Source organism: Candidatus Seongchinamella marina (assembly GCF_026262685.1).
In the GTDB taxonomy this organism is placed as follows: Bacteria; Pseudomonadota; Gammaproteobacteria; order Pseudomonadales; family Halieaceae; genus Halioglobus; species Halioglobus marinus.
The window spans coordinates 576713-692055 of sequence record NZ_SHNP01000002.1 but is presented as its reverse complement, the minus strand read 5'-3'; the positions used below and the strand labels follow the sequence as shown (position 1 = coordinate 692055).

The window sequence follows — 115343 nt, the reverse complement described above, 5'->3', positions numbered from 1 at the left end:
TATCTGAAGTGGCCCAGCAGTAATGCCAGCACAGTCAATTTGGTGGAGGTTAATCAGTTGCGCGTGCAGTTACATGCGCCGGTCGGTAAAACACGCGGTTGGTATAGTCCTGGGCGCTTGCTGGTGGAGTCCACTTTCCCCCTGGGCTTGTTGCGATGCTGGAGTTGGATTGACCTGGACCTACACGCCCTGGTTTACCCGAAACCCATACCTTCGGGCGAATTGCCGGGTCTTGCCACGGAGCAGCCCGATGGCGCTGCTATCCCTATTGAAGGCAGTGACGACTTCTATGGCTTCAGGGACTATCGTCACGGCGACTCACTGCGGCAAATCTATTGGAAGGGACTTGCCAGGGGGCAGTCGGTTCAGGTGAAGCAATACGCCGCTTACGCTGACCGCAGTGTATGGCTGGACTGGGATATGTTCGCTGGTTTGGGCACCGAACAGCGGCTTTCGCATCTGTGTTATTGGGCGTTGGAGTTTGACAAGGCGGGCGACGAATACGGTTTGCGTTTACCTTCGATGAGCATCGCCCCTGATATTGGTGAGCGACATCTTGAGCAGGTGCTGCGCGCCTTGGCGCTATATGGCGACGAGGAACAATGAAAGCACTCCAGCAAATACCTCGCAACGCCCTGGTGTGGATTATCATCAGTATGTTCACTCTGGTATTACCGCACATTGAAAGAATTCCTCCCTGGGTATTGGCTGTTTATTGTGTTGCAGCCCTGTGGCGAATAATGGTTTATCGCGGACGCTGGTCCTTCCCTCGTTGGCCGGTCAAGTTAGGATTGATTTTCGCCGGTTTTGCCGGAATTTTATTGAGTTTCAGCACGCTGGTGGGATTGGAGCCGACGGTTGCATTGCTGCTCACGGCGTTTGCGTTGAAACTGCTCGAGTCAGCGGAACGCAAAGATGCATACGTGTTGTTGTTTTTGGGTTACTTCGTCATCCTGACCGAGTTTCTATTCAGTCAGGATTTATTCATTGTTTTGCTGAGTTTGTTGAATGTCGTGATTGTGACTACAGGCCTGGTGGCTTTGCACCGGCCCGGTGACAATCGATTTCGCATGCGACCGATGAAACAGGCAACATTGATGGTGGCGCAGGCAGCGCCGCTGATGCTGGTATTGTTTTTCCTGTTTCCCCGTATCGGGCCACTCTGGACCGTTCCTATCAAGAGTCAGCAGGCCAGGACCGGCATGAGCGAGTTTATGAGCCCTGGGGATGTGTCTCGCCTCAGTCGCTCAGGAGAGGTTGCTTTTCGGGTAGAGTTCAACGGGGACATTCCCGCCCGATCGCAGCTCTATTGGCGCGGCCTGGTGATGAGTCGTCTGCAACAGGGCACCTGGAGCGCCTTGAGCTTTTACGAGGCTCCCGCCAGTGAGCGTCGTCAGACAGAGCCAGAGCGAACAGGAGAACCTTTGCGCTATTCCGTGATTCTGGAGCCGACACAGCAGCGCTGGCTCTATGCCTTGCGCTATGCCAGGTCGACAGACTCCGGGATCATGAGTTCCTCAGACTTTCGCCTGTTCAGGCCGATAGTGATCGAAGACGATTATCTTTATCAGGTGCGCTCCTGGCCTGAGGCAGCGATTGAAACGAACCTGTCAGCATGGCGACGTAAGACTGAACTGTCGCTACCGGCCACAGACAATCCCAGGGCAAGGGCATTGGCAGAGCAGTTTGTCGAAGAATCCAGCACGCCAGCAGAAGTGGTAGAGCGGGTGCTGCGGCACTTTAATGCACAGCCCTTTGTCTACACTCTGCAACCTCCATTGTTGCCTGAGCGGGATGCAATGGATGCTTTTTTGTTCGACACTCGCAGGGGTTTCTGCGAGCACTACGCTTCTTCATTTGTCATCATGATGCGTGCCGCTGGTATTCCTGCTCGCGTGGTTGCCGGTTACCAGGGCGGCGAGGTGAATCCGCTTAATCGCACGGTTATTGTGCATCAGTTTGATGCTCACGCGTGGGCGGAAGTCTGGTTTGAGGGAGAAGGGTGGGTAAGGGTTGATCCTACGGCGGCGGTTGCGCCTGAGCGTATCGAACTAGGTCTGGAGGAAGCATTAGCGGAGGAGGGCAGTTTCCTCGCAGACTCGCCGCTATCTCCCTTGCGATATCGTAATATCGATATCATCAATACTTTGCGCCTTCGTTATGATGCGCTGACTTATCGTTGGCAGGCCTGGGTCGTGGGTTTTGACCAGGACAGGCAGTTCAGTTTGTTACAGGACTTCTTTGGTGAGTTTACCGCCCGTAAGTTCGCTGCCGTGTTGTTGGGTAGCTGGGCTCTGGTGCTGATTCCAGTGGGGCTGGGATTGCTGCTCAGGCGCAGGACGCACGAGCTGAGTAAGCTCGACAAACACTATCTCGCGTTTTGTCGGAAGCTGGGGAAAATGGGTATCGAGCGGGACTTTGGTGAAACGCCGCAGGAATTTGCAAGTCGTGCGCAGCAGGCGTTGCCGAGGTTGGCGGCTTCCATTGCCGACATCACCAAGCGTTACAACGCTTTGGCCTATGCCCCGCCGGGCGCTAATGAAACCGAGCTGCGCGATTTTATCCGGACTGTGAGGACGATACATTGACGATCAGAACTGCTTCCACCGCTGATGCTAAGGCTCTGGCGGAAATCTATAACCACTACATTGTCAATTCGACGGCAACCTTTGAGGAGGTGGTTCTCAGCGCAGAGGATATGAAGCAGAGGGTGCTCGCGGTAGGTGAACTGGGACTTCCCTGGCTGGTGGCGGAGCAGCAGGGGCAAGTTGTTGGCTACGCTTATGCTAATCGCTGGAAGGAGCGCAGTGCTTACCGATTTTCGGTAGAAAGTACGGTGTACCTGCTGCCCGATATAGGCTCTCGAGGCTGGGGTACCCGCCTTTATACGGCTCTGTTTGAAGAACTGCGCACGCTTGATGTTCACGCGGTCATTGGAAGTATTACCTTGCCTAATCCCACCAGCGTTGCCTTGCATGAGAAAATGGGTATGGCCAAGGTCGCCGAATTCCCTGAGGTCGGGTTCAAACATAGTCAATGGTTAGCCGTGGGTTACTGGCAAATCAATTTATAAGCAAAAAAACCCCGCATTAGCGGGGTTCTTCAGTAATGTTTTACCGTTAGTGCGTCAGGCGCTGATTTCCTGAATTTCTACCGCGGCAATACGCGCACCTTCTTCAGCACTTTTCTGGAACTCGGCGATTTCATCGAAGTTCAGGTAACGATAGATATCGTCACTCATGGAGTCCAGATTTTTGGCGTATTCGAGGTACTCTTCCGGTGTCGGCAGTTTGCCAAGTATGGCACCCACCGCGGCGAGCTCAGCCGACGTCAGATACACGTTGGCACCGTCGCCCAGACGGTTGGGGAAGTTTCGCGTGGACGTAGACAGCACGGTGCTGTTGGCCGCAACGCGTGCCTGATTACCCATGCACAGCGAGCAGCCTGGCATCTCGGTGCGGGCACCGGCGGCGCCGAAGATATTGTAGTAGCCCTCTTCCATCAACTGGTGCTCGTCCATCTTGGTGGGCGGGGCCAGCCACATGCGGGTAGAGATACCACCCTTGTGCTGGTCCAGCAGTTTGCCCGCCGCGCGGAAGTGGCCGATGTTGGTCATGCAAGAGCCGATGAAGACCTCGTCGACGTTATCGCCGGCCACCGAAGAGAGCAGGCGCGCATCGTCGGGGTCGTTGGGTGCACAAACAATCGGCTCTTTCACGTCGGCAAGATCGATCTCGATGATCGCAGCGTACTCGGCATCCTTGTCGGCTTTCATCAACTCGGGGTTGGCCAACCAGTCTTCCATCTTGCGGCAGCGACGCTCCAGGGTGCGAGCATCGCCGTAGCCATCGGCAATCATTGAACGCATCAGTACAATGTTGGATTGCAGGTACTCGGTGATGGAATCCTCACCCAGTTCGATGGTGCAGCCCGCAGCAGAACGTTCGGCAGAGGCATCGGACAACTCGAATGCCTGCTCAACTTTCAGGTCTTTCAAACCTTCAATTTCCAGAATGCGGCCAGAGAAGATGTTCTTCTTGCCCTTCTTCTCAACGGTCAACAGTCCTTCCTGGATCGCGTAATAGGGAATGGCGTGGACCAGGTCGCGCAGGGTGATACCGGGCTGCATTTCGCCTTTGAAGCGAACCAGCACAGACTCAGGCATATCTAGCGGCATAACACCGGTGGCAGCAGCAAAGGCGACCAGACCGGAACCCGCTGGGAAGGAAATGCCCATTGGGAAACGGGTGTGAGAGTCACCACCGGTGCCCACTGTGTCGGGCAACAGCATGCGGTTAAGCCAGGAGTGAATCACGCCGTCGCCGGGGCGCAGTGAGACACCGCCACGGGTCATGATGAAGTCAGGCAGCGTGTGCTGGGTGTCGATATCTACTGGCTTGGGGTAGGCCGCAGTGTGGCAGAAAGACTGCATGGTCAGGTCGGCAGAGAAGCCCAGGCAAGCCAGATCCTTAAGCTCATCGCGGGTCATAGGGCCAGTGGTGTCCTGGGAGCCTACGGTTGTCATTTTGGGTTCGCAGTAAGTGCCAGGGCGGATTCCGTCAGTACCGCAAGCACGGCCGACCATTTTCTGGCCCAGGGTGAAACCCTTGCCGCTGTCTTCTGGTTGATCTGGAACGCGGAACAGGTCTGATGTTCCAAGGCCCAGGGCCTCACGGGCGCGCGTGGTCAAGCCGCGACCAATGATCAAATTGATACGGCCACCGGCGCGCACTTCATCCAACAATACGTCAGATTTCAGCTCGAACTCGGAGATCACGTCGCCAGCTTCATTGAGGATCTTGCCGTCGTAGGGACGGATCTCGATGATGTCGCCCATACCCAGGTCGTCAACGGGTGCTTCGAAGACCAGCGCGCCTGCGTCTTCCATGGTGTTGTAGAAAATCGGGGCAACCTTGCCGCCGATGCAAATGCCGCCGCCGCGCTTGTTGGGAACGCCGTCAATGTCGTCGCCAAAGAACCACAGTACGGAGTTGGTGGCAGATTTACGGGAAGAACCGGTGCCCACAACATCGCCGACGAACGCGACAGGAACGCCCTTGTTCTGGATTTCTTCAACCTGTTTCATCGGGCCGGTAACGCCGTGTTCTTCTGGTTCCAGACCGTCACGAGTCATTTTGTACATCGCCAGTGCGTGCAGGGGGATATCAGGGCGGGACCAGGCATCTGGAGCAGGGGAAAGATCATCGGTGTTGGTTTCGCCGGTGACCTTAAAAACAGCCACTTTGATGGACTCGGCTACGGCGTCCTGGCTGGTAAACCATTCACCGTCGGCCCAGGACTGCATGGCAGCCTTGGCGTTGGCATTGCCTTTTTCGGCAAGCTCCGCCACATCGTGGAAGGCATCGAACATCAGCAGGGTGTGCTTCAGTTCTTCAGCGGCCGCTGCGCCCAGGTCGGCGTCGGTCAGCATGTCTACTAGGGTTTCGATATTGTAGCCGCCGTGCATGTTGCCCAGCAATTTGATAGCCGCCGGTTTGTCGATTAGCGGACACTCCACCTCGCCCTTGACGACAGCAGAGAGAAACCCTGCCTTCACATAGGCAGCTTCGTCAACGCCTGGGGGAACGCGTGTCGTAATCAGGTCCAGCAGGTAGTCGCCTTCGCCAGCAGGAGGGTTTTTCAGCAGCTCTACCAACCCGGCAACCTGATCAGCGCTTAGGGGTTTGGGAGGAATATTTTGAGCGGCCCGTTCGGCCACGTGTTCGCGATATGCTTCTAGCACGGTAGAGCTCCTTTGCTTGTGAGGATTGCCTCCGGCAGGGGGTAGCGCCGGTGGTTCCTATCGAGAAAAATCGGCGCAAAGTATAGCTCACAAGGAAAATAAGATAAACGAATTGGGCCCGATATCGTGCATTCACGGCGGTGATATTCTAAACTCGTTACCTCACCGTAAGCCTCGACAAAAATGTTCGACCGCCCCGTAAAAACACCCTGTATTGGCGTATGCTCCACCGGCATAGGCGACACTGTGTGCCGCGGATGTAAGCGCTTTAGTCACGAGGTCATAGACTGGAACAGTTACACCTTGCTGCAAAAGCGGATCATCGACCAACGGCTTTGTGAATTTCTCTCCCAGTGTGTCAGCAACAAACTCCAGGTGCGGGATAAATCCCTGCTGCAGTGGCAGCTGCAAGTGCAAAATGTTCGCTACATGGAGCACCATGATGAATACTGCTGGGTATTCAGTTTGCTCAAGGCCGGGGCGGGGCAGATCGACAATAGTATTGAATTCGGCTTTGAGGTTGACCTGCGCTACCGCGAGATGCCACTGGGGGAGTTGCGAGAGCAAATAGACGCGGAATTTCTGATACTTTCGCAGGCTCACTATGATCGCTATATCGCAATGCCCGACTTTTTTAACGGAATCACTGAATGAGTCAATCTATCGACATAAGCCCCATCCTCGATTTTCTGGACTGCCCAACGCCGCGAGCCTGGGTTGAATGGGCGCTTGAGCACCCACAAATCATGTTGATCGACCATGCCAACTGTGAAAAAAAGGCGGCCTCGACTGCGCTCAACTTGATGTATCGCTATGTGGACCAACACAAGTTGCTGACTAAACTATCGCGACTGGCTCGGGAAGAGTTGCGTCACTTCGAGCAGGTAATCGCCATCATGAAAAAGCGTTCGGTGGCCTACCCGCAGCTGACGGCGGCCCGCTATGCAGGCGCCTTGCGTAAGGAGGTGCGTTCAGCCGAGCCGGGAAGGCTTATCGATACCCTGTTAATAGGCGCTATTATTGAGGCCCGCTCCTGTGAGCGTTTTGCCTGCATCGCGCCAGAGTTGGATGATGAGTTGGCTGAGTTTTACACCTCATTACTGAAGTCGGAGTCGCGTCATTTTACCGATTACCTGAAGCTGGCAGAGGAGGTTGCTTCTGCTCAAGAGGTTAACAGTCGGCTGCCTGTATTGTTAGAACGGGAGCGGGAGCTTATCGAGTCAACGGATACAGAATTTCGCTTTCACAGTGGAGTTCCGGGCTGAGCAGACTTTTCGATTAGCGGTGTTTCTGCTAAAAAAGTACTTTAATAAATGGCTTTAAGCTATTGATTTATATAAAATTCAACAAGATTCAGGCTTTTTGAAGTTGCTTCGATGTACCATCCCTTAGCGTCCCAATCACCCATCACAATGCGTTCGCCCTCCGCGACCTGGTGCCGCGCAGGCCGATGAGTATGACCGTGAATCAGGCGGGTGACTCTGGCCTCAGACATCAGTCGGTCCACCTCTTCTGGCGTCACGTCCATGATGTCTTGTGCTTTGTTAGAGCCAGCATCCTTGCTAATGCTGCGCAGTTGGGCGGCCAACGCACGTCGATCATCTAACGAGCTTGCCATCATCTGGGCTTGCCACTGCGGACTGCGAGCCATGGCCCTGAACTTCATGTACTCCTCATCGCGTGTGCACAGGCTGTCGCCATGCATCAGTAAGGTGGGCGTTCCATAAAGATCGATCACAGTGGGGTCTTGCAAGAGTTGAGCGCCTACTGCTTCACAAAAAGCTGTTCCCAGCATGAAGTCGCGATTTCCCACCATCAGAAACAAGGGAGAACCGGCTGCGATGAAGGTGCGAAACAGATTTGCAATGTCCAGGGCGAGAGGCGCATCGTCGTCATCGCCCACCCAAGCCTCGAAGAGATCGCCTAAGATATAGAGAGCATCGCAGTTGCTGTTTTCTTGCAGAAACTCCGCCAGGGCCGCTATCACCGCGGGTCTGGCGGGGTCCAGGTGTAGATCAGAGATGAATAAAGTGCGAGACACTTACTCTGCGGCGACTTCCACCGACTCAATGATCACAGGATCAACAGGTACATCCTGGTGGCCACCGGCTGAACCAGTAGGTACCGCGCGGATCTTGTCCAGTACTTCGGAGCCTTCAGTAACTTTGCCAAATACCGTGTAACCCCAGCCCTGCATGTTCTTGCCCGAGTGGTTGAGGAAGTCATTATCCTTCACGTTAATGAAGAACTGGGCCGTCGCCGAGTGGGGATCCATGGTGCGGGCCATAGCAATAGTGCCGAAATCGTTCTTGAGGCCATTGTCAGCTTCATTTTCGACGGGTTCGCCTGAGGTCTTTTGGCTCATATCGGTGTCGAAGCCACCGCCCTGAATCATGAAGTTGTCGATAACGCGATGGAAAATAGTGCCATCGTAGAAGCCGTCGCGAGCGTATTGGAGAAAGTTCTCTACAGTCTTGGGCGCTTTTTCAGCGTCCAGTTCCAGTTTGATCTCACCGAAAGTGGTGCGAATAGTAACCATGTCTGTCGTCCCTATGGGTCTGTGTCTTGCCGGTGGGCAATGATACGGGCTTTTCCAGCGCAGGAAAACAACATCAGCGGCAAAGATGGCACTAAATGTGGACTGTATCGCAAAGACGGTAGCAATTCGCTTAAAGCCGCCGTTGACAGCGGCTATAATACGCGCCTTTTTGTGCCCCAAAGCCTGTAGGATTTATGGAAAACACAGCCACCAGCAACTTTTTGCAAAACATTATCACCGACGATCTGGCCGATGGCCGGGTGACGGAGGTAGTGACCCGTTTCCCACCCGAGCCAAACGGTTACCTTCATATTGGTCATGCCAAGTCCATAAGCGTTAACTTTGGCCTGGCCGAAGCCAATGGCGGCCGCTGCAACCTGCGCTTTGATGACACCAACCCCGAAAAAGAAAGTCAGGAGTTTATTGAGTCTATTCAGGCCGATGTTCAGTGGCTGGGTTACGAGTGGAGCGGCGAGGTTCGTTTCGCATCTTCTTATTTCGGGCAGCTCTATGAATGGGCGATTTACCTGGTGGAGCAGGGCAAGGCCTATGTCTGTGACCTGAATGCCGATGAGGCTCGAGAATATCGCGGCACGCTCACAGAATCGGGCATAAACAGTCCTTACAGGGACCGTAGCGTGGAGGAAAACCTGGAACTGCTGGCCGGTATGAAAGCGGGTGAGTTTGACGAGGGTTCTAAAGTCTTGCGCGCCAAAATTGATATGGCCTCGCCCAACATGAACATGCGCGACCCCATTCTTTATCGTATTCGCAAGGTGACTCATCACCAGACGGGTAACGACTGGGTAATTTACCCCACCTACGACTTCGCCCACGGTCAGGAAGATGCCATTGAGGGCGTGACTCACTCGATTTGTACGCTGGAATTCGAGGATCACCGGCCGCTTTATGACTGGCTCATTGAGAGCTTGCCGGTGAGCAGCCGTCCGCGCCAGTATGAATTCGGTCGCCTTAACCCCAGCTATACCATCACCAGCAAGCGGAAGCTGAAGCAGTTGGTGGACGAAAATGTGGTTGTCGGTTGGGACGACCCTCGTATGCCCACCGTTTCAGGCATGCGTCGCCGCGGTTATTCGCCGGCCGCGATTCGCAAGTTCTGCGACATGATAGGCACGACCCGTTCAGATGGGGTGGTAGATGTGGCCATGCTGGAGTTCGCAATTCGCGAAGATCTTAACGAAAATGCACCCAGAGCCATGGCCGTACTCAATCCACTTAAGGTGGTGTTGACGGATTACCCGGAAGATAAAACGGAAGAGCTAAATGCCCCTCGTCATCCCTCCCGGGAAGACCTGGGCGAGCGGTCGCTGCCGTTTACCCGTGAGATCTATATCGATGCCGATGACTTTCGCGAGGAAGCCAACAAGAAATACAAGCGTCTGGTGCTAGGTAAGCGCGTGCGCCTGCGCAATGCCTATGTGATTGAGGCTGATAGCGCCATTAAGGATGATGCGGGCAATATCCTCGAGGTTCACGCTCACACTATTCCCAATACGCTGGGGGAGAACCCGGAAGACGGCATCAAGCCCAAGGGTGTGATTCAGTGGGTATCTGCGTCTCGTGGCGAGCGAGCTGAGTTGCGTATCTATGATCGCCTGTTCAATCATGAATCGCCCGACAAGGGGGATAACGACTTCATGGAGCACCTGAACCCTGAGTCCCTGCAAGTGGTGAAAGAAGCCTGGGTAGAGCCTTCACTGCTGGAGGCTGTACCCGAGCAGAACTTCCAGTTCGAGCGCGAAGGTTATTTTGTCGCCGATCGCTACGATCATTCTTCCGAGCGTCCGGTGTTTAACAAGACCATCGGCTTACGCGATACCTGGAACGGATAAGGACGCTCACATGACCCTGAAGATTTACAACACGATGAGCGGTGCCAAGGAAGAGTTTGTGCCGCTGGTTCCCGATACCGTGACGATGTACGTGTGCGGCCCAACCGTTTACAACCTGGCGCATATTGGCAATGCCAGGCCGGTGGTGGTGTTCGACACCTTGTTCCGCTTGCTGCAAACCCAGTATGGCAACGTGACTTATGCGCGCAACATTACTGATGTAGACGATAAAATCATTGCTGCGGCGAAAGAGGGTGATCGCAGTATTGAGTCGGTTACCGATGAATATACCGCCAAGTACCGTGAGGATATGGCTGAGCTCAATGCCTTGCCGCCAAGTCTGGAGCCCCACGCTACGCATAATATCGATGCCATGATCGACCTCACCAGCACCCTGATTGAAAAGGGCCATGCTTATGAGTCAGAAGGTCACGTGCTGTTTGCGGTAGATTCTATGGAGGACTACGGCAAGCTCTCCAACCGCTCGCTGGACGATATGCTGGCGGGTGCGCGCGTGCAGGTGGCCGATTACAAGCGTCACCCCGGAGACTTTGTTTTATGGAAGCCTGCCGACGCCGCCGACCCTGGCTGGGATAGTCCCTGGGGGCGTGGCAGGCCGGGCTGGCATCTTGAGTGTTCCGCTATGATTCGCGCCCATCTGGGTGAAACCATTGATATCCATGGCGGTGGCCGAGACCTGATTTTTCCGCACCATGAAAACGAAATTGCCCAGAGCCGATGTGCCCACGGTGGCGATTACGTCAATTACTGGATGCACAATGCTTACCTGGATATAGACGGCGAAAAAATGTCCAAGTCCCTGGGTAATTTCCGCACTGTGCGCGACCTGCTGCAGAGCTACCGCGGCGAAGTGTTGCGCTTTGCCTTGTTGTCAGCGCATTATCGCTCGCCGCTTAATTTCTCGGTGGAGTTGCTGGAGCAGGCCCAGTCAAACCTCGATAGCTTTTATGGCACGCTGCGCGAAGTGGCAGATATTGAACTGGATGTCGATGTGCCCCTGGCCGATGAGCCCTTTTACCAGGCGCTGAATGATGACCTCAATACGCCGCTTGCCATTGCCGAGCTTCACGCCCTGGCCAAGCAACTGAACAAGGCTTCGGCTGAGGACAAGCCGCAGTTGAAGGCGCGAATCATCGCCGCTGGAAACCTGCTGGGGATTTTAGGCCAGGACCCTGAAGAGTGGTTGCAGGGCGACGCCGCAGACGATGCTATTTCTGCTGAAGAGATTGAAGCATTGATCCAGGAGCGGGTGGATGCCAAGGCGAATCGCGACTTTGCCCGCGCCGATGAAATCCGTGACTCGCTGCTGGCGCAGGGCGTTGTGCTGGAAGATTCTCGCGATGGAACCCAGTGGAAGAGGGGCTAGTTAGCGCCCCTCGACTTCGCTTTTAGCGCTCTGGGCCGGTTAGCCCAGGCTTTTTTCGGCTGATTCAACGCTCTGATAGATCAGGGTGTTGATGGTCATGGGGCCGACGCCGCCTGGAACAGGCGTATAGGCTGAGGCCTTCTCGGTGAGCGCTGACAGCTCGATGTCACCGACGCCCCCGGGGTGGTAGCCGGCATCCACAACAACGGCACCTTCTTTCACCCAGTCGGCCTTGATGAATTCAGGCTTGCCAACGGCTCCTACAAGAATGTCCGCCTGGGCGACCAGGGCCGGCAGGTTCTGGGTGCGCGAGTGGCAGATAGTGACAGTGGCGTTCTTCTCCAGCAGCATCATGGCCATGGGCTTGCCCAGAATCGGGGAGCGGCCCACAACCACGGCATGTTTGCCCTCTATGTCAACGTTGTAGTGTTCCAGCATGCGCATGATTCCCTGGGGCGTAGCGCAGCCATAGGCATCCTCGCCCATGGCCATGCGTCCAAACCCTAAACAGGTGACCCCGTCCACGTCTTTTGCCAGGGCAATGGCGTCGAAGCAAGCGCGTTCGTCGATCTGCGAGGGCACCGGGTGTTGCAGCAAAATACCGTGCACATCGGGGTTGTTATTGAGCTCATCAATTTTCGCCAGCAGCTCTTCTGTTGAGGTAGAGGAGGGCATTTCAACGGCCATGGAATCCATGCCCACCCGACGACAGGCGTTGCCTTTCATCTTTACGTAGGTGGCAGAGGCGGGGTCATCGCCGACCAGGATAGTGGCGAGAATCGGGGTTTGACCGCCGGATCGCGCCTTGAGCTTTTCCACCCGTGCCAACAATTCAGCTTCTGTTTCTGCTGCCAGTGTTTTACCGTCCAGTACCTGTGCGGGCATCTAAAGGATTCCTTAAAAGAAAGTGAGTGTTGCTTACGCTTGGCATTCTCCCAGAAGGGCGAGGCAAGGGAAAGATACGCTTCCCCTAAAAGGGTAGTCAATACCATTGTCGGCCGGTCTAAAAATCAGATAATGGGCGTTGACGCTCAGCCAGCAGCTGAGTATCATGCGCGCTCCTGAAAATCAGGGGCCTGCAAGGGCTTGTTTGGAATCATCGGGGTATAGCGCAGTCTGGTAGCGCGCCTGCTTTGGGAGCAGGATGTCGGGAGTTCGAATCTCTCTACCCCGACCAACTTTCCCGCCACTTTAGGCGAGTTGGTCGATTCATCAGGATTCACGATGGTGGCCGTAGCTCATCAGGTAGAGCACCGGATTGTGACTCCGGAGGTGGCGGGTTCGAGACCCGTCGGCCACCCCAACGCTTGACGCAAGGTTGAGCGCCAGACAAACGCCAAATCTCATCCAGTAAATATTCACGTCGTAAACGTCATCTCGTTTCGCCCCAGCTGCGTAACCTCTCTCAACGCCTTAATGATGTTGTAAAACCCTATGAATGACTGCTTGTCCAATTGTCGTAAAGCTTGCTTAGTGTTGATGGTTGCGGGCCCCGCGTTGGCGGTTGCCCAGGAAGAACGTCGCCAATACGGACCCTGGGTGTGGAGTGTCGCCGGCGGCGCGGTGAACCAGTTTGCGGCAGACTTCAGCGACGGGCCCGGTGATGTGAGTATTTCGCGAGGCTTTCTGCAGGGCGGGTTGGGCTATGCCTGGGACAGAAACACTTCCGCATCGGTTTCGCTTGGCATCGGCAGTACGGACTACGATTTTTCTTCCGACGCCTTGATCGAAGGGCGCGAGCCCTGGGAGCGGATCGAAGACTATCGCCTCTCCGTTCCCATGCGCTTTGCGCCCACCGACAAAATGCGCGCCATCGTGATTCCCAGTGTGCGTAGCTACGCAGAATCCGGTGCAAGCACGAGTGATGGACGCACCGAAGGCGTACTCGGCGGTTTTAGCTGGAAGTTCTCTGACACATTGTCACTCGGGCCTGGAATGGGGTGGTTCAGTGATGTGGGCGATGACGCTAACGTCTTTCCCATTATCCTGGTGGACTGGCAGATTACCGATACCATTAGTCTTAACACGGGTCGCGGTCTGGCAGCTTCTCAAGGCCCCGGACTGGTGCTTAGCTGGAAAGCCAATTCAAAGTGGTCACTGGGTTTGACCGCACGGTACGAGAAAACGCGTTTTGCACTTGAGGAGCGAGAGGGACGCACTGCCCAGGTGGGTGAAGATGCCAGCACTCCTTTACTGATGACTGCCACTTACACGCCGTGGCCGATGACAAGCATTAGTGCCCTGGCAGGCGTTGAAGTGGGTGGTTCCATGGCGCTGGAAGATGGCAATGGCCGTGAAATTGCTGATTCGGACATCGATACCGCCGCGGTCGTTGGGTTTTCGTTCCAGAGCCGTTTTTAATTTCTGGGCGTGAGCGTGAAATGTGGGGCTATATTGCTGATATAGCGCCCTAAGAGCTGCTCCAGATATGGCACGGCGCTGCGCTTGCTGGTAGGATGCGCTCCATCCGCCAGTAGCTCAGTTGGATAGAGCATGCGCCTTCTAAGCGCACGGTCGAGGGTTCGAATCCTTCCTGGCGGGCCACTCTCCTTTCACTCTTGTTTTTACGCTATTTCTAGCTGCGGGTCTGCCTGCTATTGAGCGAGCGCCGTCTCCCGCGCTTCAAGCTCGGCAGTGATCATTTCCCCCAATGCTTTGTTTGGCGTGTCGCGTAAAGCTTTTAAATGATCCGTCTCGATGTGCGGAATCAGGAAAGGCATCCACCGTGCTAACAGGGTCTTGTCGGCCGCCCAGCCCCTCAGGTTGCGCGCTCGCTGAATAGATAGGGTGTGCCTGTCGTCGTTTTCCAGTATGTGCTCGTATTCTGATTTGCTGGGTTGCTCCTCAAAATAACCGGCCTGCGCCTCAATCGCGGCGTCCCGCTTCATGAGCCGGGTGAGTACCACACCAAATTCGTCGACCACGTCTTCGTTATTACTGAACGGGTAGCGCCACTGGGTGAGTAATACATGGGCGGTTTCGTGCATCAGGGTAAAAAAGATCAGGTGCTGGGCGGCTTCAGTATCAGGGGCGTTGTCGCGCAGGGTCTCCAAATGCTGCCGGCACAGCAGTACCTTGGAACCTCGGGCGTAGGAATTGCTAGTGTCGCAGTCCACCAGTTGATAATCGATGGCGTCCATAGTGAACACCGTTTGCAGCTGTTCAGACAGGCGCCTGAGCTGCTGTTGGATAGAGTTTTCGCCGCCGGTTGCCAGGCTGACTTTGAGCTCGCCTTTGAAGCTGCAGGCTTCGTCGCCGCGATTGTGGAAATAAAGCAGGTATTCGCCTGCCTCGGTGATAAAGACAATGGTGCTCCACTCCAGAGGCATTTTTGAGGCAAAGACCCGGCTGCCATTGTCTTTGTGCTTCAAATCCAGCCACAGCTCGCAATTTGCCCTGGCCGCCAGGGTAATGACCGAGCCGGCAGCCACATTCTGCAAATGAGCAGACTTCGATTGTGCGGCGTTGAGCTCCAGCGCAATGGGCAGGGTTTTTTCTACTGATAGCGCGGGGGCGGCTGTCATCAAGGTGAACAGCGATACGAAAAGTAGTCGTGCAAGCAAAAGGAGAGCCGCCTGTGTGTTCCGCCAGCAAAATATACTGGTACAAATGGGTCGATGGGAGGAGGGTGCAGGTTAGGCCCACCCAATGTCAAATACCTGTACCACATCTTGGCTAATGGGCTAGGCCTCGCAATCCGGCAGTGCCGTAATAGAATGTTATTGACCCATACGGGTATGTAGTCTATTACTACTAACGTTCATTAGTTTGCGTGTGGGCGAGGTTTGTAGGGTCACCTCGCCCTGAGAGTTGATCAAATAATAGTCAGTTTGGTCGAGCGCCGTCAGCGTTAGCTAAATCAACAGTTTAATTTTTCTTCGCAGTACCGATGCGAAGGCACTTTTTGTTGCATAAAAATTACAAGGGCACCATGGATGAATAAGCCGGTCTGTATTACGCAAACCCGAGAGCAACTTCTTCAACGTCTTTCTACCCGACGCCCACTCTACCAAGCAATTAAAGAAAACCTGCCAAATAGTAAGGCTTTGCACGCCGAGCTGATGGAGCCGCGGGTGTTGTTGTCGGCGGATTTGGTGGCGGCGGCCGCAGCGGTTGACGAAGGGCTTGAGCAGGTGGGTGATCTGCTAGACCAGTTTTTTGATGACGACCTGTTAAATGCTGATGTGCCTCTACTCGTGCTGCCATCCGATTCGGGGGAAGGTGTAGACGCGGCAACTTTGGCTGATTTGATGTCGCTAGATATCAATCTCGTCGGTGACGACAGCCTCGTCGACGAGGCCGGTGAGCGAGTCTACTCCGAAGGCTTGGAAGATGCCCTTCAGGCGGCGGACACAGTAGACAAAGATGGAGGCGCGGGCCCTGACGGTAAGGTTTCGCTGGGCGAATTTTTCGATGCGTTCTTCGAGGACGAGTTAAAAGAGGCCTACTCTAGCGGGCAGAGTGACACCGAGCAGGCTCTTGGAAATGCGATCGCGGCCATTGACGATAGTGCATTGATCACCGAGTTGGCAGGCCTTGGATTTGATCTTGATATCGGCGTGGCCGCACAGCCAGTTCCACCAGTAGGTATAGATGCTGATAGCGACAACGCTGTCCGTTTTGAGCTGGATGTTTCTCTAAGCGTTACCCGGGATGTGGATGTGGATCTTGGGACCGGCTTTGAGTCTCTGGGCGTCACCTTCAACCTGGATTCCGATCTGCGGTCCCAGACGATTACTACATTGGATTTCGACCTCGTTGTGGGTGCAGACAGTGTGGTCTACGCGGTTGAGGACTCGGATCCGGATACCGAGGGCGATCAGCCGACTCCAGCAAGTGCAGACTTTTACCTGGAACTCGACGATTTGAATGCCGAGACCGTTGTTAACCCCTTAGGTTTGACCAACACGATTACTGCCGAAGATGTACAGATCGGGTTTCTTGGAGTAGCCGCCACGGGGTCGATTTCTCTGAGGGCCGGTGTTGAGTTCGATGCGAAATTCCCCGATACCAAGCTGCGTGTCGCCGATTTAACACCGGTTGAATTTGCGACGAATTTTGCTGGGCAAGAAGCCTCGGCTACTAATGCCCTATCAGGGTCGTTTCTATTTTCTGTTGATGACCAATTTTTTGATTATGTAAACCTGCTTGATATAGCTCTGGTCCTGGTAGACCCCTTTGGTGCTGTGGTCGATGGCGATCGCTTTGATCTGGCGGTCACGGTAGGTGACCAGGCTTACCTCGACGAACTCAGCAGCTTTAACAGGCTCGATCCCGCGTCGTTCCTGACGATTTTGGGCAAGGTGGCCAGTGCAGCGGAGGGTGTGAGCGACAACGAGGCTGTCTCCGGGTTCGATATACCCTTTACCAGCACAACGGTTGGAGATGTCCTGGACTTTGTAGATCTGGTGCAGGATAAGCTGCTGTATTCCGATGAACTTGGGCTGACAGATGAGGAAGTGGAGGCTAATCCAGATCAGCCCGATCCCGGCGAGCGACTGCTCGACCGCAACGGCAGGCCAACATTCAAAACAATACAAGAACTTTCAGTAGAGCTGGCCGACATTCTTGCATCCAATACCCCCCTCAACTACGACAAAGATGAAAAGGAGCTGACGCTTGATTTAAGCTTTGATAAAAGCGTTACAGCCTTTGACGTGCCGCTCGATTTCAATCTTGATTTGGGGCCGCTGGGCGATATTTCCAATGGTAGTGGATCGCTTCAGCTCCGTGGTTCCGCGGGGCTTGGTTTGACCCTCGGGATAGACCTGGGTGCGGTGCCCACCTCCGATTTGCTTCAGACTGATACTCCCCTGGTAGGGGGAAACACCAGCGTTGATATTGAAAACCAGGAGCTTGCGGCAATTACGGGCGGCACGATTTCTGATTTCACCCTCGACTCAGAAACGGATCTCGCCGGTACTGCCACGTTCACAATTACCCTGGCGGGTACTGTGAATAAAGATGGCTCTTACAGCATTGAGGTGGCCGATTTGGGCCGCACCAACATGACGGATTTGATTGCCGACATTAACGACGGCTTGAATAGTGAGGGTATCAGTCTCTACGTGCAGGCGGTTAGCAATGGAGACGGTTGGTATGACCTGCGTCTCAGTGGGCCAGCCGCTGATGGCGACGACACCTTTACAGTTAGTGCCGCTAACTCCGTAGCTCAAAGCGGGCTGGGGCTTGATTCAACTGCTATTAGCGGTACTTTAGACAATCCCAGAAGTGGTCCTTTTACCAAAGACGAGCCCCTTGTCGCGACCAAGAATAGTGAAGGTGGCGAGAATATCACGCTTACTATTTCCGGCGTTGATCTGGTGGTGAAGAAGGTCGACCTGGGTACCAACAGCAATATTCTGCTCTTGGTGAATGACCTCAATAAAGCCATAGAAGGCACCGCCCTGGATGGCAAGGTGGAGATCAGTTCCAGTGGCCGTAGTCTGGTTGTCTCCACCATAGATCCTGGTTTCACCAATTTAACGGTAGCCGAAAATCACCCCCTTGGATTCTATGGTGATGGTGACGCCATTGAGGAAGCTAGCGAAGAGAGTAGCGGCAACCTGAATGACTTCATTATCACAACGACTGATGGTGGAGAATACGGGGTATCTTTATCAGCGGCGACGGATATTGAGGGTGTTATCGACGCCGTGGCCGCGGCCACTTCAAATAAGGTTACGTTAACAATTGACCCGGACTCAGGCGATCGACTCGTGCTGACTCAAGCTGAGACAGTTACAGCCGTAGGGCTCAACCTGTTCTCCGTGGCGCCCACCAATGGCTCCAGGGCTGCAGTGCAATTGGGTATTGTCGGCGTAGATGGCACTATTGGTAAGTCTGACGACGAAACTCCGGTGGATGAAGTCAAAGGCGCGGACGGTGTTATCACGGGCTCAATCATTGCGGGCCCAAGCCTCGCAGATCGAGTTTTCCTTGAAGACGCACAATTGAGAGGCTCGGTCGACTTAACTGCCTCCAACGTGTCGGCAGTGGGCAGTTTCGGATTTGTAGATGTTTCTCTTGCAGGTGACGGCGGTATCGAAGCTGGGTTTACTGTAGGTCTGAAGAACCCGGACGACCAATCAAATAAATTTACCCTGGCTCAACTTCAAAACTTCTTTTTTGGAGAGAGCAAGCCCACCCTGGCTACTGTAACAAACGCAATTGACCCTAGTTTCACAGTGAACGGAGAGATTGATGTAACCCTGGGCGTCGAGACCGGAGTGCCGGGTATCGATACTCTGGCCGCCGGGCTTGCGGCTAATCCGATTATCGTGACGCTTGAAAGTCTGCCAAATCCTGAAAATGCGAATTTGCCGTCGCTGAGTGTAAACACTGACTACAGCGGCCTCTCTAACCTCACCATCGGCAAGTTTACTGATATAGGGTTCAGTGAAATTCTCGACGGCATTATTTTGGCAACCGACTTTCTGAGCGGTCTGGAAGAGTTTGAGTTTCTGAATGAGCCCATTCCGCTGGTGAATGCGAGTGTCACCGATTTCCTCTCCCTGGCTGACAAGCTGGACGCCGCCGTCCAAAGTAACAGTGACAATCCTTCAGGTAGTCTTCAGGAATTGGAATCCGGTCTGAAATCGGCGTTTGGTATTGCGCCAGAGGATACTGACTCCCTGCAACTGTCCGTTATAGATGTTCCCAGTGAAGGCGATGCTATCCGGATAGATCTCGAGCTGGATCTTGGGTTTAGCGAGTACGTGGGTATTGACCTTGATATTGCCGACGCTATTGCGGCGGCGGGTTTACCAGACCTGTTGGCAGGTGCAAGTTTAGCCGGCTCAGCGGGGCTGGCCGCCGACGGCAGCGTGACACTGAGCCTGGCATTTGGTGTTGGTTTGACCAAAGGCAGCTTGGTCTCGGGAACAGAGGAGGCAGGTAATGCTGTTTATGACGGCAACCTCGGTGATGTCTACGTATTCGGTGGAAAAGACGCAAACAATGAATACAACTCCGGTATCGACGGTGACCTTTCACTGGTTGGTACAGAGCTTAACTTTCGTGGTGCCATCGGCCCCGCAGGCATCTTCGTCAAGGATGGGGAAGCGAGTGCGTTCGCCAATTTTGGTGCCGGGCTCAAAGAGAATTATGTCGTTGGCAGTCCGGTAAGCACCGACCTGTTTGATATTGAACTAGACGCGGATCTCTACGCTGTTCTGCCGGTCAGCTTCCCAACCGAAGGCAGCACACCGAAACCCGTTACGATTTCTGCCGGCGCCACACAGCAACTGGAGCTAGGGAACGGTGGAGAGTTTATTAACCCCGAGATCGATTTGTTGGCGGGCACTGCCGATATCGCCGTTGACGGTCTCGACACTCTTTTATCGGGTTTCAATCCTGCCGATCAGGGATTGCTGGATAATATTTTGTTGGTGGTCGATGGCGTAGACCTCTTTCTTTCCGGCTTACAGGATGTATTGGATGGTGAAGTTGGCGGCATGACACTGCCCCTGGTCGGTGACAGTCTTGCAGATGGCACACAGTTTATAGCCGATTTTAGAGAAAACTTTGTGGATAACTTCCGTGAAGGGGTGCAGGGCTTCGCAAACCCCGATGAGGAATCCATTGTTGACACGCTGCTGACGGACTTGCTGGCTCAGATCTTCCCGGATTTGGTTGTAGATGAAAACACGGTAATAGAAAGTACCAATGCCAACGACGGCGGTGAGCTCGAGGATTTGTACATTCAGTGGGATGTCAATTTTGGCGACCAGTACACCGTAGAGTCAGGAATCGGACTTGATCTTGGGCTCGAGGATCTGGGGCTCGCCCTTGAAACGGAGGGCAGCGTCGGCCTAACCATAGATTGGGCATTGGACCTTGGCTTTGGCCTGAGCCGCAGTGAAGGCGCATACCTTGATCTGGAGGGGCAGGAGCTTTCCTTCGGCGTAGACGTTGATTCTAATGCCGGCATAACGGGTACATTGTTTTTCTTGCAACTCGCCGCACAGGAAGGCGTGCAAAATACTGATTTTACTGGACTATCTGCAGACTTTTTCATTGATGTAGGCAGTAGTAAGTGGCCGGAGAGTACGGATCCCACATCCTACAGGGTTGGTTTTTCTGATCTTGGCAGCCTTGATTTCGAAGTGTCCGTGCTCGCCGATGCACTAGTAGACCTGGACCTTACGCTCAGGATAGATGGAGCCGATAGCCTGCCGGAAATTAAATCGGGTTTTGAACTGGTCTGGGCTTTGGACGATGGTACAGGCAATCCTGTGCCGCTATCCGACATCAGTGGCGATACGCTAAAAGCAGGACTCCAGAATGTCGGGTTCAAAAACGTTCGACTCGATGCTGGTTCCTTCCTGGATGAATTCCTCAGCCCGGTTCTCAGTGAAATCCAGGAAGTTACCGGGCCTATTGAAGACATTGTTGACTTTATTACCGCACCGCTCCCGGTGATTTCTGATCTTGGGCCCTCGATAAGTCTGTTGGACATCGCTGAAGCGATCGCGCCACAACAGCTGGGTTTCATCGAATCTATCGATGACCTTTTGTCAGTTATTAATTCGATTCCTACTGACGCAGGTGGTCTGGAGATTCCCTTTGGCGATTTTGCAATTTTTGACCGGACCGCAGGCGACGCGAACGGTGGTGGTGACTTTGATCTGGGCGAGCTTGCAAACAATAAGAAAGACGTCGCCCCGACCACCACTGCCCCATTGCCGGAAGCGGAAAGTAATCCGAACAGTACCAAGGGCAAGGCTGCCGGTTTTCTCGAGGGTCTCAAAAGTAATGGTTCTTTACAGTTCCCCTTCCTGAGCGATCCCTCCCAGGTTTTCGGTCTTTTGACCGGCGGTGATATCGATTTGTTCGAATTTGTACTTAAGCCCCTGGGTGTAGAGTTTGAGTACAGCCAATTCTTCCCGATCATTGGTCCTTTGGGAGCGTCAATATCAGGCTCATTCTCGGCGGTTGCGAAACTGGCTTTCGGTTTTGATACCTCGGGTATAAACCAGTTTGCTGAAACTGGCTTTAGTGACCCCGGATTGATTTTTAACGGGTTTTATCTGGATGACTATTATGGCACTGATGCTGAAGTCCCTGAGCTGGAGCTGGACCTGGCGCTAGCTGCTGCAGCCGAGTTAAACCTCGGTGTTGCGAAAGGTGGTGTGTCTGGTGGTGTCTATGCCAACGTGCAGTTTGACCTGAATGATCCCAACCTGGACAGCAAGGTTCGCGTCGAGGAGCTGCTGGGTAATGTGATTGCCCAGGCAGAGGCAGGTGGTCTTGCGAGTCTCCTGGCGCCTCTCGCGGTTTTTGATGTCTCTGGCGACGTCTATGCGCAGCTAAAAGCCTTTCTCGAGGTCGATGTGTTTCTCTTCAGTATCAGTTTTGAAGAAGACATAACGCCCCCCATCACGATTTTCGAGTTTGACATTCCTTTCACAAGGCCGGTTCAGCTTGCAACAGAATTTACTGGCGCGAGTGGGCAATCTGTTGTTCAGTCGGCCGCCCCACAGGCCGCTGCATTGACAGTAGGTGCGAGTGCTGCAGCACCGGCTCCGACCGGCACAGTTCTTCAGCTTAGCGTTGGAGAGTTAGCCGATTTACGCCTCAACGGTGATATCACCGATGGTAATGACGACGTGACGATCACCGAATCTGGTGGCGATCTCACTGTTACCGTCAGGAAAGATGGAAATTTAGTCGGCACGAGTACCTACGCGGGAATTCCTGACACCATTCTGGTAAGGCTTGGTGATGGTAATGACAGTTTCGATGCAAGCGGGGTGACATCAGATATAGATTTTCAGATCTATGGTGGTAGTGGTAATGACACGATAATCCTGGGCACCGGTAGCGGCGCTGTTAGTTACGTTGAAGGTGGTGTTGGTGATGATTTAATCGTTGGCACCGGCGGCGAAGATATATTGATCGGAGAGGCTGGCAACGACGTCATTTTCGGGCAGGGCGGTGCAGATGTAATTAGTGGCGATGCGCTGGAGATCAGTGAAACTGCTACCTTGCGTGCAGATTCCAATGACACAACCGACGGGAATGATTGGATAGCAGGCGGCACGGATGCTGACATTATTTTTGGTGCGGGCGGTGTCGATACGATTCTTGGCGATGCCATGTGGAGTGATGTTGCTGAAAGCGAGGTTCTCGCAACAATTCGAGCCTCTGCGATTGATGGTTTTGTAGAACGCGATGGTACAGATCTCATTATTGGTGACGGCGGGCTGGTAGATCTAGCTATGCTAACCAGCAATCCTGACACCGCAGTCTCGCTTACGTCTTCGGGTGCTGGTAGTGCGGATACTATCCGTGCGGGAGGATTCGCTGATCGAGTGTATGGTGGTAAGGGCGACGACAATATTCGCGGTGGCAGTGGCAACGATACCATTTATGGCGAAGATGGCCGAAATACAATATATGGCGGCGCAAACGACGATACCATTTACGGCGGCGATCTTAGAGACGAGCTTTACGGCGATGGCGGTGAAGATTGGATTTACGGCGAGGGTGGTGATGATTATATTCAGGGTGACGACGACGGCGATAAGCTCTTTGGCGGTTTCGGCGCCGATGAAATCCTAGGCAACGCCGGTAATGACAGCCTGCGCGGTGGCGGTGAGGGCGATCAACTATTTGGCGGCGCCGGCAACGACTATCTCGATGGTGACTTCGGCGACGATGTACTCTTTGGCGACACAGACGGTCGACTGGGTGTCACCCTTTTGCCTGAAGATTTCGGTAATGACGAACTGGTATCGACCTACGGTACAGATATTTTGGACGGGCAGGCCGGGTCAGATGACTACGTGGTTAATTTTATCGGTGGTACTGCAGACAGGCTTGTAACAACATTCGACAGCGGCAATGCTGCGACGGGTCCCGATAACCTGACTATCAATGGCTCGGTTTCTGTATCCTACGATGACACCGGCTTGATTCGCAGTGAAGTTTTCCGCGGTGAGCCTGGCCCTGATGACGGTGAGAGCCGTGGACCACAGGTCGGTGACGATAACTTCTTGTTGCGCGCTAACCCCAACCGGACTGACGGGCTGGCTTTTGTGGCTTTGCTGGGCAAAGACGCGGCGCTAGCTGCGGCTAATCAGGCTTTGGCGGATGCGCAAGAAGCGCTGGATAGCGGTGACTCTACTGCGAGCCAAGCAAAGGTCGATACTGCTCGTGAGTTAGCACAGCAACTGGCGGCGGCTGATAGTGGCGATGACTATCCAATAGAGCGCGTAGACTATACGGCGTCCATGGAGACCCTGATTATTAATAGTGGGTTTGGGCGCGACTATTTCGCACTTGACGATAACCGTGCTTCAACAACCATCAATGGTGGCTCCGGGAACGATGTTTTCCAGATAGGCCAGATGTTCAATCTCGCTCGCACAAACTTGCCCACTGAGGGCAATATTCAGGAACATCCCAACCCTAACGCTCCTGCCAATTATGATACCAGCGAGACCGATATTTTTGCCACGATAGAGACTACCCGTGGTTTCCTGAGCAACGGTATAACCGAAGCTACCACCATCAATGGCGGTGACGATAACGATTCCTTTGTCGTGTTCCATAATAAGGCCGTGTTGAGCCTTAATGGTGATGATGGCAATGATGAGTTCACCGTGCGAGCGTTTGCGCTGTCTGGCTCTCAGGAGACATTCCAGGAGAGAACTGATATTTCCGGTGGTACCGATGCGGACCTGGTTCAATACGCGGTAAATGCGCCGGTTGATATTGATGGCGGCGACGGCGAAGACACTGTTCGTGTTATTGGCACCGAGTTTGGCGATGACTTTATTGTTGCCAAGGATGGAGTATTTGGTGTTGGAGTAAATGTCACCTACACGAACGTAGAGGGCCTCACCATTGACGGGGGTGCCGGCAATGATCGCTTCTTCATCCAGGGCACCAATGCGGGTACCACGACTACGGTTGTTGGCGGCTTGGGCAGCGACAGCTTCAATGTGGCCGGTGACCCGCCGCCGATTATCAGTAATGACCTTCTGGGTCACAGTGGCACGATTTCTCATACGATCGAGACTGCTGGGGAAACCTATGAAGAAGTGCGCGTGCGTGATGTCGTGGCTAATGTTGCAGACAGCAATGAGCCGGGTATTGTTATAACGCCCGCAGATGAGTTGCCACGGGTAATTCAGAGTGACGGTATTACCAGTATCGCGACCTATCAGGTCGTGCTAACACAGGCGCCAAAAACGGACGAAGAAGTCATCGTGACGGCGGTAGCGCCGCGTGTTACCAATGATGATGACTCCGAAACGCCATTGATTCAGTTTGTTGGCCCTGACGGTGAACTTACCGATTCCATCCAGATTGTCTTTGATGGTAGCGACTGGAATGAGGCAAAGATCGTTTCTTTCACTTCCAGTGCTGAAGTAGATTTGGCAACGGATGAAAGCCGTTTGGGCAACCTTGTCCATTCTGTCAAAACGGAGCGTATCTCTGCTGCTGGCGACCCAGAAGAGTTTGTCATCAGTGGCCTTGTGGCGAGTGATAGTAATGAGCCGCCGATTATTACACTGGATGAAACGACCCTTTCTGCGGACCTACCAGATGATGGCTCATTGATTGGCGCCACTATCAAGGTGCTCGATGGTCTGGGCGAAGGCCAGACCCGCGGTATCGGCGCTTATGAAGGCGGCGGTGTTATAGCACTAACAACATCTTGGAATATCGTACCCGATAACACTGCTGAGGTTGAGATTCGTCTAGTTGGCGGTGAGATTATCACCGGCGACATTGTATCGGCCGAGAATCGCACCACACTGACTTCTTCAGTCGATCTACCTTTTACCAATGGCAATGCGGGTGGAGACTTGCGCGGCTCTACGGTAGAAATCATCAGCGGTACCGGAGCGGGTCAGGAACGTTTGGTCATGTCCAGTACTGCAACTGGGCTGACGCTCAACAAACCCTGGACTACCGAGCTGGATGAAACCAGCGTGTTTCAGGTTCAATCGTATTCTGCTGTCAAAGCGCCTGCCTTAGAAGTTCGGGTGGATGGTGGCAGCGATCTGCCGCTGCCGGTCGAGGCGAACAACACGCCGTCTCCCGGCATTCGCATTACCGAATCGAACGGTTCTACTAATGTGATCGAGCCGACAAGTCAGCCGATAGCGTCCGAGATCTCAACCGATTCTTATGATGTCGTGTTGACTGAACAGCCTGATGCCAATGTAAAAGTCTACGTCCAGCCTGAGGAAACCATTACGACTCGCGGACAGGTCTTCTATAAAGAAATTCAGGTGGAAGTTGGCGGTGGAGATTTGCTCGACGAGGGCGACGGTAAGGGTAAGTACCTGTTGTTTACACCTGAAAATTACGCAGACCCACAAACGGTTGTAGTGAGCGGGTTGGCGGACGAAGTTGTTGATGGTGGAGATACCAAGGTCTTTCCATCCATACCTCGCGTTTTAAGCGACCTTCAGGGTGATCTGATTCTTCAGGGTGCCGGCGAATCCGACATCGCCATTGGCTCACTCGGCGACCCGTTGATGCTGCCTTTGGAAAACAATACGCCGCCAGCGTTTGGTGATGTTGTTTATGCGGCGGATACCAGTTCTGTTGTGGTCAGCAAGGCTGATGTCGACTTTGCGCTTACAAACCTGGGTTTGGCTGACAAGAGCGTACTCTATGTCCAGCAGTACACCTTTGAAATCACCGAAGGTGCTGCGCGTGGGCAGGCCGTTATCATTGAAAACATTGTGGATGATCCAAGTAACTCTGAAAACTATCTGATTACCTTTGATGACGTTGCAGAGTGGGACGAGGGTGAGTTGCCCGATGCTACCAGCCGGTTTACGTTCTCCACTACTAACCCCAACCTGTTGGTGAGCGAATCCGAGCAGGTAGATATTGTCACCATCTTTAATAATGAGTCGGTGACAAACGATCGTGGAACTCTGACCGAAGATAACTTCTCCTTGACGCTCGGAGGCGCTGACGATGATGCCGACGGCAGTGAAGTTACGGCGAATATCACCTATCAGGCCATGGAGAATATAACAGTCAATCTCGGGCGCGGAGATGACCAGTTAACGGTCGAAGGCACCCATACACGGCTGCTCGATTTAGAGGATGATCAGTCAGGGGGCTACCAGACAGTCACCTTTGTCAATGCTGGTCCCGGTAACGACGAGATCGACATTGACGGCATTGATAGTTTCCTTGCGGTTAAAGGTGAAACGGGAGATGACACTATCGATGCATCGGATTCCGAGTCTGCTAATGCGTTGATAGCCTTTGGTGACGAAGGTAAGGATACAATCCAGGGCGGTGCTGGCAACGATATTCTTTTTGGCGACCTTGGGCGCATTGATTACTTCGAAGATGAGCTGAACGCCAACAGTCAGCTGGTAACTCGGGTCGGACTGGAGTTTGATTTTGATAACATGTTCGCTAAGCCGGAGTCTGCGTCTGACCCGCTGCAAGTGCCAGCTGATCAGACTGACGGCATAACCCGTGATGCCAAACTGATTGTGACGCGAGATGCAGCGGTAGGCGATGTCGATAATATATCCGGTAACGGCGGCGACGATATTATCATCGCCGGCACCGGCGCCGATGAAGTAGATGGCGGTAGCGAGAGTGACCTGATTCTGGGTGACAACGCTAGAATTACGTTATTGGATCAAGGTGGTAACTTATCAGAGTTGAATAAGTCTCTGGCTGAAGGTGAAACCCGTTTGTATAGTGATAACAGCGGCGCGAGCGCAGACGAACTGGAGCCGAACGTGCAGCGCCTGGAGCCCTACCCTGAGAACCTCGGAACTTTTGATAGGCTCAACCTTATCCTAATCAACCACAAATCCGACACCAGCGAAGTCCTGTATGGAAACGATGTATTGTTTGGCGGTGCTGACAACGACTTCATCTTCGGCCAATTAGGCGCTGACACCATCCGCGGCGAAGGAAATGGTTCAGACACTGGTGAGGATTACATAGAGGGTAATGGCGGCAACGATACAATCTATGGCGACAAGGGACAGGATGTCCTCATTGGTGGCAGCTCGGATCTGTTTGGTCTGAGTTCGGAGGAGCGTATTGATGGCTCCGACCTGATTTATGGTGGTACGGGTAACAAGGCCGTTTACAACGAGGTTAACGGGGCTACCAAAGCGGGCGATGCAGACCTGATTCTGGGTGACAACGCGAGGGTAGCCACCTTGCCCGGCCTTGAGTTCAACTACAATAGCGAGTTAAAAGTCAGGGTTTACACTTTACTGGATTACTTGCCAGGCGTTGACAATTCCGCCGAGGGCCTCGGCGGCGCAGACGAACTGCATGGCGAGTTGGGTAACGACACGATTCACGGGATGATTGGCAATGACGTGCTGTTCGGCGAGTCACAAGACGATAACCTGATTGGTGGTGTTGGTTACGATCGTATATATGGCGGTAGCGGCGTTGACGGCATTCTCGGCGATGACGGTCTGATACAAGTCAGTAGAAATGGCACGGCCGAACCTTTGAATGGTGTTGATGAGGCAACTAGCCAACAAGTTATCCGTACCAAAGGCAAATTTGTTGGAGCCGTGGTGAACCCCAACGGTGAAATTCACAAGGCAGCAGAGTTGCACGCTTGGGACGTTGGTGGCAACGACGTCATCTACGGCGGCCTCGGTGACGACTTCATACACGGTGGCTCTGGCGATGATGCCATCTCCGGCGCTGAAGCCTTGGAAATTCACTATCATAGTCAGCCTCAGGATCCGACCGATGATACCCCAGTCGCGGATTACCGGATCGTAGGTGGCTCTTACAGCTATAACCCGGCTAATCCGCTTGAGTATAACGAGGTCGATCAGAAACTGAGGGGGTTCAATGCCGAAGACCCGCGACCTCTAATAGCGGATTTCTTACTGAACTTTGACCAGGATGCTGGCACAGTAATTGGTGGTGACGGCGATGGCATCGACCGCATCTTCGGAGACATGGGTAACGACTGGATTGTCGGTGGTACGGGTGCCGACCGCATGTTTGGTGGCTTAGGTGATGACTTAATCAATGCGGATGATAACCTCACCACACCTGATGTTGACAATAACGAATACAATTACGGTGACTTCGCCTACGGTGGCGGTGGTCTGGATGTATTAATTGCCAACACCGGTCGCGATCGTCTGTTTGACTGGAATGGTGAGTACAACAGCTTCTACGTACCCTTCAGTCGCTTTGGCGCACCCACAGTGAATCGCAAAATTTCGCCAGATACTGTCGAGTTCATTGAGCAGCTCGGGGAGTTCTCGGGCGCCGACCTGACGCTCGGTGGCGATAGTTCTCTCTTCGATGAACTTGGCTTGGTGGATAATGCAGACGAGTTGACCAAAGAGCAAAAAGGCTCACCGCGCGATCCACAGCCTGGCAACATGAAGGGCAAGTTTGACGATGCCGGCGAGCCAGAGGAGCTTAATCTTCTGGCGGCAGACTTCCCCGAGGATTACAGCACTGACGTTGTAGTCATTGACGACTTACGCGCTGTTGGCCAGGCTGCAGTTGAGCGTTGGCTTGCCTCGGGCGAGCTTAATGACGCACAACTGACTCAGCTGTCGGGCATGGTGCTGCACATCGCTGATCTGGGCGGTTTGAAACTCGCGCAGGCTTCCAGCGATGGCAAGACGATTTACATCGACAGCAATGCCGCCGGCTACGGTTGGTTTGTCGATAGTACAGCCATGCAGGACGAAGAGTTCCAGGCGGGCCATGCCGACGCTGGCAATGTAGCGGGCAAGATGGACCTCCTAAGTGTTGTGATGCACGAGATCGGTCACCAGTTAGGCTTTGGCCACGGCGATAGCGGCGTGATGCACGAGTCGCTGGATGCGGGTGTTCGCTCTGCCGGGCTGTTGGCTGAGGGTGGCGTGTATACCTTCGAAGACGACAGTGGCCTGGCAACAGCTACGAGCGATGAGCATGATCACGGCTGGGTAGAAGTTGCCGCGGCTTCTGAGCATTCAGGCGAGCAAAGCGCTCAGGTCGATTGGAATGATAGTTTCTAGGAAAACCCCGGGGCCACTGGCCCCGTAATATTGATAACGAGGAGTAGTGTTAGTGTCAAAAGATAAACAAGCGGAAGAGAAAAGCCCGGCAGAGGCCTCAGGACTAAAGGTCAACTGGGACTCTTCCAGCATGAGTACGTCCTACGCCAATGTGGTAAATGCCAACAGCACCAGGGAAGAGGTGTCCGTATTTTTCGGCACCAACCAGTCTTTGAGCGGTGCTGATTCCAAGGAACTCACGGTCGAACTGGATAACCGAATTGTACTCAACCCCTATGCAGCCAAGCGCCTCAGTATTCTTCTGGGTAGAGTCGTGGCAGACTACGAGAAGAAGTTCGGTGATTTGAACCTGGGAGCCGCGCAAGAATAGGCTTCTAGGCACGATTTTTACTGGCCCAGTGGGTGAGTAAGTCGAATAATGGCAGGCTTGTTCCTGCCATTTTTTTGTTTGGGCAGAACAAAGTGTTAATCAATTTTTTGGCCAGGACTTTGCGTAGGGAGCTTCATGCAAGACGCAGTCAATAAAGATAATAGTACCGGGGTAGACCCCAAACCAGATTCCGGCGATGCCTGGAGCGAGTTCGTTTCAACCGACAGCCCGGCGAGTTATGCCCGCAGCTGGCTGCAGCGTGTATTGGGACAGTTGCCAGCGGTGAAGAGTGCCGCGGTACTCATGCTGCGCAGTGAAACCGGCAAGTTAGTTTCGGCATCACACTGGCCGAGCGAACAGCCGGTAGATCTGGCTTTGAATAAGGTTGTTGATGAAACGCTCGCCCGTAAGCAGGCTGTGGTGCTGCCTTTGGTGGGCGAACCGGGTCAACAAGATTCGCAATTATGCTATCCAGTGCTGATTCAAGGGCAGATTGTCGCGTTGATTGCGGTGAGATTAGCTGCTGCAGATGAGCAGACTCTTGAGTCCAGTATGCGAGGCCTGCGCTGGAGCAGCGCTTGGCTGGAGTTGTTCTATCGCCGGCGTCTGCCTACAAGTGAAGCGGCGCAATCTGAAGAGCTGGTGAAGCTACTGAATATCACCGCTTCAGCACTGGAGCACGAGGGCTTCAACGCCGCGACGATTTCAGCAGTCAATGAACTAGCAACATCGCAGGGATGCACGCGCGTTAGCCTGGGTACCTGTGACAAAGGTTTTTGTCGGGTAGAGGCCGTTTCCGGTGCCAGCGACTTCTCCAACAAAATGCAGTTATTGCAAGCTGTTGGCTGTGCCATGGATGAAGCTGTCGATCAACAAGCCAGCGTTGTGTTTCCCAATTTTGATGACAAGGCGATCTTGCTTAATCAGGCGCATAAAGCACTCGCCACGTTTGACGAGGGCGCGGAACATGCGGTTTGCAGCATTCCTCTGCCAGGTAGCGAGCAATACTTCGGTGCGATTACGCTCGAGTGGCCGTCCGGTCATGAGTTCGCTGAGTCCCAACTGGAACAACTGGAATTAATCGTCGCTGTTCTGGGGCCGTTATTACACGATAAACGCCGTGCGGAGCAGTCCTGGTGGCGCCGAGGCATTGAATCGCTGCGTCAGCAAGCTGTTAAGCTATTTGGCCAGCGTTACTACCTGCGCAAATCCATTATGACGTTTGCGCTGCTGGCTATTGCCTTTTTCGCTGTCTACCACACCGACTACCGGGTCACGGCAGATACCCGTTTGGAAAGTACGATCCTGCAGGCGGTGGTGGCCCCTGTTGATGGATTCGTTGATTCTGCCGAAGTCAGGGCGGGGGATGTTATTACCCGGGGCCAAACGCTTTATCAACTCGATGATCGTGACCTGACGCTGGAACAGTTGCGCTGGAGTAGCGAAGCGCTGCAGCTGGAGCGACAGATGCGCGATGCAGTTGCGGGCAGGCAGGCCGCAAAGGTGCGTGTGCTTGAGGCTCAATTAGAACAAGCGAACGCGCAATTGGCGTTGGCGGGTGAGCAATTAGCGCGCATGAAGGCAACATCACCCTTTGACGGTGTGGTCATTTCAGGTGATCTGTCCCAGTCACTGGGAGCGCCGGTAGCGCGGGGCGAAGTACTGTTTGAAATTGCCCCGTTAGACAGTTACCGGGTCATACTATTGGTGGATGAGCGCGATATCAGCAGTGTCGAGGTTGGTCAGACTGGCACTGTGGTTCTGCGATCTGGCAGTGAATCAGGCATGCCGCTGACCGTTACCCGGGTGACGCCCTTGGCAGAAGCCTGGGACGGTAGAAACGTTTTCAGGGTTGAGGGCCAGCTGGAGGAGGTTCCTGACTATCTGCGCCCGGGCATGGAAGGGATAGGCAAAATAGATGCGGGCGAACGGCGCCTTATCTGGGTGTGGACGCACCGATTTACCCATTGGTTGCGCTTAACCCTGTGGGAGTGGTTCTGAGGTTCCTATGGAAGAGTTGCTAAGCCCTGTCTGGGACAGTGTGGCAGACCTGCAGCCCAGTCTTGCCCCTAGAGTTCACTTCAATCGCCAGTCTTTTCGTGGGGAAGTCTGGTACGTGTTACAGGACCAGACCAGCTCCCGTTTTCATCGTTTTTCGGCGATCGCGCATTACCTCATCAGTCATATGGACGGTCAGCGCAGTTTGCAGCAGCTGTGGGATATGACCCTGGAACGCTGGGGCGATGCAGCCCCGGGGCAAACTGAAGTCATCAGGCTGTTGTCGCAGCTGCACCAGCACGACCTGGTGATTTGTGACATGGGCGTGGATGTGCAGAACCTGCTGTCGCGCACAGAGCGCAAACAGCGCCTGGGTCGGCGTCAGAAGTTGATGAGCCCTTTATCGATTCGCCTGCCCTTGATTGACCCTGATGCATTTTTAAACAGAACCGCCGCCTGGGTAAATCCAGTGTTCAGCCGTTGGGGCTTTTTGCTGTGGGCGGCTATTGTGACCGCTGGAATCGTGCTGGCAGGTATGCACTGGGGCGAACTGACCGGCAACCTGGCTGACCGCGCATTCGCGCCCAACAATTTGCTGGTCATGGTACTGATCTATCCCGTGGTGAAACTGTTTCATGAATTGGGCCACGCCTATGCAGTGAAGCGCTGGGGTGGTGAAGTGCACGATATTGGCGTGCTGTTCCTGGTATTCATGCCGGTGCCCTATGTTGATGCATCCGCTTCATCGGCGTTTCGCGACAAGCACAAACGCATGCTGGTAGGCGCTGCCGGCATCATGGTGGAACTAATGCTCGCCAGCCTGGCGATGTGGGTATGGACTGAAACCCAGCCAGGCCTGTTGCGCGCCGTTGCATTCAATACCATGCTCATTGGTGGTCTATCGACTTTGTTCTTTAACGGGAACCCTTTATTACGCTTTGACGGCTACTATGTTTTTTCAGACGCACTGGAGATTCCGAACCTTGGCACTCGGTCTACCCAGTTTCTGGGCTACCTGACGCAACGCTATGTCTTGCGCAGCAAGCAAGCGCAGCGGCCTCTGGCGACACCGGGTGAAGCGCGTTGGTTTGTGTTCTATGGCATTTCAGCCTTCTTTTACCGACTATTCATCATGATTACGATTGTCAGCTTCGTTGCCGGGCAATTCTTTTTTATCGGTGTGGTTCTGGCGCTCTGGGCGCTCAACGCAATGCTGGTGCTGCCGCTCTGGCGTAAGCTCAAATTCCTTGCCAACAGTCCTGTGTTTCGGGAGAACCGTTTGCAGGCTGTGGGTATAAGCACTGCTATCGTTGCAACGCTTGCGGTGCTTATTCTGGCGATTCCACTGCGCAGCTATACCACGGCAGAGGGCGTGGTTTGGGTGCCCGACAGTGCGGAGGTGCGTGCCGGTGGTGATGGCGTGCTCATGGCCGTAGAGGTCGACTCAGAGCAGGAGGTGGGCGCGGGCACGGCGCTCTTCAAGTTGGAAGACCCCTTGCTCGACTCCGAAATTATGGTGCTTGAAGCACGACTGGCCGAACTTAATGCGCGCTTTCAGTCACAAATTCGCGATGACGCAGGTCAAGCGCAAATAACCCGTGCGCAATACGAGACCATTGCGGCTCAACTGGAACGAGCTCAATCACAGCGTGACGGCTTGAGTGTCGCTAGTCCGCATCAGGGTACGGTGCTGATTTCCCAGCCCAATGCCATGGTGGGACGCTTCTACCGGCAGGGCGATTTGCTGGCGTATGTGGCGACCTATCCGGTGCGTACGGTCATGGCAGTGGTCCAGCAGGATTATATTGGCCAGGTGCGCCGTGGCGTTGAAACAGTAGAAGCGCGAATAGCCAGCCAGGTGGACGAGGTGTTTGCCGTCAAGGTGTTAAGAGAGGTGCCGGCATCCACCAAAATGCTGCCCAGCTCAGCACTGGGTGAACAGGCTGGTGGACGCATTGCCATCGACCCGCTGGGCCAGGACCCTACTCAGGCGTTTGAGCCGTTCTTCCAGTTTGAGCTGGAGCTGTCAGAGGCAGCAGACGCGAGGTTCATTGGGGAACGGGTGTATTTGCGCTTTGATCACGGCTACGAAAGCTTTGGAACGCAGGTATGGCGTGCCGTGCGTCGGGCGTTCCTCAAGCGTTTTGATATTTGATGCTGTCTTCCTTAGATAAAAAACCGGCTCCCTCGCTGCTACGGGGGCCCTATCCCCAGCGTAAGACAGGTCAGGCTCCAGGCCTGGCCGATACGGTGGAAGCAGGCATTGCCGCTTTGTTGCAACGCTGGCGACTCAGGCCGGGGCGCCTGAAGTCCAGGCTAGGTGATTCCGAATCTTCACCGATGCTGCAAGTCCTCCAGGCTTGGCAGGCTATTCATGGTGCACCCTGCAATGCAGACATTGCGGTCGCTGCACAGGCCATGCAGGAAAACCGCACGCTCATTGAATTAGCTGATCGCGATGCTTGCGAACAGGCGGCGGTCATAGCGGCCTGTAGCATGGCCCTGAAGGGGCTGCCGGTGCATCTGGTTTATGCGGATGTATTCAGCGGAGAGAGTGTGCTGGCAGCGCTTGCGGAGCAACTTGGCCTTCACTCAGCAGTGGTGGAAGAGGGCAGTGATGTAGACGCTCGCCGCACGGCCTACGCCGCCGATATTGTGACGGTAAGTTGCCGCCAGTTGTTGTTTGATTACCTGATGGACCAAAAAGCGCTGGGATCTTCGCGCGGACAAATCGCGTCGCGGCTCAAGCTTCAGTCGCCCGGTGGACGCAGTGTTTTGCTACCGGGCCTTTCCTGCGCACTCATTGTCGATGCGCGCGAAGTGCTCATCGAGCAGGCCAGGCGTCCGGTAGGAATTTCGGAACCGGGTGAAAGAGAGGCTTCGCACGTGGACAGTTTTCATCGCGAAGCGGTCGAGATAGCCTCCCGGCTAGTGCTTGGCGAGGACTACCTGCCAGAGGACGCCCATCTTGCGCCGGTGCTCACTGAGGCAGGGCGAGAGAAAGTAGGTGCTGCATCCGTATCCTTAGGGCCGCTCTGGTCTGGCGAGCAGCGCTCGCAGAATGTCGTTGTGACAGCCTTGTTAGCGGCGGCAATGGAAGCTGACCTGGACTTTGAGTTTCGTGGTGAAGAGATTGTGCTTAAAAAGGTTCGCCCTGATCTGATCTGCCCGGAGGGTATTGGTCCTTCGGATTACCGTAAATTATTGGCGGCCTATCACGATAAGGCGACAGAGACGAGCGCAATGCCGGTGAAGACCCGGCTCAGTGTGCAACACCTCTTTCCGCGCTATATTCAATTGGCTGCCTGTGGCTGGGTGCTGGCCCCTCGCTTGACCGAGTTACAGCAGGTTTATGGCCTGGTATCTCTACCCGGCTTCAATACACAGAAGCCGGTCCAGCCGGCGGTTAATGCGTTTGCATCGCGCTCCGACTGGAAAAAAGCATTGCTTGATAGGCTCAACACATTGCATCAAGCGAATGTTAATGTGCTGATCCTCTCGCCAGATGAAGAGGCTCACGCGAGTTTGCAAAACGACGTTGCTGATCAGGCCTGGAGTGAAGCGGTGTGTTCAGGCGAGGGCCCCACCCCTGCGGTGGTTAGCGGTTTGATGTTGTCCTGTACCGTTGCCGACGCGCTGCTGCCAGAGAGCGATGCTTCCAGGCTCAGTTTCCAGCACGTGATTTTTGCCGGTGCGCCGCTTTCGCTGCTGGATGAGCAATTGTTGTCTCATCGGTTTAATGACGACTGTGAGCTGCAAACCTACGCCTGCTCAAGCGACGCTGTGTTCGAGCAGTGTTCGGTTTCGATGAAGGTCTTAGTAGGGCATAGTGCCTGGTTAAACACGCGGGTACGTCGTCGACTGGAGACCCGGGAGAGAGCGAATCGCGACCAGGTTGCCGCCCACGATGCCTATCTAAGGCAAGCGCTGGCATTTTCTGGCGAAACTTTATAATTTTTATTGGATTGTTTTTTACACGGAGAAGCTTGATGTCTATTGCATCGCGAACGACCTGCCTGCTGGTAGGGTCATTATCACTACTCTCGCCGTTAACTCAGGCAGGGGAGCCGCTGCCTGTGTTGGGCTGTTTGTTGGAGCCCACTACGGTTGCCGAACTGAGCGCTTCAACGCGAGGCAAGGTGGCCGATATACAGGTGAAGCGCGGCGATGTGGTAAAAAAAGGCCAGGTGCTGGCGCGCCTGGAATCAGGCGTTGAGGAACTCAATGTGGAGCTGGCCAAGAAGCGCGCTGGCATGAGCATGGATTTGCAATCCAAAGAAGCCCGTCTCGATTTGAGTGAGTTAAATGAAAAGCGCACCAGAGAGCTGGCTGAAAAAAACATGATGTCCTCGATGCAGCTTGACGAGGCAGCGACTGAAAAAACAATTGCCCAGTTAGAAGCCTTTGAGGCAAAAGAGCGGTATGCCTTATCCAAGGTCGAACTGCGGCGCGCCGAGGAGCTGCTCCGTCAGCGCTATATTCACAGTACTCTGGATGGCATTGTCGTAGAAATGTACAAGGAAGTTGGCGAGTTTGTTGATGAGGAGCCCCTGCTCAAGTTAGCGCAGCTTGACCCATTAAAAGTTGATGTGATCGCCTCTGTCGATCTGTTCGGCGAAATCAAGGAGGGAACAAACCTCACGGTGAGTCCCGAACTCGCGGGTGTCCCTCCTTTCGTGGCAACGGTTGATGTTGTCGATAAAATTATCGATGGCGCCAGCGGTACATTCAGGTTCTCGATGGTGCTGCCTAACCCGGAATACGCTGTGCCTGCGGGCCTGAACTGTCAGCTGGAACGGCTGCCCTGAGCCGATTCTTTATCGAATGTCGTGCAGCGCCATGCTAATGGCGCCGCCAGCCATCCGGCCACACTCCCTGGAGCTCTATACTGGCTCCAACTTGATAGTGATCGTTCAATTAACTACCTGGGAGAGTGAAATGAAGAAATATCTACCGTTCGTGTTCATCGCCATTATGGCCAGTTTGATTGGCGCCAAGTTCGCGATTGCGGGAGAGCAGTCAGTAATGGCGCCCGCCGCGCAGGTCCAGTTGATCGACTAATTGGTCCGCGAGTAACGACAGGGGCCTGTAGGCCCCTTTTTTGTTTCCCAATTCGGATTTGATCCGATTATACTGCTCGCAATTACTTTTCCAGGGTCTCAAATTGCAACTCATAGCTCCACGCCTGCGGATAATCTTGATCGCCACGATTTGGTTTATCGCGCTCGCGGCACTGGTTTTGTGGCTAGGCACTTCGCGAGTTCAGCGGGTTGCTATTGCTGGCGGTCCCGCGGACAGCGAAACACTGGTTCTCACCGAAGCTATCGCCAGTGTTCTCAATGAGAAGAACCTGGGCTTTCGCTTGATCGTGTTTGAAACCGGAGGGAGCCGCCAGAATCTGCAACTGTTGGAGAAAGGTCGTGTGGATCTGGCTGAAATTCAGGGTGACACACCAGCTTCTGATGTGATTATGGGGGTCACAACACTCTATCAGGACGGCTACCACCTGATAGCCCGGGGTGACAGTGGCGTAAACAGCTTTGCCGACCTTGCAGGACATCGGGTTGCAATTCCATCGGCTAGTAGCGGTCAATTTAATTCGTTCTGGTTTTTGGCCAATCATTTTGGTGTGGCTGACGAGCTACCCCGGGCTCTGCCAATGTCCGAGGACGCGGCTAATTTCGCGATGGAGTTGGGGCAGGTAGAGGCTGTGTTTCGGGTGCGCGCTCCGGGCAACGATGCCATTCGCGAGCTGATCGGCGATCGAAATCTACAGTTGATTTCGATTGAGCAAGCGGAAGCCCTTGCCTTGAAACAACCCGCAATTGCTGCTGGAGTCATTCCCCGTGGCTCTTATCGCGGAAGCCCTGCATTGCCTGAAAAAAATCTGGACACGGCGGTGGTGGACAGGCTACTGGTTGCCAGGGCTGACCTGGACGAGGCCCTGGTCTATCGCATTACCCGTGCAATTTATGAAAATCGTTCGGAGATATTGGACAAAACCTTGCTGGCTGGGTTTATCGGCCCGCTTCCGGATGATTCTGACAGTGTGATTACTGCGCATCCCGGCGCACGTTCCTACTTTGACCGGGAGAAGCCCGGCATTATGCAGCGGAATGCCCGTTTGGTGTCGGCTGTGCTTTACATGTTGGCGATTGTCTTCTCAGCCCTGTTAGCGCTGAGGACTCATTGGGTGCGGTCGCGGCGCATGCGGATGCATGACTTTAATCGGCGGCTCATGGAGTTGGCTGCACTCGCCAGATCGGATAGCAACGTTGATGATCTCCACAAACACAAACATGAGTTGATGGATATTCTCGAGGAAGTCATCGGAGACCTCGAGAGAGAGCGCGTCAGTCAAGACGAGTTTGAGCATTTCTCGTTTACCTGGCAGGCAGTAGATGCCTTAGTGCGAGACCGCTTGCTGTTAGCCAGCGGTATAGTCACCGGCAGTCGGGAGGAGCAGTCATGAGATTTTGGCTGGGATGGTCTTTTGGTCTCGCCCTGATGCTGATAGTGCTGGTATGGGGCTTTAGCCAGTGGAATTTACGCTACTACCACCAGTACATTGGCGAGCGATTGGAATTATTGGTAGAACTGCGTCAGGGTGCGATAGCAGAGTATTTTGCAACGGCTGAGGCGGAGATGCGGTTTTGGAGTGGCAATCAAACGCTGGTCAGTGCCGTAGTCGAAATGAACCAGGCCTGGAAAGCGCACGGAGATTCTGCAGCCGAGGAAATCTTCCGACTTTACGTGACCGATAATCCAAGCCCTTCCGGGTATTTATTGAATCTTGACGACGCTGAAGATGGCAGCCAATACAGCGCCCTGCACAAGCAAGTCCATGAAAGTGCGCGGCAATTTGTCACCCGCAGGGGCTACTACGATTTTTTCCTGATTGGGCCTGAAGGGGATGTATTTTACTCGGTGGAAAAAGAGAGCGACTTTACGACCAATGTAGTGACAGGGCGGTGGAAGAATTCGGGCCTTGCCGCGGCGTTCAGTGCAGCGAAAAGTGGTAACAAAGGCAAAATCATAGCCATGAGTGATATGGCGCCTTATGGCCCCAGTGGTGATGCCCCCGCGATGTTTATTGCTACTGCGCTGCACGACGATCAGGATAATTTTGTCGGTGTGCTCGCGCTGCAGCTTCCCACCGATACCATTCTGGGCATCATGGCCTATACCAGTGGTATGGGGGAGAGCGGCGAAACCTATCTCGTCGGTCCGGACCTGCTGATGCGCAGCGATTCTCGATTTTCGCAGGAATCTACCGTATTAATGCAGAAAGTGGATTCACCGACAGTGCAGCTGGCTTTGTCCGGCGAAGAGGGCCGGGGAGTCATTAAAGACTACCGTGGTATCGAGGTGCTTTCTGCCTACATGCCCTTGAAGATCGGTAAATTTCGTTGGGCGGTCATGGCTGAAATGGATTCGGCAGAAGTGATCGATTTTGCCGCCAGTGAGAGGCCAGCACTGGCCGGTGCACTCGCGCTGATCTACGGCCTCTCGTTATGGACAGTTTGGTACTGGCGAGGAAGACGCTTGCCCGAACAGGGTTCGCAGGCTGACGTGGCTCACCTAAATCTCGGTGAGGGCGATGGCAGCGGCGGCATGAGTGACTAGAGGACGCTGCCTGTAGCGGACATCAATCCGCTGTATAGACCTGCTCGCCCGCGACCCAGGTTTGCAACACTTTGCTATCCCATATCTCAGTCTCTGGCATTGCAAAGTAATCCTGCTCTACCAGTATGAAGTCGGCGTGGTAACCCGGCGCCAGACGACCAATAACAGCTTCCTGGTGAGCCGCGTAGGCTGCTCCCTCGGTAAACAGCGAAAGTGCCTCTTCACGATTGATCTTTTGGCCCGGTAGCCAGCCTCCCTCTGGTTCATCATCCTGGCTTTGTCGAGCGACTGCTGCATGCAGGCCGAAAAACGGATTGGGATGTTCCACCGGAAAATCCGATCCGCCAGCCATTTTTGCTCCAGAAAGCAGCAAACTCTTCCATGCATAAGCGCCTTCCAGGCGTTGATCCCCGAGCCGGTCTCCCGCCATGTTCTTGTCACTGGTGGCATGAGTCGGTTGAATCGAGGCGATCACTCCCAGTTGTTTGAAGCGGGGAATGTCGTCCAGGCGCAGTATTTGAGAGTGTTCCACTCTGTGTCGCAAGTCGCCGCTGTTGTGCTTTTTAATCAGGCTCTCATAGAAATCAAGAACCCGGGTGTTGGCCAGGTCGCCAATCGCGTGGGTATTAACTTGATAGCCGGCTGCCATTGCTCGACTGATATGGTGCTCAAGGGTCTCGTCTGAAAGCAGCAGCAAACCTCTTTGTCCCGGTTGATCGCTGTAATCTTCAGCTAACGCGGCTCCCCGCGACCCCAGCGCCCCGTCGGCTGAAATTTTGACGCTGCGAATGTCCAGCATGTGGCCGGGGTCTATTATTGGCCCGTCTTGCAGGTAGCCATCGTTTTTTGGGTCCAGCACATCCAGCATGCCGTAGACGCGTATAGGCAGGTTCTGTTCATCGGCAAGCAGCTGGTAGGCCCTGACGGTTTGCGCATCTACCCGGGCATCGTGGGTGCTGGTCAGTCCATAGCTTGCAAGCTGTGAGAGGGCAGTGTGCAGGTATTGGGCCGTGCGCTTGTCGGTGACTGACGGAAAGGCCGCCTTAACGGCATTCATTGCATTATCCACCAGCACACCCGTGGGCTGCCCGGCAGCGTCGCGAAGAATCTGGCCGCCTTCAGGGTCGGGTGTCGTGGCGTCGATCCCTGCCAGTTCCAGAGCCCTGGAATTGACCCAGAGGGCGTGGCCATCAATGCGAAAGAGCGCGACAGGACGTGTGGTGGATGCCTCGTCGAGCGATTGCTTAGAAGGAAATTGCTTGTCGGGCCACAGAACCTGGTTCCAACCGCGACCCATAATCCATGGGTTATCGCTATCCGCCGCAAATGCAGCGACCCGCTCCGCTGCAGCAGCTTCGCTTTCAACGCCGGTAAGCTGAACGCTGGAAAGTGCTTTGCCATACCCGCCCACATGACCGTGTGCGTCAATCAGGCCCGGTAAAAGTGTCGCGCCTTCACCGTCGATGCGTTGTGTAGCATCACTCTTGGCGAACGCTTTTTCATCGGGATAGATTGCGGTGATCTTTTCGTCCTCAAACTCCATTGCTTGAAAACGTTCTAGCTCACCGTTATTGAGAGTGTAGCCATTGATGTTGTGAATCAACGTTGCTCCTGTGGCAACAGAGCTGAATGTGGCGCACAGGCAAGCGGTGAGAATTTTTTTCATAGTCGGAGATTCCAGGTTAAAGCCGGCTTTGGTTTCAGGTATAGGATATACCAGATTAACCAGTCTCGTGGTGCTTCTCGATACCATCCAAAAAGCTATTGGCGCTGCTGGCCAGCATGTCGTCGACATCGGCTGCAGGCAAAAACATGGCGATCTGGCCATTGATCTTGAGCACGGCTAAACCGTGGGCTATTGCCCAAAGCTTTACCGCAAGGTCAAGCGGGTCGCAGCCCGCTAGCGCCTGCTTTTGGCACCAATCCTGGACTGCACCGACGAAGGCATAGAAGCCTGGCCTTTGGCCGCCTTCCGTACCGGGTTCTGCGAGAGAGTGCTTACCTGCGCACCACATTAGGTTGTAAAAGGCTGAATGCCTGGCCACATAATCCAGATAGACATTGCCCAGTGCGATTATGCATTCTCGTGAACCCTCCGGGTGATTTTTCCGTGTGGCCTCCGTAACTTCAGCCAGCCCGATGAAGCAGAGCTCGGAGACAGCATTCAGAAGATCATCCCTGTCCTTGAAGTGGCGGTAGGGTGCTGCGGCGCTCACTCCAGCTCGCTTGGCCGCGTCGGAAATAGCGAAATCGGGCGAACCTGACTCTTCTATTAACTGGGCAGCCGCAACAATCAACGCGTTGCGCAAATCACCGTGATGATAGCTCTTGCTCATGCAGTCTTCCTTTGTATCTCTCGCAGAAAGGTAACAGGGTCGCCCAGGCGATGGCACAGCAAAAACATGGGCGGTACTAGAAAGAATGAAATAATTGTCGACAGTAGCACCCCGCCAGCAATAGCCATGGCAAACGGTGGCCAGAATTGGCTTCCCTCTAGAATTAAGGGTAGAAAGCCGCCGAAGGTCGTAATAGTAGTGGATACAATGTGCCGACTTGAGTTCATCACTACGGTTCGCACTGCGTAGGTGCTGCCTTGCATAGCGCCTGGAGAATGCTGTAGCGCAGTGATAATGATGATTGCTGCATTGATGGATACACCGATAGATCCAATCACGCCGACCAGGGACATGATGCCGAATGGGTATTGAAACAGTGCTAGCGATAGCAGCGACAAGCCCAGCGAACAAATACACACCAAAAGGGCAACCGCTGACAGGCGCCAGGAGTTGAATGTCAGCACAATAGTAGCCAGCAGAGCGGAGAGAATAATGCCCAGCGGTGCCAGGATTTTGTCGACAACCCCGGCTCGCTCCTTCGTATCGCCCCCGTAAACCATGCGATAACCGGCGGGAAGCTCTATCGGGTTGGATTTTAGGTCTTCCATCAGCAGTTTCAACGCTTCTTCCGGAAGCACTCCGCGTCTGATGTAGCCACGGATATTGTTAAAACGCTCTCCATTGTAGCGGGCGATAGGGCTCTGGGAGGGTTCAAGTGAAGGCTCGCCTAGCGAATTGAGCGGAAGCCCCGCGGCCGCTGAACCTTTGACTAGCCCCACAGGCAGGCGAATGTCTGCGATTTGATCGGGCGACCCCCAGTCCACTTCATTGAAGCGAACGCGCACTGGCAAGCGCTCTGCGCCTTCCAGTATTTCACCACCAATCTGACCACGCAGTGAGTCGTTGAGTGCGGTGGCAACATCAGAAAGCTGCAGTTGGGCCAGTCGCAGGCGCTCTTCGTTGAGATGAAAAACCACTTTTGGCGCGCCACCGATCAGGCTTGCGCTGGTTTGAATCACATGGGGTATAAGGTCTATCCGCCGCCTGTACTGTTCGCCTAGTGCTTGCAGAACCTGCAAGTTGGGTCCATAGACCTCTAGTTCCAGTGGTGCAGTAACCGGCGGTCCCTGGCTAATGCCACGGACGATGATTCTGGCTTGTGGGTAGTCACGGTCCAATTCTATCTGCAGGGAACGAATGAGATCATCGGTTTTGCGTTTGTCACTGGTGAGGATGAGTGCTTCTGCCCAGGAGGGGATCCCCTCGTTAGAGCGATACATGTTGTAATAAAAGGCAGGGGCGCTTTCTCCGAGTGACCAGTCGACTCTTCGTATCATGGGGTCATCTCGCAACCTGCGATCGAGCTTTGTCACCAGACCCTTGGTGTCGTAAATGGATCGACCATCCGCTAGCTTGACCTGTATAAACATCTGATCCCTATCGGTGCCCGGGAAGAACTGGGCGGTGAGCGTGCCGAAAGATAAAAAGCCGCTTATTGGTAAAGAGAGCGCAAGCGCAACAGCAGCCAAAGGGTGACGCAAACTCCAATCCATTGCCGACTCTAGCGCTTTACCCAGCCTGCCGCTTGACATGCCGCCTACATACCAGCGAACGCTTTCTTCTTTACTGCGAGGCAGCAGCCAGGCGGCAAGAACCGGCGTAACTGTAATGGCTAATACCGTTGAAGAGACCAGCATGATAATGACAGAGATCGCAATGGTGCCAATAAAGTCACCACCGGGTCCGGACATGATCGCCATCGGCATAAAGGCGAGAATCGTGGTGACGGCAGATGAAATCAGCGGAATTCGCAGGCGGCCGACCGAACCTGATATCGCTTCAAAAGGAGCTTGCCCTTGTAGCAGGCGTTTGCGAATTTCGTCGGTCATTACGATGGAACCATCGACCAATAAGCCCAGCGCGACGATTAAACCGCAAATCGACATTTGATGCAGAGCCATGCCGGTTCGCTCCATCACCACAATCGATATCAGGCCGCAAAGGGGCAAGATAATCGCCACAACTACCGCAGCCCTCCACCCCAAAGTGCAAAGCAGCACCAGAATAACAAGCGCTATACCGATAGCTAAATTTTTCGATACACCCTGCAATCGTTTTTTTGCATAAACGCTTTGATCAAAGGTTTTTTCGATATGCACGCTGGCAGGTGCGATAGCAATATATTCATCGAGCAGTTGCTGGAATTCTTCCGCCCATTTATCGACCTGATTGCCATCTTCCATTGCCACGCCAATCAATACGCCCGGACGGCCTTGTATTAACGCCATCGCCGAAGGAGGGCTGACAGCGGTTTTGTAAACACGCCCTAGGTCTGAGATTCGTGTCGCGCTTCCATTTGGAGAGGTGACAACGATGACATCGCGAATGCGGGTGAGGGAGTCAAAGTCGCCAGCCAGTTCAATCAACATATCGGTGCCAGCACCAGAGGCCCGACCTGAAGAGATTTTGGCATCCGCTGCACGCAGCGCGGCGGTGACCTGACGAAGGCTTAAACCGCGAGAAACCAGTGCATCCTCGTCGACCTCGACGCGAATTTCTTCTACAGGCTCACCAAATATTTCGACAAACTTGGTGCCAGCCTGGTTGCGGGCGCGATCGGCAAAATTTTCAGCCAGGCGGCCAGTAAGCGAGAGGGGAACCGCCTGATCTGCGCCGGTAGAAATCGCGACGATCGTGGTGAAAGAGCGCAACCGGTCGTTGTCGAACTTTGGGCTGCCGACACCCAGGGGGAACTGCGCGGCAGCATCATTCATTGCGTCGCGAACCTCAGCCCAAACCCGCTCCAGTTCGTGGCTCTGCAAGTCGCTATTAATCCGAATGCTGAAAAAGGAGACCCCCGTGCCGCTGGTTGAGTGCAGGCTTTCCAGTTCCGAGATTTTGCGAAGTTCATCCTCCAGTGGTTTGGTCACTAAGGCTTCAACGCGATCGGGTGTAGCTCCTGGATAAAAAGTGGTTATGTTGCCCGCGAAATTGGAAAGGCTGGGCTCTTCTTGCCGCGGAATATTACTCAGGCTGTTCAGCCCAACCGCAAATACACAGAGTATGATCAGCGCAAAGTAGCGAGGGTGCCGGTAGATGTACTGGGCAATCATGTTATTGCTTTGCCGCAATAGAGACGACGGTGCCGGGTGTTGTGCGATGTACACCGCTTGCTACAACCAGACTATGGTCGGCCAATGTGCCTCTGACGTAAGCCTGGTCGCCTTGAATTTCTAGTACCTCGACTGTTTCGCGCGCTGTGCGAGTGCCTTCGGGGGTAGTTTCAAGGCGTAGTACATTCCAGAGGCCACGGCTGCTTTCAAGGAGTGATGCTATGGGCAACCAGCCTCCGGTGCTCGCTACCTCTTCTTGCAATGAAAGGGTAACGGGTTCACCGTCCACCGCTTCAATGTCCGAAGGTACGGCAAAGACTGCAGTGGTGACGCGGGTGACCGGGTCAACGTCAGGCCTAACGGAGAGTAACGTGCTGGTAAAAGCGTTGCCGTGGAGTTTTAGCTCATAGAGGTTGCCCACGATCAGGCCTCTTGCCTTGGTAACAGCTACGCCAATATTGGCTTCCCTTCCGGCGGTTTCGATAAAGCGCACAACCGGCGTTCCCGGGTTGACCACCGCACCTTCATGCAGGAATCGGTCGGCGATAACGCCGGCATAGGGCGCCCTGAGGCTGGCCTTATCAATTTGTATCTGTATGGCCCGTAAGCGTGAGCTCACAGCTTCCAAGCGGGAAGACAGCGCCTGCGCCCTCAGGCGTGTCTCGTCGAAGGCTTCTCGTGAAACCGCCCCGGACTCCCGCAGGTCCTTTTGGCGCTTGGCTTTGAGTTTGGCCAGTTCCAATTCTGTGCGGGCCTGCTCCAGCTCGGCGCTGGTGGCACTGTAGGAGGCTTGTAAGGATGCATCATCCAGTCGCGCAATCAGTTGTCCCTTTTCAACGGGGCTGCCTTCGCGCCAGGGCAGTTCGGCAATAGTGCCGGCACTTTCAAAGCCCAGGTTTGCTTTACGTCCCGCAGTGATCAGCCCCAGGTAGGAGACTTCTCGCATGTAAGCGCTCTGCAGTTGGAACTCCACGGACGCCACCGTCAGGGGAATGCGCGGAGCTGGCTTCTCACCCATCGCAAAGCGGGTGTGTAGGGCCAGGGTAAGCCCCGCCGTGATAAGAGCTGCGGCGCCAATGCCGAGCAGGCCACTCAAGCTCTTCTCAGGCTTTGAATTCATTTGATGCTTGCCATGTTAATCCGAGTAACATGAATGTTAATTGAGTTTACATGTAAGTCAAGTTGATATTCGATGAACGGCTTGCAGCAGTGCTCCGATTGCAGCACAATACGCGCCCTCTGCAGCATGCAGCAGACGCTATGGTGGCTCAGGCGGTCCCCTCGCAACGATAGATAGCGAACCCGGCCAGGCCCGGAAGGGAGCAACCGTAGTTATCAAATCGTGTGCCGAGGTGTGGCTGTCTGGGTCCACCTCCAATGTCTATCTAATTCAATTGGCATGACACAAGCGGTCATGTTCTGCGTCGACTTTGTGCTATAAGTAAGGCGTTGATAGCGGTAACGAAGCGCCGTTGTCTTGAGAGACGCTACGGTCCCTCAGGGGTATTCAGAGGCTTCTTCCCTTCTTGCGTGGTCGGTCAACCCTTCCCCAGCAATGCGATATCTCATGCAATATTGTATTTTCTGTGGGTCTTTCGGTTAAGTACACTCTGCATGGTTGTCCCATGTGAGCACAAGCCTCAGTCAAGATGTTATTGGTAATGTCCACAATTCAATCGCGAAGTGAAAAACGACTTCCAAGTGTTGAAGTCTGTTAACTTTGTGTCGCGACGGCGCAGTTACTGGCGAAAAGCCGTGAGTTTTGTCTAATTTTGAGAACCAGTTAGCAACTATTATTTGTTGTTAGGGTTATGGCCCTCAAGCTAAAAAGTGTTTGCTTAATATAGACCGGGTATGTGATTCTAGCGCTAAAGAATTATCGCTTTAATAACTAATATCTATAAGAACTTCAGCTGCGAAGTTGGCTCACTGGAATAATAAATGCATATTCGTTCTCTTATCATCGCTTCCGCTTTCAGTCTTTTCGCAACCGGCGCTTTCTCACAAGCCGAACCGCCAAATGTTAACAGCGTGGTCGGTGACACCGTAATAAACCCCGCGACAGGGGAAGAAGTTGAAGTCGTAGGCTTAATTGAGGACGTTAACGGCGTAACACAATACGTTATCGCCAGCGATGGAAACGGCATTGCCACTGAAACGACAGTTGGTAACACAATAGCGCTCACAGCAGATACGGCTCAGCTTAACAATCTAGCTGTCGGCGACTACCAGATTATTCAACAGAACTTAGGTTCATTCGGCTATGTCGATTCACTTAAAGTCCAGCTAATTCAAGACCCTCAACCAGATCCGCCTAACCCGCTGTTGGATTATGCATTGGTAACGTCCGGTACAGAGGACCCACCGCAAGGTGAAGATGGAAATCCCATTCAACCGCCAGCGCCCGGAACTCCGGAAGCTCCGGCTCCGCAGCTCACATCAGGTATAATTTATGATGTCGTAAAGGGAGCTGGTGGCAGCGGTGGCGACGATGGTTACGGGATCAGGATCTGCATTCCCCTTCTAGGGTGCGCAACTATAGGATATAGCGGATCAAGCGGAGGCAACGGAAGTCAACCCTCTGACTACACGCTCTCGATTCCAGATAACTACAACAGTGGCGCAATAACTTCGATTGGTAATTCTGAGCCTGCAATAACCGTTGGTAGAGTCGGTGGCGACGGCGGGCAAGGTGGCGACGCTTATGGAAACTTCCAGGCGAAACCCGGTGGCAATGGCGGCGCGGGTGGCAATGTCACAGTGACAAATAACGTTGACACCCAAACAAGCGGCGAAAACTCCTACGGAATGTATATCTTTAGCCGAGCAGGGCAATCTGGTGCTGGCGGTACGGGGTATATTTTTGGTTCAGGAGGCCAAGGGGGTGCTGCGCTTGATGGGGGGACTGTCAATGCCACAAATAACGCGCAGGTCAACACTAGCGGAGACGGTGCACACGCTGTCAGAGTTTTTAGCACCGGTGGCGCAGCGGGCAGCGGCGGTGGCAGCTGGGGTTTGGTTGGAGAGTCTGGTAACGGTGCTGATGGCGGTAACGGCGGCGCGGTCACTGTCAATAATAATAGCAACGGCGCTCTTGTCACCACGGGCAAAGACGCACATGGCATCCTGGCGCAAAGCATCGGTGGCTCCGGAGGTGACTCTGGTTCGGGTGGTGGTCTTTACGTAGAGGCTGGTGCTTCCGCTGGCGGTGGTAACGGGTCGACCGTCACCGTGAATAACAGTGGCGTAATCAGTACCCAGAACGACGGGTCGAATGGCATTTTAGCTCAATCAATTGGCGGTGGTGGTGGCTCAGGCGGCGACGTCGGCGGACTTGTCGCTTTGAGTGGCAGCGGCGGCGGTGGCGGTCATGGATCAACGGTTGTGGTCAATAATTCTGGCCAAGTCTCAACTGATGGCAACCGAGCGGACGCCGTGTTTGCTCAAAGCGTTGGCGGCGGTGGTGGCACTGGCGGTGGATCAGGCGGCCTCGTCGCGTCATCAGCTGGTGGCGGTGGCGGCGGTACTGGAGGCAACGTTACTGTTGTTAACAGCGGAGTCTTGCAAACGAGCGGCAGTGACTCCAGAGGTATTGTAGCGCAAAGCATCGGCGGCGGTGGCGGCAATGGAGGCGGTGCCGGAGGGTTAGTCGCGCTTGCAGGCGACGGTGGCGGAGCCGGGCGGGGTGGTGATGTTTCGGTCAACAATAGTGGACAAATATTTACCAACGGCTTGGGATCTGACGCGGTGTTCGCCCAAAGCGTTGGCGGCGGGGGCGGCTCGGGAGCAGCATCTGGCGGGCTTGTTGCAGTCTCCGGCAGCGCTGCCGGAGGTGGAACGGGGATCGGCGGCGTTGTAGAGGTGATAAACAATGCGTTGCTCCAAACCGGGGCGGGGTCATCATTTGGAATCTTTGCGCAAAGTGTTGGCGGCGGCGGAGGTTCTGGTGGAGCCGGCGGCGGTTTGGTAGCGCTCAGTGGTGGCGGCGGCGGTGCCTCAAGTGGTGGTGCGGTGACCGTGACCAATAACCAGGCGGGCAAAATTAGTACATTTGGCGATAATTCCGGTGCAATCTACGCTCAAAGCGTTGGAGGCGGCGGCGGCCGCGGTGCCGCATCAGGTGGCCTGGTGGCGGTATCGACGTCAGGCGGTGGCGCCGGTAATGGCGGTGAGGTTACTGTCACGAGCCATGGTGATCTTCAAACCAGAGGCTCGGGATCTGAGGGCATCTTTGCACAAAGCATTGGTGGCGGCGGCGGTGCCGGCGGCGAGGCGGGAGGATTAGTTGCCATCGGCGGTGATGGCGGTGGCGCCGGTTTCGGTAGTAACGTCACGGTGACCAATAGCGGGCAAATTTTAACGGGTGCTGAGGGCGTTGTGGGTACAGGCTCGTCTGCGATTTACGCGCAGAGTATTGGCGGCGGTGGCGGTAGCGGCGCGCCTACAGGCGGTTTGGTTGCTGTTCCCGGTGATGGTGGCGGTGGTCAGGGTAAAGGTGGAGAAGTCCGAGTTACGAACACGGGGCTACTGACGACCTATTTCGAAGAGTCGTTCGGTATTTTTGCTGAGAGTGTTGGCGGCGGAGGCGGCTCCGGTGGCGGTAGCGGTGGCCTTGTGGCACTGGGCGGTCAAGGCGGTGGGGCAGCCAGTGGTGACCTCGTCGATGTTGACAATGACGGTAATATTTTTACATTCGGAGCAAATTCGGGCGCTATCTACGCCCAAAGTGTTGGCGGCGGCGGCGGCCGCGGTGCCGCATCAGGTGGCCTGGTGGCGGTATCGACGTCAGGCGGTGGCGCTGGCAATGGTGGAGAAGTAGTAGTCAACAATACCGGCGCTCTGAATACGGCAGGTACTGGTTCAGAGGGAATCTTTGCGCAGAGCATCGGCGGCGGCGGTGGTGCTGGCGGCGAGGCGGGCGGTTTAGTTGCCATTGGCGGTGATGGCGGTGGAGCCGGATTCGGCAGCAACGTGACAGTGACCAATACAGGGCAAATTTTCACCGGCCTTGAGGGCGTAGCAGGGACAGGTTCGTCTGCGATTTATGCACAGAGCATCGGCGGCGGTGGTGGTACTGGCGCACCCACAGGCGGGCTGGTTGCCGTTCCCGGCGATGGCGGCGGTGGCGATGGTAAAGGCGGGCAGGTCAGAGTGACCAACTCGGGGATTTTGAGAACCTACTTCGAAGATTCGTTTGGCATTTTTGCCCAAAGCGTGGGTGGTGGTGGCGGCTCCGGTGGCGGCAGCGGCGGTCTTGTCGCATTGGGTGGCGAGGGCGGCGGGGCAGCCAACGGTGATCTTGTCGATGTTATCAATAACGGTAATATTCTTACGTTTGGTGCGAATTCTGATGCTATCTATGCTCAAAGTGTTGGTGGCGGCGGTGGTCGCGGTGCCGCATCGGGTGGCCTGGTAGCGGTATCGACCGCTGGCGGTGGTGCAGGGAGTGGTGGTGAAGTAACTGTTGCAAATACAGCCGTTCTGGTCACCAGAGGACAGGCGTCTAAGGGCATCTTTGCGCAAAGCATTGGCGGTGGCGGCGGAACCGGTGGCGAGGCCGGCGGCCTTGTTGCGTTGTCGGGTGATGGCGGCGGTGCAGGTGATGGCAATGATGTGACGGTGACGAACTCAGGGAGTATTACGACTTCAGCTCTTGATCGTCAAAAGAGTTCAGCAACTTACAGCTTCGCCATCGAACTTGATGATGGGCAAGACTGCGAGACCAATGTCGATTGTGAGCAGCTATACCTCGATAAAATAACCGATGGCGATGTCAATCTTGACATCGACGGCGGCGATTTTTACTCGATTAGAACGGTCGACGCTAGTAGCGTTGAAATTGTGATCTATGACCGAGCCGCTTCCTCAACAGCGTTGTACGCCCAGAGCGTGGGCGGTGGCGGTGGCACAGGCACACCTTCGGGGGGCCTTGTAGCCGTCAGCGGTAATGGCGGCGGTGAGGGCAATGGTGGTGTGGTGTCGGCCACTAACTCAAGCACATTGCAAACCTCGGGTAGCAACTCGTACGGCATTTTTGCACAAAGCGTTGGTGGAGCGGGTGGTGACGGTGGTGCGTCTGGTGGTTTAGCCGCTGTATCAGGTGACGGTGGCGGTGCTGGCTTTGGTGGGACGGTAATCGTCGATAACAATACAGGCGGTGATATCACCACGAGCGGAATAAATTCGACTGCCATCTTCGCCGAGAGCGTAGGCGGCGGTGGCGGTGTTGGTGAGCCCGGAGGGGGTCTCGGTGCCGTTGGCGGCGACGGTGGTACAGCCGGGTATGGCGGCAGCGTCACGGTAACTAACGATGCTAACTTAATCACCGAAGGTGATTTTTCAAAGGGTATTTTCGCCCAGTCAGTTGGTGGCGGAGGAGGTGCCGCGGGCGAGGCTGGAGGCGTAGGTTCAGTCGGCGGTGAAGGTGGCGCCGGTAAATACGGTGGAGCCGTTCACGTTGAAAGTACGGGGAATATAACTACCTCGGGCAGAGGTGCGACTGGAATCTTTGCCCAGTCGATCGGCGGCGGCGGCGGTGATGCGGGTGATGGCGGCGGTTTATTTACATGGGGTGGTGATGGCGATGGCGATGGGCTTGGCGCCCTTGGCGGCATTGTAACGGTTAAAAACTTCGGGGAGATCATAACTACCGGTAATGGCGCAAAGGGCATTTTTGCTCAGTCAGTTGGCGGCGGTGGTGGCAGCGGCGGTTCTGCCTATGGTGTGTTTGTGACCGTCGGCGGTGATGGTGGCAACGGTAGCGAAGGTGGTGACGTTGATGTTACGCATGGGGGGTCAATCCACACCTCGGGCATAAGTGCTACGGGTATTCATGCGCAATCTGTTGGCGGATCAGGCGGCGACGGCGGATCCTCCTATTCAGGGAGTTTGTTTTTTGGCTACGCGCTAGGTGGAGATGGTGGCAATGGCGCTTTGGGCGGTGACGTAGACGTAACGCTTGGTCGCTATCTGAACGATGTACTGCAAAACAGATCGATGATTATCACAGATAGCGGTCGTTCAACCGGTATTCTCGCGCATTCGGTCGGTGGTGGCGGTGGCAGTGGTGGTAAATCTGTGCAGGCCAGTGCCGGCGCATTTATCAATATGAGCGTGTCCATTGGCGGCACTGGAGGTACAGGCGGCCAGGGCGGTATTGTTAATCTCGATGGTGCGGGCGATGTGCTTACCAAGGGGGATGTTTCTCCGGGTGTAATTCTTCAATCCGTAGGCGGTGGCGGTGGCAATGGTGGTTCGAGCGTGTCGGTCTCAGTAGCGGCTGGAGAGGGCGTATCCCTGGCAGGCTCAGTGGCACTTGGTGGAGACGGCGGGGCAGCGGGAGACGGAGGATCGGTTACAGCAGACGTCGACTCAAATATTGAGACAAGGGGCGCATTCTCGACTGGATTCCTTGCGCAATCTGTGGGCGGCGGTGGCGGTAATGGCGGTAATGCGGTCTCAGTGGCAGCTTCCTTCTCTGACGGAGCCGCTGGTGCAGTGGGTGTCGGCTTGGGCGGAGATGGAAACAGCGGAGGTTTGGGAGGCATCGTAGATGTTTCTTATAGCGGTTCCGTCACGACTAAGCAGGCTCAGTCAGACGGTCTCGTGATTCAGAGCGTAGGTGGTGGTGGCGGTAATGGTGGCACAACTGTTGCCGCTTCGCTGGGTGCAGCGCTTGGAGGGGGAGGCAATTTCAGCCTGGCGCTGGGCGGTAAAGGCGGCGGTGGCGGCATAGGCGGTAAGGCTAAAGCTATTATTGTAGGTGATGTCTCTGTTGCTGGCGACGGTTCCGATGGCGTTATTGTTCAATCTATCGGTGGAGGCGGTGGCAACAGTGGCTTGACGGTTGGAGCTGGGGCCGCAGGTGCGGTTGGAGCTGCTGCATCCGTTAATGTAGCACTTGGCGCCACTGGCGGCAGTGGTGGTGCGGGCGGGTTAGTCGACGCCTATTACGATGGTATTTTGAGTACGATTGGTAACAGTGCTACAGGTATCTTGGCACAAAGCGTCGGTGGTGGCGGTGGCAACGCGGGGGGCACAATAGCGGCGGGCATCGCAGGCGCCCTAGGTGGTGCGTCTGGGGCTTTGGGAGTATCGATTGGTGGCGACGGCGGCGGTGGCGGTAATGGTGGTGTAGCCGAGGCGGTTACAACTATCACTACGCCATTGGGCGATAGAAGCTACGAGTTTGCTGTATCCCTAAACACCAGGGGTAGCGTTGCCACCAATGGAGAAAATTCGGCCGGTATTATCGCTCAGAGCATCGGTGGTGGTGGCGGTAACGGTGGGTATTCGGTGTCCGGTACTCTCGCGGGAGCGGCGGTCGGAGCCGGCACTATCGGAGTTTCGCTAGGAGGTGATGGCGAGGGTGGTGGCGTTGGCATGGATGTGCTGGCCGATATTGAGTCAACCGTTATCACTAGTGGTGGTGCTTCCAGAGGCGTACTCGTGCAATCTGTTGGCGGCGGCGGCGGTACCGGTGGGCTGAGTGTTTCAGCAGGTATTGCGGGCGCTGGCGTAGCAGCGGGATCTTTGAATGTAGGCCTCGGTGGTAGTGGCGGTACTGGCGCCATCGGCGGTGATGTCAATGCGACAGCGACTGGCGCCATTGAAACGAGAGGCGATCAGTCTCACGGTTTTGTCGCTCAGTCTATCGGCGGCGGCGGCGGAAGTGGCGGCGCGAACGTGTCTGCAAGTATTAATGGAGCTAGTACCGCGTCTGGCGGCATAAATATTGGTCTTGGCGGTTCTGGCGGTACGGCGGGACACGGGGGTTCCGTAATTGCTGCAACAAGTGGAAACGTGGTGACTTATGGCCAGCAGTCTGTCGGCATCTTGGCGCAATCTGTTGGCGGCGGTGGCGGCGATGGCAACTTCAATGTGGCGGCTGGTATTTCCGGCGCTGGCGTTGCCAACGGGCAAATCGGCGTAGGCTTGGGAGGCAATGGCGGTGCAGCCGGTGATGGCGGTGAGGTTAGTCTTACGGTCACTAATAATGTTTTGACTTTCGGCGGAGATGGCTCGGGCGCAATAGTTGGTTCGTCGGATTATCTCGATACTCTGCTCGCCGCGTATGCGGATCCCTTTAACGCATTTCCTGTTGGCGACGATGCTGACGCCGGAGCTGTAATTGCACAGTCAATTGGAGGTGGCGGCGGTAATGGCGGCTTGAATGTAACCGCGTCAGCTGGTGGCAGTGGTGTAGGCAGCGGCGGTGTGAATGTCGGGCTGGGTGGCAGCGGCGAAGGTGGCGGCAGTGGCGGTGCTGTAACTGCAGCGGTTGAAGGCACAATCCTCACGGTGGGTAATGGCGGCAATGGTGTGCTGGCCCAGTCTATCGGTGGTGGCGGTGGCAACGGCGCTATCAACATAGCGGGTACGATTTCCGGTGCCGGCGTGGGTAACGGTGCAGTAACCGTAGGCCTGGGTGGAGACGGTGACCTCGGTGGTACAGGTGGCGCTGTTACTCTCGATTTGGAAGGGCCGGTGACTACCTACGGCGATCGTGCGCGTGGTGTGGTTGCTCAGAGCATCGGTGGAGGTGGCGGTAACGGCGCTGTTAATATCGGCGGAACGCTCGCTGGTGCAGGGACGGGTAACGGTGATTTGACTTTAGCGGTCGGAGGCTCGGGCGGAGGCGGCGGCGCCTCGGGGCGGGTTGATGCTGATGTTAGTGGCAATATTTATACGGTCGGCGATTTCTCTGACGGCTTTATCGCTCAGACGATTGGCGGCGGCGGCGGTAATAGCGCGATTAACATTGGCGCTGCGATTTCAGGTGGTGGTATTGGTAACGGCTCGGGGAAAATCTCTCTCGGCGGTGCAGGCGGTTCAGCCAGCAACTCAGATATCGTTGATGCTCTCTACAGCGGACTAATCACTACGTTTGGCGATTATTCTCGTGGCATGTTAGCGCAATCAGTGGGCGGGGGTGGCGGTAATGCCGCTGGCAATGTGGCCGCCGGAATTTCTGGAGCGGGCACAGGAAATGGTGATCTGGTTGTCGGTGTTGGTGGCGATGGTGGTGGCGCAGGCGATGGCGGACGCGAAGGCGTCGCTTTAGCAGTCACTGCTGCGGCGCAAGGCCAAATTGTCACCTATGGTAAAAATTCTGGAGCGTTTACAGCACAGTCGATTGGCGGCGGTGGCGGCAGCGGTGGCTACAATGTGTCGGCTTCCGGCAGTGGCGCAGGCACTGGTGCTGGCGGCGTTGGAGTTGGCCTGGGGGGCGATGGTTCTGGCGGTGGTGCTGGCAAGGGAGTAGACGCGGATATAAGCGCTAACATCTGGACTTATGGTGAATCTTCGGGCGGTATTTTAGCGCAAAGTGTTGGCGGCGGGGGTGGTAATGGCGGTTTCAATGTTACTGCCGTTGGCACCGGGGCCGGCACAGGCGCGGGAGCGGTCACGGTTGGCCTCGGTGGTACTGGGGCAAAAGGCGGCAACAGCGGCCGAGTTGATGCGGATTCGACCGGTACTGTTTTTACGGAAGGCGATAACTCAACCGGCTTCCTGGCGCAATCGGTTGGAGGTGGTGGCGGTAATGGCGGGTTCAACGTCAATGTAAGTATCGCCGGATCTGGTGTAGGTAGTGGTGCTGTGGGTGTTGGCCTGGGCGGAGATGGCGACGTCGGCGGTGATGCCGGTGAGGTATATGCCTCCACTGATAAAACAGTAACGACCAGGGGCGATAACTCAGCTGGCGTTGTGGCGCAGTCCATCGGTGGTGGCGGCGGCAACGGTGGTTTTAACGTTACTGTTAGTGTTTCTGGAGCTGCAAAGGGCAGTGGATCCGTTGGGGTAGGGCTTGGCGGTGGCGGCGCCGGTGGTGGCGTCGGCAAGCGTGTCGAGTTAACCGTTGACGAGGACGTCACGACATCAGGTGCGAATTCAGCAGGCGTGATAGCGCAATCACTTGGTGGCGGTGGTGGTAATGGAGGGTTCAACGTAGCTGTACCCTTGTCTGGCGCCGGCACCGGTAGCGGCGCTGTGGCGGTCGGTTTGGGAGGCAACGGGGGTACCGCTAGTGACGGTGGCACGGTGATTTTTCGCGGTGAGACAGATGTCATAACGGGAGACGTTGCCGACTTTGATTCGGGTCGCCTAGGCGTCGAAAAACAGCGCACTGAATATGCTTTTGTTTCGGAGCCCGACCCAGACTGCACTTTATTCGACTGCCTTGCTCTGACCATCCCTGTAATAGACGGCGATGATGAGCTCATTACTTCAATGGGCAGCGTAAATTGTTTTGAGTCGGACTGTAGTGTTTTTGTAGAGGCGGCCATAGCCAATGGCGATATTGAAATCGACTTGGGCCCAGGCGAGCAATGGGAGCTTGAGGTTGTAGATGCAGAGACCATTGAGTTGGTGATATATGAGCGCAAGACAGCATCGGGAGATTTTTCGCAGGGCGTAGTTGTGCAAAGTATCGGCGGCGGTGGAGGTAATGGTGGGTTCGATGTTTCGGCTACCATTTCAGGTGCTGAAAAAGGTAGCGGTGCGTTGAGCGTAAGTCTCGGTGGCGATGGCGATGGCGGCGGCGCAGGCGGTATCGTTGATTCATTCTTAACCGGTTTAATTGAAACTGCGGGTTTTGGTAGTAATGGCTTAACGGTGCAGTCGGTAGGTGGCGGTGGCGGCAATGGTAACTTTAGCGTGGCAGGCGCTTTATCGGGCGCGTCTCAAGCGAGTGGAGCTGGAGCCATTAGCCTGGGTGGCACGGGTGCTGGCGGCGGCAACGGAAATACGGTTGATTCAGTTCACACAGGTGCGGTAGCTACACTCGGCGATTACTCAAATGGTGTTGTCGTGCAGTCCATTGGCGGCGGCGGTGGTAATGGCGGATTCGCAGTAGCCGGAGGGATAAGTGTCGCTAAAGAAGGCAGTGGGGCGCTGACGGTAGGAATTGGTGGCTCAGGAGGGTCCGGTGGTTCTGCTGGGATGGTGACAGGCGAACAGGACGGCAATGTATCTACCGCTGGCGATTTTTCTTCAGGCGTTATCGTGCAGAGTCTTGGTGGCGGCGGTGGTAATGGCGGTTTTAGTGTCTCTGGTAATATTTCAGCGGCTAATAAAGGATCGGGTGCCCTCGCCGTAGGAGTCGGTGGTACGGGCGGCATCGCTGGCTTCGCGATGGATGCAACCAGCACGGTTACCGCTTTAGTACAGACCTTGGGCGATAATTCTGATGGCATTTTCACTCAATCTCTCGGTGGTGGTGGAGGCAACGGTGGATTTAATGTCTCTGGTAGTCTCACGGCCTCCAAAGAAGGTAGTGGCAATTTAGCCGTCGGTATTGGCGGCTTTGGTGGCGAGGGTGGTTACGCAGGTGCTGCAACAAGCACCGTAACCGGTGGCGCGTTGACCTCCGGCGATAATTCAAACGGTATCGTTACTCAAAGTTTGGGCGGCGGCGGAGGTAACGGCGCACTCAATGTTGCTGGAAGTGTAAATATCACGAGTGAAGGTTCGGGCGGTAATTTGGGTGTCGGCATCGGCGGGTTCGGCGGCGACGGCGGCGATGCGGGAACTGTGAGCAGCACGGTTACCATGACTGAACAATACGATCGTGTTACGACTACTGGAAACAACTCGATCGGTATCCTCGCTCAGTCAGTCGGCGGCGGCGGCGGTAACGGCGGCATTAATGTCACAGGCACTTTAAACGCTACGAGCAAAAGTGGAGGGTCCGTTGGCTTTGGGCTCGGCGGCTTCGGCGCAGGTGCTGGTGATGGCAAGAAGGTCACCTTAGATGTAGATGGCCTAGTGGTAACACAAGGAAATAACTCTCACGGACTAATGGCGCAATCCGTTGGTGGTGCTGGCGGAAATGGCGGTATGAACGTCACCGGTAGTGTCGCCATCACAAAGTCTAGCCAAAGTGCCACGCAGGTGGGAGTGGCTATCGGTATCGGTGGATTCGGAGGCGGTGGTGGTATCGCTGGGGATGTCGATGTCGATCATAACGGTTCTATTTTTGCTGGCATGGGGTTGCGGGAACTCATCCCAGAGAGTACTGACACCATCACGGGAGAGGTTACACCGGCATACTATGTGCTTAGAGATGTTCCCGGTTATACGGTTCCGGCGATTCGGCAAGCGGTGCTCGACTCCAATGGGGACCCAGAGCTCGACGATCAAGGCAATCAGGTAACTGAAGTGATACTGCCACAATATGTTGTCGGTCTTGATCAAAAGGGCGGTAGTGGTTTGATTGCCCAATCGATTGGTGGCGGCGGTGGTAGCGGCGGAATGAACGTCAGCGGTAGCATTTCGGCCGGTTTTGGAGACGACGCGAGCGGGTATGGAATCGTAGTTGGCGTCGGGGGCTTTGGCGGTGCTGGAGGGGATGCCGGTGCGGTTGATGTCGATGTCGTAGGCGAAGATATTGTTGCAACAGGTAACGGGCGCTCAGGCGTGTTAGCTCAGTCTATTGGCGGCGGTGGCGGCGATGGTGGCACTAATGTCAGCGGCTCTATCAGTACCGACGCACCACTTTTAGTCGGCGTGGGTGGTTTCGGAGCCGATGCCGGCAAGGGCAAGGCAGTCACGGTTAACGCGGTTGCTGACATTGACGTCTTGGGTCTTGGCGCCCTAGCGGGTGCTAATGATGACCTTGCCGACTCCGACGATAAACTTAATGGCGACGAACGGCGACCTGACCTCATGTCAGCTGGCGTTATGGCCCAGAGTGTCGGTGGAGGCGGTGGTAATGGTGGCCTAAATGTGAGTGGCGCGTTGGTCACCTCAAAGTCACAGGGAGTGCCAGCAATTAACGTAGGCATCGGTGGTTATGGTGGTGACGGCGCTACCTCTGATAACGTGACAGTTGATCATGAAGGCTCCATAAATATCGCTGGAGAATATGCACACGGTGTGCTGGCGCAGAGTATTGGCGGCGGTGGCGGTAATGGCGCCACTAACGTGTCTGGCCAGATCTCAAAGGCCAGCGGCACACAAGGAGAGGCGGGCGGCAATTCGGATATTTCTATTGTTGTTGGTGTGGGCGGATCCGGTGGCGAGGCTGCAAAATCTGGTGACGTAACTGTGACTCAGTTTGGCCAGGTGACGACCAAGGGTGATAACTCTAGGGGAATTTTTGCGCAGAGCATCAGTGATGGTGGTGGTTTCGGCGGCCTTAATGTTTCGGCACTCGTTGGTACGAAAACCAGTCCCGTCATTGTAGGTGTGGGCGGTTCTGGTGGTGACGGCGCCAGTGCAGGCAATGTGGCCGTGTTCAGAGGGGACAGTACCTCAGATGCGGGAGCCATTGTTACCGACGGCGAGGCTGCTCACGGAATTGAGGCCTCTACCGTCAGCGGCGGTGGCGGTGACGCAGGCGCGAACATTGCGTTTAGTGCCGTTCAGGCCAACAAGGCGTCGGGCGACCCTGGCTTCACCGCTAGTATTGGAATTGGTGGCGGCGGTGGTGAAGCCGCTGATGCTGGCAACGCTTTAATCAATAATTATAGCAATGTTATAACTCTGCAGAACAAGAGCCACGGCGTATTTTCGCAGTCGATTGGTGGTGGAGGTGGCAACGCCAATTTCAACGTTGCTCTCGGTATCGCTAAATTTGGTGACAAAAAAGAGAACAACAATAGCCCCAAGGGGGTGTCCCTCGCAGTTGGCGGTGCAACCGGCAACGGTGGTAGCGGCGGTCAGGTAGACGTAGTGCAAGTTGGTAACATCGATACCACTGGGGACAATTCGTACGGCATTTTCGCCCAGTCTATTGGCGGTGGTGGTGGTAACGCCGGATACGATATGAACACAGCATCAGCAGATGGCGGCAATTTAGGGATCAAGATTGGTCGCGAGGGCGGTACCGGAGGACACGGGGGTGACGTTACGCTCGATTTTGATAGCGTCATACGAACACGGGGCAAAACCTCACACGGTGCGCTCGCGCAGTCTATTGGCAACGGTGGCGGCAATAGTAGTGCTTCAAAGGTCGGCCTCACCGGCGCAAACACAGGAGACGGTTCAAATAGCGTAAGTCTTGCACTTGGCGTCGAGGGTGGTGAGGCAGGATATGCTGGCACCGTCCTCTTGACTGCTAAAGGAGCTGTTATCACTGAGCAGGATGATTCTAGAGGGATTTTTGCGCAAAGTGTTGGCGGCGGTGGCGGCAATGCTGGCGGTGCTAGCACGTTTGCCGCAAGCCCTTCTGGAAATGCTGGCTCAGGCTTGTCCATTGGAGCGAAAGGCGGTGAAGGGGGTTACGGAGGTCTTGTAACTGTAGATTCCTCTGCCGATGTATGGACCGCAGGTGAGCGCTCTGCGGGTATACTCGCGCAGTCCATAGGCGGCGGCGGTGGTAATGGCAGCGCCTCTAAAAGTGGCGGCGTTGGTGGTGCAAATAGCGGCATTAACATAGCCGTTGGTGGCAATGGCGGTACGGGCAATTTTGGTGGTGTGATTGATGTTGATAATGACGGCGTGATCATTACCGAAGGTGACAACTCTGTTGGCGTCTTGGCTCAGAGCATTGGTGGTGGTGGTGGTCAGGGCGGTGCAGCGTTTACCGGAGTTTTTCGCGCCAACAATAAGGAAGAACCAAAGCGCATTAGTCTCGCTTTTGGTGGTGCGGGTGGAGAGGGCGGTTACGGCTCAGCCGTTACCGTAGATAATTATAATGGGGTCGGCACCCTTGGCTATCGTTCATCCGGTATATTCGCACAGTCTGTGGGTGGTGGTGGCGGTGTTGGCGGCACGAGTACCGTTATGACCGCAGAGGGCGATCAGGGAGCCCAAAATGTATCTCTCTCTCTGGGCGGAAGCGGTGGATCTGCTGCAACTGGAGGTGTGGTTACCGTCAATAATCTCCTGACCGAGAATTCTGAGGGTGTGATATCAACCTACGGCAACAGTGCTCATGGCATTGTGGCTATGAGCGTGGGTGGCGGTGGCGGTGATGCTGGCGGCAGCTATATCGTAAATCGTCAAGGAACAACAGACGCTGCTATGCAAGCAGAGGCAATCTCTGTTGCCATCGGTGGTGCTGGAGGCGAGGGCGGCACAGGAGGAGCCGTTAATGTTAAAAATGAAGGAATTATTGTAACGCGTGGAGATCGAGCTCATGGCATTTACGCCACTAGTATTGGTGGCGGTGGCGGCAATGGCGGCACATCCTTTATCGGTGAATATTCTTTGGGTCTTCCCTCGCTTAGTGGTGGCAACCAATCGAATTTGCAATTGGCTGTCGGTGGGGCCGGCGGTGACGGTAACTTCGGTGGCAATGTGCTGGTAGAAAATAGCGGCACAATAACCGTCAATGGAGAACAAGCGTTTGGGATTTACGCTCAAAGCGTAGGCGGTGGCGGCGGGACAGGCGGTATAGCAATTACTGCAAGCAAAGACATCGTTAATTACAAAGAGCCGGTTAAGAGCCTACACAAGATGGCGGTTGGCGGATTTGGTGGTGATGCTAATAACGGTGGCGATGTGAAAGTAGTCCACACGGGAGACATCTTCGTAAATGGCAACGACAGTATTGGTATATTCGCTGAATCTATCGGTGGCGCGGGTGGTCATGCAGGCACTTCCATATCCAGCCCTGTCTGGATGGCTGCCGACCTTCTTTTGGATTTTCTTGTGGGCGGTGGTAACAACGGTCAGGCTGGTGATGTAAGCGTTGAGTATGTGGGCAATATTGTTATTGCTGAAGACGCAACTGGCTCGCAGGGCGTGATCTTGCAGAAAATCAACGGCGGTGGCGGCAACTCTGATTTTTATTACGACTTAAGTCAGCAAGCCAAGCAGTTAGGCGAGGGAGGGTATGACCTACCGAATAATGAAGGGTTTAAGGATCAGGCGCTTGGTTTTATAGAGGGCACTCTCAAAGCCGGAGGCGAAGCCATCAATCTAGATGTCGATCTTGATTTGGAAAACCTGGCACCGACTTCATTCGATGTAGAAGGTGGTGTTATTGGTCAGGCGGCTAATGGTTTAGGTACTCTCACCCAGAGTATAACCGGAGGAGGTGGTCGCTCGGTTACTACGTTGGTACTGCAACAGGATGGGAACGAGGCAACTGCGGGAGAAGTCGAAGTTCAAGACTCTGTATTGCTGTCTGAAGAGGGTAGAGCGAAGCTTCAGGAGCTTGCAGATCAAAATGATGTGGAGCTGGACGACGTCGAATTAGGAGACCTGATTGAGCAAGTTCTTGACGATAATCCAGGTTTTCGGACAGGCTCGAGCGCTGACCTTGTTGCAGAGCTTGGCGGCACTGACATAGACGGCGCATCCGCCGGAGCGATTGAATATAGCCAAAGTGGTGACCTTGTTATGCTCGGAGAGGATTCGCAGGGGGCGCTCGTTCAGTCAATTGGTGGTGGCGGTGGTCAGTTAGAGTTGCGTCTTTACACTGCACCTGAAATTCCTAACCCCGCCCCGATTGAATCTCTACCGATAGAGCAGCAGTCAGCCTCTGAAACGTTGGATAGTCCCGTGCCTTTGCAGGCGTCTCTAGGCGCACCTGCGCCTTTGGCGGCGGCGCTAATTGAGCCGCTCACACCGGTGATCCCTGCCGTTCCTAACTTCAGGGTTTTGACTTCTCAAGTGGGAACTATTGGTGGTAGCGATAACAACGGTGGCGAAGTCACAGCAAGCCGTTCTGGTGTCGTCATGACAACAGGCGATTATTCTCCAGGGGTGGTTATGCAGAGCATCGGTGCTGGCGGAGGGCAGCTAAGCTCTACCGGTTTTGATGTCATGATGCTCGCGGTGGGTGCGACTGGCGGAGCGTCAGGCGACGGCGCAGATATCAGTTACAGCAATGACGGCGATGTTTATACCTCGGGTATTCTGTCCCACGGGGTTGTCGTTCAGACAATTGGCGGCGGCGGCGGGCTGTCGATCTCTGACACTAGCGCTGACAATGTCTTTGTATCGCGTAACGTTGATAATAAGGGGGACGGCGGTAATGTAAATTACGCGCAAGCGGGTAATGTTCTCACCGAAGGAGAGCGCTCCTATGGCATAGCAATCCAAAGTTTGGGCGGCGGCGGTGGAATCGTTGATAGCGAATTTTTCGGCGCCTCCGGCGGGGAAGGTATCGCGAAAGACGTCTTTGTCCAGTTGGCGGGCAGTGCAACTGTCAGTGGTAATAGTGGCATAGCTCTGCTTGCTCAGACAGAAGCTCGTGATGGTTCTGGAAATATCGGTTTCGATGTCAGTGGCACTTTGACAGCAGCGGGCGATTTCAGCACAGGGCTTCTTGGCATCACAAGAAGTGACGCAGATTCGGGTGATATGGCTATCCTGTTGGGAGGAGATGCAATAGCAAGTGGCATTAGCGCGGTTGGATTGGATGTCCTCCAACAGAGTGTATTATCTGTCGGTAAGATCGATGTCGATGTCGCTGGCAATGTGTCTGCCAGCGGAAAAGACAGTACTGGCATTCGTGGCGGTGCTGTTTCAGATAAGATCTCGGAAGCAACATCATTGATCATAGGCGGTTCTGCGGTAGCAACTGGCATTAGATCTACGGCTATCGACTTAGCCCTTACGGGCAGTGAATTAGCTGCCGACATCGGGCTGAGTGTCGGCCGCGACCTGGTTGCATCAGGAAACTCTAGCACAGGCGTTTCTTTACTTACCGATGCTCAAACAGCAGGAGCGGTAGGTGCTCAAGTGGGTGGAAGTGTTGTATCCGATGGCACTGGGTCCGTTGGTATAAGCGCGGCTAGTGTCGGTGTTTCTGAATCAGGGAATATCAATGTCGAGGTTATTGGCGGTGTTAGCGCAGGTGGCGCTTCCTCTATCGGTATCACCGCTGAGAGCGTTTCTAACGGTGCAACCGGTTTTGCCGGCGTTGCTGTCGATGGCGATGTCAGTGTAAACGGTAAAAATGCCCTCGGTGTAACTGCGATATCTGCTGCAGGTGTGGATGTTGCTATTGGTTCCAATGCTGTGGTCTCAGGTGATAGCGCTAGGGGCATCGAGCAAATCAGTAGCGGGGGTTCTGTCACGACATCTGTGGACGGGTTTATCGCGGTTGCGGGAGATAGCGCCTCAGGCGCAACTACCGAGGCTAAAACTGACGTTACCTTTACTGTTGCCTCTGCTGTGGAAGTATCAGGAGCGGGTTCATTAGGTGTTGAGCTAATAGGCCGTAACATTGAGGCTGAAGTTGGCGGCCCTGTGTTGGCGCTGGCCGAACTCGCCTTGGGAGTTTCCGCGCGGTCTCGAAGTGATGTTTCCTTTGAAGTTGGCTCTGCTGTTTCGGCCTCGGGAGAGAGCGCTACAGGCGTCAGTATCGAGTCAATAGGTGGGTCTGTACTCCTGGATATCGCTGAGTTTATATCAGCTTCAGGCGAATCTTCGGCCGCTGTTCGCGCCCTGGCAAATGACAGTCTGCAACTTAACGTAGCATCTGCCGTCGAATCAGCAGGTGAGAGCGCTATGGGCGTCGATTTATTCAGTGATCAGGGTGATTCATCGGTAGATATTGGTGGGTACGTGTTGGCGTCGGGTGACTCATCAACTGGTGTTCGCTCGGTGTCGCGGGAATCCAGCAGCCTTGTTGTTGGCTCCGCGGTGGAAGCTTCCGGCGACAATGCTGCAGGTATTGATGTTAAGTCTTATCGCGACAGCGCACAGCTAGCCGTTAAGGGCGTTGTGTTAGCGTCTGGAGACTCGAGCTCTGCTGTACGTATGGTCGCGAATAACGGTGGTTTGGTGTCGATGGATGCGGGGTCATCTGTTGTAACTCAGGGCGAGGGCTCACTCGCGGTCAATTTAAGAAGCGATGGCGCGTCTACAAGCGGTATTTCACTTGCTGTAGAGGATGACCTGCAAGTGAGTGGTCGGTCTTCTACTGGCGTCCAGGCGAAGGCGAACGGGAGTTCAGATTCCTCGGTAGCGCAGATAGCGCTTGGCGGAAGGGTGCTTGTCGACGCGGATGATGCGAGGGGACTTGCGGTTTCGACCAAGTCCTCGGAATCTAGTGCCGATATCGCTTTGGATGTCGGTGGGCTGATCTTTACGAGCGGGGCACAAGCTCTAGGTATCACGCTCGCTACCGAGGGAACACAAGCATCAGGCTCGGTGGTGGCTTTAATTGGGGGCGAGGCGGCTAATATAGGACAAGACTCGACGCTATTGAAAGCAAGTAGCGTTAGCGAAAGCGGCAGCTCCGGAGACGTTGCGGTTGCTATTAGTCAGTCGCTTATTACCGATGCACCGTTGGGTACCGGATTACGCCTTGTATCCTCTAGTGGTACTACCTCTGGATCTATTAGCGCAACTATTGGTGGCAATTTAGTGACTGCAGGCACCGCAGCTCAGGGCGTTAGCGTCAGAGCGTCAAGTGAAGGGATTTCTAGCGACGTCGACATTACCGTTGCTAGTGACACTTTGGCTGAGGGCGAGAGAGCGAATGGCGTCAATATTGTCACAAACGGCGAACAATCAAGTGGCAATGTTGACCTAAATCTTGGCGGTAATGTGCTGGCACTGGGAAACGGTGCCTATGGCGCCAAGGCCAGAAGTAACGGCGGTAACTTCTCTGGCAACTTGTTCGCGATTATCGAAGGGTCTGCGCTCGCGGAAGGTAAAAATAGCGTCGCACTCGACCTGGTCAGTCGTTCTGAAGGTACAGCTGGCAGCATTATATCGGCTATAAACAACGATGCATTTGCCAGTGGTCGAAAAAGTACAGCGATTAGATTGCAGAGCTTTGGAGGAGACAGCTCAGGTACTATTGATCTGAACGTGGCGGGAGCGTTAACTGCCTTTGGCGAAAACTCTCGTGGCGTGGATATGCGTTCTTTTGGTGACAATGTTTCCGGAGAGCTAGTGTTTGAGTTAGCCGGACTTGCGCAGGGTGAAGGTACTGGCTTGACCCTGATTGAACTAGTGTCTGAGTCATCAGCCAACAGTTCTGATTCTGTGACCACGAGCGAGTTTGCCCTTAGTGGCAACTCATTAAGAACATCGGTTGCAAGCCCCCTGATTGCAGGAGCCTATTCAGGATCTGTAAATTCAGCATCACCCAAAAACCTTACCCCCTTGCCAGGTTCTCAGTCTGGTAACGTTTCAGTGACTTTAGCTGAAAGCTTAATGGTGATGGGTGAAAACAGTCGCGGTATTGTCTTGACCTCATCTAGCGATGGTGTAGCTGGCAATGTTTCTCTGGATGCTGCTAGCAACATGGCGGTGAACGGGCCTGGATCATCGTTAATCGTTGCCCAAAGCGTCGGTGGTGATCAATCCGGAGACGTTGATATTGCGTTAAATGGGAATGTTGCAGCGCAAGGCAGTCAGGCAGTTGCTGTTACCGCGCGGAGTGTAAGTGGCACCGGAGTCGTCGGTGATATCACAATTGCGAACCAGGCGGGTCAGAGCTTATATGCCGGTAGTGGCGGCATAGGTGTGAAGATTGATGGCGGAGATGCCAACCGTGTGGTTCTGCGTGGAGAAAGCATGACTGCTGATGGGCTCTCTGGTGATGTGATTGTTGCAAGCTCAGGCAATGAGGTGATCGAAAACTTCGGTAGCGTCATTGGAGAGTTCAATCTCGGTTCTGGTGTTAATCGTTTCATAAACAATGCCGGTGCGACTTTAATTGCGGGGCCAACGCTTGCTGTGGGTCGTAATCAGAGCTGGCTGGTGAACGAGGGCACTATGGCGCTCGGGGGAGTTGCCAATGCGCAATCCACCGCTTTAATCGGCAGCTTTGAGCAGACCTCTGCGGGAGAGGCTTATGCAGAGCTCGATTTTGGAACAGATGTCATCGATCAAATTGTGACTACCGATCGCGTGAAGCTTGATGGGCGATTGTACTTGACGCTGATGAATCCGCGATTAGTCCCAGCTGGAGATTTTTCTAAAGCTCTCTACACCGGCGAAGCCGGGGTCGAAGATGCGGGACTACAGTTGATTACCAGTGAATCATTGGTAATCAACTATGCGATCAACTACTCGTCGGGAACAGCGGCAATGCTTGATTACACTGTAGACTTCGCGCCCAGTTGGTTGATGGCCAATCAGCAGGACGTGGGCACTTACCTTAACAGCGTGCAAAATGCTGGTAGTTCAGATGCTCTAAGTCAAACAATCGTTCAATTGCTGTATCAGGAAAACAGGGATGAGTACGCTGGTTACCTGACATCTATGACGCCAGAGTTTTATGGTGAGCAGGTATTGCAGTTTGTGAAATCAAGCCAAACCTTTGCCAGTAAAATGTTGAGTTGTAAGCAAGCAGGCGGGGATTATCGCTTTACCAGCGAGGGTAACTGCGCCTGGGTGCATGCAGGCTTTGAAAGTTTTGAATACGATGAGTTTGGGTCGTCTGAGTTTGACTCTGATGTTTATTCATTGGGTGCCCAGGTAGCTTTCGGCGATCATTGGTTCGCTGGGATAGGCGCTTCTCGCGAAGACGTCGACGGCGAGGGCAATAGGAAAGCTTGGTCTTCTGATGGAACAACAACACAGCTGGGTCTTTCGTTGAAATACCAGCCCAACCAGTGGAAGTTCGCTGGTGTCTTGACTTATGGACGCAACGAAACTGAGACGATTCGAAATGGGCGTGTCTTGAATTCCTTCGCGGCTCGGGGAGATCGAGATAGTGACTCGCTCGGGCTGTTACTTTATGGCGGCTATGACTTTGAGTTTTCGAAGAGTTATCTGCGACCCGCATTGGAGCTAGGTGTCAATCGTATCAATGCTGAAGATTTGGTAGAGGCAGGTGCTGCTGAACTTGACTTGGTGCTAGCTGACACAAGCGAGACTTTTACTTGGATTAGGCCCTCTGTAGAAGCTGGTTATGAGTACGCTCTTGAAAACTCTGGCAGAGTCAGAGTTTATGCGCGAGCTGGTTTGCAGCGGTATATGGGCGACGATTACACCAAGGTTGAGGCGGGTTTGGCAGGTGCGGGGATTTTGGCCGACCCAATTTCTACCGAGATCGGACTGGGGCAAAATTCCATATTGGGGGCTGTAGGAATAGACGTACTGTTCTCTAACGAGATGACCTTACAGCTTCAGTATCGCCACGAAACTGCCGATGATATTGAACTCAATGCAGGGCAGCTTAAATTCAGCATGCCTTTCTAGGGAGCAAAATCACGCGCCGGGCTAGCATTTGTCTGCTCGGCGGGTGATTTAATTAGTGGGCTTTGATGCTGCTCCCTCCGTGCGGCTTACATGGTCGACCGCAGCTATCGTCTTGGCGCAGCTGGTGGCCCTAGAACCCCCTAAGACCTCTTGTTTGCATTGAATGTTCGCAAACTTTGCAATTAGCCTGTTAAACTTTTTGCTGTCATTGTTTGCCTCGACTCCATGTTCTCCCCACCGCCTCTGGTGTATCCTTTCCCTCTTTACAGATAACAAGGCAAAATGGGGCATGACCTATCAGGTACTCGCGAGAAAATGGCGGCCTAAGAGTTTTAGGGAAATGGTTGGCCAGGAGCACGTGCTTCAGGCGCTGATCAATGCGCTCGATCACGACCGGCTACACCACGCCTATCTCTTTACCGGTACCCGCGGAGTGGGTAAGACCACTATTGCCCGCATTCTGGCTAAGTGCCTCAACTGCGAGCAGGGCGTTAGCTCCCACCCCTGTGGCGAGTGTGGGTCTTGCCTGGAGATCGCTGAGGGGCGTAGCGTTGATTTACTCGAGGTTGATGCCGCTTCCCGTACCAAAGTCGAAGATACCCGCGAATTGTTGGAAAACGTGCAATATGCGCCAACTCGCTCGCGCTATAAGGTTTATCTGATTGATGAAGTACATATGCTGTCGACCAGCAGCTTTAACGCGTTGCTCAAGACGCTGGAAGAACCGCCACCGCATGTGAAGTTTTTGCTGGCGACAACGGATCCCCAAAAATTACCGGCGACGGTGCTATCTCGGTGCCTGCAGTTCAATTTGAAAAATATGCCTCCCGAGCAAATTGTCGGTCATCTGGCCAATGTGCTGGAACATGAAATGGTCAGCTTTGAGGAGCCCGCCCTCTGGTTGTTAGGCAGGGCAGCCTCCGGCAGTATGCGAGACGCACTTAGTTTAACCGACCAAGCCATCGCTTTTGGCTCGGGAAAGTTGATAGAAACCGACGTACGCAGCATGCTAGGCAGCGTAGACCTGAGCTTTGTTTATCAGTTATTGGAAGGCGTTGCTGCTGGAGATCCGGCAGAATTGCTGGCTATTGTTGGGCGCATGGCAGAGCATGCCCCCGATTTTGAAGGCAGCACGGACGAACTCATTTCTATGGTGCACAGGGTTGCAGTCGCTCAGGCGGTCCCCGACGCTATTGATAACAGTTGGGGTGATGCTGACCGGGTCGCGGCATTGGCGCAGTCGATAGGCGCGGAAGATGCCCAACTGTTCTACCAGATTGCCATCAACGGTAAGCGTGACATGGCTCTGGCGCCTGATCCACGCAGTGGTTTTGAAATGTTATTGTTGCGCATGTTGGCTTTCCGGCCAGCAGCGGTTATCGACGAATCTCTGGGTGCAGCTGATCTGCAACCAGCGCCATTAAATCCGGATCAAGGAAGTACCGCTGGGGAGGTCGGCGCTACTGCAAAAAAGCCCCATGAGCCTCGACAGGAGGCAGTGCCTTCTATCGAGTTGCAGGCCCCAGAGGTCTCGCCCCAGCGCCCAACGGAGCGACTGAAGCCGGAGCAGCCGTCTAACGATGCGGACCCCGCTTCACGGCAGGCTGCGCCGCTGGTTGGTAGCCCACCCCTAGAGGTCCCAGAGTCGATTCCAAAGGTGACAGGGGTGATTCTCGAGCCCAGCCCTGAGAACTGGCCGCAGTTGCTTTCACAATTGGGTCTGTTGGGGATGGTGCAGAGTATTGCGAGCAACATGCAATTGATTGAGGCTGCAGCCGGGCAGCTCGAATTCGTTCTGGATACTGACAATGCCTCGCTGTTTAACGACGGTCATTGTGACAAAATCCGCCTGGCGTTGCAGAACTATCTCGACAGAGAGTTGTCTGTTTCGATAACAGTAGGCGAGCCTCCGGGAGAGACCCCTGCAATGATTCAGGCAAAGGCTGCAAGTGAGCGGCAAAAGCAGGCTATTGAAGCAATTGAAAGTGACCCGCGACTGCAAGCATTAATCACAAAATTTGACGGTCAGTTGGATCGCGCGTCCATCGCGCCGCTGGATTCCTGAGGAACAAAGAATGAAAAACATTTCGGACCTGATGCAACAGGCGCAAAAAATGCAAGCAGATATGCAAAAGGCGCAGGAAGAACTCGCTAAAGCCGAAGTGCTCGGCGAGTCTGGCGCCGGTATGGTCAGCGTAGTAATGACTGGGCGTCATGACGTAAAACGGGTAACTATAGACCCGGCTGTACTGTCTGAAGATAAAGAGGTACTCGAAGACCTGTTGGCGGCTGCCGTCAATGATGCAGTACGTAAAGTGGAGTCCCATAATCAGCAGGCTATGTCAGGCCTGGCCTCGGGGTTGAACATTCCTCCGGGCTTCAAGATGCCGTTTTGAACGAGTTACCAAACCAGTGAAATTCAGCCCTGCTCTACAGGAGTTGATGGAGGCCCTGAGGTGTTTGCCCGGAGTGGGTCCTAAGTCTGCCCAGCGAATGACCCTGCACCTGCTTGAACGAGACCGGGAAGGCGCCAGCGAGTTGGCCGGTGCATTGCAAAGTGCTGTCGATAAAATCGATCACTGTTCTCGCTGCCGCAATTTCACCGAGTTTGACGTCTGTGAAATTTGTGCCGATATCAAACGGGATGTCAGTACGATTTGCGTGGTAGAAACTCCCGCCGATGTGTTGGCGGTGGAGCAGAGTGGCAGTTTCAGGGGCATATACTTTGTATTAATGGGGCACCTGTCGCCCATCGATGGCATTGGCCCGGCAGAAATCGGGCTCGACAAGTTTCAGCAGCGGGTAGTGGATGAAGGCATTGAAGAAGTCATTTTGGCGACCAACCCAACCGTAGAGGGAGAGGCCACCGCCTATTACCTCTCGGATGCATTGCAGCGACAGGGCGTGAACGTGTCGCGTATCGCCCATGGCGTTCCTCTGGGCGGCGAGCTCGAGTACGTAGACGGTAGTACCCTGGCTCACGCGTTTTCCGGCCGCAGGCCGGTGGAGTAAATAATGGATTGGCAGTTAGTAGAGTCCGACGCCGCGCTTGCAGAGCTTATGGACGCCGCGATCGGCTGCGATGCTGTCATGGTCGACACTGAGTTTATGCGTCGTAACACCTTTTATCCCCAGGTGGCCTTGGTGCAATTGTGTTTTTGTGGTGGTGGCGCCACCGGCACCGCCTGGATGATTGACCCCCTGAAAATCGAAGATCCGGCGCCACTGGCCAACCTGTTCAAGGACGCAGGTGTCATCAAAATACTGCACTCGGCGAGTGAAGATCTTGAAGTCTTTCAACGGTGGCTGGGGGTATTGCCCTTACCCTTGTTTGATACTCAAAAAGCCGCGGCGCTGGTCGGACTGGATTTTGGACTGGGTTATCGCTCCATGGTGCTGGAGCTTTGCAATGAAGATCTACCCAAGGGCGAAACACGCTCCGACTGGCTGCAGAGACCGCTTACGGAGTCACAGTGCCACTACGCCGCCCAGGATGTGATTTGGCTACTTGATGCCTACCAGATCATTGCTGAACGCTGCCACAATATGCAGCGCTATGATTGGGTATTGGAGGATGGAGAAGAAGCTTGCCGTGGGCTTGCTTCCATGAGTGGTGCTCAGTATTACCGGCGTATCAAGGGCGCCTGGAAGCTTGAGCGAAGGGAGTTGGCTGCACTGATTGCAATTTCTGAGTGGCGCGAGCGCACCGCCCGGGAAAAAGATAAGCCACGCAGTTGGATTATTGATGATAAGGCTTGCCTGCAGCTTGCCCAGGTTGGGCCTGCGAATATGAATGATCTACGGTCCAAGATCGAAATGCACGGGTCTTCTATGCGTCGTTACGGAGAAACCCTCCTCGATCTAGTGGCGGAACAATCGGCCGTTCCAGAGGCAGAGTTGCCAGCCACCTTGCCAGCGCCTTTGAATTCCGTCCAGCGCAAACAGATGAAAAAATTGAAGCAAATAACCGAAAAAATAGCGTTGGACTTGGGCGTCGCACCGCAGGTGCTGGTGGCCAGCAAGGACTATGAAGTCTTGATTCGCAAAGATCCTGAGCAGCCAGCCGCCTGGGCCGGCTGGCGTCGTCAAAAAATTATTGAGCCACTGCGCTCATTGCTGGAAGGGGATGTTGCTTGAAACACCTGGTGGAGATTTTTCGCAGTTCACGTAAAGAAGAAATGTATCTTTACGTGGAAAAAGCGAATGGACTTAAAGATGTCCCGGAGATCTTAATGAAACAATTCGGGGAGCCCGAAAGCGTCATGACGCTGGTTTTGGAGCCCACTCGAAAGCTGGCGCGAGTCAGTACGGCAGAGGTGCTGGAAGGACTTGAACGGAACGGCTTTTTTTTGCAGATGCCACCGACCGCCGCAGAGCTGCTGCGCAGAGAGGGTAGTCGTGAGTGAGTGGTGGAACGAATTATCACTTGCGCAATTAGATAATGAGCAGTGGGAAGCATTGTGTGACGGTTGCGCCAAGTGCTGTCTGCACAAGCTAGAAGACGAGGACAGTGGCGAGGTTTTTTACACACGCGTGCGTTGCCAGTACCTGCTGGAAGACACCTGTCGATGCAGTGATTACCCCCAGCGTTCGGTGATGGTGCCCAACTGCATCAGGTTGGAAAAAGAGTCCGTTGCATCGCTGGACTGGTTGCCGGCCACCTGTGCTTACCGACTGCGTTCACACGGTCAACCATTGCCAGTCTGGCACTATTTGGTCTCCGGCAGCCCAGACACGGTGCACCAAGAGGGCGTATCCATTCGAGGCAAAGCTCTTTCTGATGAATATGTACACCCGGATGGCTACGATGAACATATCATAACCTGGACGGAATAGGAGTAAACAGGTGCTGAGTGAAAGTTCCTATCTTATGGCGATTTATGTCTATTGTGGCGCTGCCATCATGTTGTTGCTGTGTCTGGCCTGGTGGCTTGGTCGCCGGTGGCCGAACGTCTGGGTAGCGCTATTGATCCTGGTGAGTGCCGCATTGCTGCTTACCCCGGCATACCCGCGTGAGGAAGTAGATACGCTGGCACCAGCGTTAATAGTCGCCGGGTTCCAAATGGCAACAGAGGGTTTTGAATCAGCTCGTCATGCCTTAAAGCCGCTGACCTATAGTTGTGGCTTCGCTATTTTATTGGCGCTGGTGTTCAGGTTAGTGTTCTTGCGATCAGGGAGAACGTCAGCCTCCAGCAATGCCGAAAAAGCGGAGTCCAACTGAATGAGTTCGTTTCGGCAATTATCCAGCCTGGTGTTGCTGCTATGTTTATTCTCCTGCTCATCGTTGGCGAGCAGCGCCAGTTTGAAGCCCGATTTACGCATCTTGATTGATGTTTCCGGAGGGATGAAGACGTCGGATCCCAGAAATCGTCGAGCGTCTGCGCTGGTCCTGTTGGTGAACTTGCTTCCCGACGGTGCCAAGGCTGGCATATGGGTGTTCGGCAAAGAGGCTGAACTTTTGGTGCCTCACGGCTTGGTGGATGCAGCCTGGCGTCAACAGGCCCAGCAAGCTATTGCAACTCTTAAGGCCGCTGGTCAGAGAACCAATATCCCTGCCGCCCTTGAACAGGCCACTGCAGACCTTGAACAGCCGACTTCCGGTTATCGCACTAGTGTCTTATTGCTCACCGCGGGTAAGGTTGATGTTGCAGAATCGCCAATCATCAACGTTAACGAGTCACGGAAACTGTTGAATGGACGGGCCGTAGAGTTGGGTGAACTGGGTGTGCCGGTGCATACCATAGCGTTTTCTGCGCAGGCTGATGCCATGCTCTTGCGTTCCCTTGCACGGCAGACTAATGGCACATCGCGGCAGGCAGACTCGGCAGACGAGCTGAGTGTTATGTTTATGAGGGTACTGGAGATGGTAGCCCCCGTGGCCCAAGTTCCCATTATCCATCGTGAATTTACTGTTGACGACCGCGTACAGCAATTATCAGTGCTGACCTTTTTTCAGCGCGGTAAAGGCAAATTAAGATTGATTGATCCAGACGGTGTGATCCTTTCATCAGAAGATGAATCAGAGCGAGTGGACTGGTTTCGTAATCAACAGTTTGCATTGGCTACTGTAAATAACCCAGGCGAAGGGAGCTGGCGACTGAAGATGCCTCCAAAGGCGTTTGCCAGGGCATTGATCGTTTCTGACCTGGAGTTAGAGGTGGGCCCGCTGCCTAATTACGTGCCCGCGGGACAACAGGCCGAGTTGACATTGCATCTGTCTGATCAAGGTACGGTGATCACTGATCAGGAGGTGTTATCGGGCTTTAACGTCAGTTTGAGAGTCAAGGGTCCCCTGGGGAATAACGACATTGTGGTCGTCGATAGCCCTTCCACTGATGGGGTTTATCGGGTGGTAACCCCGGTTTTAGCCCAGCCGGGCCGTTATCAACTGCTGCTTAGGGTCGATACCCAATCCTTGCGACGAGATTTGCCGATTTATTTGGAGGTTGAGGTGCCGGCGGAGCAGCCGACGCTGGTGACCCGTGGACAGGAGATGCCCGAAGACGACTTTAAAGCACCATTGATGTGGTTGGCGGGTGTCTGTGGTCTTGTGTTGCTGGGCGTCTGGTTTATTTTGCGTCGCCGCGAACAACGTAAACTTGCCCTTTGGCAAAAACGCGCTCGCGAAATTGGCCGCAATGGCTCAAGCAGGTTCTCGACGAGTTCCGCGAGCGCGAATGAGGCTGGTGACCAACTTGATTAGTCAGTTACCAATCGGTACGCTTGGCGGCTTTGAAAATTTAACAGGTAATAGTTCAGATGAAATTTGAAGGAACCGAGAGATACGTTGCCACTGATGACCTGCGCATGGCGGTTAACGCAGCTGTTGTTTTGGAGCGCCCGCTATTGATCAAGGGCGAGCCTGGAACAGGCAAGACCATGTTGGCGGAGGAAGTGGCAGAAGGGCTCGGCAAGCGGCTGATTCAGTGGCACATCAAATCGACCACCAAAGCCCAGCAGGGTCTCTATGAATACGATGCGGTGTCGCGCTTGCGTGACTCCCAGCTGGGCGACGCCAAAGTGCAGGACATCGCCAACTACATTAAACAGGGCAAACTCTGGGAGGCTTTTGATTCCGATGAGCAGGTGGTCCTGCTGATTGATGAAATCGACAAGGCCGATATTGAATTCCCCAACGACTTGTTGGTCGAGCTGGATCGCATGGAATTCTTTGTGTATGAAACCGGAGAGACTATCAAGGCCAAGCAGCGCCCGATTATCATCATTACCAGTAATAATGAGAAAGAATTGCCGGATGCGTTTTTGCGGCGCTGCTTCTTCCACTTTATCAATTTCCCTGATCGGGACACCATGCGTGAAATCGTCGCCGTTCACTACCCGGATATTTCCAAGACACTGGTGCAAGAAGCCATGGAAGTATTCTTCGATCTGAGAGGAATCCCCGGTCTGAAGAAAAAGCCTTCTACCTCGGAGTTGATCGATTGGCTGAAATTGCTAATGGCCGATGAGATTCCGGATGAGATTCTCAAGGATCGTGACCCCACCAAGGCGATTCCACCGCTATACGGCGCGTTAATGAAAAATGAGCAGGACGTACATTTGTTGGAACGTTTAGCCTTTATGCATAGACGCGAGACACGCTGAGGCTAGCTCTGTGCTGATTAATTTTTTCCATGGCCTGCGTGATGCGGGCGTCCCGGTAACTACCCGAGAGTTGTTGGATCTGCTGGAAGGTATGAAACGGCGGGTGGTGTTTGGCTCAATGGATGAGTTCTATTACTTCAGCCGTACTTGCATGGTCAAGGACGAGAAGTACTTCGACCGTTTTGACCAGGCCTTTGGGTTGCACTTCAAGGATCTGGAAGCGCTTGACGATGTGATCGAAGCGCTTATCCCCGATGACTGGCTGCGTTCCGAGTTTCTTAAAAATCTGTCCGAAGAAGAAAAAGAAAAAATTGAATCCCTGGGCGGGCTGGAAAAGCTCATCGAGGAATTCAAAAAGCGACTGGAAGAGCAGGAAAAGCGCCACGAGGGCGGTAACAAGTGGATTGGCACCGGCGGCACTTCGCCGTTCGGCCAGGAAGGATACAATCCTGAAGGCGTTCGGGTAGGGCCTAACGGGCGCAACAAAAAGGCAGTAAAAGTTTGGGACAAGCGCGACTTCAAAAACCTGGACGATAGCGTTGAGCTGGGTACTCGCAATATCAAGGTAGCTATGCGCCGATTGCGCAAGTTTGCACGCACCGGCGCCGCCGATGAGCTGGATCTGGATGACACCATTACCTCCACCGCCCGCAACGCAGGCCTGCTGGATATCAAGATGGTGCCTGAGCGTCACAACGCGGTAAAAGTGCTGCTATTTTTTGACGTGGGCGGTTCCATGGATCCCCACGTAAAAGTGTGTGAAGAGCTGTTCTCAGCGGCGCGCACAGAGTTCAAGCACATGGAATATTTTTACTTCCATAATTTCCTGTATGAAAATGTTTGGAAGAACAATGTTCGACGGCACAACGAACGGACCTCCTTGCTGGATGTGCTGCATAAATACAGTCACGATTACAAAGTGGTGTTCGTGGGTGATGCTTCGATGTCACCTTATGAAATTCTTCAGCCAGGTGGCTCTGTGGAGCACTGGAACGAGGAATCGGGCGAAGTTTGGATGCGCCGCCTGCAAGAAGTTTATGACAAAGTGGTCTGGATAAACCCTGTTCCCGAAGAAGAGTGGCAGTACACCCAGTCGGTGGCTATTACCCACAAACTGCTGGAAGGTAAAATGTATCCGCTTACGCTCAAGGGGCTTGAGGAAGGTATGGGCTATCTCTCCAAGTAGGGAGGTCTTAGGTCTCAGGGTTCGAGCAGGCGCTTACCTTACCTTTGCAAGGCTCCCCGCAAAGGCAATCAAGCTGGCGGTAACCGCTACATTCAGTGACTCCACTCCATTGTTCATCGGTATCGACAACGACTTGTCGGCCAGCTGGACGACGTCTTTTGATACGCCTTCGGTTTCGTTGCCCAAAACGTAAGCAACGTGTTTTTTAGGCGTGAATTCAAACAAAGTCTGGCTTGCATTAGCTTCAAGGCTACAAATTTCTACCTCTTGCTGTGCCAGTCGTCGCAATGCGTTTACCTGGGAGTCGCACATTACCAACGGTGCTCGATAGAGCGTGCCGGCGCTTGCCTTGATCACCAGGGGTCCCAGGGCAGCGTTGCCCTTGCTTGACCATAGCACGGCGTCTATGTGGCCGGCCGCGGCTGAGCGCAAAATCATTCCCAGGTTTTGCGGGTTGGTAATGCCGTCCAGTGCGAGGATACGTTGCGGGGCGAGTCCAGGTAGTTCCTCAACATAGGTTTGTAACGAGCGAAAACTCGGGCAAAGAATATCCAGCGCTACTCCCTGGTCCTGCTTGCCGTTCTTGGAGATACGGGCAAGCGCCTCGCGGCTGTGCTCGTGGACCGGGATGCTTTTTTTTGCGGCCGCATCAAGTAGTTCGGTAATAATGCCGCCGCCGCGGTTGCTACTGGAAAGGTGTAATGCGTGGCACTGGAGCAGGGGGTCTCGCAGGGCTTCCAGGGCTGGTTTACGGCCATAAACTGTCAGCACACGCTCGAAAAACGCTTTTTTCTGGGTGTAGTCTTCGCTGTCCTGCATGCTCACGCTTTGGCCTCTCTTTCCCGCTGTAATTGCTCTCGAAACATGCCTGGAGAGATACCTGTCCACTTCTTGAAGGAGCGATAAAAGGCTGAGTTGTCCTGGAAGCCCATTATCGCCGCAATGGCGTCAATGGAGAGCTCATCCTTGTGCATATATTGAACTGCGAGTTCGCGACGTAAGTCATCTTTCAACTGCTGAAAGCTGGTTCCTTCAGCAGTAAGGCGCCGATGCAAAGTGCGCGGGGACATGTTCAGCTGCGACGCCGCACCGCTTGCTGTGGGCAGTCTCTCTGGGCCGGCAGAGACCAGAATCTGCTCTACTTTAGCCGATAGGTTTTTCAGGTTACCGGGCACGTCACGTTTAACCAGGGGGTAGGGCGCCAGTCGCAGGAATTCTCTCAGGCTTGCCTCGCTTTGAACAATGGGGTGCCGCAATAACTGCCGGGAAATGACCAGACCTGAGTTATCCATGTCAAAGGCAACAGGACAACCGAATAATTTTTCGTAGTGCTGGGTACTTGCCGGTGCCGAGGCTCTTAACTGAACTGCTTGCAAGGGCATTTCTCTGCCAATCAGCCAGCTATAGAAGCGGTACATCATGAGCAGGATATTGGCATGCCCTATGTGCTCACTGTCGCTCTCCTGGGGGGCGGAGCGCTGAAACAGGCATAGCATCTGGTCATCTTGCAGAGGCACCAGAGGCCCGCTTATGCGCTCTCTGGACGTATTCCGGTACTGGTCGCAGTAATCGTGAAACTCCCAGGCGCGAATAAGGGCCTGCTCCAGGGTTGGACAGTGAATGACGAACAGGCACATCATCCGAAACGTGCCAGGCGGAGCATGGTATTCCTGTCCCAGGCCGAACGCCTCGTCCTGAAGCAGCTCCATCAATAAGCCATAGAGCTTGCTGTAGCTGGCGGTCGTGATTTCTGTTGTTTCCGGGTTTTGATCTGCCAGGGGGTTAAAGTCCAGACCGATGTGTTGCAGCGCTCGTTCCAGTGGATAGCCCTGATCAATCACCACTCGCAAGAGGGTATTGAGCGTTTTCAGGGGCATGGTGTTCACAGCGCTAATGTTTCCCAGTATTGACTGCAGAGGCGGGGAGATGGGCGAGGTATCTGGCTTTACGTGCCCTCTGCCAGCGCGGTAATTCGATCGGCGGACGCCTTGATGCGGGCGGCGATCTCCTCAATCCTGGCGCCGGTGACCTGGCCGCCTAAAGATCCGGCGACAAAACACATGACTGGAAGCTTATTTTCGATAAAAACCGGTACGGAAATAGTGCTCACGTCGTACTTGGCTTTTGGATCAATACGATCCAGGTGAAAGTATTCGTCACACAGATCGTGCTGATAACGATTCGCAGCGTCTTCGAGTTCGGTCAGACTCCAGGAGGTGTGGATACGAGCCAACTCTTTTGTCAGTTTGACTTCAGCTTTGGTTTTGAGTGTGACTTCGTAGCCGCGTGCGCGAATAGCAATTAGCGCAACCCTAAGCTTTTGATCCAGTTTTTCGTTGTACTCGCCGCGGGATTCATGAGCGCGGCTCAGCCACGCCTCCAGGTGTTTAGCGGGAGAGAAGGCGGTGAAACAGGCGGCCACTGGCGCTGTATTGGGCAGGCGCAGTCCCAGTTGGAATGAGTCAATCAAGGGCTGTGCTTTACCGTAGAGCGCTAGTAGGACCATGTGTTGTTTGGAGCGTCCGGTGACCGCGAAGCCAACGTCCAGGTCTTGCTGCAGGCTTTCCAACTCTGGCCTGGCATATTCCAGTACCGGGAACTGAGCAAAAGCGGCATTGCCCGCAGCGATAATAGAGGGGCCTAGTCGGTAAGCCTTGGTTTTCGGATGTTGAACTAGAAACCCGTAATTGGCCATAGTGGTGAGGATCGCATGGCAGGTAGCTTTATTGAGGTTTAGCCTGCGTGTCATCTCGGTCAGGCCAAAGGCCTGGTGAGGGTTGGCCATCAAAAGGTCCAGAATCGCCAGAGCGCGGGCTGTCGGTTGTGAAAAAAGGGCCAAACTAATACTCCCGGCAGGAACACCGACTGCGTCGGTGCGTGCAAATTTTAGTATAAAATGTTGTACTTGTTTTGGTATGGTAACGCCGCGAGGTAGGCTACAGCAAGCCTGCTGTTATCGATGCTAAAGTGAATAGCCAGCGTGCCTCGTGGCAGAGCTCCGGAGAATTGAGACCAACGTGTTAATCCTGTATGGAACCAGCGCCTGTCATCTGTGTGAAATCGCCGCTGACTTGCTGCGCGATGCGAGCCTCGAATTCGAGGAAGCCGATGTCAGTGAGTCGGACGTGTTGTTTGAACGCTATGGCCTGACGATTCCCGTGCTTAAGCGAGAGGACGACGCAGAACTGAACTGGCCTTTTGACGCAGCCCGGTTGGCAGCCTTTGTCAGTTAGTTGCCTACGCGAACCGCCAGTACGTCGCAGCTGGCGCCGTGGAGTACACCGTTGGCAGTAGAGCCCATTAATAGGGCGAGGCCATAGCGGCCGTGGCTGCCGACGACGATCAGATCTGCGCTGATTTCCTCTGCCATGGCATGAATTTCAACCTCCGGTCGGCCAAGCACGATATGCTGATGATCTTGGTCTATGCTGTTTTGCTCGGAAAAGCGCTTTAGCTGCTCAGTTGCCTGATTCTGTATTTCATCCTGCAGACCGGAAAAATCCATGGGGATATCCACCCCGTAGGCGAAACTGAGAGGTTCGATGACGTGGATAATGTGAAGTTCGCAGTCGCTGTTGTCGGCTATACCTTGCGCCCGTTGCGCAACTTGGTTGGACTCATCACTCAGGTCGATGGCGACCAGAACTTTTTTATATTGAGACATGCGTTCGCTCCGCGCTTTCAGGATTAGCAGGGCTTTAGTTATAGCATAGAATCCGGTCTGGGCAATCCCGCCTCTGGCTTGAATTTGATCTGAATCAGGAATCTTGTTGATTGAAATACCTACTGATCTTGTTGGTGATTGCTTTGGCCTTGGCGCCGCTGACCCACTTTTTGCCCAGCAAACGGCAGCGCCTGATTGCCAAAATGCGTGAGTACGCCGCCGTGCACGGACTTTTTGTCGAATTTCGGGATCTGCCATCACGCGCAACGCGGCAAGGGCGTGAGGAGCGCAAGCAGCAGATTATTTATTACGGCAGGCGGTTGCCCCCTTCTCGTAAAGACGCCCGCAGCCGCACTGCCTGGGCATGTGAAGATGGCAACTGGCTATCTTTGGCCGAGAGAACGGCGGTGCCAGCCGCATTAGAGCAAATGCCTGCCACAATTCTGGCGGCGAGTCTCGATGAGGGGTCCTGCGGTATTTACTGGCTCGAAGTCGGCGATGAGGCCGATGTTAAACAGATTGTCAGCGCTCTGGAGGCTTGGCAAGGCCAGCTCTGATCGGGGTGTTTGGGGCTAAATTGACAGCCGAGCAATAAGCACTGATGCACGATTTTTCTTGACCGGGGCGGGATGGCGACTTATATATGCCCTTTTTTGACACAGGCTCGCACAGCGCCTTGCGAACTAACACATCGTTTGAATAGTAGGAATCAATGGGTAAATCACTAGTTATTGTCGAGTCGCCAGCGAAGGCCAAGACCATCAACAAGTACCTGGGCAAGGACTTCGTGGTGAAATCCAGCGTCGGTCATATCCGGGATTTGCCTACTGCGGGTAGTTCGACCTCCAAAGTGGATCCCAAGGAGAGAGCAGCCCAGGCAGCGATAACCCGTAAGATGGCACCCGCAGCAAAAGCAGCTCACCAGAAAAAGAAGAGTCGTGAGCAATTGATCCGCCGGATGGGGATAGACCCAGAAAAGGGTTGGAAGGCGAACTATCAGGTATTGCCCGGCAAAGAAAAAGTGGTCAACGAGCTGAAGAAACTGGCAGCTGACGCCGACTCCATTTATCTCGCTACCGACCTTGATCGCGAGGGTGAGGCGATAGCCTGGCATTTGCGAGAAGCGATTGGTGGGGATGATTCCCGCTACCAGCGAGTGGTGTTCAACGAAATTACGAAGAAGGCTATCACCGAGGCTTTTGAAAAACCTGCCTACCTTGATCAGGATAGGGTAAACGCTCAGCAGGCACGACGCTTTTTGGATCGGGTCGTTGGGTATATGGTCTCACCGCTGCTCTGGTCCAAGGTGGCCCGTGGCCTGTCTGCCGGGCGAGTGCAGTCTGTGGCGGTGCGTTTGATTGTGGAGCGCGAGCGAGAAATTCATGCGTTTATTCCCGAGGAGTATTGGGAGATTCACGCAGACCTGGCCACTCACGCAAAACAGGAAGTGCGGTTTCAGGTGCGCAAGCACAAAGGAGAGAACTTTCGCCCCGGAGATGAACAAAGCGCGAGTAAAGCGACCTCAGAATTGGAGTCGCTGCCTTATTCCATCAGTGGTCGAGAGGACAAGCCCACACGCTCCAAGCCACCGGCTCCATTTATTACCTCAACGCTGCAGCAGGCTGCGAGCACGCGCCTGGGGTACAGCGTCAAGAAGACCATGATGATGGCGCAACGCCTGTATGAGGCAGGCTACATCACCTACATGCGGACAGACTCGACCAATTTGAGTGCCGAGGCTGTCGCAGCCTGTCGCGGCTATATCGAATCCAATTTTTCCAAACGCTATCTGCCTGACAGCCCCAACTCATACTCCTCCAAGGAAGGTGCGCAGGAAGCGCACGAGGCCATCCGTCCCTCGGACGTCAATGTGCTGCAGGCGTCGTTGAAAGGTATGGAGCGCGACGCTGAGCGCCTTTATGAACTGATCTGGCGTCAGTTCGTTGCCGGTCAGATGCCTGCAGCGGAGTACACAGCCACCACAATTACCGCCAGTGCCGGTGATTACCAACTCAATGCGAAGGGCCGAATCATCCGCTTCGATGGCTATACCAAGGTGCAGCCTCCCGCCAGTCGTAAGGGTGACGATTCGGTGCTGCCAGACGTAAACGAAGGCGACGTACTGGCGCTGAAGAAGCTTGATCCGGTGCAGCATTTTACCAAGCCGACCCCTCGCTACGGAGAAGCGAGCCTGGTCCGCGAGTTGGAAAAACGAGGCATTGGTCGTCCGTCAACGTACGCATCGATTATTTCTACTATCCAGGATCGTGGCTACGCGCGCCTGGAGAATAAGCGATTTTATGCAGAAAAAATGGGCGACATTGTTACCCAGCGGCTACAGAAAAGCTTCCCCGATCTTCTGGACTATGGCTTTACCGCAGGTATGGAAGAACGGCTGGATGATGTTGCCGACGGCGATAGGGATTGGCGTGACCTACTCGATGCATTTTATGCCGAGTTCAGCGGATTACTGGAGGCAGCGGCAGAGCCCGAGCCTGCGGGGATGGAACCCAACGAACCCACAATGACTGACATCAAGTGCTCTAAATGTGACCGAGATATGCAGATACGGACTGCCAGCACGGGTGTGTTCCTGGGCTGCTCCGGCTACGCATTACCACCCAAAGAGCGCTGCAAAAACACGATTAACCTGACTTCTGGTGACGAGGCAATTCGCGAAGACGCGGATGACGAAGCCGAATCACGGCAATTATTGGAACGCCATCGTTGCAAGAAGTGCAACGCGGCGATGGACAGCTACCTGATCGACGAAGATCGTAAGCTGCATGTGTGCGGCAATAATCCGGACTGTGATGGTTTCGAAGTTGAGCACGGTAAATTCAAGATCAAAGGCTACGAAGGCCCCATTCTTGAGTGCGATAAGTGCAGTGCCGAAATGCAGTTGAAAAACGGTCGCTTCGGTAAATACTTCGGGTGTACCTCAGAGGAGTGTAAAAATACCCGCAAGCTGTTGCGCAACGGCGAAGCTGCCCCTCCGAAGATGAATCCTGTACCCATGCCCGAGTTGGAGTGTCAGAAAGTAGAAGATACCTACGTATTACGCGACGGCGCCGCTGGAATGTTTTTGGCGGCCAGCCAGTTTCCGCGTAACCGGGAAACCAGGGCACCTTTTGTCGATGAGTTGCTGCCTCACAAGAGTGAGATCGACTCCAAGTACAAGTTCATCTTTGCCGCACCAACAGAGGATGACGACGGTAATCGAGCTCAGGTGCGGTATAGCCGGAAGTCCAAAGAGCAATACGTGATGACCGAGAAAGATGGCAAAGCCACGGGTTGGAAGGCCTTTTATCGCAAGGGTAAGTGGGAAGAGGAACTCAGCAAGAGCAGGGCGCGCAAATAACATGAGCTCCGCTCGAGGTCAGGCGAATCACGCGCTCTACCTGGCCCGAATCCTGCTCGCCGCCTGGCGCCGTGATCTGGCGGCTGAGGCGGTTGCGACAATCACCTTAACCCAGGCATTTTTGCCGGCCGTTCGGCTGCACCTTGGGCATGCCTATGGCTGGTTTTTAGTTGAAATTACCCGTCCTGGCGGCTTGCCCGTCCAACCACCGCAGTGCGTTGCCGAGTTACCCGAAGTCGCTGATGGCAAAGCCGTGCCGGGAGAACTCTTGGAGTTTCAGCGCCTGGAGGAGAGCGGCTGGATTGGCGAAATGCTTTCTGCCGATTCGCTCCCAAGTCCAATCGCAAGCTTGGGCAACCTTGCAGTCAGTTCACCTGCACCCGGGTTTGACCAGGCTTCGCTTTGGGCTGCTCAGCTGCAAACCCTGTTTGATCGTATGGGCGATTCTTTGGACGAGTACTAGACCGGTCGTCCTGTAAAGGCCATCCAGCGCTGCACTGCGCCTGCCGGATTTAGTGCTATCTAGGAGCCTGACCGGCTGTTAGAATGTTAACGAAGTTAAAGCAACGAGAGGTTTATTGAGTGTCTGCATCCTTACTAGAGATCGTAGATCTGGGCGACGGAGAAATCGTATTGCAACGTGCTGACGATGATTCCGAGCCGCTTGTGGTTATCCGTTTCTCAGAAGAGTCGCGCGTTTACATGATGGACAACAGCCTTGAAGTCGCCAAAGCGATGATACAGGCTGGGATACAGGCGGCCGCCGAAATGGCCGAACAGGGCGAGGTAGAAATCGAGCCCACTGTTGAGGCCTCCAGAGTCCTTCACTAGTCGCAGCGATAGAATTTCAAACGCCGGGCTCTCGATATCGCAAACCGGCTCCCAACAGACGGCAACAGCGCTCTGTCAGGTTTTTTTCCGCTTCAGTATACACCTCGCAGTCAGTGACTACGGCGCAATACTCCAACGCTTAAGCCTTCAATTGCAAAACCCTGCTCACGCAGATCAACTTTGATCGGTTCGTAATCTGGGTTCTCAGGCAGTAGTTGCAGTTGATGCTCATTGGGCCCTTTTTGCAGGCGCTTGACGGTGACCTCGTCTTCTATGCGCGCAACCACCACATCTCCGTTATTGGCGACTGGCGTGCTGTGCACCGCCAGTAAGTCGCCATCAAATATACCGATATCGATCATGCTGTCACCGGTGACACGAAGAAAGTAGTCTGCTCTGGGCTTGAAAAACTCAGGGGGCAGATCGCAGTAATCCTCTATATTCTCTTCTGCAAGAACCGGGTTACCGGCCGCAACACGGCCAACGATAGGAATACCTGCCGTATCGGGAAGCTTAATGCCGCGGGATGCGCCGGGAATGATTTCAATAGCGCCTTTTCGGGCCAGGGCCTTAAGATGCTCCTCTGCGGCGTTTGCTGACTTGAACCCCAGCTCTCTGGCGATGTCAGCCCGCGTAGGAGGGTAGCCAGTATGGTCGATATGCTGGCGGATAACATCCAGCACCTGTTGTTGTCTGTTGGTGAGCTTTTCCATGGTTGCCCCTATCTGTTTATTTATACAGGTGCTGTAATTATATACAGGTGTGGCAGATAAAAACAATGGGCTTGTCTGCTGCTGGCGACAGCGTAAAGCGCGGTTATAACAGGAGTATGCCCTGTCGCTGTTGCGCTGCATCTGTGGTGAAGCCGAGCTTAGTCCGGGAAAACTGGCGCAGATTTAACTAGTAGTCCTCGACGCCGTACATGGCATCGGGCTCTATAGAATTGATTGGGTTGGTCCAATCCTCGGGGTGCATGGGCAGATCGGGATCCAATAGGTCTTCGTCGTCCAGCTCAAAAGCACTGCGCCAGTCTTCGGGTGCCTCGGCTTTCTGCAACAGCATCTCGCGCCAAGCATCCAGGTCGTATTCTGATACCTCACCATCGAGGTATTGGGTTTCGATTGTCAGGGTTGTCGGGTCCCAGTCGACTACCTCAAACAGAGCGCTGGTTTGGAGGTCTTTGTACCAACCCCCGACCATGGGGCTGAGCATCTTCATCTATCTGTCCTCTGGCATTTTGGCTATTCGATGGCTCAACATATCACGCTGGTAAAGGCTGTCCATTATGTAAAAAGGCTATAAACCGTGCGTTTTAAATTCTTTTTATCTTACTCAGTTTTCTTTTCAAAATAGATCAATCAGTTGCGTTACACTTCCAGAGTTGACTTCAATCGGTGCGACAATTTATATACTCCCCTTGAATTAAGGAGGGCCCTGAACATGACAAACTTGTCTAAAAACCTGTATTTTTTTTGCGAGAGGATTAGCCCTTGAATCGTTTCAATGCCTGGCTGGAATCAGTGGCCACCGCTATTGGCCTGCAGCCGGAGTTACTGGCTTTGATGGTCTTGCTGATGGCCGGGCTAGCGGGCCACTTGCTGCTGGGCCATTTGATCCGGCGATTGCATCGGGCAGCAGGGAGCAATCGGAACAAGTGGGACGATGTGGTCGTCACCGCGCTGGAGCGACCCGTCCGACTCGTGCTTTGGGTGCTGGTCGGATACATCGCTCTGGACACTTATGAGGTCGGCGCTAACCTACAGGCGCGTTTAATTGAGGTGTACGACACTGCTCTGGTGTTGTTGGTCGTTTGGTTCCTGCATCGTTTGATCGGCGGTGTTGAGAATGAATTGATGCGCGAGCGCTATGGAAATAGCCAGTCCACCGACAAAGCCACTGTCCGTGCGGTGATTCAGCTCTCTCGAATATGTCTTTGGGTCATTGCGGGTCTGGGGGTATTGCAAAGTATTGGTGTGTCCATTTCGGGCTTGCTGGCTTTTGGTGGTATTGGCGGTATTGCCGTGGGTTTTGCCGCCAAAGATCTGCTGGCTAACTTTATTGGTGGGCTCAGTATTTACTTGGATCGCCCCTTTACCACTGGTGACTGGATTCGTTCACCCGACAGAAATATTGAAGGTACAGTAGAAGATATAGGCTGGCGCTTGACACGAATTCGTACTTTTGACCAGAGACCGCTGTACGTCCCCAACGCCGTGTTTGGTCAAATCTCGGTGGAGAACCCATCGCGTATGTTCAACCGGCGAATCTATGAAACAGTGGGCATTCGCTACCAGGATTCACAGAGTATGGCGCCGATTGTCGAGCAGGTGAGAGCAATGCTGCAGAGTCACCAGGAGATTGATTTGTCGCGCACCTTGATCGTCAATTTTGTCTCTTTCGGGCCCTCATCCCTGGACTTCTTTGTTTACACCTTCACCAAGACTACAGACTGGGTGCGTTTTCACGAGATAAAGCAGGATGTCATGCTCAAAATTCTTGATATTGTGATCAGTAATGGCGCAGATGTCGCATTTCCGACACAGACTTTGCATGTGGAGCAGGTGATGCAGATGGACCCGGAGCACGGTGCATGAAAACCCTGGGAATCATTGGAGGCACCGGTATCGATCAACTCGAAGGCCTCGAGATCGTCGATAGTCACGCCGTGGAGACCCCCTATGGAGACCCGTCCCGGGCAGTTGAAGAGGGAATGCTGGGAGGAGTTCGCGTGTTTTTCCTGCAGCGTCACGGCAGCCCCAAAATGATACCACCGCACCTGATTAACTACCGGGCCAATGTCTGGGCGTTAAAGTCCCTGCAGGTGACGGACCTGATTGCAATTAACGCAGTGGGCGGCATTTCTGCAACCATGCGTCCCGGGCGCCTGGTCATACCGGACCAGATTGTTGACTATACGTGGGGGCGCGCACATACGGTGGATACAGGGGAGGAAGGTACTCTGCTGCACGTGGATTTTAGTGATCCCTACGATCATGAATTGCGCGAAGCGCTGCTGCAGTGTGCCGTTGCTCAGAATATTGCTCACGAGGGGGCAGGCGTGCACGGCGTCATGCAGGGGCCGCGCCTGGAAAGCGCCGCTGAAATTCGCCGCATGGCGGGGGACGGCTGTGACCTGGTCGGCATGACCGGAATGCCCGAAGCTTCTCTGGCACGGGAACTGGGCCTGGCTTATGCCAGTATCTGTATGGTTATTAACGCGGCTGCCGGGTTAGATGATAAACCGCTGACACTGGCTGTGATGCGAGCGAATTTGCTGCGCGAAGCAGCTGCGGTCAGGCAGCTTATCGCCGCGCTGGTTGCGGATTATTAATGGGTTGCTTTACAGCGCCTGATTGGTTTCTTCAGCGAATTCTGCGTCGGCCATTACCTGCAGCTGCTCTTCATCCAGCGGCATAAATTTTATCACTACGCCTATTAAGGGGTGGTCGATATAGTGCATTTCCTTGCTGCGCATACGGCGCTTTTGTTGCAGCAGTACGGCATGACGCCAGGGATAGACAGGCCCTGCTTCTTTCGGCGCTATCTCTGACGCTAACTTCTCTTCAAGAACCGGTTGCTGACCTGCTGCTTCGGGGTTGTCATTACCCACAGCGTAGGCAGTCTCCTCGAGCAGTACCGGCTCGGGTTGCTCAATAATCAGGGACGGTGGGCCCAGGGGAGGCTCTGGCATGCGCCACTCGGCCGGCAAGTACTGGCCCTGGGTGTTGATCCAGAGGTTGGTTTCCAGGTGCAGGTAGCGAGCAATATACAATTTTACCGTGCCTTGTAAGCGAGGCCAGTCGCCGCTGTCACCGGAGCGGTCGATGACCAGGGGTATAGCAGTGCTCTCGCCTTGTACCGGCTGTACCCAGGTTTCGTGAAACAGGGTTTTGTAGTTTCCAGTGCGTTGCATGAAGGCAGCTTTGTCATAAAGCTCCGCCTTCTTTCGCGGCAGTGCAATAAATGGTGTGGGTGTGAGAGGGGTGAGGTTTTGCTCTTCCGGCGCTGCCTCGGCATCCAATGCTGGCGCCGGATTGCCAGTGGGATTGCCAGCGACCGGGATATCCGGAGCTTTGTCATCGGCTCTGTCCTCGGTGGTTTCCTCGGCTGGCGGCCGCAATGTCTGACGGCCTAGCGAGTCTACCTCGCTGACGCCGCCGTGTTCCTCTTGTCTCGATTCCAGTTGTCCCGGGTATATCAGGAATCGACCGGTGTCGGGGTAGGTGAGGCTGGGCAGGGGATCCCATTGCTCCGGTGTGGAGCCGTTTTCATGGCTGAATATCATCAGTTCTACCTGATACCAGCGTTCCTCTTGTCCGTGGACCGCAGCGGCAAACAATCCCAGTGCGAGGCTGAGGGGGCGAATTAGAGCGTTGTTCATTAGCGGCATCAGGCTGCGTCTTCCGTGGCTTCTTGAGCGAAACGTGCAAGTAGATCCTCAACATATTGCTGGCGTTGAGCTTTGTCGTCCAGTGCGTGTTCAAAGCGCAAGCGGGTTGCGCCAGCCAGCTTGAACGAGCGCGGGTCAGACTGAACCAGCTTCACTAGCGACATAGGATTAACTCGGGTGCTTTCCTTGAAATCGATACTACCACCACCGGCACCGGCTTCAATGGCGCGTATGCCCAATTCCTGTGCCTGCAGACGCAATCTCGATACCTGAAAGAGGTTTCCAACTTGCGGCGGCAGCAAGCCGAAGCGATCTATCATTTCAACCTGGAGTTCCCTGAGCTGGTCTTCATTCGCCGCCGCGGCAATGCGCTTGTACAGTACTAGCCGGCTATTAACATCAGGCAGATAGTTCTCGGGAATCAGTGCGGGGATATGCAGGTTAACCTCGGTGCCTGCATCCAGCGGAGCATCTACATCGGGAATCTCACCGCGCTTCAGTGAAGCCACAGCGCGCTCCAGCATCTCCATGTATAAAGAGAACCCTACAGAGTGGATCTGGCCACTTTGCTCGTCACCTAATAGCTCGCCCGCGCCACGAATTTCCAGATCATGGGTTGCCAGCAGGTATCCGGCGCCCAGGTCGCCAGCGGCTTCGATGGCCTCCAGGCGTTTACCGGCGTCAGCGGTAATAGCGGATCGCGGAGGCGTCAATAAATAGGCATAGGCCTGGTGGTGTGAGCGACCTACTCGTCCGCGCAACTGATGCAATTGAGCGAGTCCAAACCGATCGGCACGCTCGATGATGATGGTATTGGCATTGGGGATGTCGATGCCGGTTTCGATAATCGTTGTACACATCAAAATGTGGTTGTGCTGGTGATAAAATGAAGACATGACGTGTTCAAGCTCGGTTTCACGCATCTGCCCATGGGCGACGCCAACATTCAGGTCGGGAATCAGCTCGCGCAGCTTGCGAGCGCTCTCTTCGATAGACTTTACTTCGTTGTGCAGGTAGTAAACCTGTCCACCCCGGAGGGTTTCACGCAGCACAGCTTCCTTTACCAGAGCAATATTATGCTCGCGGACAAAGGTCTTGATAGATAGACGTCTGGCAGGGGGGGTTGCAATGATAGAAAGGTCACGCATGCCACCCAGTGCCATGTTTAGCGTTCTAGGTATGGGCGTTGCAGTGAGCGTGAGGATGTCCACCTCCGAGCGCAGCGCTTTGATGGCTTCCTTTTGCTTAACGCCGAAACGATGCTCTTCGTCGATGATCAGCAAGCCAAGATCATTAAAGCGAAAATCTGACTGCAATAGCTTATGGGTGCCCACCAGGATGTCTATTTTGCCATCGGCGATGCGCTTGCTGACGTCCTTTACCTGAGCGGCAGATTTGAAACGCGAAACGACTTCCACGTTTACCGGCCAGTCTGCAAAACGATCGCAGAACGAACTGAAGTGTTGCTGGGCCAGCAGGGTGGTCGGTACCAGCACCGCGACTTGTTTCTTGTTTTGGCTGGCGATGAAGGCTGCGCGCATCGCGACTTCTGTCTTGCCGAAACCCACATCTCCGCAAACCAGTCTGTCCATGACTCTGGGACTGCACATGTCTTCTACGACGGCGCGAATAGTGAGTTCCTGGTCGGGTGTTTCCTCAAAAGGAAATGCAGCAGAGAACTGGCTGTACTTGTCTTGATCCAGGGTAAAGGCATAGCCGTTTCTCGCTTCTCTGCGCGCGTAGACCTCCAGCAACTGAGCTGCAATATCGTTGGCTTTTTCGCTGGCCTTACGTCTGGCTTTGTCCCACTGCTCGGAACCCAGGGTATGGAGTGGTGCCAGATCAGGGTCTGAGCCTGCATACCGACTGATCAGGTGAAGTGACGCTACCGGCACATAAAGTTTGGAGCCTTTGGCGTACTCCAGCGTAAGGAACTCCGCTTCCTGTTCATCCACCGACAACGTTTGCAAACCTACATAGCGACCCACACCGTGTTCGAGATGAACGACAGGCACGCCCTCGCGCAACTCGTTGATGTCACGAAATACATTGGCATTGGTCGCTTCCTGGCTGGGTCGTCTGCGGCGTCGCTGGGCAACGCGGTTGCCGAACAATTGTGTTTCGCACACCAGGGTAGGCTTGCCTGGGCCAAAATAAAGACCGCGGTCCAGGGGTGCCGTTGCGATGGCAAAAGTTTCACCTGAAGCTAAAAATGCCTGCCAATTGGTTGCGGCCGGAGGTTCGAGGCCCAGTCCCTTCATTGACTCCAGCAGAATTTCCCGGCGCCCAGCTGACTCTGCGCAAAGCAGCACGGGTGCGTTGTGCTCCTCGAGAAACTTGGCAAGATTGGCTACCGCTGAGGTGACGGTCTGGTCCGTTGCCAGGTCCGGAGGGGGCAGGACAGTGGTTTGCTGGTGCACGGGAGCATCCGGGTTGTGGCGCAACTCCAATACCGGAAACTGCTTCAGCAGACGGTAGAATTCCTCCACTGGGGTAAAGCCCTTTTCCGGGGGTAGCAGGGGGCGGCGGGGGTCTATACCATATTCTTCAAAGCGGCTTCCTACTTCCTGCCAAAAGTGCTCGGCGGCGCCGTGGTGGTCACCGGTAGTGATCAAGGCCGCGTCTTCTGGTAAATAGTCGAATAAGGTGGCGCAGCTTTCGAAGAACAGCGGTAGGTAATACTCGCAGCCTCCGGGGCTGCGGCCCGCGCTGACCTCGACATAGCTGGGACAACTGTCGTGGTCAACATCAAAGGCCTCCCACCAATTCATCTGGAAGCGAGTAATAGCGCTGCCTTCCAATGGGTATTCTCGGGCCGGAAGCATGTTAATGGCATCGACTTTTTCTACTGTGCGCTGGCTTTCCGGATCGAAAGTTCGCAGCGTGTCCACTTCGTCATCCAGCAGGTCAATCCGAAAGGGCAGGCTCGATCCCATAGGGTAAATGTCAAATAGCGAACCACGCAGCGCGAATTCGCCATGCTCGAACACAGTTTCAACGTTGCGATAGCCGTTGCGCTCCAGGTTGCGGCGGAAACTGTCCAGATCAATACTCTGGCCCTCTTCCAGCACCAAGCTTGATCCTGCAACGTAATGGGTGGGTGGTAATCGGTGCATCAGGGTTGGCACGGGGACAATTAATACTCCCCCACGACAGCGTGGGAGGCGGAAGAGGGTGCTCAGTCGCTCAGATATGATGTCCTGGTGAGGAGAAAAGTTGTCATAGGGCAAGGTCTCCCAGTCTGGAAATGCCAATATTTCCAATGCTCCGTCAAGATAAAACGGGAGCTCTCGTTCCAATGCCAGGGCGGCGCTGGTGTCTGCAGTAATAACGACCAGCAATCGCTTTGGGTCCGCCAGCTCGGCGATACAGCGGGCATCGGCGCCGCCGTAGAAAGGGCCCAGTGCGGTGCGGTTGCCTGTTTTGTGGGGCCAGGGTGTCGCCTGTACCAAAGGTTTAAACATGCCAGTGCTTCGGGTTTTATTGCCAGGGGGCGCGCATTGTAGCGCGGGCGTGCACCTTGTCTCCAGCCCATTACCGCGGGTGATAGCGAGAATGCTGTCACTCGCTTGCGTGCGTCGAGTCATCAGACGATAATACGCGGCCTTACACCACCGCCCAGGACTCAAAGAACGTGACCGACCGCAAAAGAGAACGCCCCGCCGACTATTTTAAAGACTGGAAAGAGCGCGAAGCGCTGGCCGAAGGCATGATTCCCGTAGTGGGAAGATTGGCGCGGGAAAAAAGCGTGAAGTGCTATATCTACGGCAAGTCGCTGGTTAATCGCTCTGTGCTGGAGATCATGAAAGATCACCGCTATGTGCGTCAGGTAGAGGCTAACGAGCTTTCAGAGTTTGAAACCTTCCCAGTATTGAATGAGTTGTCAAAGCTTGACCTGGGGCCTGCGCATATAGATGTGGGTCGCCTGGCGGTCAATTACTACGACAAGGGTGCCGGCGAAGACCTGACCATTGAAGAGTACGTTCGTCGAGAAGTTGCTGACGACCTGGGCACGCAGACCAAGCCACTGAGCAAGCCTCAGGATGTCGTGCTTTATGGCTTTGGCCGAATCGGTCGACTGATGGCCCGAATCCTTATCGACAAAACTGACGGTGGTGACGCGCTGCGCCTGCGCGCTATTGTGGTGCGCAGGGGTAAAGCCCCTAACGACCTGGTCAAGCGCGCCAGCCTTTTACGCCGCGATTCAATTCATGGTGCCTTCGACGGTACCATCCGTGTGGATGAAGAACGCCAGTCATTTGTTGCCAATGGTAACGAGGTCAAGGTTATCTACGCTGACGGGCCAGACACTATCGACTACACCGATTACGGCATCAACGATGCTATCGTGGTGGACAACACGGGCGTTTGGCGCGACAAAGACGGCTTGTCCTTGCACCTGAAGAGTAAGGGCGTGTCCAAGGTGATTCTCACAGCACCTGGAAAGGGCGACCTGAAGAACGTGGTGCACGGTATCAATCACGACATTATTGATGAGACCGATAGCATCATTTCTGCAGCGTCGTGCACCACCAACGCCATCGCGCCGCCGCTCAAGGCAATGGACGATGAGTATGGGATCAGTGCAGGCCACGTGGAGACGGTTCATGCCTTCACCAACGACCAGAACCTGATCGATAATTACCATCACGCCTCTCGCCGTGGCCGCGCTGCGTCATTGAATATGGTTCTCACTGAGACCGGGGCCGCGAAGGCTGTGGGCAAGGTGTTGCCGCAATTTGTTGGTAAGCTAACGGGTAATGCCATTCGGGTGCCGACGCCCAATGTTTCAATGGCAATACTTAATTTGACCCTGGACCGGGCGACCACCGCGGAGGAGGTCAACGAGTATATGCGCAACAAGGCGTTGCATTCGTCGCTGCGCAAGCAAATCGATTACTCCAACTCACCAGAAGTAGTGTCTACGGATTTTGTGGGTTCGCGCCACGCCTGTATTTTTGACGCTCAGGCGACCATCGTCAATGGAAAGCAAGCCGTGCTGTATCTTTGGTATGACAATGAGTTCGGTTATAGCTGCCAGGTGCATCGCATTTTGGAGCAAATGGCGGGTCTGGATTACCCGGTATACCCGAAAGAAGCCTGATTATTGCGCCGGCGGGGTGCCGCTTTGGCAGCCATTTATCTACCCCGAAAGTGGTATTTGGTGAAGGCCGAAGAAATACGCAAAACCTGTTCAAAATCAAAGAACTGCCCTGCTGATTGTGGTCTTTTTTTAGCGCTTCACCTATAATGCGCGCGGCTTGGGGGTGGGTGGCTACAATTGCCATCCGCCGGTGGCAGAAAATAGCATCAGGATCGCGTTATCAGCAGTTTGATTCCGGTGCTTCCAGCCTTAACCATCTCTGGCCCACCCACACACTAGATTTTGTAGGCAGATCGTATGATCAAGATCAAGCGGGGTATGGAAATCCCAATTCAGGGAGCCCCCCAGCAAGCAATTGAAGACGCTCCTGCGGCGCGCGCGGTCGCGCTGGTGGGCTTCGACTATGTCGGCATGAAACCCACCATGGCTGTTCAGGAAGGTGACCGGGTCAAACGTGGCCAGCTTCTTTTCAGCGACAAAAAATCTGAAGGTATTCGTTACACTGCGCCCGCCTCTGGCGTTGTATCCGCCATCAATCGCGGCGCGCGTCGAGTTTTGCAGTCAGTGGTTGTCGATATAGAAGGTGACGAGGAAGAAAACTTCAGCGCTTATAGCGCCGGTGAGGCAGCTGGATTAGATGCTGCTGTCATCCGCGAGCAGCTCATACAGAGCGGACAGTGGACATCGCTGCGTACTCGCCCGTTCAGCAAAGTGCCAGAAGTTGATGCTGAGGCTGCAGCCATTTTTGTGACCGCCACGGACACTCATCCGCTGGCTGCCGACCCCGCGGTGATCATTGCCGAGCAGGTCGAGGCCTTTGTCCTGGGACAGGATCTGCTGGCAAAATTGACCAGTGGCAAAGTCTACGTGTGCAGTGCCGCTGGCACCTCGGTTGCTGCGGGCAAGGCGAGTAACATTGAAGAGGTCCAGTTTGCGGGTCCTCACCCCGCTGGACTCCCTGGCACACACATCCATTTCCTGGAGGGTGCCAATGCCAGCAGGACCGTCTGGCAGGTTGGGTATCAAGACGTTATCGCCATCGGCAGGCTGTTCCTTGATGGGCGTCTTTACACCGACCGCGTTATTGCGTTGGCTGGCCCCCAGATTATAAAGCCTCGCCTGTTGCGTACCCGTTTGGGTGCTGATTTACAGGCGCTGTGCGCAGGTGAGCAAAAAGAGGGCGATAACCGCGTTATCTCTGGCTCTGTATTGGGTGGACGTGGCGTTGCCACTGGTACCGCCTATCTGGGCCGCTACCACAACCAGGTGTCAGTCTTACTGGAAGGCCGTCACCGTGAATTTATGGGCTGGTTATCGCCGGGCGTGAAAAAACACTCATCGCTCGGCATTTATATCAGCAGTTTTTTTGGTCTTAAGCCTCTAGCCATGACCACCAATACCAATGGCTCCGAGCGTGCCATGGTGCCGGTCGGTCAGTACGAAACAGTCATGCCACTGGATATTCTGCCCACTCAACTATTGCGTGCGCTGATTGTTGGTGACACCGAGACCGCCCAGCAGCTGGGTTGCCTTGAGCTGGAAGAAGAAGATCTGGCACTGTGCACTTACGTGTGTGCTGGCAAGTACGAATATGGACCTATCCTGCGGGATAACCTGACACGCATTGAGAAGGAGGGTTAATACGTGGCACTTCGTAAACTACTGGACAATCTGGAACACCACTTTACCGAAGGAGGCAGATTCCAGAGCTGGTATGCGCTGTACGAAGCAGCGGACACCATTTTTTATTCTCCTGGCTCGGTCACCAAGAGCACGGCGCATATTCGCGATGGCATAGACCTCAAACGCATCATGATCACCGTTTGGTTCGCCGCCTTCCCTGCAATGTTTTATGGGATGTACAACCTTGGCTTCCAGGCTACTGATGTGATGGCCGCCGGCGCCAGTGTTGATGGATGGCACGGCTGGCTGATTGAACTCTTGGGGGGCTACGACGCAAGTAATCTCTGGCACTGTTTCTGGTATGGCGCTGTGTTCTTCATCCCGATATACGCGGTGACCTTTGTGGTCGGCGGGTTCTGGGAAGTGTTATTCGCCATGAAACGGGGCCACGAGGTGAACGAGGGTTTTTTTGTGACCTCCATTCTGTTTGCCCTCATTTGCCCACCGGATATCCCGCTTTGGCAAGTGGCCATTGGCATCAGTTTTGGTGTGGTCATTGGTAAGGAGGTGTTTGGGGGTACAGGCAAAAACTTCTTGAACCCAGCGCTTACCGGCCGCGCGTTCCTTTACTTTGCCTATCCGGCACAGTTGTCTGGCGATACCGTATGGGTAGCGGTGGATGGTTACACCGCTGCGACGCCGCTGTCCTTGGTGGCATCGGACGGCATGGCTGCGTTGCAAGCTCAAATTCCTTGGATGGACGCATTTACGGGGGCTATTCCCGGCAGTGTGGGTGAGACGTCAACGCTTGCTATCTTAATCGGTGGCGTGATCCTGCTTGCGAGTCGAATCGCATCCTGGCGCATCATCACAGGCGTGTTCCTGGGGATGGTGGTGCTTAGCACGTTCCTTAATATGGTCGGTTCAGACTCCAATCTGGCGTTTGCGATGCCCTGGTACTGGCACTTGGTGACCGGCGGATTTGCCTTCGGCATGATATTTATGGCCACCGACCCGGTATCCGGAGCCATGACTAATGGCGGTAAATGGATGTTCGGTATTCTGGTCGGCCTAATGACCGTGCTTATTCGAGTCATCAACCCCGCCTTTCCCGAGGGGATTATGCTGGCCATTCTTTTTGCCAACCTGTTTGCTCCGCTGATGGATAACTTTGTGGTTCAGGCCAACATTAAACGGAGGCTTGCACGTGTCCAGTAATGACAGCATCAAGAAAACCCTGATTGTTGCATTTTCTCTGTGTATCGTTTGCTCAGTTATCGTTTCTACCGCAGCGGTAATGCTCAAACCTGCCCAACAGGCTAACCAGTCTCTGGACCGTAAACGCAATATCCTCGCCGCCGCGGGTATGTTGGACGAAAACATCAGCATCGATGAGCAGTTTGCCAAAATGACCCCCCGTGTGGTCGATCTGCGCACCGGGAAGTTTAGCGACGCGGTAGACGCCGAGGGCTACAACGAGCGCAAGGCTGCCAAGGACCCTGCACAGTCTGACGCCTTGTCCTCCAGCGAAGACATCGCCAAGGTCTTCCGACGAGAGCACTACGCGGTTGTTTATGTGGCGAACGACACCCAGGGGGAAGTGGATAAAATTATCCTGCCTATCCGAGGCTATGGTTTGTGGGGCACGCTTTATGGCTTTATTGCCTTGGAGGGCGATGCCTCGACGGTTGCCGGTATTGGTTTCTATGAACATAAGGAAACCCCAGGACTCGGCGGTGAGGTAGATAACCCGCGCTGGAAAGGGCTGTGGCCCGGAAAGCAGGTATATAAAGACGGCGAGTTGGAAATAGCCGTGGTAAAAGGCACGGTTGATCCTTCGGCCGCTGGCGCTGATTACCAGGTAGACGGCATGGCTGGAGCCACGCTGACCACTCGTGGCGTTTCTAATCTCGTGCAATTTTGGCTGGGCGACAACGGTTTCGCGCCATTCCTCAATAATCTGAAATCCGGGGAGGCCTGATCGTGGATTCTGCTAAAGAAACGCTTACCAGCCCAATCTTCAAAAACAATCCCATTGCCCTGCAGATACTGGGTGTCTGCTCGGCCCTGGCGGTTACCTCTTCCCTGCAGGTCACGCTGGTAATGTGTATCGCACTGACTGCCGTTACTGCCTTCTCCAACCTTGGCGTATCGCTTATCCGTAAGCATGTGCCCGGTAGTATCCGTATTATCGTGCAGATGATTATTATCGCTTCATTGGTAATTGTGGTGGACCAGGTGCTGAAAGCCTATGCCTACGGCATCAGCAAACAGCTCTCGGTGTTTGTCGGCCTGATCATTACCAACTGTATTGTCATGGGCAGGGCAGAGGCCTTCGCCATGAAAAACCCGCCCTTGCCCAGCTTTATCGACGGCATCGGTAACGGCCTTGGGTACTCGGTGGTGCTGATTGCGGTAGCGGTAGTTCGAGAATTATTTGGCGCCGGTAAGTTGTTTGGCATCGAAATATTGCCGCTGGTCACTGACGGTGGCTGGTACAACCCCAATGGATTGTTGCTGCTACCACCGAGTGCTTTCTTCCTGATTGGTATGTTTATCTGGGCTCTCCGTAGTTTCCAGAAAGACCAGGTGGAAGAAGCGGACTTCAAGATGGCGAAACATACTGTACTCAAGGAGGGCGTGTAACATGGAAGAGTTATTGAGCCTGTTTATTCGCTCTATCTTTGTCGACAACATGGCCTTGGCTTTTTTCCTGGGCATGTGCACCTTCCTCGCGATCTCCAAAAAGATCGACGCTGCACTGGGTCTTGGTATTGCAGTTATCGTTGTTTTGACGATCACCGTTCCGGTCAATTACCTGATCTATAACTACCTGTTGGCAGACGGCGCACTGGCCTGGGCGGGGCAACCCGATCTGGATCTGAGCTTTCTTGGTTTGCTGTCTTACATTGGTGTAATCGCGGCAATCGTTCAAATCATGGAGATGTTTCTCGATAAGTTCGTGCCTGCGCTTTACAACGCACTGGGCGTTTTTCTGCCGCTGATTACCGTGAACTGCGCTATTTTGGGTGCAACTCTATTCATGGTCGAGCGCGATCTGGATTTTGCCGAGAGCGTGGTGTTTGGTGCAGGCTCCGGTGTCGGCTGGGCGCTGGCTATCGTCGCGCTGGCGGGTATTCGCGAAAAGCTGAAGTATTCCGATGTGCCGGATGGCCTCAAGGGCCTGGGTATTACTTTTATCATCGTTGGACTGATGTCGCTTGGCTTCATGTCCTTCGGCGGCATCGATCTTTAAGCGGGGCGCAATCGAATGGATATGACAATTATTTTTGGTGTGGCCATGTTCACCGCGATCGTACTCGCGCTGGTGGCTATTATTTTATTCGCGCGTTCGGCTCTGGTGAGTTCCGGCGATGTGAGTATTGAAATTAATGGCGAGAAAACCATTACCGTGCCTGCCGGTGGCAAGTTACTGCAGACCCTGTCCGAGAGTGGTTTGTTTCTGCCTTCAGCTTGCGGTGGCGGCGGTACTTGCGCCCAGTGCAAATGCATTATTAACGATGGTGGTGGTTCCATGCTGCCTACTGAAGAGGGCCACTTTACCAAGCGCGATGCGGCTGAAGGCTGGCGCTTGTCTTGCCAGACGGCTGTTAAGCAAGACATGAAAATTGAGGTACCGGAGGAGGTGTTCGGCGTAAAGCAGTGGGAGTGTACGGTTGAGTCCAATCCCAATGTGGCGACCTTTATCAAAGAGCTTACCCTGAAACTGCCTGAAGGCGAGCACGTTGATTTTCGAGCTGGCGGTTATGTGCAGCTAGAGTGTCCAGCTCACCACGTGAAGTACTCGGATTTTGATATCGAAGAAGAATATCGCGGCGATTGGGAACATTTTAACTTTTTCAAGCACGAGTCTGTTGTTAAAGAAGATGTGATCCGCGCATACTCCATGGCTAATTATCCGGAAGAGAAGGGCGTTGTGAAGTTCAATATCCGCATTGCCACGCCGCCTCCGGGCTCGGAGGGGATTCCTGCAGGCCAGATGTCGTCTTGGGTATTCAACCTTAAGCCTGGCGATAAAGTGAAGGTTTACGGTCCCTTCGGTGAGTTTTTCGCCAAGGACACTGATGCTGAAATGGTCTTTATTGGCGGCGGAGCGGGCATGGCCCCCATGCGTTCACACCTCTTTGATCAGCTCAAACGCGTTCACTCCGATCGAAAAATTTCCTTCTGGTACGGCGCTCGTTCGCTGCGGGAAATGTTCTACGTTGAAGACTACGACATGCTCGCCAGGGATAATGAAAACTTTGACTGGCACGTCGCCCTCTCTGATCCTCAGCCCGAAGATCACTGGGACGGCCTGACGGGATTTATTCATAACGTATTGTTCGAAGAGTATCTTAAGAATCATCCCGCGCCTGAAGATTGTGAATACTACATGTGTGGGCCGCCAATGATGAACGCGGCGGTAATCCAGATGCTGATAGACCTGGGTGTAGAGCCTGAGAATATTATGCTCGACGATTTCGGCGGCTAATGAAATTTAAACGACCAGTGACAAGCCACTCCTACGAGTGGCTTTTTTCTATCCGGGCTTTGATGCTCGGACTCGCACTGGTGGCGCTTGCCGGTTGTGGTCAGCAGCCGCAGCTGCACAAACTGAGTGGCCCCACCATGGGCACGGTTTGGAACGTTACCCTGGCAGTACCCGCTGAATCTAACCTGGATCAGCAGCATCTGCTTGCGGGTATAGAGGAAGTCCTGCAAGTAGTGAATGCCAGCATGTCTACGTATCGGAGCGACTCAGAGATTTCTCGCTTTAATGAAAGTCCTCTGGACCAATGGTTCAGTGTATCTGCAGATTTTTATACGGTGCTTTCTGCGGCGATGACTGTAGGCAGACAAAGTAATGGAGCCTACGATGTCACCGTAGGCCCGTTAGTCAACCTGTGGGGCTTTGGCCCGACCGGGGTGGTGGATGCTCCGCCTACTGCCGAAGCCGTAGCTGAGGTTGGGCGCAGGGTTGGACAGCATTATCTTCATGTGAACAAGGAGCGCTATGCCCTGAGCAAGTCAGGCGATGTCTACCTCGATTTTTCCTCAATTGCCAAGGGCTACGCGGTAGACGAAATCGCTCGTTGGCTCAGCGAGCAAGGGGTTGCAGACTTTCTGGTAGAGGTGGGTGGTGAAATGCGTACTTCCGGCCTGAGCCCCAGGGGGGATGCATGGCGAGTCGCTATTGAACAACCTGAAACCGGTCAGTTTGATATAGCGCGGTCTATCCGTTTGGGCGATGTAGGCGTCGCCACCTCGGGCGATTACCGCAATTACTTTGAATCAGAGGGGGTACGTTACTCTCACAGTATAGATCCGCGCACCGGCTACCCGGTGGCTCACGAGTTGGTGTCAGTTACCGTGGTCCATCCGAGTACCATGCTCGCCGATGCCTGGGCAACGGCACTGACGGTGTTGGGTGTAAATGAAGCTTGGTCAGTGGCGCAAGAACAGGGTTTGGCGGTATATTTGATTCAGCGGGAAGGAGAGTCGTACGGCAGCCGTTACACGGAGGCCTTCGCGCCTTTTCTTGAAGAAGAGCCCGTCCAATAACAGCAAGCAGCTGCTTGCGGAGAATACCCTATGTCCATGTTTTTAATTACTTTTCTGGTCTTCGGCCTGGTGGTCGCCGGGATGGCCGTAGGTGTAATAATGGGCCGAGGCCCAATCAAGGGTTCCTGCGGTGGTATGGGAGCACTGGGTATTGATACCGCCTGTGATATCTGTGGCGGTGATCCCAAACGCTGTGATGAAGAAACTCGAGATGGTGAAGTAGGTCGTAGCAATCCCGGGTTGTATTACTCGGTCGATAACAAGTAGTCGGGTTTTCCTCGTTTGAGTGCCCGCGGACACGCCATCACTAACTACGCAGCTTTTATCGGTTTGCGTTACAGTTTCTCGCGTAAGCGCAATCGTTTCACTTCAGTAATCGCCCTGGTTTCTATGCTGGGTATGGTGCTGGGCGTCACTTCTCTGATCACCGTGCTTTCGGTCATGAACGGTTTTGGTGGCGAGTTGCGGGGCAGGATTTTGTCGCTGGTGCCCCACGGATTTGTCGAGTCCCAAAGCGGTGGTATTTCAGAGTGGCAGCCACTGGCCAAGAAAATCGAATCGATGGAGTCAGTGTTGGCGGTGTCTCCTTACATTAGTGACAAGGTGATATTTGCTAACGGCAGAACCCTGCGCGGCGGTGTCTTGACCGCGATAGACCCAGCGATGGAAGCCCGGGTCTCCCGAATACCTGAGGCAATGATCAGCGGATCTCTGGACAGCCTGGCACAGCCGGGGTTTTCTGTTGTCCTGGGTTCCTCCATGGCGCGTATTCTGCGAGTGAGGGTGGGTGACAAACTGGAGGTGACTGTTCCTCGACTGACGGTCACGCCGTTGGGCGTCTTTCCGCGTAGCAAGCGACTCACCGTCACCGGCGTATTTGAGGTGGGCGCTCAGCCAGATACTTACCAAGCTTATATTAGTCTACCAAGTGGCCAAAAATTGCTGGGGCCCAGGACCGGAGTAGATGGTCTTCAGCTGAAAACAGTAGACCTCTATTCAGCACCCCAGACTATGCTTGCGGTTGCGGCCAGCATACCGGCCAATATGAAGGTGAAGGACTGGAGCCAGACACAGGGCTCACTGTTTCAAGCGGTTAAAATGGAAAAATTGGTCGTGAGTTTATTGCTATTGTCTGTGGTCGCGGTGGCCGCCTTTAATATTGTCTCTACCCTGGTTATGTCGGTTGCAGAAAAACGTGGCGACATAGCCGTATTGCGAACCATGGGTGCAAGAGCAGGCGGTATCATGGCCATTTTTGTGTCTCATGGTCTGGGCCTGGCAACGGTCGGTATAAGTATCGGTGCGGCGCTGGGCGTCCTGCTGGCCACTAATATTTCTGCGATTACTATTTTTTTGGAAGACCTAATGGGCGTCAAATTGTTCGACCCCTCTGTTTATTTTATCAGCGAGCTCCCGTCTGTTTTGCTGTGGTCTGATGTGATCGCAGTGGTTGCTGCTTCACTGGTGCTGAGTTTGTTCGCCACACTTTATCCAGCCTGGCGTGCAGCCCGGGTTGCTCCTGCCGAGGTGCTCCGCTATGAGTGAGCCTGTTCTGTTTTGTGACTCCTTGGGCCGAACCTACCAAGACGGTGATAGGTCCGTGGAAGTGTTGGCGAATGTTCAATTGCAATTGAGCCCCGGGGAAAAGATCGCCGTGGTTGGAGCCTCTGGCTCAGGTAAATCCACGCTACTGAATTTGTTGGGGGGGCTGGATAAACCCAGTCATGGCGAGGTATTGCTGTGTGGTGAAAACCTGGGCCAACTGTCCGAGGCAAGGCTGTGCGAGCTTCGCAATAAGCGCCTGGGTTTTGTCTATCAGTTTCACCACTTGCTGCCGGAGTTTGATGCCCGGGAAAATGTAGCCATGCCACTCCTGATTGGCGGGCTGTCCCGACGCGAAAGTCAGCAGCGGGCCGCGCTTATGCTGGAACGCGTGGGGATGCAGCACCGCCTCGAGCACCGGCCATCACAGCTTTCCGGCGGTGAGCGGCAGAGAGTTGCTATAGCCAGAGCCCTGGTAACAGAGCCGGCCTGTGTGCTCATGGATGAGCCCACTGGAAACCTGGACCCGCAGTCAGCGGCACAGGTGCTCGATTTAATTGACGAGTTAGGTGAGCTTCAGTCTGCATTTGTTGTGGTGACTCATGACCCGGCAATCGCTGCGCATATGCATCGCACGCTGGAACTGATCAATGGTCGTTTGGAACAGCGCCCGTGAAATGGTCGGAGCGCAGGCGCGTCGCCCTGCGATACACCTTTGCCCATGGGCAGGGGCACCTGTCCACCTTTTTGTCTTCTTTGTCGATGCTGGGCCTTGTGCTGGCAATAGCACTGTTAATTGTGGTGCTTTCGGTGATGAATGGCTTCGACCGTGAAATGCGCGAGAGAATATTGTCGCTGGTACCTCATATTACGGTGTCTTCCCATCAGCCAATGGACGACTGGCAAACTCGGCGCGACGAGGTTTTGATGCACCCCCAGGTGTTGCAGGTGAGCCCTTTCACCCAGTTTGACGCGCTGTTTATGACGGGCACAGAAATAGAAACAGCCAGCGGTATTGGCATTGATGTTACAAAGCCTGGCAGCGAGGCCCTGCTGGCTTCGTTACCCGAGTCGGCTCGAGCCGTCTTTAACCGCCGCCAGGACGCCCTGGTGTTGGGTGTCGGTATTGCCGAACGCCTCGATGCTCAGGTGGGAGACACCCTGACTTTAATCGTTCCCGGTGGTGGTCTTACAGGCGATACCGGAGCAACTCGTTTTGAGGCACTGCACCTGGCCGGAGTGTTGGAAACAGGCACGGAGCTGGATCAGGCGGTCGCTTTGTTAAGGCTGGAAACCGCATCTGAACTTGCGGGTTTGGGTAGCAGCGTCAGTGGGTTGCGCCTGGTGAGCAGCGATATTTTTGATGTCAGTAAGATTGGCTGGCAGGTGGTCAATAGTCTGCCCGTGGGCCATTACACGACTAATTGGATGATGACTCACGGGAACCTGTACGCAGCGATTCAATTGTCTCGCGACCTGGTGAGTATTTTACTGTTTTCAATTATCGCAGTGGCCGCTTTTAATGTAGTTTCCTCCCTGGTTCTGGTGGTGTTTGACAAGCAGGACAATATTGCAATTCTGCGAACACTAGGAGCGTCTGGAGGAGATATTGCCTGGATTTTTGTCTTACAGGGAGCAATGATAGGCGCGGTCGGCGTTATTGTAGGTAGTCTACTAGGCGCGCTTTTGAGTCAGTTGGTGCCGGGCCTGGTGGCGGGTCTGGAAAGCGTGTTAGATATTCGCTTTCTCAATACCGATGTCTATCCGGTGTCGTTTGTGCCAGTGGATTTACTGTGGCGTGATGTAGCGGTCGTTGGCAGCGTTGCGATGGCAATGTGTTTGTTGGCTGCCATCTACCCCGCCCGGCGCGCTGCTGGGCTTGCTCCTGCGGCCGTGCTGAATCAGGACCGTAGCTAGCTGTCCCGGGTTTTAGCAGCTTCAGCTTTCTTCAATATTTTTGCCGCTCGCTTTCGGCGACGTTTGCGCTCACGTAACATTCTGGCCACTCGCAGCCGCCACAGCGTGTTGATCACAAAGTAACCCAGAGAACCAAAGAACAAACCGCACAATAAACAGCCCAGCAAGAATGGTTGCCATATCGCGCTTAAACTGTGAGTCAGCCAGTGGTAGCTGAGTTCAAAGCTAATTTTCTGCATAGGTACATCGATAACCATAGCTCCAAGTTTGTAAGCCAGGTAGAAAATGGCGGGCATGGTAACCGGGTTTGTTATCCACACAAGTCCCACCGACAGCGGCAGGTTGCAGCGAAACAGCAGTGCCAGCGATGCGGCGGCAACCATCTGTCCTGGAATTGGCATGAAGGCGACAAAAAGACCAACGAAGAACGCCATCGATGCGGAATAGCGATTGATATGCCATAGATTGTCGGCGTAAACCCAGTCACCCAGTACCGCCAATGATTTAATCTGCCGCATTCGTTCGACGCTGGGCGTGATTGATTTTAGAGTTTTCTTCGGCATTAACTATTTGATCGCTTTTGGTGTCCCTGTCTCTCGCCCTCCGTGGTTCACTATTGCTGTTGAATCGGGGCAAACTTACCTCGTTATTATGCCCGCAACCGGGCGGCTTCTCTACATGCGTTCATGGATGATCGGATATCTGCTGGCTACCCTTGCAATGGTCTACTCGCCCTGGTTAGTGCCCGGGCATTGGTTGTTTCTCCTTTGGCCTGTTTTAGCCTGGAGTGCGCTGCGTTGGCGCAGCGCACCCCTGATTCTGGGCGTCTTGTGCGCTTCACTGGTGCTGAGTTTGCGTGGGCACAGTTTGTTGCTTGCGAGGCTGCCTGAGGCTTGTAATCGACAGCCTTTCTCTGTCATAGGGGAAGTTGTGTCGTTGCCCAGGGTGAGCTTGATCGCTGAGGGGCGCAGGCGCCAGCGGTTTGAGTTCCTCCTGCATTCGCAGTCCTCCGTGATGTGCAGTGGCCCCCGCAAGCTGTTGCTCTCGTATTATGGGAACCAGAATATTCAGCCGGGCCAGCGTTGGGAGTTCCGGGTGAGTCTGCGCCGCCCCTGGGGGCTTGCAAATCCTGGGTCTCATAATCTGCAGTCCTGGTATGCCACAGGTGGGATTGACGCAGTGGGTACCGCTAAAGTGGGTCATGGCCGTTTACGGGGTGAGGGTGCGCCATGGTCAAGTTTGCACCATCGCTGGCGTCAACAATTGACAGTGAAAATTGCAGAGGCGGGTCTTTCAGACGCAGCAGAAGCGGTTGTGAAAGCGCTGACGGTCGCCGATAAGAGTGGGCTGAACTATGAGATGTGGTCTCTTTTTCAGCGATACGGCATTAATCACTTGTTGGTTGTTTCGGGGCTGCATATTGCTTTGGTCTCGGGGCTGGCGTTCATGCTGGGCCGGTTAGTTGCCAGTGCAACGGCAGGCTTGGGGCTGTCGGCGTGCCGATGGCCTTGGCCCGAATGCTCGGCGATGGCAATGGCCACGCTTTATGCCGCCCTGGCGGGCTTTTCCGTGGCGACCCAACGCGCCTTGCTCATGCTCGCCAGTTTCATGTTAGCGAGGCTGTTGCGGCGCCAAAGTAATGCCCCCGGCAGTTTGATGACGGCTGCATTTTTACTGGTGCTGGTTAATCCACTGGTTATGCTCAGCAGCGGCTTCTGGCTATCTTTTTCTGCAGTAGCAGCGCTGTTGTGGATGGGGCTTTGGCAGAAGTCAGGCTCGAAAGGGCGTTACCTTGCGCCGCATCTGTATATGGCATTGGTTATGTTTCCTGTTGGTGCACTGTGGTTTGGCGGTGCAAGTTGGGTGTCAGCGCCTGCCAATTTTTTGATGATTCCGCTGGTGGGTCTCTGCGTGGTTCCTTTATCACTGCTGGGTGCCTTCTTCTCGCTGCTGGGTCTCGATAGTGCAGCCGCAACGCTTTGGAAACTGGCGGGACTGCCGATAGATTGGTTGTGGCCGCTCGCCGAGAAACTGGCGGTTGACCAGGCTTTATTCGTGGCGACGCCTGCTTCCACGTTATCCATCTGCCTTGGTTTGTTGGCGGTTGGCTTGATTGTGCTGCCGTTAGGGAGAGTGCTGCGCGTGCTGTGCGTGGTCATGCTTCTGCCGCTGTTTTTGGCGCGCCCGCAGCCATCCCCAGAGCCGCAGTTAAATGTGCTGGACGTGGGGCAGGGAACCGCCGTGGTGTTCACTGTCGGCGAGCGAGCATTGCTTTATGATACCGGCGGTGGTCATCCCAGTGGACCGAATATGAGCCAGAGCGTGGTGCTGCCCTGGCTCGGTCACAAGGGTATTTCTGCGTTAGATACATTGATGATCAGCCACAACGACCTGGATCATAGCGCCGGTGCGGCCGACATTATGGCGGCCTTGCCCATTAGACAAGTCTGGCGCGGGGAAAAGTTGCATTACCAAGGTCGCCGCTGCGATGCCGGTGTGTCTTGGCAGTGGCCTGGCAAGACGCGGTTTCATATTCTTTCTCCGGTAGGCGCGCAGGAGGGAAATAACGCTTCCTGCGTGTTGCTGATTGAGACGCCTGATCATCGATACTTGCTGGCCGGCGATATTGACGTAGCGCAGGAACAGGACTTGATTCGCTATTGGGGTAAAAAGCTCGCTAGTGACGTGCTACTGGTGGGACATCACGGCAGTCGCACCTCCACTTCGCAGGCCTGGCTCAATCAGGTCTCTCCGCGAGTCGCCGTGATTGGTGCAGGTTATGCCAGTCGCTTTGGTCATCCCCATCAGGACGTCGTAAGTCGCCTGCAGGGTTCGAAGGTAATGGTTTACCAAACGGCACTGGAGGGTGCAATTACGGTGTCAACTGACCCCAGTGGAGGGCTATTAGTGACAGGCTACCGGCAGGGATACAAACCCTGGTGGATGTGATTTTTCCGCAGTTCCGTCACTCCGGCGGCTGTGCGTATAATGGGGCCCTCTAACAAGAACTGGCGAGATGTCCCTGTGCTCGAATTGTTGACAGCTGGCGGGTGGTTAATGGTACTGATTGTACTGTGTTCCATCGTAGTGCTAGCCATTTGTATCGAACGACTCTATACCCTTAATCCCAAGAAAATTGCTCCGCCGCACTTGCTGGCCACGGTGTGGAAGCAACTCAAGGGCGGCGAGATGGATGCGGCGAGATTAAAAACGCTCAAGCAATCTTCGCCCTTGGGCCGGATCCTTGCCGCTGGTTTGAGCAATGCGTATCACGGTAGGGAGGTGATGAAAGAAAGTATTCAGGAAGCCGCCCAGCACGTGGTCCACGACCTGGAGCGGTACCTCAATACTCTTGGCACGATTGCCGCGATATCGCCCCTGCTGGGCTTGTTGGGCACAGTAGTGGGCATGATCCGGGTGTTTGCGGAAATCATGTCACAGGGCACCGGTAACGCCAGCGTGCTTGCAGGCGGTATTTCTGAGGCATTGATCACCACCGCGGCCGGACTGACAGTAGCGATACCCGCTTTGGCCATGCATCGTTACTTCATTGGTAAGATTGACGCTATCGTGGTTGAACTTGAGCAGGAGACGATCAAACTGGTCGATGCCTTGCACAGCGAAGAGAACACGGAAGACAGCCCTTGAAATTCAGGCGCCAACGACTCGATGACGTCAGCGTCAATCTGACACCATTAATTGATGTCGTGTTCCTGTTGTTGATTTTTTTTATGGTGTCGACCACATTTACGCGCGAGACACAGTTGAGTGTTGATTTGCCTGAAGCTCAGGGCCAGCTTAAAGAAAATAATGAAGAGGAAATTGAGATTCTGATAGACGAGGGTGGTGCTTATAGAGTGAATGGCCAGGGTCTGGTGGATAGGCGTATGCGCACGCTGCAAGCGGCCATTTATAAAATATCTGCTGGTGATACCACTATGCCCATGATTATCACTGCTGATGCCCAGGCGGCTCACGAAGACGTGGTGCGGGCGATGGATGCCGCTGGCCAGATGGGGTTTGTTCACTTAAGCATCACTACTCGCCAACCTACAGAAGGTCAAGCCGATGGCTAGTGCTCGCAAACAGTCGACATCCGCAGCAACGAACAAAGCGAGCGATTGGCAGTTATACGGCAGATTGCTCCGCTATGTGTTGCCTTACTGGTGGGTGTTCGCGCTCAGCCTGGTTGGCTACATGGTTTACTCACTGGGTAATGTGTTGTTGGCGGACATGATGCAGTTCTTACTGGATGCGCTCAACAAATCAGAGGCAGCGGACTCAGGGCTGGTTTCCCGTGTCGCCTATCGCTTCTTCTACGAGGAGGGTATGGATAAGCTGGAGTTTACCCGTATCGCATTCCCAATCAGTCTGGTGATACTGGCCTTCATCCGCTCTATGGGTTTTTTCGTCGGCACCTATTTTATGAATCATGTCGCACGCAACCTGATTCACACTCTGCGCTGCGAGCTGTTTGACAAAATGCTGGTGGCGCCCAGTGCCTACTACGACAGCCACAGCCAGGGCGTACTTATTTCCAAGATCACTTTCAACGTAGAGCAAGTGTCAGGCGCGGTCACCAAGGCATTGAAAATCATTGTCCGTGAAGGCCTTACTGTAATGGCCTTGCTAAGCTATATGCTCTACCTCAACTGGCGCTTGTGCCTCGTGTTCCTGGCGGTTGCCCCGGCCATCGCCCTGGTAGTCAGCGTAGTGGGCAAGCATTTTCGCCGTTACAGTCGCCGAATACAGGCCTCTATGGGTGATGTTACCCAGGTATCCAACGAGAGCATTGGCGCCTACCGCGAGGTGCGAATATTTGGCGGCCAGAGGCAACAGTCCAGACGCTTTTTTACGGCCAGTGAGTACAACCGGGCGCAGAGCCTTAAGCTGGCGCTACTGGATGCCCTGAGCACACCGGTTATCCAGACCCTGCTGGCGCTGTCACTGGCAGCATTGGTATGGTTTGCCTTAAAGCCAAGTTTGCTGGCTGATTTTTCAGCTGGATCACTGGTGGCGTTTCTCACTGCAGCCGGACAGCTTGGCAAGCCGATCCGTTCCCTTTCCGGGGTGCAGGCGGTGATTCAACGGGGTCTTGCGGCGGCAGAGGATATTTTTGCGCAGTTGGATCAGGAGGAGGAGTTAGATCATGGTGAATTGGATGTCTCTCGCGTAACAGGGGAAATCTCATTTCAGGATTTGAACTTTGCCTACCCGGGCAGTGAGACCCGGGTACTGCAGAACGTTTGCCTGGATATTCAAGCGGGAGAAACGATCGCTCTGGTGGGGCGTTCGGGCAGTGGCAAGAGCACCATAGTGCAATTGTTGGCTCGGTTTTATTCACCGTCCTCCGGCCGAATCCTTCTCGATGGCAGGCCCATCGAGGACTATACCCTGGCGAGCCTGCGTAAACAGCTGGCTTTGGTGTCCCAGAACGTGACCCTGTTTCACGATACCGTGTTTAACAATATTGCCTATGGAACCCTTGCCGAAAGTGGGCCGCAGGCGGTGGAACAGGCTCTGGAGTCAGCTTATGCAAAAGATTTTATAGCGCAAATGCCAGAGGGCATGAATACGATGCTGGGTGATGATGGCGGCGGTCTCAGCGGCGGACAGCGCCAGCGCATTGCCATTGCTCGTGCTTTTCTCAAGGACGCACCGGTCATTGTCCTGGATGAGGCCACTTCGGCGCTCGATAACGAGTCCGAGCACCGGATACAAAAGTCTCTGGACACCATCTCCCGGGATCGCACTACCATCATCATCGCCCATCGGCTTTCAACCGTAGAGCGGGCGGACCGAATTATCGTTATGGACGCGGGTCGAATTGTGGCCAGCGGTACCCATGAAGAGTTGTTAGCGGGAGAGGGCATTTATGCCCAGCTTTATCATCAGGAGTTCTCCGATTAATGTCGGCTCAGGGCCGCGGTTTGGAAGCAGCCTGGTATAGGGGTGACAGGTGGCTGTGGTTACTGCGGCCACTGGAGTGGCTATTTCGCTTGCTCGCTGCATTGCGTCGCCGGCTTTATCGCTCCGGTATCATTTCGTCCTATCGTGCTCCATTACCTATCGTTGTTGTCGGTAACATCACTGTGGGTGGTACCGGTAAGACTCCTGTTGTTATTGCCCTGGTTGAGGCATTGCAGGCTAAAGGCCTGCGCCCGGGCGTAGTGAGTCGGGGCTACGGCGCGACGAATGCCGACTTCCCCCATAGATTGAGTGAGTCCAGTGACGCCCGACAAAGTGGTGACGAACCGCTGCTAATCCATCGCCGAACCCAGGTTCCCTGTGTGGTGGATTCGGACAGGGCCAACGCGGTACAAGTACTGCTGCGACACAATGAACTGGATCTTGTTATTTGCGACGACGGGCTACAGCACTACGCGCTTGCAAGAGACTTCGAGATTGCCGTGGTTGATGCAACTCGTCGGCTGGGCAATGGGTTTTGTTTACCTGCGGGGCCGCTGCGTGAACCCGCATCGAGGTTGTTGAGCGTGGACAAAGTCTTGTATCGCGGGAGCGATTCTGCCGCCGACGGCGTTCGCTACGAACCAAAGGTATGGGTCAATTTGCAGACCGGCGAACAACGACCGCTGGATGAGTTTTCCGGCGGCGTCCTGGCCCTGGCACTTGCGGGTATTGGCCAACCCCAGCAGTTTTATTCTACGCTGGATAGTCTGGGTGTCACCTACCAGATCAGGGGATTCCCGGACCATCACAGCTATACCGCACAAGACTTTGCTGCTTTGGATGAAAGCCTGGTACTCATGACGGAAAAAGACGCGGTAAAATGCCAGTCATTAGCTGGCCCCAACGCCTGGTATTTGCAGATAGATGCACTGTTGCCTGGGGCTGCAGTGGCCGCAGTGTTACAACTGGTTCGTTCCTGACTTTTTAACAAGGTAAGCGCATGTCCTTCGCAGTAGTAATACCCGCCCGTTACGGCTCCAGTCGTCTTCCGGGAAAGCCTCTGCTGGATATTGCCGGCAAACCGATGATTCAGCGCGTTTGGGAGCAAGCCCATGGCGCCGGCGCCAGCGAGGTCGTAATCGCAACCGACGACAAACGTATAGAAGAGGTTGCCCAGGGCTTTGGTGCCCAGGTTTGCATGACTGATCCCAGCCATTCATCTGGCACAGATCGTCTTCAGGAAGTGGCGGCCCAACGAGGTTGGAATGACCAACAAATTGTTGTGAATGTGCAAGGGGATGAGCCATTGATTCCGCCCGCGCTGGTTGGCCAAGTGGCGACTAACCTGGGTGCTAATCCTTCCGCTGCAATTGCGACCCTGAGTGAACCGATTACCGACCTGAACGAACTGACAAACCCAAATGCCGTTAAGGTGGTTACCGACAGTCAGGGTATGGCGCTTTATTTTAGCCGTGCCGTTATTCCCTGGCCGCGAGAGGCTTTTGTGCTAAACCAGGCAGCGATGCCCGCTGGATCCTGGTTTCGCCATATAGGTATCTACGCCTATCGGGTGGGGTTTTTACATCGTTACGTAACATGGGCATCGGCGCCCATGGAGCAGTTGGAGCAGTTAGAGCAACTGCGCGCACTTTATAACGGTGAGCGTATTCATGTAGACCTTGCCAGTGAAACCGTCCCCGGTGGTGTCGATACCGCTGAGGATCTACAGGCAGTGCGCAGACTCATGGAGAATAGCAATGACTAGTCCCTATCCAACTCAGGTTTTGTTCGTTTGTCTGGGCAATATCTGCCGGTCGCCGACCGCACATGGTGTGTTTGAATCCATCGTTAAAGAGCGCGGCTTGCAGGAGTCAATTCATATCGACTCCTGTGGTACGGGCGATTGGCACATTGGCTACGCACCCGATCCTCGTGCGGTAACAGAGGCGGCGAAGAGAGGCTATGACCTTGGTGAACTAAGAGCGCGACAGGTTGAGCCTCGGGACTTCGGTGAATTTGATTATATTCTGGCAATGGATGAAAAGAACCTTTCCGATTTAAAAGCGATGTGCCCAGTGACGTTCTCTGGCTTCCTCGGGCTATTCTTGCCTTTCGATACGGCAGCGACGGTGCGGGAAGTCCCCGACCCTTACTATGGTGGTGATGAGGGATTCACAGATGTGTTGGATATGATCGAGGCCGCAAGCGAGGGACTGCTGCAGGAGATTTGCGGTGCAAATACTTCCGGCTGAATCCCTGAGGCCATATAACTCGCTTTCCCTTGAGGCTTCTGCTGCCGCGCTGGCGCTGGTTGATACTGAACAGGAACTCAGTAAAGCGCTGGATTGGTCCAGAGCTCAGGGGCTTGCGGTTCTGCCGCTGGGGCAGGGCAGTAATGTCGTAATCGTCGATGACCTTGAAGCACTGGTTGTCCGTCAACAGGGCACAGGCTTCAAGGTACTCGGCGAAAGTGATCATGAAGTTTCATTGCGGGTGAGCGCGGGGCAAGACTGGCATTCACTGGTAGAAAAAACGCTGGGGCAGGGCCTTTACGGTCTGGAAAATCTGGCGTTGATACCCGGCACTGTTGGAGCGGCACCGATTCAGAATATCGGCGCTTATGGCGTTGAACTTGACCGTTTTGTTCGAGCGGTGCAAGCGGTGGATATAGAGACTGGGGAGCATCTTGTGTTAACGCGCCAAGAGTGTGCTTTTGGGTATCGCGATAGCGTGTTCAAGCATGAATTGAGAGATAAAATCATTATCACAGCGGTAGACCTGTGCCTCTCCCGTGAGCCTGTAACTGCGGTGACTTATCCGGCTTTGCAAACGGAATTAGATGACAGCGGCATACGTGAACCGACTCCGCGAGATGTGTATTGCGCTGTAGTTAACGTGCGTCGCAGACGTTTGCCTGATCCCGCGGAAGAACCCAATGCGGGCAGCTTTTTTAAAAATCCGGTTATTGAACAAAGGCAGGCGGAAGCATTGTCGCGAGAGTTCGGTTCAATGCCGGTGTTTGTCCAGCAGGATAATCGAGTCAAGGTTCCGGCGGCCTGGCTTATTGATCAGATAGGCTGGAAAGGACATCGCCAGAACGGTGTAGGTGTGCATCCTGGGCATGCTCTGGTGTTGGTTAACTACGCAGGAGATTCCGGTAAAGCGCTTTTGCAGTTGGCCGCTGATATTAGCGCCTCTGTAAGCGAGCGCTTTGACATCAATCTGGAAATTGAGCCCCGCGTATATGGTTTGCCACAGTGAACGAGTTTGATAACAAGGCCTTCATAAGCACACTGACTTCTAGACCCGGCGTCTACCAGATGTATGACGAAGCGGGAAAATTACTCTACGTCGGCAAGGCGAAAAATCTCAAAAATCGGGTAGGTAGCTACTTTCGTGCCAGCGGACTCACCGATAAAACCCTTGCGCTGGTATCGAGAATTCATGATATTCAGGTGACCGTCACTTCCACTGAAGTAGACGCGCTGTTGCTTGAGCACAACCTGATCAAGAACTACCAGCCGCCCTACAATATTTTACTTAAGGACGATAAGTCCTTCCCGTACATTTACATTTCAACGGATAAATATCCGCGTATTTCTTTGCACAGGGGTGCTCAAAAAGGGAAGGGGCATTACTTCGGTCCTTATCCCAGTGCCGGTGCGGTGCGAGAGTCGCTGCATTTTTTGCAAAAAGTGTTCAAAGTAAGACAGTGTGAAAATAGTTATTTCCGCAATCGATCCAGGCCGTGTTTGCAGCATCAGATCGATCGCTGCACTGCTCCGTGTGTAGACATAGTGACAGAGGATGACTATGGCCAGCAGGTAGAAAACACCAGCTTATTCCTGCGTGGAAAATCTCAGCAACTGATGGTCAGGCTAGCCGATGATATGGAGCAGGCGGCTGCAAAACTTGAATTTGAATCAGCGGCTGTGCTGCGTGATCAGTTAGCTCAACTGCAGCATGTGCAGGCGAGTCAGGGCATTGAGGGGGTTAAGGGCGACCTTGATATTCTCGCTGCAGCGGTGGACACAGGGCGGGCATGTGTGCAGGTTTTGTTTGTGCGCGGTGCCAGAGTGCTGGGCAGTAAGACCTACTATCCGCCTTTGAAGCTGGAAGAGTCGCCAGGCGAAGTGCTAGCGGCTTTTGTGCCACAGTATTACCTTAACGGGACGCGGGCGGTGCCGGGTGAAATCATCGTCAATGAAGAGCCAGACAGTGTGTCTGCGCTGGCGGAGGCGCTTTCGGTGCAGGCAGAGCGTAAGGTGCAATTACGCAGTCGCGTGCGTGACGCCCGAGCACGCTGGCTTCGCTTGGCGCTGCAGACGGCTGAAACTAACCTCGCAGCGCATCTTGCCGGCAAGCAAACTGTGCAGGCGCGCTTGCAGGCGCTGCAAGAGTGTCTGTCATTGTCAGAGGTGCCAGAGCGTATGGAGTGCTTTGACATTAGCCATAGCTCTGGCGAAGCCACGGTCGCCTCTTGTGTTGTGTTTGACCAGAATGGTGCCCGTAAAAGCGACTATCGAAAATTTAATATAGAAGGTATCACCGGAGGCGATGATTACGCTGCCATGCAACAGGCGCTCGAGCGGCGTTACAAGCGGCTCAAGTCTGGAG

At 54.4% G+C, this 115343-nt stretch carries 74 protein-coding genes, 3 tRNA genes and 1 other RNA gene (2 of these 78 running past the window's edge); 60 read left to right on the top strand and 18 right to left on the bottom strand.

Going from position 1 to position 115343, the window contains the following annotated elements:
* The 3 genes in view from EYC87_RS07960 to EYC87_RS07950 are tightly spaced (each overlapping or abutting the next) and all read left to right on the top strand, a layout consistent with a single transcriptional unit that may run on beyond the window.
* A protein-coding gene (locus tag EYC87_RS07960) for a DUF58 domain-containing protein (protein WP_279252405.1) crosses the window boundary here: on the top strand, positions 1-606 show its 3' portion. The gene continues 390 nt to the left of window position 1, outside the view; the window shows 606 of its 996 coding nt (coding positions 391-996); its start codon lies beyond the left edge, outside the window; the stop codon is at positions 604-606.
* Positions 603-2588 (top strand): transglutaminase TgpA family protein, encoded by a 1986-nt coding sequence (locus tag EYC87_RS07955; protein ID WP_279252404.1) that lies wholly within the window; start codon positions 603-605, stop codon positions 2586-2588. The genes EYC87_RS07960 and EYC87_RS07955 overlap by 4 nt, the downstream gene beginning before the upstream one ends.
* Entirely contained in the window at positions 2585-3073 is a 489-nt protein-coding gene (locus tag EYC87_RS07950) for a GNAT family N-acetyltransferase (protein ID WP_279252403.1), read from the top strand. Before EYC87_RS07955 ends, EYC87_RS07950 begins: the two co-directional genes overlap by 4 nt.
* Before the next feature lie 54 nt (positions 3074-3127).
* Here EYC87_RS07950 and acnB read toward each other — a convergent pair whose 3' ends face one another.
* The gene (gene acnB / locus EYC87_RS07945; RefSeq protein ID WP_279252402.1) at positions 3128-5743 is read right to left on the bottom strand and encodes a bifunctional aconitate hydratase 2/2-methylisocitrate dehydratase; all 2616 of its coding nucleotides are present in this window, start codon (positions 5741-5743) and stop codon (positions 3128-3130) included.
* A 183-nt stretch (positions 5744-5926) separates the two neighbouring features.
* On the opposite strand from acnB, the gene EYC87_RS07940 reads away from it, so the two are divergent.
* Both EYC87_RS07940 and EYC87_RS07935 read left to right on the top strand, forming a co-directional pair.
* Complete coding sequence (locus EYC87_RS07940; RefSeq protein ID WP_279252401.1) at positions 5927-6397, top strand: DUF1289 domain-containing protein; 471 nt, start codon at positions 5927-5929, stop codon at positions 6395-6397.
* On the top strand, positions 6394-7008 hold the full coding sequence (locus EYC87_RS07935) for a MiaE family protein (RefSeq protein ID WP_279252400.1): 615 nt from the start codon (positions 6394-6396) through the stop codon (positions 7006-7008). The genes EYC87_RS07940 and EYC87_RS07935 overlap by 4 nt, the downstream gene beginning before the upstream one ends.
* A 59-nt stretch (positions 7009-7067) precedes the next feature.
* On the opposite strand, the gene EYC87_RS07930 is transcribed toward EYC87_RS07935, so the two are convergent.
* Both EYC87_RS07930 and EYC87_RS07925 read right to left on the bottom strand, forming a co-directional pair.
* Positions 7068-7784, bottom strand: a complete 717-nt coding sequence (locus EYC87_RS07930; RefSeq protein WP_279252399.1) for a UDP-2,3-diacylglucosamine diphosphatase — start codon at positions 7782-7784, stop codon at positions 7068-7070.
* Entirely contained in the window at positions 7785-8282 is a 498-nt protein-coding gene (locus EYC87_RS07925) for a peptidylprolyl isomerase (protein WP_279252398.1), read from the bottom strand.
* 194 nt (positions 8283-8476) lie between these two features.
* On the opposite strand from EYC87_RS07925, the gene EYC87_RS07920 reads away from it, so the two are divergent.
* Entirely contained in the window at positions 8477-10135 is a 1659-nt protein-coding gene (locus EYC87_RS07920; RefSeq protein ID WP_279252397.1) for a glutamine--tRNA ligase/YqeY domain fusion protein, read from the top strand.
* A 10-nt stretch (positions 10136-10145) separates the two neighbouring features.
* Positions 10146-11522, top strand: coding sequence for a cysteine--tRNA ligase (gene cysS / locus EYC87_RS07915; RefSeq protein ID WP_279252396.1), 1377 nt, complete (start codon positions 10146-10148; stop codon positions 11520-11522).
* Positions 11523-11561: 39 nt separating this feature from the next.
* On the opposite strand, the gene folD is transcribed toward cysS, so the two are convergent.
* Entirely contained in the window at positions 11562-12407 is an 846-nt protein-coding gene (gene folD, locus EYC87_RS07910) for a bifunctional methylenetetrahydrofolate dehydrogenase/methenyltetrahydrofolate cyclohydrolase FolD (RefSeq protein ID WP_279252395.1), read from the bottom strand.
* Between the two features lie 215 nt (positions 12408-12622).
* Between folD and EYC87_RS07905 the strand changes: the two genes are divergently transcribed.
* The 4 genes from EYC87_RS07905 (at position 12623) to EYC87_RS07890 (ending at position 14066) form a co-directional block, all read left to right on the top strand.
* A tRNA-Pro gene (locus EYC87_RS07905) sits at positions 12623-12699 on the top strand.
* Positions 12700-12749: 50 nt separating this feature from the next.
* Positions 12750-12825, top strand: a tRNA-His gene (locus EYC87_RS07900).
* A 170-nt stretch (positions 12826-12995) separates the two neighbouring features.
* The gene (locus EYC87_RS07895) at positions 12996-13883 is read left to right on the top strand and encodes a porin family protein (protein WP_279252394.1); all 888 of its coding nucleotides are present in this window, start codon (positions 12996-12998) and stop codon (positions 13881-13883) included.
* 106 nt (positions 13884-13989) lie between these two features.
* Positions 13990-14066, top strand: a tRNA-Arg gene (locus EYC87_RS07890).
* A 50-nt stretch (positions 14067-14116) separates the two neighbouring features.
* Here EYC87_RS07890 and EYC87_RS07885 read toward each other — a convergent pair.
* On the bottom strand, positions 14117-15085 hold the full coding sequence (locus tag EYC87_RS07885; RefSeq protein WP_279252393.1) for a DUF4344 domain-containing metallopeptidase: 969 nt from the start codon (positions 15083-15085) through the stop codon (positions 14117-14119).
* Between the two features lie 372 nt (positions 15086-15457).
* On the opposite strand from EYC87_RS07885, the gene EYC87_RS07880 reads away from it, so the two are divergent.
* The 9 genes from EYC87_RS07880 (at position 15458) to EYC87_RS07840 (ending at position 39518) form a co-directional block, all read left to right on the top strand.
* Positions 15458-29524, top strand: a complete 14067-nt coding sequence (locus tag EYC87_RS07880; RefSeq protein WP_279252392.1) for an LEPR-XLL domain-containing protein — start codon at positions 15458-15460, stop codon at positions 29522-29524.
* A 52-nt stretch (positions 29525-29576) separates the two neighbouring features.
* On the top strand, positions 29577-29894 hold the full coding sequence (locus EYC87_RS07875; RefSeq protein ID WP_279252391.1) for a DUF3467 domain-containing protein: 318 nt from the start codon (positions 29577-29579) through the stop codon (positions 29892-29894).
* A gap of 135 nt (positions 29895-30029) precedes the next feature.
* A complete protein-coding gene (locus tag EYC87_RS07870) occupies positions 30030-31895 on the top strand; it encodes an RND family efflux transporter (RefSeq protein WP_279252390.1) in 1866 nt (621 codons plus the stop codon).
* A gap of 7 nt (positions 31896-31902) precedes the next feature.
* Positions 31903-34047 (top strand): hypothetical protein, encoded by a 2145-nt coding sequence (locus EYC87_RS07865; protein ID WP_279252389.1) that lies wholly within the window; start codon positions 31903-31905, stop codon positions 34045-34047.
* The gene (locus EYC87_RS07860; protein WP_279252388.1) at positions 34047-35846 is read left to right on the top strand and encodes a hypothetical protein; all 1800 of its coding nucleotides are present in this window, start codon (positions 34047-34049) and stop codon (positions 35844-35846) included. Before EYC87_RS07865 ends, EYC87_RS07860 begins: the two co-directional genes overlap by 1 nt.
* 35 nt (positions 35847-35881) lie before the next feature.
* Positions 35882-36700 (top strand): efflux RND transporter periplasmic adaptor subunit, encoded by an 819-nt coding sequence (locus EYC87_RS07855; protein ID WP_279252387.1) that lies wholly within the window; start codon positions 35882-35884, stop codon positions 36698-36700.
* 130 nt (positions 36701-36830) lie between these two features.
* Positions 36831-36953 carry a hypothetical protein gene (locus EYC87_RS07850; RefSeq protein ID WP_279252386.1) on the top strand — a complete coding sequence of 41 codons (123 nt, stop codon included), beginning with the start codon at positions 36831-36833 and terminating at the stop codon, positions 36951-36953.
* A 136-nt stretch (positions 36954-37089) separates the two neighbouring features.
* Positions 37090-38364 (top strand): TAXI family TRAP transporter solute-binding subunit, encoded by a 1275-nt coding sequence (locus EYC87_RS07845; RefSeq protein ID WP_279252385.1) that lies wholly within the window; start codon positions 37090-37092, stop codon positions 38362-38364.
* On the top strand, positions 38361-39518 hold the full coding sequence (locus EYC87_RS07840; protein WP_279252384.1) for a cache domain-containing protein: 1158 nt from the start codon (positions 38361-38363) through the stop codon (positions 39516-39518). Before EYC87_RS07845 ends, EYC87_RS07840 begins: the two co-directional genes overlap by 4 nt.
* Before the next feature lie 22 nt (positions 39519-39540).
* Here the strand turns inward: EYC87_RS07840 and EYC87_RS07835 are convergent, their stop codons facing one another.
* From EYC87_RS07835 to EYC87_RS07820, 4 genes are read right to left on the bottom strand one after another with little or no spacing between them, the layout of a single operon-like run.
* On the bottom strand, positions 39541-41184 hold the full coding sequence (locus tag EYC87_RS07835) for an amidohydrolase (RefSeq protein WP_279252383.1): 1644 nt from the start codon (positions 41182-41184) through the stop codon (positions 39541-39543).
* Positions 41185-41239: 55 nt separating this feature from the next.
* The gene (locus EYC87_RS07830) at positions 41240-41854 is read right to left on the bottom strand and encodes a TetR/AcrR family transcriptional regulator (protein WP_279252382.1); all 615 of its coding nucleotides are present in this window, start codon (positions 41852-41854) and stop codon (positions 41240-41242) included.
* Positions 41851-44967 carry an efflux RND transporter permease subunit gene (locus EYC87_RS07825; protein WP_279252381.1) on the bottom strand — a complete coding sequence of 1039 codons (3117 nt, stop codon included), beginning with the start codon at positions 44965-44967 and terminating at the stop codon, positions 41851-41853. The genes EYC87_RS07830 and EYC87_RS07825 overlap by 4 nt, the downstream gene beginning before the upstream one ends.
* A 1-nt stretch (position 44968) precedes the next feature.
* Positions 44969-46087, bottom strand: coding sequence for an efflux RND transporter periplasmic adaptor subunit (locus tag EYC87_RS07820; RefSeq protein ID WP_007227649.1), 1119 nt, complete (start codon positions 46085-46087; stop codon positions 44969-44971).
* 150 nt (positions 46088-46237) lie between these two features.
* On the opposite strand from EYC87_RS07820, the gene ffs reads away from it, so the two are divergent.
* From ffs to EYC87_RS07760, 12 genes are all read left to right on the top strand, one after another.
* An RNA gene (gene ffs, locus EYC87_RS07815) (signal recognition particle sRNA small type) lies at positions 46238-46334 on the top strand.
* A gap of 574 nt (positions 46335-46908) precedes the next feature.
* A complete protein-coding gene (locus EYC87_RS07810; RefSeq protein WP_279252380.1) occupies positions 46909-68028 on the top strand; it encodes an autotransporter outer membrane beta-barrel domain-containing protein in 21120 nt (7039 codons plus the stop codon).
* Positions 68029-68317: 289 nt separating this feature from the next.
* A complete protein-coding gene (gene dnaX / locus EYC87_RS07805; RefSeq protein WP_279252379.1) occupies positions 68318-70093 on the top strand; it encodes a DNA polymerase III subunit gamma/tau in 1776 nt (591 codons plus the stop codon).
* A 10-nt stretch (positions 70094-70103) separates the two neighbouring features.
* Positions 70104-70424 (top strand): YbaB/EbfC family nucleoid-associated protein, encoded by a 321-nt coding sequence (locus EYC87_RS07800; protein ID WP_007228013.1) that lies wholly within the window; start codon positions 70104-70106, stop codon positions 70422-70424.
* 16 nt (positions 70425-70440) lie between these two features.
* On the top strand, positions 70441-71040 hold the full coding sequence (gene recR / locus EYC87_RS07795) for a recombination mediator RecR (RefSeq protein WP_279252378.1): 600 nt from the start codon (positions 70441-70443) through the stop codon (positions 71038-71040).
* 3 nt (positions 71041-71043) lie between these two features.
* Complete coding sequence (gene rnd / locus EYC87_RS07790) at positions 71044-72165, top strand: ribonuclease D (RefSeq protein WP_279252377.1); 1122 nt, start codon at positions 71044-71046, stop codon at positions 72163-72165.
* Positions 72162-72434 (top strand): YcgL domain-containing protein, encoded by a 273-nt coding sequence (locus tag EYC87_RS07785; RefSeq protein ID WP_007227911.1) that lies wholly within the window; start codon positions 72162-72164, stop codon positions 72432-72434. Before rnd ends, EYC87_RS07785 begins: the two co-directional genes overlap by 4 nt.
* Positions 72427-72864 (top strand): YcgN family cysteine cluster protein, encoded by a 438-nt coding sequence (locus EYC87_RS07780; RefSeq protein WP_279252376.1) that lies wholly within the window; start codon positions 72427-72429, stop codon positions 72862-72864. Before EYC87_RS07785 ends, EYC87_RS07780 begins: the two co-directional genes overlap by 8 nt.
* 10 nt (positions 72865-72874) lie before the next feature.
* On the top strand, positions 72875-73249 hold the full coding sequence (locus EYC87_RS07775) for a hypothetical protein (protein ID WP_279252375.1): 375 nt from the start codon (positions 72875-72877) through the stop codon (positions 73247-73249).
* Positions 73250-74731, top strand: a complete 1482-nt coding sequence (locus EYC87_RS07770) for a vWA domain-containing protein (RefSeq protein WP_279252374.1) — start codon at positions 73250-73252, stop codon at positions 74729-74731.
* Positions 74732-74787: 56 nt separating this feature from the next.
* Positions 74788-75633, top strand: a complete 846-nt coding sequence (locus EYC87_RS07765) for an AAA family ATPase (RefSeq protein WP_007227966.1) — start codon at positions 74788-74790, stop codon at positions 75631-75633.
* Positions 75634-75643: 10 nt separating this feature from the next.
* Complete coding sequence (locus EYC87_RS07760) at positions 75644-76819, top strand: vWA domain-containing protein (protein ID WP_279252373.1); 1176 nt, start codon at positions 75644-75646, stop codon at positions 76817-76819.
* A gap of 33 nt (positions 76820-76852) precedes the next feature.
* On the opposite strand, the gene EYC87_RS07755 is transcribed toward EYC87_RS07760, so the two are convergent.
* From EYC87_RS07755 to EYC87_RS07745, 3 genes are all read right to left on the bottom strand, one after another.
* Entirely contained in the window at positions 76853-77638 is a 786-nt protein-coding gene (locus EYC87_RS07755; protein ID WP_279252480.1) for a TrmH family RNA methyltransferase, read from the bottom strand.
* 2 nt (positions 77639-77640) lie between these two features.
* Positions 77641-78696 carry an AraC family transcriptional regulator gene (locus EYC87_RS07750; RefSeq protein ID WP_279252372.1) on the bottom strand — a complete coding sequence of 352 codons (1056 nt, stop codon included), beginning with the start codon at positions 78694-78696 and terminating at the stop codon, positions 77641-77643.
* A gap of 68 nt (positions 78697-78764) precedes the next feature.
* Positions 78765-79658, bottom strand: a complete 894-nt coding sequence (locus tag EYC87_RS07745; RefSeq protein ID WP_279252371.1) for an IclR family transcriptional regulator — start codon at positions 79656-79658, stop codon at positions 78765-78767.
* Between the two features lie 178 nt (positions 79659-79836).
* Between EYC87_RS07745 and EYC87_RS07740 the strand changes: the two genes are divergently transcribed.
* Positions 79837-80052: a glutaredoxin family protein gene (locus EYC87_RS07740; RefSeq protein WP_279252370.1), complete on the top strand. Its 216-nt coding sequence runs from the start codon at positions 79837-79839 to the stop codon at positions 80050-80052.
* On the opposite strand, the gene EYC87_RS07735 is transcribed toward EYC87_RS07740, so the two are convergent.
* Positions 80049-80483, bottom strand: coding sequence for a universal stress protein (locus EYC87_RS07735; protein ID WP_279252369.1), 435 nt, complete (start codon positions 80481-80483; stop codon positions 80049-80051). The genes EYC87_RS07740 and EYC87_RS07735 overlap by 4 nt on opposite strands.
* A 110-nt stretch (positions 80484-80593) precedes the next feature.
* Between EYC87_RS07735 and EYC87_RS07730 the strand changes: the two genes are divergently transcribed.
* The 4 genes from EYC87_RS07730 (at position 80594) to EYC87_RS07715 (ending at position 84675) form a co-directional block, all read left to right on the top strand.
* Complete coding sequence (locus EYC87_RS07730) at positions 80594-81040, top strand: hypothetical protein (RefSeq protein ID WP_279252368.1); 447 nt, start codon at positions 80594-80596, stop codon at positions 81038-81040.
* Between the two features lie 155 nt (positions 81041-81195).
* Positions 81196-83844: a type I DNA topoisomerase gene (gene topA / locus EYC87_RS07725; protein ID WP_279252367.1), complete on the top strand. Its 2649-nt coding sequence runs from the start codon at positions 81196-81198 to the stop codon at positions 83842-83844.
* Position 83845: 1 nt separating this feature from the next.
* Positions 83846-84307: a hypothetical protein gene (locus EYC87_RS07720; protein WP_279252366.1), complete on the top strand. Its 462-nt coding sequence runs from the start codon at positions 83846-83848 to the stop codon at positions 84305-84307.
* A 119-nt stretch (positions 84308-84426) separates the two neighbouring features.
* Entirely contained in the window at positions 84427-84675 is a 249-nt protein-coding gene (locus EYC87_RS07715) for a hypothetical protein (RefSeq protein WP_279252365.1), read from the top strand.
* A 110-nt stretch (positions 84676-84785) separates the two neighbouring features.
* On the opposite strand, the gene lexA is transcribed toward EYC87_RS07715, so the two are convergent.
* Complete coding sequence (gene lexA, locus EYC87_RS07710) at positions 84786-85388, bottom strand: transcriptional repressor LexA (protein WP_279252364.1); 603 nt, start codon at positions 85386-85388, stop codon at positions 84786-84788.
* 187 nt (positions 85389-85575) lie between these two features.
* Positions 85576-85893, bottom strand: coding sequence for a DUF6763 family protein (locus tag EYC87_RS07705; protein WP_279252363.1), 318 nt, complete (start codon positions 85891-85893; stop codon positions 85576-85578).
* 272 nt (positions 85894-86165) lie between these two features.
* Between EYC87_RS07705 and EYC87_RS07700 the strand changes: the two genes are divergently transcribed.
* Together EYC87_RS07700 and EYC87_RS07695 are read left to right on the top strand one after the other, a co-directional pair.
* The gene (locus tag EYC87_RS07700) at positions 86166-87269 is read left to right on the top strand and encodes a mechanosensitive ion channel family protein (protein ID WP_279252362.1); all 1104 of its coding nucleotides are present in this window, start codon (positions 86166-86168) and stop codon (positions 87267-87269) included.
* Positions 87266-88006, top strand: coding sequence for an S-methyl-5'-thioinosine phosphorylase (locus tag EYC87_RS07695; RefSeq protein WP_279252361.1), 741 nt, complete (start codon positions 87266-87268; stop codon positions 88004-88006). The genes EYC87_RS07700 and EYC87_RS07695 overlap by 4 nt, the downstream gene beginning before the upstream one ends.
* A 9-nt stretch (positions 88007-88015) precedes the next feature.
* Here the strand turns inward: EYC87_RS07695 and EYC87_RS07690 are convergent, their stop codons facing one another.
* Positions 88016-89056, bottom strand: coding sequence for a CsiV family protein (locus EYC87_RS07690; protein WP_279252360.1), 1041 nt, complete (start codon positions 89054-89056; stop codon positions 88016-88018).
* A gap of 8 nt (positions 89057-89064) precedes the next feature.
* Complete coding sequence (gene mfd, locus EYC87_RS07685; RefSeq protein WP_279252359.1) at positions 89065-92529, bottom strand: transcription-repair coupling factor; 3465 nt, start codon at positions 92527-92529, stop codon at positions 89065-89067.
* Positions 92530-92699: 170 nt separating this feature from the next.
* On the opposite strand from mfd, the gene EYC87_RS07680 reads away from it, so the two are divergent.
* From EYC87_RS07680 to EYC87_RS07625, 12 genes are all read left to right on the top strand, one after another.
* On the top strand, positions 92700-94169 hold the full coding sequence (locus EYC87_RS07680; RefSeq protein WP_279252358.1) for a glyceraldehyde-3-phosphate dehydrogenase: 1470 nt from the start codon (positions 92700-92702) through the stop codon (positions 94167-94169).
* Positions 94170-94466: 297 nt separating this feature from the next.
* Positions 94467-95810 carry a Na(+)-translocating NADH-quinone reductase subunit A gene (locus EYC87_RS07675; RefSeq protein ID WP_279252357.1) on the top strand — a complete coding sequence of 448 codons (1344 nt, stop codon included), beginning with the start codon at positions 94467-94469 and terminating at the stop codon, positions 95808-95810.
* A 3-nt stretch (positions 95811-95813) separates the two neighbouring features.
* Positions 95814-97010 carry an NADH:ubiquinone reductase (Na(+)-transporting) subunit B gene (locus EYC87_RS07670; RefSeq protein ID WP_007227999.1) on the top strand — a complete coding sequence of 399 codons (1197 nt, stop codon included), beginning with the start codon at positions 95814-95816 and terminating at the stop codon, positions 97008-97010.
* Complete coding sequence (locus tag EYC87_RS07665; protein ID WP_279252356.1) at positions 97000-97773, top strand: Na(+)-translocating NADH-quinone reductase subunit C; 774 nt, start codon at positions 97000-97002, stop codon at positions 97771-97773. The genes EYC87_RS07670 and EYC87_RS07665 overlap by 11 nt, the downstream gene beginning before the upstream one ends.
* Positions 97774-97775: 2 nt before the next feature.
* Positions 97776-98438: an NADH:ubiquinone reductase (Na(+)-transporting) subunit D gene (locus EYC87_RS07660; protein ID WP_007227783.1), complete on the top strand. Its 663-nt coding sequence runs from the start codon at positions 97776-97778 to the stop codon at positions 98436-98438.
* A 1-nt stretch (position 98439) separates the two neighbouring features.
* On the top strand, positions 98440-99048 hold the full coding sequence (nqrE, locus tag EYC87_RS07655; protein WP_279252355.1) for an NADH:ubiquinone reductase (Na(+)-transporting) subunit E: 609 nt from the start codon (positions 98440-98442) through the stop codon (positions 99046-99048).
* Positions 99049-99063: 15 nt separating this feature from the next.
* Positions 99064-100287: an NADH:ubiquinone reductase (Na(+)-transporting) subunit F gene (nqrF, locus tag EYC87_RS07650; protein WP_279252354.1), complete on the top strand. Its 1224-nt coding sequence runs from the start codon at positions 99064-99066 to the stop codon at positions 100285-100287.
* Positions 100287-101357 carry an FAD:protein FMN transferase gene (locus EYC87_RS07645; protein WP_279252353.1) on the top strand — a complete coding sequence of 357 codons (1071 nt, stop codon included), beginning with the start codon at positions 100287-100289 and terminating at the stop codon, positions 101355-101357. The genes nqrF and EYC87_RS07645 overlap by 1 nt, the downstream gene beginning before the upstream one ends.
* Positions 101358-101387: 30 nt before the next feature.
* Entirely contained in the window at positions 101388-101624 is a 237-nt protein-coding gene (gene nqrM, locus EYC87_RS07640) for a (Na+)-NQR maturation NqrM (protein WP_279252352.1), read from the top strand.
* A 15-nt stretch (positions 101625-101639) separates the two neighbouring features.
* Positions 101640-102902, top strand: a complete 1263-nt coding sequence (locus EYC87_RS07635) for a lipoprotein-releasing ABC transporter permease subunit (protein WP_279252351.1) — start codon at positions 101640-101642, stop codon at positions 102900-102902.
* Positions 102895-103575, top strand: a complete 681-nt coding sequence (locus tag EYC87_RS07630; protein WP_040540106.1) for an ABC transporter ATP-binding protein — start codon at positions 102895-102897, stop codon at positions 103573-103575. The genes EYC87_RS07635 and EYC87_RS07630 overlap by 8 nt, the downstream gene beginning before the upstream one ends.
* Complete coding sequence (locus tag EYC87_RS07625) at positions 103572-104816, top strand: lipoprotein-releasing ABC transporter permease subunit (protein ID WP_279252350.1); 1245 nt, start codon at positions 103572-103574, stop codon at positions 104814-104816. Before EYC87_RS07630 ends, EYC87_RS07625 begins: the two co-directional genes overlap by 4 nt.
* On the opposite strand, the gene EYC87_RS07620 is transcribed toward EYC87_RS07625, so the two are convergent.
* Positions 104813-105334, bottom strand: a complete 522-nt coding sequence (locus EYC87_RS07620; protein ID WP_341474987.1) for a DUF2062 domain-containing protein — start codon at positions 105332-105334, stop codon at positions 104813-104815. The genes EYC87_RS07625 and EYC87_RS07620 overlap by 4 nt on opposite strands.
* A 16-nt stretch (positions 105335-105350) precedes the next feature.
* Between EYC87_RS07620 and EYC87_RS07615 the strand changes: the two genes are divergently transcribed.
* From EYC87_RS07615 to uvrC, 9 genes are all read left to right on the top strand, one after another.
* Entirely contained in the window at positions 105351-107765 is a 2415-nt protein-coding gene (locus tag EYC87_RS07615) for a DNA internalization-related competence protein ComEC/Rec2 (protein WP_279252348.1), read from the top strand.
* A 75-nt stretch (positions 107766-107840) separates the two neighbouring features.
* Positions 107841-108464: a MotA/TolQ/ExbB proton channel family protein gene (locus EYC87_RS07610; protein ID WP_040540252.1), complete on the top strand. Its 624-nt coding sequence runs from the start codon at positions 107841-107843 to the stop codon at positions 108462-108464.
* Complete coding sequence (locus EYC87_RS07605; protein WP_279252347.1) at positions 108461-108892, top strand: ExbD/TolR family protein; 432 nt, start codon at positions 108461-108463, stop codon at positions 108890-108892. The genes EYC87_RS07610 and EYC87_RS07605 overlap by 4 nt, the downstream gene beginning before the upstream one ends.
* Positions 108885-110726 carry a lipid A export permease/ATP-binding protein MsbA gene (gene msbA / locus EYC87_RS07600; RefSeq protein ID WP_279252346.1) on the top strand — a complete coding sequence of 614 codons (1842 nt, stop codon included), beginning with the start codon at positions 108885-108887 and terminating at the stop codon, positions 110724-110726. The genes EYC87_RS07605 and msbA overlap by 8 nt, the downstream gene beginning before the upstream one ends.
* On the top strand, positions 110726-111706 hold the full coding sequence (gene lpxK, locus EYC87_RS07595; RefSeq protein WP_279252345.1) for a tetraacyldisaccharide 4'-kinase: 981 nt from the start codon (positions 110726-110728) through the stop codon (positions 111704-111706). Before msbA ends, lpxK begins: the two co-directional genes overlap by 1 nt.
* Positions 111707-111726: 20 nt before the next feature.
* Complete coding sequence (gene kdsB, locus EYC87_RS07590) at positions 111727-112491, top strand: 3-deoxy-manno-octulosonate cytidylyltransferase (RefSeq protein WP_279252344.1); 765 nt, start codon at positions 111727-111729, stop codon at positions 112489-112491.
* Positions 112484-112978, top strand: a complete 495-nt coding sequence (locus tag EYC87_RS07585) for a low molecular weight protein-tyrosine-phosphatase (protein WP_279252343.1) — start codon at positions 112484-112486, stop codon at positions 112976-112978. The genes kdsB and EYC87_RS07585 overlap by 8 nt, the downstream gene beginning before the upstream one ends.
* The gene (murB, locus tag EYC87_RS07580) at positions 112959-113987 is read left to right on the top strand and encodes a UDP-N-acetylmuramate dehydrogenase (protein ID WP_279252342.1); all 1029 of its coding nucleotides are present in this window, start codon (positions 112959-112961) and stop codon (positions 113985-113987) included. The genes EYC87_RS07585 and murB overlap by 20 nt, the downstream gene beginning before the upstream one ends.
* Positions 113984-115343: the 5' portion of an excinuclease ABC subunit UvrC gene (gene uvrC, locus EYC87_RS07575; RefSeq protein ID WP_279252341.1), read on the top strand. Its footprint extends 479 nt past the window's final position; the window shows 1360 of its 1839 coding nt (coding positions 1-1360); its start codon is at positions 113984-113986; its stop codon lies off the right edge, out of view. The genes murB and uvrC overlap by 4 nt, the downstream gene beginning before the upstream one ends.

Excerpts from the sequence above, each read along its gene's own strand:
- dnaX (WP_279252379.1), top strand. The coding sequence starts at position 68,318 with ATGACCTATCAGGTACTCGCGAGAAAATGGCGGCCTAAGAGTTTTAGG.
- rnd (WP_279252377.1), top strand. The coding sequence starts at position 71,044 with ATGGATTGGCAGTTAGTAGAGTCCGACGCCGCGCTTGCAGAGCTTATG.
- EYC87_RS07850 (WP_279252386.1), top strand. The coding sequence starts at position 36,831 with ATGAAGAAATATCTACCGTTCGTGTTCATCGCCATTATGGCCAGTTTG.
- EYC87_RS07675 (WP_279252357.1), top strand. The coding sequence starts at position 94,467 with ATGATCAAGATCAAGCGGGGTATGGAAATCCCAATTCAGGGAGCCCCC.
- EYC87_RS07705 (WP_279252363.1), bottom strand. The coding sequence starts at position 85,893 with ATGAAGATGCTCAGCCCCATGGTCGGGGGTTGGTACAAAGACCTCCAA.
- topA (WP_279252367.1), top strand. The coding sequence starts at position 81,196 with ATGGGTAAATCACTAGTTATTGTCGAGTCGCCAGCGAAGGCCAAGACC.
- EYC87_RS07835 (WP_279252383.1), bottom strand. The coding sequence starts at position 41,184 with ATGAAAAAAATTCTCACCGCTTGCCTGTGCGCCACATTCAGCTCTGTT.
- nqrF (WP_279252354.1), top strand. The coding sequence starts at position 99,064 with ATGGATATGACAATTATTTTTGGTGTGGCCATGTTCACCGCGATCGTA.
- EYC87_RS07925 (WP_279252398.1), bottom strand. The coding sequence starts at position 8,282 with ATGGTTACTATTCGCACCACTTTCGGTGAGATCAAACTGGAACTGGAC.
- EYC87_RS07690 (WP_279252360.1), bottom strand. The coding sequence starts at position 89,056 with ATGAACAACGCTCTAATTCGCCCCCTCAGCCTCGCACTGGGATTGTTT.
- EYC87_RS07645 (WP_279252353.1), top strand. The coding sequence starts at position 100,287 with ATGAAATTTAAACGACCAGTGACAAGCCACTCCTACGAGTGGCTTTTT.
- EYC87_RS07870 (WP_279252390.1), top strand. The coding sequence starts at position 30,030 with ATGCAAGACGCAGTCAATAAAGATAATAGTACCGGGGTAGACCCCAAA.
- EYC87_RS07830 (WP_279252382.1), bottom strand. The coding sequence starts at position 41,854 with ATGAGCAAGAGCTATCATCACGGTGATTTGCGCAACGCGTTGATTGTT.
- EYC87_RS07800 (WP_007228013.1), top strand. The coding sequence starts at position 70,104 with ATGAAAAACATTTCGGACCTGATGCAACAGGCGCAAAAAATGCAAGCA.
- EYC87_RS07855 (WP_279252387.1), top strand. The coding sequence starts at position 35,882 with ATGTCTATTGCATCGCGAACGACCTGCCTGCTGGTAGGGTCATTATCA.
- nqrM (WP_279252352.1), top strand. The coding sequence starts at position 101,388 with ATGTCCATGTTTTTAATTACTTTTCTGGTCTTCGGCCTGGTGGTCGCC.
- nqrE (WP_279252355.1), top strand. The coding sequence starts at position 98,440 with ATGGAAGAGTTATTGAGCCTGTTTATTCGCTCTATCTTTGTCGACAAC.
- EYC87_RS07810 (WP_279252380.1), top strand. The coding sequence starts at position 46,909 with ATGCATATTCGTTCTCTTATCATCGCTTCCGCTTTCAGTCTTTTCGCA.
- EYC87_RS07735 (WP_279252369.1), bottom strand. The coding sequence starts at position 80,483 with ATGTCTCAATATAAAAAAGTTCTGGTCGCCATCGACCTGAGTGATGAG.
- EYC87_RS07935 (WP_279252400.1), top strand. The coding sequence starts at position 6,394 with ATGAGTCAATCTATCGACATAAGCCCCATCCTCGATTTTCTGGACTGC.
- EYC87_RS07825 (WP_279252381.1), bottom strand. The coding sequence starts at position 44,967 with ATGATTGCCCAGTACATCTACCGGCACCCTCGCTACTTTGCGCTGATC.
- EYC87_RS07865 (WP_279252389.1), top strand. The coding sequence starts at position 31,903 with ATGGAAGAGTTGCTAAGCCCTGTCTGGGACAGTGTGGCAGACCTGCAG.
- msbA (WP_279252346.1), top strand. The coding sequence starts at position 108,885 with ATGGCTAGTGCTCGCAAACAGTCGACATCCGCAGCAACGAACAAAGCG.
- EYC87_RS07620 (WP_341474987.1), bottom strand. The coding sequence starts at position 105,334 with ATGCGGCAGATTAAATCATTGGCGGTACTGGGTGACTGGGTTTACGCC.
- lexA (WP_279252364.1), bottom strand. The coding sequence starts at position 85,388 with ATGGAAAAGCTCACCAACAGACAACAACAGGTGCTGGATGTTATCCGC.
- EYC87_RS07860 (WP_279252388.1), top strand. The coding sequence starts at position 34,047 with ATGCTGTCTTCCTTAGATAAAAAACCGGCTCCCTCGCTGCTACGGGGG.
- EYC87_RS07955 (WP_279252404.1), top strand. The coding sequence starts at position 603 with ATGAAAGCACTCCAGCAAATACCTCGCAACGCCCTGGTGTGGATTATC.
- EYC87_RS07750 (WP_279252372.1), bottom strand. The coding sequence starts at position 78,696 with ATGCCCCTGAAAACGCTCAATACCCTCTTGCGAGTGGTGATTGATCAG.
- EYC87_RS07840 (WP_279252384.1), top strand. The coding sequence starts at position 38,361 with ATGAGATTTTGGCTGGGATGGTCTTTTGGTCTCGCCCTGATGCTGATA.
- EYC87_RS07695 (WP_279252361.1), top strand. The coding sequence starts at position 87,266 with ATGAAAACCCTGGGAATCATTGGAGGCACCGGTATCGATCAACTCGAA.
- EYC87_RS07720 (WP_279252366.1), top strand. The coding sequence starts at position 83,846 with ATGAGCTCCGCTCGAGGTCAGGCGAATCACGCGCTCTACCTGGCCCGA.
- EYC87_RS07920 (WP_279252397.1), top strand. The coding sequence starts at position 8,477 with ATGGAAAACACAGCCACCAGCAACTTTTTGCAAAACATTATCACCGAC.
- EYC87_RS07880 (WP_279252392.1), top strand. The coding sequence starts at position 15,458 with ATGAATAAGCCGGTCTGTATTACGCAAACCCGAGAGCAACTTCTTCAA.
- EYC87_RS07820 (WP_007227649.1), bottom strand. The coding sequence starts at position 46,087 with ATGAATTCAAAGCCTGAGAAGAGCTTGAGTGGCCTGCTCGGCATTGGC.
- EYC87_RS07770 (WP_279252374.1), top strand. The coding sequence starts at position 73,250 with ATGAGTTCGTTTCGGCAATTATCCAGCCTGGTGTTGCTGCTATGTTTA.
- kdsB (WP_279252344.1), top strand. The coding sequence starts at position 111,727 with ATGTCCTTCGCAGTAGTAATACCCGCCCGTTACGGCTCCAGTCGTCTT.
- EYC87_RS07755 (WP_279252480.1), bottom strand. The coding sequence starts at position 77,638 with ATGCAGGACAGCGAAGACTACACCCAGAAAAAAGCGTTTTTCGAGCGT.
- lpxK (WP_279252345.1), top strand. The coding sequence starts at position 110,726 with ATGTCGGCTCAGGGCCGCGGTTTGGAAGCAGCCTGGTATAGGGGTGAC.
- EYC87_RS07940 (WP_279252401.1), top strand. The coding sequence starts at position 5,927 with ATGTTCGACCGCCCCGTAAAAACACCCTGTATTGGCGTATGCTCCACC.
- mfd (WP_279252359.1), bottom strand. The coding sequence starts at position 92,529 with ATGTTTAAACCTTTGGTACAGGCGACACCCTGGCCCCACAAAACAGGC.
- folD (WP_279252395.1), bottom strand. The coding sequence starts at position 12,407 with ATGCCCGCACAGGTACTGGACGGTAAAACACTGGCAGCAGAAACAGAA.
- EYC87_RS07765 (WP_007227966.1), top strand. The coding sequence starts at position 74,788 with ATGAAATTTGAAGGAACCGAGAGATACGTTGCCACTGATGACCTGCGC.
- EYC87_RS07585 (WP_279252343.1), top strand. The coding sequence starts at position 112,484 with ATGACTAGTCCCTATCCAACTCAGGTTTTGTTCGTTTGTCTGGGCAAT.
- EYC87_RS07630 (WP_040540106.1), top strand. The coding sequence starts at position 102,895 with ATGAGTGAGCCTGTTCTGTTTTGTGACTCCTTGGGCCGAACCTACCAA.
- cysS (WP_279252396.1), top strand. The coding sequence starts at position 10,146 with ATGACCCTGAAGATTTACAACACGATGAGCGGTGCCAAGGAAGAGTTT.